Source organism: Levilactobacillus sp. LN180102 (assembly GCF_050106635.1).
In the GTDB taxonomy this organism is placed as follows: Bacteria; Bacillota; Bacilli; order Lactobacillales; family Lactobacillaceae; genus Levilactobacillus; species Levilactobacillus brevis.
Map to the genome: position 1 here is coordinate 1 of NZ_JBNIIX010000008.1, position 112,295 is coordinate 112,295.

Genomic DNA, 112,295 nt, shown 5'->3' on the forward strand with positions numbered 1-112,295 from the left:
AATCAATATCATATTTTTGGCCATATAGGATATCTCCAATCTTGATAAAGATATTCTATCAAAAGTTGTCCATGATTTATACTAACTCCATCTTTTATTGCTAATCCAAGCTTCCAGCAATTTGCTGCAAAAACTGCGAAGAAGGCTCAAATTTCATATACGCGAGCGGTAAGAACTGGCGGGGGAATAGATGGCAGTGAAATCCTTACTTACGAGGGGATTCCAACAATCTGTATCGGAATTCCAGTCAGGTATGAACATACTAATTATGGAATGGTAGCTTACCAAGATTTTGCTTATACAGTCAAACTAGTAGAAGAAATTATTACTGGATTGTCATCCGAAAAAATTGCAGCCTTTTAGAAAGAAAAAATTTATTGTCTAATTGTTAATAGTCGATACCATCAAGCAGCAAAAAATGTGGGCGAATACTTAAAAGTTACTGCAGCCGTTAAAAATGGGGTTATTGAAGCATTAAAATCAATTGATTCTCAGCAAGTGTTGGTTCTTCAAAGGCGCCCAGAATTTTTAGTCGAGACAAGTCCGCAAATACAAATTATTTTTACTGATTTGATCGTAAGATGTTGATTATAAATAACAAGCGCAAAGGTTAACAGGAAGGTATTAATGGTAAATTATGCACATAGTCTGAGTTTAATTATGAGTAATTAAGTCCAGAGGATCCAACTGCTGAATAATATGAACATTACAAAAATAGTACAAGAGACCAGGTCAGATTGACCTGGTCTCTTGTACTATTTTTATTTAGATTAAATCCAATCTTTACTTGATAGCTCCTTCTGTCACACTTGTCATGACTTGCTTTTGCAATAGGAGGAACAGAATAATAATCGGAACCATTGACAAAACAAGTCCGGCTAAGGCTAATTGCCATTGGCTGTTTGTTTCACCGAAGAAAGAATACATCTTAAGTGGAATCGTGTACATGCCATCTTTATTAACGACTAGTGATGGTAACAGGTAGTCATTCCATATTTTCATTGCATTCAAGATAACAACTGTACCTGTCATTGGGCTGACCGCTGGAAAGATAATATAAACAAAGGTTTTAAAAGGATAGGCTCCATCTAAAGCAGCAGCTTCGTCAAGAGTTTTTGAGACTCCTTGAAAAGCCCCATAAAAAAGAATAATTGAGAGGCTTACTGATAACCCGGTGTTCATAATGACCAGACTCGTTCTGTTAAGGAAATTAACTTTGCCAAAAAGTGAAAGAAGCGGGATCATAATTGACTGAAAAGGGATCAGCATAGTGCCGGCACAAAGATAGTAGAGAATTGAACTGAAAGGCCCTTTAACACGAGAAAGAGCATAGGCAGCAGCTGCCGAAACCAATGTGATTACAATGACACTGGCTACTGTGATAACTAAAGAGTTAAAGAAACTGCTTGTAAAATCAAGCGCCTGGTAAGCAGTTTTGAAATTTGAAAACGTAAAGTCCCGTGTAAACCATAACGGGTTTTGAAAAATTCCCCTTTTTCCCTTTAAAGCATTGATAATAACAATGATAAAGGGGTAGAACCAGAATAGGGCAATGATTCCAAAAAGAAAGCCAAGTAAGATTTTAGTTGATTTTTTCATCTTCTATCCCTCCCGCTTTCTTGAAAGTGCTAATTGAATAAAGGAAACAATGGTTACACAAAGGAAAAGGATAATTCCGGCTGCCTGAGCGTATCCCTGCTGGAAGTTTACAAAAGCAGTATTATAAATATACATCGAAATCATCTCTGTGGAGCGGTATGGGCCACCATTTGTAAGTGCTAAGTTTTGCTCATAGAGTTTAAACGAGTTGGCAAGTGTTAGAAATAGACTGATTGTAAAGGCTGGCGCCAATTGTGGCAGCTGGATGAAAAAGAAAATCTGGGTTGCTTTTGCACCGTCTAGAACAGCTGCTTGAATGGTATTCTTAGGAATTGCATTCAAGAAAGAAATATAGATTAACATAATATAACCGCTCATCTGCCAAACAAACAGAATTACTATCCCCCAAAAGCCTGTTGAAGGGTTGCTCAACCAACCTTTGAAAAAGTCAAGATGAAAAGCAGCGGCAATTGCCTGAAAAGCAGAAGTAAAAATGAATTGCCAGATAAAACCAAGTAGTATTCCGCCGATCAGATTTGGCATGAAGAAGATGGTTCTGAGTGATTTTGTGAGTCTGTTGTTGTGACTGGTGACGATTAACGCAAAAGCCAAACCGACTAAGTTAATTAGAATTACTGAAACAAAAGAAAATTTAACTGTTAGCCAAAAACTCTGCAGAAAGGTGGAGTCTTGAAAAAGGACTTCAAAGTTTTTCCAACCAATAAAAGAAGAGCGTAAACCATTGGAATCGGTAAAGGAATAATAAATTCCTATCAGAAATGGTACGACAATAATCAATAGTATAAAGAAAACTGCTGGTAAAACAAAAGCCAGATATTGATGTTTTTTGATAAGCATTTTTATCACTCCCCACTTTGGATTTCCCTGAGCTGTCGATATTTAGCCGATGTTTCCTTTTTCAATTCTTTCCAAGAGATCCCATTTACAAAATAGCGCTGTATATATGGCCCAAGTGCTTGGTTAGTAAAACCATTCGGGTACTGTTTGTGAACAGGAGATTGTGCGTTTTTGGAAGTGCCGATCCGATAAATTTGTTTAGAAAGATCATCAGGCAGCCTCGAAACATCAAAGTTTTTAGTTGCAGGAACGAAACGCATTTCGTTAATGATTACGTTCTCAGCTTCTTTTGAAGTATACATCCAGTTAATAAAATCTTTAGCAGCTTTTTGCCGCTTGGGATGATCTTTAGTGATTCCTAAATACCATGAGGAACCGGTCAAAAGACGGTCAGTACCATCATTTTTAACAAAGAACGGTAACATGCCAAGATTTTTTTGCACGTATCCCTTTTCCAGACCATCAAGCGTCGGAATAATCCAATTTCCTTGAGGTATCATAGCAACTTTACCATTGAAAAAAAGGTCTTGGACAGAAGGATCATACTTAACTGAAAGAATCGGTTGTACATTATATTTTTTTACGAGATCATAATAATTTTTCATTTGCCTCTCGTATTTCCAAGGGAAAGTTTTGCTTTTGAAAGCTTTGACAAGATTATTGTTGTACGGCAGAGAAGTAAATTGTGCTGAAACAGAAGCAATTGAACTGGTATCAGCTCCGTTAAAGCCGAAAACGGCATCGATTCCAATCTTCTTTTTTTCTGAATTGAGTTTTTCAACCGCTTTCAAAAATTCAGAATAGTTATTGATCTTTGAGGCATCAATCCCAGCCTTAGCGAACACAGCTTTGTTATACGACCAGCCATAAGCCTCAAGATCGACTGGAATTCCAACCATATGTTTATTTGAAATTCCACCGCTAACAAGATTTGGTACTATGTTTTTACTTGCCTTAAGATCTTTTAGATTAATCAAATGATCCTTATACCGATCTATTTCAGGTAGCCCGCCAAGCATAATAATATCTGGAGCTTCCCCAGAGGCAAACTTCGCTTGTAAAGCAGCGGCCCCACCGCCTTGACCTGAAGTAGTAATTTGGATATTGACGTTGGGATGTTTAGCATGATACATCCGCGCTAATTTTTGATATTGTGCGGTTATTTCAGGCTTTTGATTAAAAAAGTTAAGTGTAATTTTTGAATTTTTTTCCTTTTGCGAGCTAAAACTACAACATGTTAAGACAATTAATGATAAACTCAACATAAAAGTTAGCTTAGCGATTTTAAAAAATCTTTTTTTCATGTCTTCCGCCCCGATTCATTGTCAATTGTTTGTCAAGAGCACCATTCTTTCTTACCTAAATTTTATGTTTTTATTATGAATCACTGCAGAAACAAAAGCAAAGAATAAACTCGAGGAGGCGTTTCTTATGAGTAAGATTCAAATCGAACACCTTTATAAGCGTTATGATAATGCGGAAAATGATACCCTAAAGGATATCAATCTTGAGATTGATGACAAGGAATTTGTTGCAATTATTGGACCATCAGGTTGTGGTAAGTCTACACTATTGCGTTGCTTTTCAGGTTTGGAAGAAGTTACAAAGGGAAAAATTAATGTAGATGGAAAGCGCTTCGATAATATTCCACCGCAAAAGCGCAGCATTGCAATGGTTTTTCAAGATTATGCATTATATCCACATATGACTGTTTACAATAACATGGCGTTCAACTTAAAACTTAGTAAATTTTCTAAAAGTGAAATTGATTCACGGGTCAAGGAAGCAGCACAAAAGCTTAATCTCACAGACTATTTGGCTCGTAAACCCGCGCAGCTTTCTGGTGGGCAGCGACAAAGAGTTGCTTTAGGGCGTGCAATGGTGCGCGCACCTGAAGTCTTTTTAATGGACGAGCCGCTTTCTAATTTAGATGCGAAGTTACGTGTTTCAACGAGGCAGGATATTATCGAGCTACATAAGCAGCTTGGAACTGTAACGATTTATGTAACGCATGATCAAGCTGAGGCGATGGCAATGGCGGATAAAATCTTGATCATGCGAGACGGAGTGGTACAGCAGTATGGTAAACCTGAAGAACTTTATGATAACCCGCGTAACCTCTTCGTTGCTCGTTTTATCGGTTCTCCCAGCATGAATATTTTAAAGGGTACTCTTTCGAACAAGGGAATTTTTAATTCAGGTGGTGTAAATTATGACCTTAGTGAATTCGTGAAAAAAGAAGTTTTGCCAACGGATAAAAGAGAGATTGTACTTGGCTTTCGGCCTGAGAAAGTAACGCAGGTAAAAAAGTCAGGAGATAATGATACAGCTCCTGAAAATTCTGCACAAAAAGAGGGATTTTTTGTACTTTCTGCAAGTAAAAATCTGGCTGAATACATGGGCGGCCATACGCTTGTCTATCTAAAAACTAAAGATGGTGTTAATATTGTGACTCAAACGCCTAAAAGAATTCCTAATGATGATAGCCACAAAAAATTAGATCTTTATATTCGTAATTCTAATATTTATCTGTTTGATGCTAAAAGCGGTCTGACACTTCAAAATGGTTAGCTTTACCAGATAAGAAAGAAAACGGTTAAGTTGGAGAGAAAGATTTGCTTACCATAAAAAAGCAAAAACGTACTAATTTGCAATTTGCCATCAAAAAAAAACACTCCCCTTATCTGCTAATATCAATTATTAACTATTGCTTGTCTTTTAGTCAATCTTACCATAAAAAGTTACACTTGATTTGATAATTCGTCCGACAAAAAGAGCCCGGGAATTGATCCCTGACTCTTTTTTTTAATCGTTTAAACCGGCGTTGGCCCGGCAATTTCAAAGCTAAAGTCGTGGTCGCTGTCACCAGCAATGTGGTAAGGAGCTTCCGCATCGGAGCCCCAACTATCGATTCCCCCGACTCCGCGAACGGCGCCGTAAATCGTCAGAACTGTCCGGCGCGGCACCGGCAACTCCTCTTGGTGCGTCGCATTTTCTAATTCCGTTGGCGTATAGGGTAAGCAACTAAACGCAAAGTGGTGCTGCGTTTGCCGGACTTTTAGGCTAAAGGCATCGTGGTCAGCATCCGCATTGTTTTGTGTGGTCCCTCGTGTCACCGTCACCCACTGATTGTCGACGTGCATACCGCACTCTTGCGGCACCAGATAAGGGGTTACCGGCAGGCCAGCTACCTGGTGAATCCCTTTACGGCCACCGGCTTTGCGATCCGGATACGTTTCCCCAGAAAGTCCCTGGTAAGCAAATCCTAAGGCTGGCGTCGGCATGACTAATCGCAACCCCAGCGCTGGCAGTTCCGGCAAGTCCGCCTTGCCTGCATAGTGTACCGCAACCGTCATCGCCCCACTAGCAGCTACCGTGTAGGTCACCGCAATGGTTGTCGCTGGCGTCGTTGGTGTGGTATAGGTAAACGTCACAGCCACAGTTGTAGCCGTTTCGTGATCGGAATAGCGGTTATTTTCAGGGGCAATCGGTAACGGAATTGATTGGCCGTCAATTGCCACGCTAATATGATCGCAGCTGCTAAAGAGATCTGCCCCTAGCCATTGGGCCGACTTAGTCGAAAATCCATTGCCACGGTCATTATCGGTCGTGGCTCGCCACAACGCTGGCATCGGCGTCCGGTACAACCATTCCTTGCCGTCTTGCACCAAGGATTCCAAGCCGCCGCGATCATAGGCAAAAATGTAATGAAAACCTGGTCCGCTGACCCCTAACGTCACGTCACCAAAAATCACGTTTAACTTAGTCGTGTTGTCCATAGTAATAGTCCACCTCCTGTAAAGCTGGCTTGGGTGTCCGGTCAGCAAATAACAGCCCGTCACCGGAAAATTCATAATCAGAATGGCGATCGTCAAAGTCACCGCCATACCGCAGTACTGGCTGTCCCGTAACCTCATCTTTAACCCACAAGGCCTGGTCAATGAAGTCCCAAATAAACCCACCCTGATACATTGGGTATTGGTCAATCAACGCATCATAACTGGCCATCCCGCCCAGTGAGTTGCCCATGTCATGCATGTACTCGCAATTGACAAAGGGTTTCTGGGGATCGTTTTTAAGGTAATCTTCGATCGCACGTGGCGGATCATACATCATACTTTCCATATCCGAGATGCGATCTTCATAGACCCGATTACGGCACACCCCTTCATAATGAGTTAAGCGCGTCGGATCGGCGTGGTGGTAGAAGGCATCCATTGCCGCGATGTTATCGCCAGCATAGGATTCGTTCCCCAGTGACCAGAATAAAACGGCTGGATGATTCTTAAACATCTCATAGTTACTCTTGGCCCGATCAAGCACGGCTAACTGCCATTGTGGCAAGCTTCCTGGCACATTGTAAGACGGCTCCACAGCCCCCATTTTTTGCCAAGTTCCGTGCGTCTCCAAGTTATTTTCAGCCATCATGTAAATACCTTGCTGATCACATAAGTAATACCAGGCATCTTGGTCCGGATAGTGGCACGTCCGCACCGCATTGATATGGTTGTCGTGAAAAGTTTGGAGATCTCGCGTCATGTCCGCCATGGTCACAGCCCGGCCACGATGTGCATTCCATTCGTGGCGATTGACACCATTTAAAATTAATCGCTGACCGTTTAAGCACATGACTTTATCTTTGAGCTCAATGCGCCGGAAGCCCACTGGATAAGGGACGACTTCCACCACTTGACCAGCAACATCTTTTAAGGTAATCCGCAATTGGTAAAGGTAAGGATCGTGGTGATCCCACAGGTGGACGTGATCAATCGCGGCCGCCAAGTCTAACGTACTAGCCGCCGGTTGCTCAGTTGCCCAGACTTCTTGACCATCGGCCGTTAGTAGTTGCGCCGTCGCAGTCCCCGAAAGTTGGCTAGCAGCCGTCAGTTGCAAGCGCACTTTTAAATCACCTGTCTGAAACGCGTCATCTAAACCAGCTCGAATGGTCAGATCTTCTACATGCAGCGCTGGCTTGGCAACCAACCGAACACTCCGGAAGATACCCGAAAACCGGAACATATCTTGGTCTTCCAAAAAAGCGGCCGTACTATGTTTAAAGACTTCCACGGCCAATAAATTTTGCCCGGCCTGTAAATAAGGCGTCAGATCAAATTCTGAACGGCTAAAGCTATCTTCGGCGTAGCCCACAAACTGGCCGTTGAGCCAGAGAAACATGGCCTGTTCGACACCGTCAAATTCAATGCTAACCCGTTGATTGGCTAGCGCTGGGTTCAAGGTAAAGTGCTTGACGTAAGCCCCAACTGTATTTTGGGGATCCGTACTAAACATCCCTTTTTCTGGCTGATCAGCGCCCATACTGTAAGCCGGTCGTCGATAATGATGCCCCTCCCACGGATAGGCGGTATTGATATACTGAATCTGACCATAACCAGCTAGCTCAATATGACCTGGCACCGTCAGCCGATCAAAGGCTGAACGGTCATAATCAGGTTGGTAGAAGCCTTCAAATCGATGCACTGGGTCTGGCGCAAAGGCAAATTGCCAGGTCCCGTCGAGACTTTGAACCAGGCTACTGTGCTGCGCGGTGGCTTCCTCAACTGAAGCATACCCACGGTGATCACTGTGCGCTGGTAGTTGATTGATCCGAAATGTCTGCGGATCATCTAACCAAGTAAGATCTGCTTTCAAGCTACTTCCTCCTTTTTATAAAACGCTTACACTGACCATTATACCGAATCCGGGTTATCGAACAACCATCAAAGTAAATTGACTGCCCCCGTCCCGTTTAGATTTATACTTTTTTACACAAAAACCAGTACGACCAACACACTATGTGTATGGGACGCACCGGTTTTGAATAACCGTTTAAATTTTTATAAAACCCGATTAACTGACCCGTGCTTGTCGTAACCCTTGCACCCGATCAACAATGTCTTGAACGGTTAGTTTTGCTAGCTCGGCTTCGGCTGCCTGTTGGACACGGGCATAGGCCTCATCGAGTGCTTGCTGGATATTAGCACCCACCGGACAATCAATATTGGTCTGCGGATCAACATGCAATAAATCGTGATTCATTTCAACCGCGTGAAAGACCGCTTGTAACGTTATTTGACTCGCCGGTCGGGCTAGTCGTGGTTCGGCGGTCCCCGCACGACTCATCAGTAAGCCTGCTTTCTTCATTGCCGCCATTAACCGGCGAACAACACTGGGATTCGCTTCAACACTGTTGGCAATCGTAGCGCTATCCAATTGCCCAGTCGGCGCAATTTGCACGTACACTAAGATATGGATTGCATCACTTAACTTGTGAGAGTATTTCATCAGGTCCTCCTTCAACCACGACCGCCCCGGTAGACGCTACCGGGAAAGAATTTCGCGAATTGCCGTTGCTAATGGCGTCACTGGGCGTCCCAAAACATCAGCCAAGTCTGATGAGGTAACGTCTAATTCCCCGGCACGCATCATGATTTGCATACTAAGTAAAACTTCAACTAATTCTGGTGCCACACCGGCTTCACGCATGGCCTGCCGGTAAGTGTCATCACTAACCGCCTTAAAGGTAACGGCTTGGCTCGTCACCGTTTGTAACGTTGCCGCCAATTCCGCGTAGGTGACTGGCGTCCCAGCAAATTCATAAACCGGTTTAGGGACTGGCATTGTCATGACTTTAGCAGCCGCTTCGGCATACTCACGTTCCAACGCAAAACCAATTCGACCATCACCAGCCGCATAAACACTGTCTTGACCTTGAGCACCAGCCTGTAAATAGCTGAGCTCATTTTCCAAATACCAAGCATTACGCAAAAAACTAACCTGTAGTCCGCTAGCTTTCAGTAAAGCTTCAGTAGCCACATGATCTTTAGATAACGGTGACTGAGCCGTATCCGCCTTCGCAAAACTGGTGTAAGCAACATAGCTAACGCCGGCCGCCTGTGCCGCCTTAACGACATTGGCGTGTTGTTGCTGCCGTGAGATTGGACCACCTGGAACCGAAGAAATAAATAACAACCGATCGATGCCAGCCAAAGCGGTAGTCATCGCTACTTCATCCGTGTAATCCGCCTGGCGCACCGTAATACCAGCAGGTAAGAGCCGTTGCCCCTTTTCGCGATTGCGAACAACGGCAACGATATCACCAGCCGCAACGGTCTTCAACAGTTCTTGAATCGCCAATTGGCCAAAATGGCCGGTAGCAGCAGAAATCGCAATTTTCATTTAAATAATCTCCTTATTTTAACATCTGTCATTTTTAATACAACAATCCCATTGGAACTAATCTGGATCATCACAGTGTTACTTTATTAAGCACACGTAGAACTATAACCTTCTGTTGTTTTAAAGTCAACAGGTGATCGTCTTCTTTTATATCTATGTCACCAGTCAAAAAAAGCCCAGACGTGTTCGCACGTCTGGGTCTTCTTAACTTCTATTCTACTTACTCTCCAGCCAAAACAAATCCCCAAAGTAAACATTATGGTCGCGACCGTCGCCACCAAACTAGACTGCCTAGCCAACCACCAATAACCAATATCCAAGCCCACCAGTTAACTGTCGCCACATTTTCGTTGGTTTGCGGGAGGGTAACCTGCTTATCAGTCAGCGTCGTCACGGGATGCTGACTGCGTGAACGAATAGTGGAAACAATTACCCGTTTCGGTTGTTGACCACGCGTTGGGTGTTTCGTGGACACAGCCATTTGATCAAGTCGGGAGGGCCGACTTGGCACAACGGGCTTCGTCGGCATAGCTGGTGTTGTTGGTACCACCAGTGGTGTCGGCTTGACGGGAGTGCTTGGAATAATTGGTATTTGTGGAAGAACTGGCTCTGCCGGTTCGCTCGGCTTATCTGGTATCATTGTCGATGCTATCACTGACTGATAATACACGGTAAGGTCCAAATCTTTACTGGTTGTCGTTACCATCTGCGCCGCAATCTCACTCAAATTGCTATTCAGCGCATCAGTACTGACAGCCTGATAACCCTGTACATTCGGATTAGTAACCGGGCTAAATGTCGATGCTTCTCCTGGAATCCACCGAACAGTGGACGTTACCAACGGCTGACCGGCAGTATTTAACAGCAGTACCTCATTATTTCCCAGGGAATAATATGTGCTAATGCTGCCATTAGTTGGATATTTCACCTGTAAAAAGGTTATCGGTTGGGCCTGATAGCTGGGGGCAATCACTTGTTGCTGCTCGTTAAGGTAATGAATCATTTCATGAACAACCCGTGTTGTCGCATAATCCACTGGATTTTGATCGTACACATAGATAACCGTACCATTATCGCCAACACGATTCAGGTAACCATTGGCCGGACTACTAATCCCCGTAGTCGGATTGTCACCCATATTTACAAAATGATATCCCGAAATATCTAGCTGCGACGTCGCGTAGGTTCCGTTAACCACGGCCCCATCCGGATAGTTAACGGTGGCTTGCGCTAATTGTTGACCATTCAAATCGACGTACTGCACGTTCATCGTGGCCGCTTGCTGGAAATCAAAGCTTTCCAGCTTAAACTGCTGCAAGTTCTTAGCCCCACCGGTTGAGGCACTCACTACCATCGCGAAGGCTTGTCGATCAACTGGCGCTAACTTGGTCCAAGTTAACACGTGGCCATTAGTTTCCTCATAGGTCACCTGCAACGCTTGAACAGAATTAAAGTCCGTTTGAGCCCACCAACGATCATACGCATGCCCATCAATGGCTTTTATCTGCTGATCGGTGGTCGTCACGAAACCACCAAATTGCGCAGGATCAGGATCATTTGCTCAACCATAACCATTAGCATCCGTCGTTGACACTTGTGCGCCCGACCGTAATGCTTCAGGCATGTGTGCGCCGTTGTGCCATGTATCTAACTTCAACCCAAGCGCGTCAATCAAACCGCCAATTCCTAAGTTATCACCGGCATTACCAATATCCGTACTATTGCCATTATGAAAAGCAAATCCAATACCATCGGCACCACCCGTAGCGGAGGTTCGATTACCCAAGTTAACTTGCCCCAGTAAGGTGAAATTAGTACTAGCGTCAATTTTAGGTTTCAACGCAAAATTACCAACCTGATCATTTTTATCAGGTGTCACTGTGACTATCCCCGTCGGTTTATCGTAAGTAGCGGAGCCATTCAAATCAAAATACTGGGTGAAATTATCTTGATCAACATGAACATACGCAGGCCGCTGCGTGGCCATCACTGGCTTAGCAACTGGCGCTGCGATGTGCGACTACTGAGCCAATGGCGCCGTTGAAGTAGTAGGAGACTTGTTGACTGGAACCGTTGTAGAATCTGAACCCGTTACCGTTGCCGTCGGTCTTGACGTCACATCATTTGCAGCGGCGTTAGTTGGCGCTACCGCTGCTCCCGTAGTTGAAACATGATGTGTGACCGAATCAGCAACCGTAACCGACTGATCAGTTGTCACGTCCGAATTCGTGGCATGACTGATCGGCGTCGACACAGCATCAGCTGTCGTTGCTGGTGGTGCCGTGTCGACACCATCAGCCGCAGCTGGTAATACCGTTAATCCCACCCCAAAAACCAAAACCCCTGAAAATAACCATAGCCGTTGATGACGCTTCCACCCGCGTTCCATCGATAACTCTCCCCCAGATAAACTCATAACGTTCGTTTAGAGGCGAGTATACAGAATTTCTTTTCACCCGAACCGGAATTTGTACTTTAATGCAGGAAGATATATTTAAAAATACCGTGGCAAAATTCAATCCTTTTGCGAATTAATCTGTCGGTACTCTAGCGGTGTTTGGCCAATTTCACGCTTGAATCGCTTAGAAAAATCGGAGGTGTCATAGAACCCCAATTCCTGAGCAATTTGCTTGACGGAAACAGTCGTCGTTAGCAATGCTCGTTGCGCCTCGCGGATCTTCTTCACGTTGATATAGTCGCGAATCGACATCTGCATTTCATCACTGAAAGCCCGCTGAACCCCGACTGGATTACACCGCTGATTGACGTGATCTACAACTTGTTTGACCGTTAACTTATCACGTAGATGGGCACTCACGTAATAAATAATATCCAACGTTGATTCCAGATGGTCGTCGTAAGGTAACCCATCCTTCGCCGCTAGGTTGCCAAAGTCCTGAACAATTTCAATAATCCATGGTACATATCTGGCCGTTGTAACGGGTAATGTCTTAATTTGCCGATGATAGTCATCACGCAGTTGAATAAACTCGTATATAAAGGCATGGTTCTGAACTCCTTCAAACGCTAAAATATCAACGAGTCCATGCAGCTGTGCCCGCTTTTGCTGCGGTGGTAATTCATTTAATAAGAGACGCGAACGGGCCAAATTTTCCTTGGCAAATTGAATGCCCTCCGCAATTCGTCCAGCACGATAAAAGCGGATAAAATCACGTTCGACATATCCCAGCAATATTAGAGCCTTAGCTGTTTGATCTCGAGACCGATAAGTCTGCATATCGTCTAAATAGTGCGTGAATTGCAAATCCCATCCCATTATTCCAAACCTCCTCGTGAAATTTTCAGTGATAATACCCAGATATGCCATATCCTATCAAAAAAGAATCGACAATTCTATCCCCCTTATTCGCAGGTTGCACACTTATCAATATATGGTTAACTTATTATCACAACTTCTCTTAATAACCAATAACTTTGTGCATGACGTTATTTTCACTCGTTAATAGTTTATTTTCCAGTTAAATGCTCACCATCACCGCTACTCTACCGTAGTCAAACTGCTTTTTTGGTTGATCGATTGCGCTATAAATTTTCTGTAGTTTAAATGACTAAATTTCTCTCCACTTGCTCACCAATAACCCGGGTTATACGGCACATTTAACCAAAGCTTCCCTGCATCTTTACTGGATTTAAGGTATACTTTAAGAAAATCAGATTATGAAAGGAGCCGATGACCATCATTACGCGGATCATCAAAGGCTGTCTCTGCTTACTGGCCCTGGGGACTGTTACTGTTGGCAGTTTAAGCGGCCGTGCTCAAACAGAAAAACCCAGCGCCCTCGTCAAGGTCGGCGACTATCGTGCTAGTACGGACTTTTTAAATCTAAGCGCTTATTACCAAACTATCCGACCAGTAACTGTAAAAGTGGCCTACGTCTCCACCTACAAGACCCAGCACACCATCATGCAAAAGCTGACGTTACCGGCTGGACTCACAGTTGCCGGTAATCTCACCACTACCAAGCATGGCAGCTACTTGGTTCCCAGCTTGCAGCTCTATTTGGCTCGTTTGAGCTACCCCGCGCTGCAAAACAGTGCTAAGGCGAACTACACACTTGATCCCGGAACCAGTGCGTACTCACCACAGGCCACCATCTCAGACACCACTAAGTTGCGTGCCTTCAAGAGGGTTGCAGCTCCCGACTACATGCCGGGGTATAGCCATGGTGATCTCTACATCGGCGGTGCTAAAGCGGCATTAAGTCCGGTTGAACCAACCACTAAGAGTATCCGCATCACGCCAGATGGTTATGTCGAAGTGCTTAAATACGATACTAAAGCCAATGCCGGTTTAGGCTTCTACCAAAAACCCGTTAGCCTAGCTAAAATCGTCAAAACACGGTTCCACGATCCCAACCGGACCCTTTACTTGAATCACCCACTCGCAAGTGTCAAAACGAAGGCCATTACGCAAAATGGGCAGACTCGATACCGTTTGACCCTTAAAAACTTACACACGCCGCAGCATATTGCTGGCGATCCTGAAACGGGAACCGCTGGCACCTTTGATAGTCTTTATTCTATTGGCGGCACCACATATTACACCTTTATTGGGTATGACGGTGTCAGCAATTAAGTCTTGGCTAATCAATTATAAAAAGCAGGCTTTCCAAGAGTTCAAATACTCTTGAAAAGCCTGTTTTCGTTATCTCTTAGATTCGTTTCTACTATTCCGACAAACGCCGAACTTGTTGCTCAGGAACGGCCACTAACTCGCCAATTGCTAAGAGGTATAAATACTGGCCCACAATTGGTTGACCCGTCATTTGTTTTAACGCTGCGGCATACAGGTTTACCTGACCCCCATAGCGTTCCACGATCTTTTCAATACTGGCCGCTTGGTTCTGGGCATTCACGTGGTCCGTCTTGTAGTCGAACAAAATCACACCAGCCGGCGTGGTTAAATACCCGTCAATAATCCCGTGGACTAATACCTGTGAGTCGGTCTCTTGAAAATCTTGGAACAAGCTGCGAGCCGGCATCAACAATGAAAATGGCACTTCACGATGCAGCTGATCCGGTGCTGCTAAAACCTGCTGACCAACCGAACTGCTAAAGAAACGTAAAATCAATTCCGGTTGTATTCGTTGGGCCACTTCTGCCGTCAAGACTTGATCGGCAACCAACTGATCAATAACGCCCTGTACCCGGTCGAGTGTGGGGGTTACGGTCACATCTAACTGCTGCAAAACCAGGTGGGTCGCACTCCCAATTTCCGTTGCGAGTGGTTCACGGACCGTTTGTAAAAAGTCTGGTCGGGCAAAGTCGTGAGTGACAAATCGATGCCCCCCCACTTGACCGGTAGCGCTCGCCTGATATTCCCCAATCGTGGCGTTATCCGGGTCCTCAAACAGGCGCTTGGCCTCTGAGACAGATTGATAAGCTGTGGTCGCCGTTGCCGCTTGATGCGGGTATCGGAAATCCATAATTTGATGAAGCTGTTCAGTATCGACCGGTGGGGTCGTCACCTTAGCAGCTGTTTCGCTGGCCGCTTGTAACCAGTCAACCGCCGTCTCATTCACTCCTTGGGTTGGACCCAGGTCATGGGCCGTGACAAAGTGAACGGTGAAAGTCGCAGGATCACCCGCTAAACCAGAAAAGGTCGTGGTTCCCTGACGCAACTCAGCGGCAAACTTTGGATCACGCACCAAACACATCCCAATCCAATCAAGATAATTGGCTAGCGTATTTTTCTCACGCAGGGTGGCGTTTAAAACTAAATTGGGGCTTTGGTAAGCCTGTTCCCATGCTGATATTGCGGCTTCTTGTGTCTTGTGAGAGCCAACAATATAGACGCGCGATTCTGCACGGGTCAAGGCCACGTAAAGTTTACGCATTTCTTCAGCCAAACTGGCTCGTGAAATGGCTTGCGCCGTCACTAATTTTTGCAAACTGGGCGCCTTAACCCGGCTATCAGGATCTAAGTAATCGATCCCGATTCCTGTCTTGCCACTCATCACATAATTACCTTGCTGGTCTTGTTTATTAAATTGCCGCGACGCATCCATAATGAAGACGACTGGGAATTCCAACCCCTTGCTACCATGAATCGTCATCACAGATACGGCATCATCAGCGGCTTGCACCGGCGCACCGGCGAGGTCATCGTCACGTTCTTGAAGCCGTTCGACAAACCGGACAAACTGGAAGAGGCCCTTGAAGCTACTTTGTTCATAACTCTTCGCCCGTTCGTACAGAGCGTGCAGATTTGCTTGCCGCTGTTCACCTGCCGGCATCCCACCAACGTAATCCAAGAACCCCGTCTCCTGATAAATCCGCCAGATTAGCGTCACCAACTCATCTTGTTGGGCAATATCGCGGAATTCCTGCAACTGTTCAAGGAAATGACTGACTTTCTGGTACACTGCCTGCTGAAAGTCACTTGCCTGGTTGGGGACGAACGATCTCTGGAAGTGTAAAACCGCTTGGTAGTAATCCCCGGTCCGTTGATTGATTCGTAACAGCGCCAATTCGTTTTCATTTAAGCCAACGATGGGTGAACGTAGCACCGCCGCTAACGGAATATCTTGATAAGGATTATCAATGATTTGTAGTAAGGCCATCATAATTTGAATTTCGGTCGTCTTAAAGTAGTTCTGCGCATCATTGACGACGACCGGAATTCCTAAGCGACGTAACTCATCCGTAATGATCAGATTGTTAGTCCGTGTTGGAGTCAGCAGCGTGATATCACCGTAAGTCATTGGCCGTACCTGCTTAGCCTCACGGTCGTAAATCGGGGTCTGATCGGCAATTAATTGCTGAATTTTTTGGCCGACCATCAAGACCTCTCCTTGGTGTTTATTATCAACCTGGAAGGTCGCATCCATGGCTTCACTATCCGCGTCACCCGCGCTTTCCGGGGCATCTTCGGTCAGATACACCAGCAACTCAGCCGTACTCGTCACCGTATCGGGATAGTAACTGGCACCAAATTTCAGTTGCGCCGCCCCCGTATAATCAATCTCACCCAGCTCTCGGTCCATCAATTGCTTAAAGATCAGATTGGTAAAATCATCGACGTTTTTCATTGACCGGAAATTTTCTGCCAAAACAATCAGCTCACCCGCAGCTGCATCGGCTGCATACTGGTCCGTTTTCGTCATAAATAGCGTCGGATCAGCCTGCCGGAACCGGTAAATGGACTGCTTCACATCCCCCACCATAAACAAGTTGCCTTGCGGGGCAGGCTCAGCAATCGCCGTTAAAATCGCTTCTTGCAAGCCATTGGTATCCTGATATTCATCAACCATGATCTCCGCAAATTGGTGGCGTAACTGAGCCGCCACCTGTCGCGACTGGTCACTATCTTGCGTCAAAATGGCTAACGCAGCATGTTCCACATCGGCGAAATCTAAGACGTGACGACGCTGTTTTTCTTGCCGGTACGCCGTTCGAAACGCCGTCACCACCCGCGATAGTTCGCCCACTAATTCACCCGAACGGCGAATCGTGGTCATGGCCTGCTGCTCGTCTTGAATCAAGTAGGTCTTTTTCAAACTATCCAGTTGCTTACGGGCTGGATCATAGTAAGTCGTTTTCAATTCATTATAGATGGGATAGTCTTCATTAGTCTTACGGACCGCTGGCATCCGCCCCCACGCAAAGTCTTGGATAGCCGCTCGTAAGGCGTTCCAACTGTCTCCAGTAACCAATTGTTGGACCGCAGCAACGTTTTCTAATACGGCCGTCACATGCGCCGCTTGTTTATCTAAACCGGCTTGGTTCGCCAAAGCCTGGGCACTCGTCAAGTCCGCTTGTAGTTGCTGCAACTGTGACTGAAAGAACGGTCGTAAGCGTTGCTGATAAAAACTAGTGGTCATCAGTTGGTCGCTATCCAACTGGTAGGGTTGGGGCAGTTCAGCTAGCCAGGCCGTCGGATTAGGCGTTGCGTTGGCAAATGTATACGTTTGTTGGACCAAATCCGCCAGGCCTTGGTCATTGCGATCTCCCGAAAAGTTTTCCGTCAACCGCGCAAATAATCCACTGTCATCATTGGCATATAAGTCCTCACGCAAGTCAGCCCAGACTTCATCGCGCAGGAGACCATTCTCTGTTTCATCCGCGAGCAACCGGAAAACCGGGTCCAAATCAATCACATAATAGTAGCGCTGCAAAAGACGCAGACAAAAAGCATCTAGCGTACTGATATCGGCCACTGGTAACTGATTTAATTGCCGCAGATAGAACTGTTGTTGGGCACTATCCCCCTGACTAACTGCCAACTCTTGTCGAAGAGCGGTCTGAATCCGCTCGCGCATTTCAGCCGCCGCCGCTTTGGTAAACGTCACAATCAGAATTTGGTCAATCCCGACCCCCGTTTTCAGACGTTCAATGACCCGTTGCACCAACACCCGGGTCTTCCCTGAACCAGCTGAAGCCGAGACCAATAGATTATTCCCGGTTTGATGAATGGCTTGGTCTTGACTGGGCGTAAAACTAAATTTCGTGCTCATCAGTAGCCTCCTGTTCTTGTTCTGCGGCAATTCTTGCCATGACATCATCTTTATTTAGCGATGGCAAGTCCCGGTAATTATTTTCCTTAAGCAATGGATCAAACTGCATCACGGATTTATACGGCGAATACTGCAAGGCCGTTCGATTCTGCTCACGGAATGGAGCTAAATCAACCCGTCCGTCAAAGATATCGGTTGCGGCACGTTTGATGAGCCGTTCCGTATGCGTTAGCAATAAGTCAAGTTCATTGGAATTAACCAACAACTTGCCATAAGACGTAATTTTCCCTGTCTTGGTCCGACGAAGCCCGCGGAATAACAGCGAACTGCCACTATAATCCGGCGTTCCGAATAAGGTATCTAAATTCGTCAGTAAGTCGGGGTCATCTAACAATAACCCTTGATACTGCTCCGCCTTTAACAGTGAGGTCAAGGGATCTTCGCCTAAAACCTCAGCGGCCTTTAAAATGGGGTTTTGTAAGTGCAGGTATACCGCGCCGGCTAGCTCGGCATCCTTGGCGGTCGGGGCATCTAATAACGTTGGCAGATTTTGTTTCACGGCATCCAAATAGGTTAACATCTGCATGGCGCGGCCATAATAGGCTTCTTGGTAGCTGAACTTATGCTCAGAACTCTTATAATCAACGATCCCCAAATACGTTTTATCCTTAACCTGTACGGCATCCAACCGATCAATTCGACCACGAACGGTCACCTGACGCCGTTTGCCCACATCAAAGGATAACGCGGCCAATCCCCGCTCATCCCCCAACCCGAATTGAACTTCGGTCCGCTTGGGGCGTAGCTTCGTCCGTTTACTCTGTTCCTGAAGGGTCTTGGCCATTTGCCGCATCGTCTTCATCAACTGCTGACGAATATACCCCATCCGATGGGAACTCTCTAAGATCGCAAATTGCGGGTTCTCCGTGGTATCTAACAGTTTAGCCATCACTTCATCCGTCATTTCACGTAACTGCTGGTCATCTAGTGCCGCTAGATTCAGCTTCTGGTCGTTAACGAGCTTCATTAACCCATCCAAGGTGGCATGGAAGAACTCTCCGGTACTAGCGGGAGACAACGCAAAGACATCCCGCTCTTGCAAGTTCAACCCATACTTGAGGAAGTAAGCGTAGGGATTGGCATAATATTCTTCTAGCTTAGAAATGGAGGTATTAATTTTCGTGCCATACAACTGCGTCACGATGTCAGGCGTCAACTGGGTCGGGACATTTCGGTAACTCAAGCTCCCCAGTAACTTTGTGGTTAATTCCCCATAAGTCGGGTCAGTCCGTAACAAATTTAAGACGTACAGCCACGATCGCGACAAGGGAACCTCACGTAATTGACTATCGTGACTGGCCTGAACCAGATGCCGCAGCGTGGTACGCCGCGTCCCCACAAAGGGCAAAATCGCTTCATCTTCTGCCACCGGATTAGCCGCCGCTATGTCGATTGACAGACCAAAGTAATCCTTTATCCGCGCCACATATGGCGATAGTTGCAAACCACTGCGCGCATCATCACTCATCGCTGGGTAGCTGAAAATCAAACGCTCACTGCCGCTCATAAAGGCTAGGTAGTTCAGATAAGGCTCACCAGCAAGTTGTGTAGCGGCATCGTCTCGCAAATAAGTCCCGTCATCGACCTGTTGCAGCCGGGCACTTAGGTCTTGACGATCATTATCGGCTAACAACGTTGTCGGAATCTGGTTATCCGGCATTGTATCAGCCGTAGCTCCCATGATAAAGGTGATTTTGCGGTTATTGGCCTGAACAATCCCACTTTCCGAGATCACCACTTGATCTAGGGTTGACGGAATCTGGCTAAATTTCGCCCCGGCAAATCCCGCTTGCAAGAGGGCCTGAAAGTCTGGTAGCACTGTCGGTAAGTCGCCTAAAATCGTATGAAACTCGTCTAAAATATCGCAAAAAGCCGCCCATGTTTGCTCTGGTTGGCCTGCTTTGGTCAGGTCCCCAGCAGCGATCGCTTGGTCGCGCCACGTCATCAAACGCTCACTGACGCCGGCATTGGCCACAAATTGATACAAGACCGCGGCGGCATCTGTATACGTTGCGGCGACCTTTAAGCGGGCAAAAAAGGGTGGCAATGTTTGCTTCACAAACCGGCGAATGCGGTTAATTTGCGCACTGATTTGGTCATCACGGGTGGTCTGGACACCCCCATCGCCCACGGCAAACCGGTTATATACCCAATCTTTGTCTTGCGTCCACCAATGTTGGCCTTCTAACCCATTCTTCAATACAAAATTCTCGGTCAATGCCAGTGCCTGCCGATAAGCCGGCACCGCCATCAACTCGCCATCAGCATCACGGGGTAATAATAGTTCCGACTTCAACACCCGAAAGACATCTGCATACCGATAATTTCGGCGTTGAACATCGAAAAGCGCATTCAATAGCTCAACAAAGGGGTGATCTGCCATTCGGATATCGGCATCATCAAAGTACGGCACGGCTTGCGCCTGAAAAATGGGATCAATCACCGTCTGATAGGCATCGAGATGCCGCGTCAATACCAAGAAATCACGATAACGATAGTTGCCAGTGGCGACCAATTGCCGAATCTGCGTCGCCACTCGTGACACCTCAACGTAGCGGTTAGCCGCTTGTACGATTTGAATGTGGGTGGGTTTTTCGACCGCACTTGGCTGTGGTGATAAGGTTTGACTCGCTTGCCAATAGGTGTCTAAGGCCTGCAAGTCAGCGGATACCCGCGCCGTTTTAGCTTGTTGATCGATTAAAACCGGAACCCGATTGGCTTGGGCGACCATGTAGAGCTGCTGATAGAGTTTGGCCGATTGAAAAAAAAGCGTGGTCTTATCTGGTAACTTTTGTGGGTAACCGTGATCCAGATTCAACGCAACCGTGACACTGGCCGATCGTTGAATTAAGATGGCGACCAATTGGCGTTCTTGAGCGCTGAGCTGTGAAAAACCTTCTAAGTAGAAATGGGCATGCTGCAAGTCCACTTGCTGCTCTAAATAGGTCGCCAACTGGTTCAGCAGGTCGGTATTTTCCACAAACTTTCCCATCATTTGCGTTTCAAAGGCCTCATAGATTATCATCAAATCATGAAGCTTGGCTTGTAAATCCGTATTCGTTGTGTCGAGTTGCTCAATGGCTGACATCAAATCAGCCGCCGTGACTTGGCCCACCTTGAATTCAGCTAGTTGGGTCGCCAATTGGCTGACGAAACCTGGCCGATCCACTTCTCCTCTGAAGATCGTCAGCTCGTCTGCGTGGGTTTGGATAATCTGGTAAATCAACATGTTCAGTCCTGCTGGCGAGATCCGTGGGAGTTGGTAAATCGGTTCATTTTTCATGAAAAACCAGGCTAACCGAGTAAACGAAAAGACTTGCACCTGCGTCTGGGCAAATAAGGCCTGCTCCGGTGCAATTTGTTCCTTCAACGCTGACAACACATCGACTTCTGTTTCAAACTTGATATGGTTGGGAACCAAATAGTAACTTTGATCCGTGGGGTGCGCGGTTACTTGCTGCGCGAGCGCGGTCACCATTGGCGTGCGATGATCCTGCCCCGCACTTCCTAAAATAAATTGTAAACTCATCGGTCATCCTCCTTACGAAATTGTTCGCTATGTATGTGCTGTTCGCCTTTCGATTGCAGCAATCGGGCTGGAACCGACCTAAGCCATTGCCACTAACCTCCGGGCTGCTGTAGTGTGCGTAATAAGCCAAGGATTCAGCTTACCGTGGCTTCTAGTTGATTATATTCTAGCATAGCTTTAGCCGAAACGAACACACGTTCAACTTATCTTTGATAACTTTTCCAACTATTTCCCCCAATCCGTGCTACACTGGAAAGTAACATTAAAGAATGATGAGAAAGCGGGCAATCCTCTATGGAAGATAGCGAACAGATTCAGATCTTACAACACTTAATTAGTATTAACTCAGTCAATGATCATGAGGCTGACGTGGCCGCCTACATTCAACAACTCTTTGCCGACCATGGCATTACCTCACAGGTTATCCCCTATGCAGATGGTCGCGCCAATATCATCGCTGAAATCGGCGATACCACCAGCGATCAAGTCTTTGCCTTAGCCGGGCACTTAGATACGGTTGCCACGGGCGATGTTGCTGACTGGAAATTTGATCCCTTCTCAGCGCACATTGTCGACAATCAACTCTACGGTCGCGGTGCCGCCGACATGAAGAGCGGACTGGCCGCGATGGTGATTACCTTAATCAATTTGGCTGACCAACAGACGCCCTTAACTGGACGCTTACGGTTTATTGGGACTGTCGGCGAAGAAAATGGCGCCATGGGGTCACGAATGTTAACCGAAAAGGGCGTGGCAGATGATCTCACTGCCATGGTCATTGGCGAACCCACCGGTGGTAATCTGGTCTATGCGCACAATGGTTCTTTGAACTATCACGTCTATTCTCGCGGTGTCGGCGCCCACAGTTCCATGCCTGAAAAGGGAATCAACGCCATTACGAACCTCATCAAATACGTCACCGCAGAGGCAACTGCCTTTGACGACGCGCCCGTCAGTCCAGAACTTGGGCCACTGGTCCACAGCGTAACGGTCTTTAATGGTGGCGAACAAGTCAACAGTATTCCCGCTAAGGCGGAGCTGCAAGGAAATATTCGCCCCATTCCCGAATTCGATAATACTGCCGTCATTCACCGTCTCCATGAAACGGTGGATCGGTTAAATCAAGAGCCTGGTGTCGATTTAGCCTTGCACGTAGATTACAGCTTTAAACCCATTATTAGTGCCAAAGATTCGCCACTGGTGCAAACGACCAAGGCCATTGCCGACCAAGAATTCGGTCACGCAATCGACTTACAAGTCATTCACGGGGCAACCGACGCTTCAGAATTTACCAAATCCAGTCATGACTTCCCGGTCATCGTCTACGGCGCTGGTAAATGGGATGCCGCTCACGCCTTGAATGAATCCGTCGATCTGGATGAATTCCGTCATGTTCAACACGTTTATCAGCAACTCGTTGAAAAATTTCTTAGCTAATCTCCCGATTTCCTAGAAGACGCGCTACCTTCGCACGGATAGTCTAACGACAAAAATCGTCAGCAGCCACTTTGGTGGCTGCTGACGATTTTTTATAATGCCTTATTTACCAACGGTCCGGTAATCATGGGCGCCAAAGTATTGTAACCCTGGCAATGCTTGACTGTTCAGAAGTTGACTAACCGTCACCAGCTTGTACCCTTTAGCCTGTAATCGTTTGATAATTGTTGGCGCTGCGGCTACGGATTGAGCGTGGATATCATGCATTAAAATAATATCGCCGCCATGGGTGTCGTGCATAACTTCATTAATGTCCTTGCTACTATTGAGGTAAGCCCAATCTCGAGAATCGACTGACCAACGGATAATTGGCTGTTCAATCGCTCGGCCCTCTGCCGCCGTGATATTACCGTACGGTGGTCGTACGTATTGCGGTAACGTTCCGGTGGCTTGGTAGATTGCCCGATTGGTTCGGGTTACTTGACTCACTGTTTGTGCGGTCCCAATACTATTAAAGTTGGGATGATTCCACGAATGATTGCCAATTTCATTGCCGCCTGCCAAGACCGCTCGCGAGATCTTTGGATAGCGACTGACACTCTGACCAACTTCAAAGAACGTCGCATGCGCGTGGTATTTCTTCAACGTCTTCAGTAACCGTGATGTCAGGGTTGGATCTGGCCCATCGTCAAACGTTAAGGCCACTAATTTACTGGTCTTAATGGTACTGGTTCGGTTAGCCTTAGGCAGATAGCGATTCAACACCTTACCCTTGAGTTGCGCATACGGAATGGTAATCTGCTTAACCTTAAAACTATTCTTCAATAGGTTCATGCGTAACCCACTCTTGGTTAACGTCGCCGTTTTTGTCATATGCGTTGGCAATTTCACCTGATAGACCGCTGCTACCCGACTACTTTTGGCCTTAGTGGTTGTTAAAATTTCCTGGCGAGCTGCCTGCCGAATTGCGGCTAGTCGGTGCGTATTCTTGTTCGTTAACTGACCGAATGTCACCGTCTTATTGGTACTCTTAGCCTGCCCCGTCACCGGCACACTCCCAACGCCTAGTGCAACGGTCGCCACTAGGACGCCGAGAACTTTTCCAATCTTTACCATGTTGATAACCCCCTCTTAAAATCATGCCCCTGAAACTATCTTAATTTTATCAGGTTTAGGGCCAAACACAGGTGTGAACGCTCACTAAATTTTCGATGGCGAATTGTCAAACTAAGTGCAACGGTTTGTCAAAAAATACTTCATATGGGGTTTCATAGTTTAACACTTTGCGAGGACGTTGATTTAACTGCTTTTGGCAGTGTTCAACGTCCTGTTCTGTATAATTATCAATATCTGTTCGCTTGGGAAAATATTCCCGGATTAACCCATTTGTATTCTCATTTGTTCCACGCTGTTCAGGCGAATATGGATCGGGCCAATAGACAGTAACACCTAACCTTTCGCTGATTTCATCAAGATGAAGAAATTCGGTCCCATGATCTGGTGTAATAGAATGAACAAATTCTTTAGGAATGACCCCTAACAGTTCAACTAAGCCTTTATTTATCTCCTGCGAGTCCTTTTGCACAACCTTTTTGATAAGCGTAAGCCGACTAAGCCGATCGACAACCGTTAAAAGGATGGAGTGACCCGTTCGACCAATCACAGTATCAATTTCCCAGTCACCTATACGTTGACGCTGGTTGATAAAACCAGGGCGCTCATGGATCGAGATATAGTCGGTCTGTACTTCTCGATGTCGTCTAGTATTCTTTGAATGCCGAGTCCGATGTTTATGTCTGAGATGGCGCTGAATACCGGTATCACCACGTGAGGAGTACTTCTCACCTAAATTGTGTTGATAGATATGACGGTAAATTGTGTTGTAGCTAACACACCATTGATGTTCCTTATTAAAGCGAGCGGTAATCTGCTCTGGTGACCAGTGCAGATCTAAGATGTAATGAACAATTTGACGGCGTAATTGTGGATGGCTGTCTAATAGCCGCTTCTTGTGACAATTCTGCCGCTTTTGATGATAGTCATTATCTGCTTTGCTTGGGGAATAATTACCTGCACAACGTTTTAACTCCCGTGAAATAGTGCTTGGATTTCGCCCCAGCCGTAACGCAACAGCCCGGATAGATAACCCCTTAGCTCGTAAAAACATAAGTATTTCACGTTCTTTTATAGTAAGATGTTTATAGCTCATACCGGATACCTCGAATTGTTTGATTTGGTCGTTAAACATATTCTACCCGGTATGGGTTTATTTTTTTACTTTGTGTTTCATTTCAATTGTAAATTCGCCATAATAAAAAAGCACCTAACCGTCGTTAAGTGCTTCCTAGTCATCGGTGCTTTCCGGTGGATTAACTGTTTGATGATTTTCTTTCAAAACCTCATTGGTGTAGCGTTCCAGATCCGCCAACACCTCCGCATTATCACCCTGTTGGGCCGCCATGTTTTCAGCGACCGCCCACCGGGCCAAGGTATCCGTAATCGGCACAATATCTTGGATAATCACCATGTCAGAATCATCTTGATGTTGTTCTTGAATCGCACGAAAACTATCAATATCCGTGATTAACCGCAAGACTTTGCCAGATTCCCGCTCGACAGATTGAAAAATAACGAAGTGGGCGCGTTGATTGGCCTCGTCCATGCGTTCGCGAATTGCCTGTAGTTGTTGTTCGTCTATTTGTAATGCCAATGCCTTCACCCCACTAGGTTTATTCTAACAAACTATCGCGCCAAACACGCCATAATTTGGTAAGTCTCTTAAATTTTTAGCAAATCGCCAACGATTGGTAGTCGGCGCCACCCGCTTGTAACAATGAGACGGCCACCTGTGCGACTGTTTCACGTGAAACAGTTCCCGCTGGAACCGCGGCGCCTTCCTTAATAATTTGTGGGTCGCGCCGTGGTGAGTCGGCCAACGTTACGGGCCGCAAAATCGTATATGGAAATTCTGCCTCATCCACTAGTTTAGCGGCATATCGCTGTTGCTTTAGATATTCGGCCACGTCGGTGATTCCCGGATAAGCTAAATCGCCTGTCACTTCCTGATCGACCCCAGCCGTACTCAGCATCACGAAACGTTGAAAGGTTAATCGCTGGTGATATTGGGCATCGAAGAGTGCTTCAAACGCCAGATCAACGTCCATCCCCGTGAGTGCTGAAAAGATGATGGGTTGGTCCTGCAAGGCCGCCGTATAAGTAGCTTCCTGCGTCAAATCACCGGTCAACTCCGTCACTTGGGTGGCTAAGTCGCTGGGTAACGTTTCCTTACCATCGTGTAAGAGGCGAACCGTTGCTGACTCGGTCGCCAGTTGACGGGCCACCAATTGGCCCACCCGATTGGCCCCAATAATTAAATAAGTTGTCATGTGTCTCGCTCCTTTTTCCTTGCTTTAGTGTACCAGAAACCGTGCGACCATGGTACTCACTCAGGGGATTTTTAATTCTAGTAAAATTCGGTATAATGGAACTGTATTTGAATCCGGTTTCAACATTATAGGAGGGTCCAGCATGACACATGAATTGGTAACACTCGGTAAGACTGATGTTCGCACGACACCACTCGGTCTCGGAACCAACGCGGTTGGCGGCTATAACCTCTTCCCAAATTTAAAGGATGATGATGGCCTTAACTTGGTTAAAGCTGGCTTGAATCATGGCATTCAGCTACTTGATACGGCCTTTGTCTATGGTCTCGGTCATTCCGAGGAACTCGTTGGTCAAGCCATGCACGACTTCGATCGGCACAGCTTTACTTTGGCAACCAAAGGGGCTCAAGACTTCTCAAGTGGCGAACAGGTCATTAACAATGATCCCGCGTTCTTGACGGCCCAAGTTGACGCCAGTTTAAAACGTTTGAATACCGACTACTTAGATATTTACTACATTCATTTCCCTGACAAACAAACACCCAAGGCAGAAGCCGTGGGCGCCTTACAACGACTGCGCGAACAAGGTAAGATTCGGGCGATTGGTCTTTCCAACTTTAGCTTGGTACAAGTCAAAGAGGCCAATGCTGATGGCTACGTAGATGTCGTTGAGGACGAATTCAGTCTCCTCCATCGCGACCACGAGACTGATTTGATGCTGTATCTGGCCGATCATCAGATTAGCTTTGTCCCTTACTTTCCCTTGGCTTCGGGCTTACTGACGGGTAAATACGACCAATCAGTTCAGTTCCCGGCCGACGACATTCGCAGTCAAATCAGTGATTTCCAAGAACCGCGTTACAGTCAAGCCTTAACCGCCATCGACCAGGTCCGGCCGATTGCCCAAGCGCATCAAGCTACCGTCGCCCAAACGATTCTGGCTTGGTACATGCAAAACCCACTCGTCAGCGTGGTGATCCCGGGTGCTAAACGCGCCGCACAGGTCGAAGCTAACGCGCAGGCCTTGGAGGTCACCTTAACGGCTGCGGAATATCAAACGATTGATACCGCCTTTGCGGGTTTCAAAGCGACTGCTAACGGTAAATCACTCGCCGATCCAGACTAGCTTAACTTTTCTATCAGCAGATGAAACGAACGATCAATAGCCGACACAAGCTCATTAGATGCTTGGTCGGCTATTTTTGACTTATCAGTAAGTTGGATGGGTTGACGGGTTGAGTTGGTATTTTCCGAACATTCGTTTTATAAATAAAACTGTAATTCGCAATTGCAAATATTTTTTAAAAATGATAGACTCTAATAGTGGTATTTATTGATGTAAACACGAACAATTATCATTAATGTTCGGATTTAACCAAATTAATTGCTAAGGGAGCACTTATTCAATGCAAAGAATTGCCAACTTTTTCCATTTTGAAGAACTCGGTACCAACTATAAAACTGAAATACTAGCGGGGCTAACCACTTTCGTCTCCATGGCTTACATCCTATTCGTTAACCCCCAAGTCTTAGGGGCTTCCGGCATCAGCCAAGGGGCCGTCTTCACGGCGACTGCCTTTGCCTCCGCCTTCGGGTGCATGTTGATGGGGATTCTGGCCAACTATCCGATTGCCATCTCTGCCAGTCTAGGGATTAACGCCTTCTTCGCTTACTCCGTCGTTATTGGAATGAAGGTTCCTTGGCAAACGGCGCTAGCTGGCGTTTTCGTGGCCTCGATCCTCTTCATGATTCTAACGGCTTTCAAGCTGCGGGAAAAGGTCGTTGACGCGATTCCCCGCGACCTCAAGATGGCCATCAGCGCCGGAATCGGCCTGTTCATCGCCTTCATTGGTTTGAGCCAAGGCGGCTTAGTCGCCGCTGACAAATCAACGATTGTAAGCCTGGGTTCCTTACAGGTTGGCAGTACGTGGCTCACCATTTTCGGACTACTGGTAACGGTTCTGTTGATGAGTGCTCGGGTACCCGGCGCCATCTTCATTGGGATGGTCGCCAACTCGATTTTAGGTCTCGTTACGGGTCTGATTCCCATGCCTAGTCATATCGTTGCTGCAGTTCCTAGCATCAGCTCGACTTTCATGGTGGGGTTGACGCACGTCGGCAGTATTAATTCCTTACAAATGATCGTGGTCGTTTTGACCTTCTTATTAGTCACTTTCTTTGATACTACGGGGACTTTGGTCGGCTTAGCTGAACAAGCTGGCTTGGTTAAAAATAACAAGCTCCCCCGGATTGGCAAAGCCTTGATGGCTGATTCTAGTACGATGGTCGTGGGGTCCTTACTGGGAACTTCCCCAATGGGCGCCTTCGTGGAATCCTCCGCAGGGATTGCCGTGGGTGGTCGAACTGGTTTCACCGCCATCGTCACTGGGATACTCTTCATCTTTGGCGCGTTCTTCTCTCCATTGTTGGCAGTTGTGACGGATCAAGTCACCGCCCCCGCTTTGATTATCGTTGGGGTGCTAATGGCCCAATCCCTAAAGAACATTCATTGGGAAAAATTCGAAGTAGCTGCTCCGGCCTTTCTGATTGTGCTGGGAATGCCTTTAACCTACAGCATCTCCGATGGGATCGCACTAGGTTTCATCACCTATCCTTTGACCATGTTGGCTGCTAAGCGTGGTAAGGAAGTCGGTGCTATGATGTACGGGCTGGCGGTTGTCTTCGTCTTGTTCTTGTGGATTTTAAATGCCGCTTAATTAAAAATAATCTCGACACTACAAACCACCGCACAATTGTTAGGCCAAATGGCTGATGATTGTGCGGTGGCTTTTGAGCCTGATTACCTTGCAAGTTGTGGTGGTTCTTTGCTTGTGACAGCGCTACTTCCGCTAATACTAGTAGTTTATGGAAGTAGCGGAAATGCCCCCACACCTGTGGGGTATACGCTTAAAATCAAGCAGTCGTTGGGCTACGTCAAGGATCACCCCCACACCTGTGGGGAATACCGGAAAGTTTAAATCTATTAAAGACGCACAATAGGATCACCCCCACACCTGTGGGGAATACACTAAAGAAAACCTATTATACCGGCATTCTCATTTTAGCAATACCGCGATTCTCATCACTTTGCTTCTGAGTGCAGGTCGTCATGGTTGTCTAACAAATAAACCAGCCCCCATAAATATCGCCGAAACTGACACCAAGCCTACCGATCTTCGCCTGAATGTAATTGCGATAACATACGATTCATAATGACCTGATGGAACTTGTTGAACCAGGTTGGGTTAGCGGCATTAACTTCTTCATACATATGCTGATTAACCTTATCTAAAATATGCGCGAGTTGATCCAACTCCGTATCATCTAAAATCGTTAAGAATGGCGGGATTTGTTGCACATTTTTCGTTGTTTCCTTGCGCCCAGCATCCGTGATACTCACCACGGTAACTCGCTGGTCCGTAGGAGATTTCATTCGTGTCACGAATCCCTTTTTTTCCAATTTCCGAACGAATTCCGCGGTTGACTGCGCCGTCAAATTTAAGCGCTCCGCCAATTCTTTTTGTGCCAAATGATCCTCTTGCATCAACGCCAATAAAATCTTTCCTTGCCCTTGGAAAATCATTTGTCGTTCAGGGTGGTCGTCATCGCGATCCGCAATGTCATCGGCGACATGCCGCAACATCCCAAATTCAATTAACTTACTCGCTGTCGTCTCTTGCTTAAATAAATCGCTCATCTCGAAAACCTCCTTGTCTCATTATACTCCAAAACAAAAAGATAAGGGGACCTGAATAAAAAGGTTGACAAATTAATCAGGGGACCTTATTATAATTTTGTCAGGTCACCTGATTAATTTTATGACACATGAGAGAAGGCATTTTATGCAACCATCTACAGCTATCACGGTAAGCCATTTATCTAAAACCTTCGGCGTCAAAACCGTCGTTGATGATCTATCGTTTGCGGTCAAACCCGGTGAAGTATTTGGTCTTTTAGGTCCTAACGGCGCAGGGAAAACTACCACCTTGCGCATGATGACCACGCTGCTTAAGGCCACGAGTGGAACTGTCACGATCTTTGGTCATGACGTTCGCAAAGAAAGTCGACTGGCCCGCGCCATGTTTGGTCTAACCGGGCAATATGCTTCCATCGATGAAGATATTTCCGCTCGCGAAAACTTAATGATTTTTTCTCGGCTCAATGGGTTGTCCCGAACGGCCGCTAAACAACGAACGACGGAACTTCTTGAAGAGTTTTCACTGACAGCGTCTGCTAACAAAGCGCTCAGCGATTTCTCCGGTGGCATGCGGCGCCGTTTAGATCTTGCCGTGAGTCTGATTACGCGACCAGGATTGATTTTTCTGGACGAACCCACAACTGGACTTGATCCCCGAACCCGATCGCAGATGTGGACAACCATCCGCCAGTTAGTGGCCCACGGCTCTACCATCGTATTGACCACCCAATACTTAGACGAAGCAGACGCACTGGCCGATCGAATTGCCGTCATCGACCATGGCAAGCTCATCAAACTTGGAACGCCGACCGCGCTCAAGCAGCAAATCGGTGGTGCCACCTTGACCTTATCCCTCGCCAAGGCAACCCAAGGTCCCCTTGCCCAACGCCTATTGGCTCAGGCACTCCATGCGCAGCCGACCTTGCACGGTGCCCAACTCACTGCACATTTGGAAAACCCCAACCAAATCACTGACTTACTTGTGCAACTCCAGGCAGCCGATATCTCACTGGCTAATATTGCCGTACAAGAACCCTCCCTAGATGATGTTTTCTTTGCACTCACAACCGGAAAAAATTAAGAACGAGGTGCCCGATGGAAATTCAAACACAACATGGTAACTTAATTGGCAACACGCTAACGATGGCTTACCGGAACTTACTTAAAACGCTCCATAACCCTGATCGCTTTATGGATGTCATCATTCAACCTGTGATGTTCATGCTCCTCTTCGGCTATCTCTTCGGTGGGGCAATCGCTGGCGGGGTGCAAGCCTATCTACCCACCATTGTCCCCGGAATTCTGATTCAAACTCTCCTGTCGGCTGCGTCAGGATCTGGCGCCCAGATTCGCGAGGACTTGGACTCCGGGGTCTTTGATCGCTTTAAGTCATTACCCATGGCCCATATTGCCCCCTTGGCTGGGCAACTATTCGCAGATATTCTCCGCTTATTGGTTGCCACTGTGGTTTCTCTACTGACCGGCTACGCAATGGGCTGGCGACCAACTGTAGGTTTTGGGTGGATCATTGTCATTGCCGCTTTGGCCATCTTCATTGGCTGGGCCATCTCATGGGTCTTTGCGCTCTTTGGCCTGCTAGCCAAAAGCTCATCAATGGTTCAAAGCGTCTCAATGATGGTTATGATGCTCCTATCCTTTCTTTCTAACGCCTTTATCCCGCTGAAAACCTTACCTCATTTTATGCGCGTGATTGCCGATGCCAATCCCATCACCTATGTGATCACCGCAATCCGCCAGATCCTCGCTCAGGGAGCCTGGAACAATAATGCTTGGATCGTGCTTATTTTTGGCATTGGCATCGTGGTCCTATTCGCGCCGTTGACGGTCTGGGCCTATAACCATAATAACTAATCCGTATCACCCATGACGCCACCATCCTTAATAACTCCTATTTAGGCTTAATTAAGACAAAATAACCCGGGAAATAGCGATGATAATCACTGTCATTTCCCGGGTTATTTTATTAGTGTCTATTTTGCTAGTAGCTGATCGTCTTTAATGACTCACTTTACAGCCACGTTCCCAACGCAAACAATACGGGATAGGCAATGAAGAACAAAGAGGCACTCTTAACCATCGCCATAAATGTCTTACGCTTGTCCTGAATGGCAAAGAACGGGCGCATCCCCCGCCACATCACTGGCAGTAAGATAACCGCCAACGCCGTAACGAGTGGTGCTAACCCCAACCCTACATTTACCAGTGTCCACAAGGTGCCAATCACTAGGAAGAGTTGGATCAACCGCACCGATCGGCGTTTACCTAGATAGACCGCCAACGTGTAGCGGTGATTGGCAATGTCTTCATCGCGATCCGATGTATCATTAGCCAGTTGCACCGTGAAGAAGATCAACGTCAACGGCATACACAGCAGAAACGTGGTACCGACGATTGACCAAGACAACGGTTGTTGCCCATAAATCGACACGTACACACAGGTTAACTGAATCCCAAAGGCGATTGCCAACGCCACCACGGCTGCTGAGACCGGCGTTGCGTTGATGGGATGCGGTCCGGCCGTATAGAAGATTCCAATCAAGTACCCCACCACACCAAAGACGGCAACCGACCAGCCCGTCCGCATGACTAAGACAATCCCCGGTATCGCAGCGACTGCATATAACACCCACGCCAGCCAAAAAACACCCTTAGCTGGCAAATGCAAGCGGCCAATTGGATTGGTCTTTTGCGCGTAGTCTTCACGATCATGCGCGTGTAAATAATCGTAATAATTATCCGCCACGTTGACGGCCAAATCGAAGATAAAGACCACCGCTAGACATAGCCCAACATTGATCCAATCCACGGTATGTACGTGATACTGCACAATCGCAGCACCTAAAATAAACCACATAACATTTAATGGTGCTGTATAAATTTCGGTCAGTTCATAAAAGACTGACCAGTTTAGCCATTTTGGCATTAACTTGTCCTCCCCAAAATCTGGTTACCACTCCTTTCTAGTGTAGCAAAAGTGTCATAAAAAAGCGGGACCCACGACCTGGTCCCGCCAAAAATCATTGATTAAGCATCAGATTTTGATTTAGTTGCGCGTGTTTTCGCCTGAGGATGTCGCCAATGCCACCAGCTCATTTCACCTAACCAGACCACTAACCCAACTATTGTTAGGATCAGACCACCGATTAGCCCCGGCGTCCGGTAAGTCAAGCGAATCCGGTGCGTGCCCGCCGCCAAACGGGCCCCAACAAAGCCCTCATTAACCACCGTCGTTGCCGTGGGCCGACCATCCACCGTCAGTCGCCAGCCACTCGAGTACGGAATGGATGTCGTCATAACACTGGCCTGTGGCGTTGTTAGCTCACCCGTTACCGCGTTATCTCGTATCTGAGCATGCTGCAACCCCCGTCGCTGAACGGCGTGGACCTGTTGGTCATAGCGCGCGCCAAACGGTACCGCGATGAGCTTGGCCGATTTAATATTGAGTTGCTTAGTGGCGTTAAAGGTCACATCAATTGTCTTGCGTAACTGCTGCGAATAACCCAGGTTCAATAATACTTGATGCTTGGGTTCATAATCTGACAGATTGTCTAAGCCAAATTGGGAGAAGGTCTTGGTCGCATTCCGCGTCTTAGCCGTCACCCAGTAATCGCCCAAATCCGGGTTGCTAATCGCCGTTCGCCAAGCGTTCAACTTGGTCAAATTTGACCGCGGGGTATTTCCTAAAACGCTAGTATTGTCCGCTGTTTGGAGTTGATCTTTGGTTGTCAGTTGCTGTGAACTAATGCCGTCTAATTCTAAATACAACTCTGTCCCCTGGGCCTGTTGCGGGTGCTTAAGCGTGACCGTATATTTAATCGGTTGTCCTTGCGCATCGCTAGTTAACTGATGCAGGCCCGTCTGATTGGCTTGAGTGGTCCGTTGAATAATCTGTTGATTATGGGTTAACACCCGTTGCAGTGCTGCTTGATCCCGATTTAACTGTACCATGGGGCCGTACTGCTGAACCTCCTGCTTACTTAACAGGCCATTTTTATCAACCGTTAACTGAGGCGTCTGAATTGTGGTGCCATAGGTCGCTAGTTGCTTGTCATTGAGGCCCGTCTTTTGCCCAGCCGCGGCTTGCTTTAACCGGTACTGAATGACCTTGTTTGTGCTATCAATTACCGGAATCGTATCCGGCGTTACCGTGTAAGCCAGCGTGCGTTTGGGCGATTGGTAGTGCGCCGCTTTCACGCCAGCGACTGGCTGGGACGTCACAGCAGCTTGCGTTAGACTTCGCTCCCGGTCAACCAAGCTTAACCGGTGCCATGCCTTGGTCGTTAGTACTTGGGGTTGCGTATAAACCAGTGGAAACGCCAAGTTCGTGGTTAACACCTGTGTGCCAACACCATTTGATAACCCGTACACGGGCTGTTCCGGATAGATCTTTTTAGCCGCCCGATACCCATACGGCAGCGCCGCGTGATTAGTCACTTGATCGGTCCGCGCAAATAAATACTTGACCCCCAGTAGTTGTGTTAGGGTCGTTCGGTCATCGGCTTGGCCCATCGGCGCATTCATCGCATACTCAGCATTACCCAAGTCGCGGCTAAATTGGCCAACATAGCCATTTTGAACGGAAAAATAGGACATAATCCCATGCAGACCGTGAGACATCGTCATGTTATTCCCCACCGTCCGGAACAAATTATAGTTGCGCGTCGCACTTACCCGCGAAAACGCGTGATCCGATTGGACCGCCGACTGCGCGCCATCAAAATAATCTTGAATGTAGCGCGTGGCATCACTGACGCGTAGCTGTTGCGTCGCTTGATTGCTCAGATTGGGATCGTAATAACCCCAAGCGTTATTGATCAGATTTAGCCCGATTAAAATGCCGATCCCACCGAACGTCCAGCGGCGCGGTAAGGCCACCACAACCAGTAGCGTCGTGGCCAATAATAACCCATACGTCAGTAAATCACGCGCCGGATTGCTGAAGGTAAAGCCGTTACTCAGGTAAATGACGCCTAATAGGCCAAAGCTACTCCCCAATAGCCACCAGCGGTCAGGCAACGATAACGCCGTCAGGTGATCCATGAGTGTCATTAACGCCAGACCAAAGGGAACGGCTGCTAGCAGAATCCAGCGGTTAGATGGCGTCGATAAGACGTTAAAGAACGCGGCCACGGCAGGAAAGAGGAGCCCGACAATCACCGCAAGAAGCGTGATGGCCAGCCACCGATGTTGCCGCCAGTGCACCAGCGTATAGACACACCCTAAGAAACCGAATCCGGTGATCCCCAACACTGCCCAGTAGTTAAGGGTGTTGCCCGTCGTTAAAATGGTATTGCTGAGTGTTAGATAATAATTAAGCGGATATAACCAGAGGCCATTCGCAAAAATGGACACCGTCCGAGTGGATTTCAGCATCATCAAGAGTGATGGCAGTAACAACACCCCCGAAATCAGTAGTCCCGTAACAGCAGCGGCCAAAAAACGGGCCGTGGCGACTAGCCAGCTAACCGCTAGCTGACCGCGCTCACGGCAACTAAAGTAGCGAATGAGGGCATAAATTAGGCTGCCCAGCCCCAGTATGTAAGCAAAGTAGAAGTTACTCAAAATAGTGATCCCGGTCACAGCGGCCAAGAATCCCCACCCTTTTCCCTGTAGGATTCGGTCGATGCCAACAAAAAGTAGGGGTAACCAGACCATAGGCAAAAGGAAGAAGGGATGATGAACCCCCACCATCAAAGAATACCCGGTAAAGGCATACGTGACTGCGCCGACCAATTGACTACCGGGTTTAAAGGCGTAGCGTTTTGCCAGGACTAGAAAAGCTAGACCGGCCGCATAAAGCCGTAGAACAATGGCCCACCCATAGCCGACCTCTAACAGGCGCGTCGGAAGTAGCGCCAAGGCATACGCAAACGGATCACCTAACACATAGTAGGCTAGCGTGGTTAATTTGTCAGCCCCTAAGCCAAAGGTCCAAGACCACCCCGTAACCCCTGCTAGGCCGGACTTCATTAACAGCTGATGAAACTCGCGAATCAATGGGTAATGTTGCGTGATGCCATCCATGTTCCAGATTAAGGTCCGATTAGCCACCCCAAATATTCCGAAGCTAATGGCCGCGATCACCGCAAACGCTAGGGTATATAGGACCCAAAGCGGCCAGCGGTGGTGTGCGATTCTCATGATAAATGCCTCCCCCAATAATGACTATCTAGTATGGTATAACGATTCAACGGTGGCTGTTAGTTAGCGATAAGGCTAGTCACCGCCGACATGCAGAAGTTATTCCTAATTTACACAAGCAATACCCCCGGTGTCAATGCTTCACGGTAGACAATACCCGATTGTAATGTTTCCCGTGGAACATTTTGCTAAAATCCCGGTTTTGCGGTACGCTTACTAAGGTTTAAAAACTGAATAATTAGCAAAGGAAGGAATTTCTCGTGAATTCTAAGAAACGTGTTTCGGGAGTCAGCGACACCCGCAGTATGGTGCTCGCGGCTCTCATAGCTGCACTCTACGTCGTGCTAACGACGGTCTTGTCAGCCCTGAGCTTTGGTCCCTTTCAGATCCGTCTGTCGGAAATGTTTAATCACTTGGTGGTCTTCAACAAGCGCTACATTGCCGCGGTCACACTGGGGGTTTTCATTGCCAATATTATTGCCTCACCATTTGGCTTTTTGGATATTGCCACTGGGACCATTCAAACGCTGCTGGCATTACTGGTCATGTATTGGCTCAGTAAATTCGTCCACAATCGCATCGCCCAAATGGCCATTAATACGGTGGTCGCGGTCTTCTTCATGTGTATGATTGCCTGGGAGATTGCTATTGTTTCCAAGACTGCCTTTTGGCCAACATTCTGGGCCAACTGGTTATCCATCGGTTGGGGAGAACTGGTCAGCATGATCTTTGGGGGCGTTGTGATTTATCTGTTGAGTTTGAAGATTGATTTTACAAAATAATGGGTTAGTGTTTGGAAGCTCTGTAAAGCCGGATTGGTTTTATGGGGCCTTTTTAACTGATAATGTCCATTCCACAGGATTAATGAGATTTAAATGTCGTTAATCTAATTTGTTTTTAATATTATATTGAATTTATTATTTTCGATTGCTATATTTATCAGAGGGGGTGCATGATTATTCTAAAAGATTGGAACTTTTGGCTTTCATTATTGTTCATTATTAACTTTATTTCGTTACCGTCTGATCCATTTCTAGGTGCTTTTTGGTTCTGGCACTTATTTTTAGGCGTAGTCGGTATTGTCTGGCTTGGGTCACTTATTATTCATAAAAAACGAACTTAGCCGTATTCTCTGTCGCATACCAAAAGATGGACTACTTCTTAATTGAGGTAGTCCTTTTGCATATACAAAAATTGGCAGGCCACTTCGCCGCCTTGATCGCGGTCATGAGTCATGTTGGTAAAGCTGAGTGCAAAACCAAAGCTATTCGCTTCGTTACCGCCCGACTTAATCATCAAGGTATCACTTTACCTCAGCCCGTTATTTCTGCCGCTGTAGAAAAAGCCTTTAGCTATACAAACATTTAGTTACCGGCGATCAACGTTTAGGCTTATAAATCCCCAAATAGTTGGTTAAAATAATATATTTCATAAAAAAGTAAGAACGTTTCCTTTCGGACAACGTTCCTACTACATAATCCTTTTAATCCAAACCCCAGTCAGCAAAACCAGAAAAATATGGTTTGGTGTTAATCGTGAAATTAGTCCAAGATGCGGCCGTATCATACGTATCATCAATTGGTGTGTAATTTTGATATTGCCTACCAAGTTGTTTGATGGTCAGTCGATAGTGATGGGGACCAATCTTCTTATCGGAAAAACTCTTTAATGGTCGTGCATAGTCAATTTTATAAGCGGTTCCCGTTTTCACCAGTTTCGTCACCTTAACACTATCTGTGGGCTTCAACTTAGCAAAGTCACTATCCACATCTGCATTCATCCACTTATCGTTAATTTTAGTCATTCGAGCCTGACTGTACGTCTGAATATAATTATCCAGTGTGACGAACAGTGCTGAAGAATAAGTCGGCTGATTTATATGAGTTGATGACATAACGAAACCCGTTCCCTGCCGCAACAATTGCGTTCGAATCGGTGCTCGTAGCGTCTTTACTGGTGTAAAGTTAGCGGTGGTGTAACGGATAAACTTCTTCATATAAACCACTTTATTTATTTTTGCATAGTGAATATCGCCCAATGTGACGGCCACATATGTTTTAAAATGGGGATATTTCCCGCGTATGTTCATCGCACTAATTGACAACAATTTATTTTTCTTAATATAAATCGGCTTGTATCCCGATTTTGTTTTTTCTCGAGCACCAATATCCATTGCATGCTTCGTCCGCACATAGCTTACCGATTCCGGAAGCTCCCTGACCTTGGCCGCCGCTGGGGCAGTTAATCCACTACCTCAGCCAACAAGTGCAACGAAAACTACCAATCCCCATTGATATACTTTCTTCATAATAGATACCCCTTATAAATAATTACTTTACGTTGATTTCCTTTGCTTATTCCACTATTAGCAAGTCTAGCACTTAAAAGTTGCCCATAATAGGTACTGGTCACTATCTAATTGACGACGCATTCATATTATCGGCTCTACACCAAAAGACCCGGCAGCCACATCCCCTGGCCACCCGGTCTTCTTTCCAAACTATTTAAAAGGCTCCGCCACCGGAACCGCCACCAAAGCCACCCGAACTACCGCCGGAGAAGCCGCCGGAACCGCCCGATGGTGAGCTAAAGTTAGCCGACGTATCAATTGCTCCCGCAATACTCGTTTGGACCATGTCGCCCAACGACAAATTGAACGCGCCCGGATAGTAAAGGGGATAAGCGACCAAAGCCCCGGCCACGACATCCTTCCCAAAGTCGATCGCCAGTTTGTCAGCCACCTGTTTGGCGAGGCCAAATGCTGCGGCATACGGTAATATTTGCTCCCATAATATGAGGTCACCAATCTTAGCCGTATTGAAATGACCAATGTCCTTCAACATCCGCCGGAAGCCGCCAATCTCATTTATCAAGACCAATCCTTCCGCAGTATTACGATCAACTTGCCGCCGCTGACGCGAAATATAGGTCCAACTACCAAACAAAACAACGAGTCCTAGTCCGGCGCTTAGTTTAAAGACCAACGGGTCGACCAACGCCGACACACCGATCCAAGCGGCAATTACAAATGTGAGTCCCCACGCAATCCCTAGCAAGCGTTGGCGGATGGCGATATTGTCCCCATCTTGGTAGACCTCTGCTGCTTCATCAACCTGATTTTGCCACTCCTTAAACCAGTGGCTGACTCGACTCCCTTTATCTTTTTTCGCAAATTGTTTTAAATCACGCAACGTAAAGCTATCCAGGGAGCCTAATCGTTCAAACGCCCGTTGGAGAAAAATGTTGGTCACTGTACCCGTTTTGGTCAAACGCACGGTGTCATGTTTCTTCTCTCGAACCGGTTCTAACTTAATCTCATGCCGACTGGCTGCCATCATCAATTCACCACTTAATGCATCCGTGTCTGGCGAACGAAAATTCAGTAATGCCACAGCCACGGCCGGTGCCACGCCTGGGACATCAAAAAAGTGGTCGACTGGAATCGGATGCGGGTACCGATTAGCCGGGTGATGTCGCATCCAATGGTAGCTTCCCGCTAACAAGGCCACTAGGCCCACCGTCAATGCTGCGTACCCCCCTACGACTAGCCAGCGTTGTTGCTGGCGCTTAGCATTGGCGTCTGCCGCTAATTTCGCTTCTTGCTTTTGCGCAGCTGCTCGCCGTTTTTGTGTGCAAGTATTGGGATTAGCCGCTGTTACCTGCGTTGGAAACAGCAGATGACTTTCCACAAACGTATTGGCCGGATTTTCTGGTATTGTCATCACCACACGTCCCGTCTTCGACTGAACTGCCGTGTGTCCAGTCAATGGGCCATGCGTCCACGCCTGCAACTGCTTAACCGGCTGAGTCGGCAGTTGAATGGTCAGGCGGACATTATGTAACGGCTCATCCCAACCTGCACCAATTAATTTCCAATTCAATTCCGCCGTATCCGCATAATTCGTCACGACCCCGGTCAAATGAAAGCGGTAAGTAACCTGTAAGCGATCACCCGCGGACACCGCCCGATAAACTTTAACCTTTAGCCGTTGGTTACTTTGGCTGACCTGATACCGACTGTCGCCGCTATCAACAGCTCTTGCCGGCCGCATTCCTCCATCATTCAAACGCGTGCTAACGCCGGTTAGTCGCCCACCCTGAATGCCGCGTAAGTCTTGCACATTATAAACACCATGATAATCATCATCAAAGTGATAGGTCATGGTCTCCGTCACATTGGCATCCCCACGACGCGTCACGTCTACATTCATTCGAAACGGTTTAATCGTGTAGCTCGCTGCCGCATTGATCGTGGTCATTTGACATCCACCAATCAACGCCAGAATTAAACCCAGTAACCACCAAACTCCCTGTCGGTACCGCATAAGCACCCCTCCTCCAATCCTATTAGGTTTAAGTGTAGCATACCCACGAAAGACGACCAATGATTACCGATAAGAAACCATTGTATCCCCTAACCAAGTCACTACTAACGCGATTACTGACCCCTTCAGTTGCAATTTAACAAGGACTCCATTAACATAATACTCACAGAGGAAGCTCTGTGGTATTTGCGCTCTAACCAATCCCGCAAATGATAATAGCCGCCATCGCGTTTCAACGTCGCGATGGCGGCTTTTTTAGTCATCAGTACGCTTGATACCCCTTGTTAGATGCCATACTCCCCCTATTTATTGCATTTAACCTTCCCGGTTGCCCATTAGTTTTCTATTAGTATTGGGAAGCTAACACGGCAGATTGTTTATTCGCCGTCCAATCTGACCATAAAAAAAAGGCTCACAGCAATGCCTGCAAGTCCTCCAGATATAAGCTTATTCTGTTAATCAGGCCAACCCTATCCAACCGAAAAACGGCCTCAATCCGGATAGGTACCCACTGACCTGATCAGTTCACTCATCATACACCCCAACATTAGTTGCGTCAGCAAAAATGCTCACGGGAAAATTACTTACTGCGTCATGCTCACGCGTAATTGGTTTCCATTGAAAACACAACGCAAAAAAGGCAAGAAGAAAATCCTCAAAAATCGAGAACTTTCTTCCTGCCTTTCGGTGAAACTGAGTTATGTTACCAAAACCGATAGATTAACTTACTCGTTGCGCTTTAATCTGGCAGTTCTTGATAATCAAAGTAATCAAAGGTGGCAACGCGCTTGTAACCAGCATAGTCAGCGGCCATCAAGCCCACGAACGCCCCCGTGAAGAAGCCGCCGTAGTTTTGCAAGACGTAGTCATCTGATAAGGTTGCAGCATCCAGCTCAACCGGTACCGTTTCCCAGTTTTGACCATCAAATGAGTATTCGTACGTATAGGATTGCTTACGAACCTTCGTTCTGAACCAAACGTAGTCCGTCCCATCAGGAATCTTAATCGCATCATCTTTCAAGTAAGACGTGTAATTATTGTTATCATTTTGGGCAACTTCAATGACATGGCCCTTCTTTTCATCCCACGTAATGAAAATCCAAGAATAGTGCTTGTCATTGTAGATGTTGGCTAACCCTGCCATCTGTTGATACGTGAATGGGTCAAATTTGACCTTAGTCTCTGCATCAAAGTTGAAGGCTTGCCAGCGCCGTGCAATCAGGGAAACATCAAAGTTACTGGACATTGTTTGTTGCCCAATCAGCTTCAACTCGCCGTTGCCCACAGAACCCATTTGAGCGGTAAAGGGTTGCCGCAACGTATTCCAGTTCAAATCTAGTGTTGGTTGGTCAAAGTCATCGTGTTGTGAATGGTCCTTCGGCGCCGTCGTTTCGATAGCATCCTTAGGGGCGTCAACTTCGACTTGACCGCCGTGGCCACCAACGACACGAGGCCAGCCAGCGTCATCCCATTCCACCTTTTGGATCGACGTTTCCCGACCCAACGTACTCCAACCACGAGGATCGTGACTGGATTCGTTGGTGTGGTTCCATGGCCGCGAGACCAAAGACGCGTAGTACCATTCGCCACTTGGTGTACTGGTTAATGCCCCGTGACCTTGCTTTTGTAAGTAAAAATCAGGGGTATCCATATTGGTAATGAATGGGCCATCTGGTTCACTTTCAAAGGACAATTCATCCAGTGTCTTAGAACGAGCGACGACTTCTTGGTGGGTAAATACGGTCCCACCTTCAGCAGCGAACAGGTAGTAGTACCCATTGATCTGATACAAATGTGGGCCTTCAACCAATTTCACATCAGTCCCATTGTAGATGTTGCGCGCCGTTTCTGGCTTCAACTGCATGGTAGCTGTATCAAATTCCGTCAAGGTAATCCCATTGAATGGGTGGTGATATTCACGGTGATCCCAGGTTTGTTGAACCAAATACTTACGGCCATTTTCGTCATGGAAGAGTGAGGCATCAAAACCAACGCCGTTCACCGCAATGGGATCAGTCCATGGGCCACGAATATCCGTGGCAGTGGTCAGGTAGTTGGTCATGTCCTTGAACGGTCCTTCGGTAATCTTGACATCGGTGTAGATCAGCCAAAACTTACCATCGGCATAGCTCAAATCAGGGGCCCAAATCCCGCCAGATGCAGGATTACCCTTCATATCAAGTAAAGTCGTCGTGGACAGTGGTGATGGCAATAAATTCCAGTGGACCAAGTCCTTGGATTCATGTAACCGCACACCAGGGAACCATTCAAAGGTTGAATTGGCAATATAGTACGTATCACCCACCCGAATCATACTTGGATCAGCGTTAAAACCGGGTAAAACTGGATTTTGAATCTTCATAAGAGAATCTTCCTTTCATCTAAACTTGATTGGCTTTCCGTTCTGCTGTCAATTCTTCGTTCATCTTATTAACATCACTATCCGTTAAGGTGTAACGACTCATGACCCACATCGCGACAAAGGCCAAAATAATGGGTAGCCAAATCATCGACCATTGAATACCGGCTAAGGCGCCCGCACTTTGAGTCGTCTTGGTACCATCAAACTTGAAGAAGGCATTGATGTACCCTGGAATAATTCCCCCAAGAGCTAAACCAATCTTGAAGAACAGACCCATGATGGCGTTAATAATACCGGCAACCCGCTTCTTAGAGTGGTATTCACCGTAAGACACAACTTCTGGAACCAGTGACCACATGTAACCGGTCGCTGCCGTAATCCCCCATTGCATCAAGAACCGACCAATGTAACCTAAGGCAACGCTGTTCTTAAAGGCTGGGAATGACCAAACCCAAAGAACTAACGTCCCGATGATGAATAATGTCAGGAAGGCGTAGAAGAATTGACGTTTCCCAATCTTCTTCCGCACGATTGGCCACAAGAAGACCAGGAAGATACCCGGAATGGACCCGATCAAGTTGATTGAAGCCACCCATTCGGAGTGCCCGATGTTATATTGCATGTAGAAAGGCCAAACGGTGTTACCAAAGAACATGAAAGTAAAGCCGATCAGGAAGAACAATCCTAAAATTTGTAGGGGTTTGTTTTGTTTAAATTCAACCCACAGGTCTGCATACTTAACTGCAGAGGATTCCTTTTCGGTCGGTAAGACCCGTTCCTTAATCCCAAAGTAAGTGCACATCAACATGATAAAACCAATGATCATGTAGATGGCCATCACCATGAAGTAGGCACCACCCGATTTTGGTGAGGTGTAATCCCCTAAATTCATGTGAATACCGAAGAAACCAATATCCTTGGATTGGGGATTTGGTGAAGCCAATTGCACGAACAGTGGCAGGAATGTATAAACCAACAAGTTCCCAATATTGGCTTCGGTCATCCGAACCGTCGTCAAAGTTGAAATTTCATCGTTGTCCCGGGTCAGTGAAGCATTCAAGGCCCCGTAAGGAATGTTAACGAATGAATAAATCAGCGCCGTTGCGAGATAGGCAATAAAAGCATAGAAGACATTGCCCCGAACCGCATCAATTGGTAAGAATAACAGCGCCGCCATGATCGTCAATGGAATCCCACCGTAGATCAAGTATGGGCGATACTTACCACGCTTAAATCCATGCTTGTCGACGAAAGCGCCGACCCATGGATCCCAGAAAACGTTAACCCACCGGACCACCAAGAAGATGGTGGCACCGACCGCGGCAGAAATACCATAAACCGTGGTTAAGTAGAATAAGAGCATGGAACCAACCGTCCCAAAGATCAAGTTTTGGGCAAGATCTCCGGCACCGTAACTAATTCGCTCGCGCCAAGACAGCTTAGCAAATTCATCATTTGCAGCTGGTTGGGCAGTAGCCTGTGTGTTTGAGGCCATTTGCGAGAACCCCTTTCAGAAGTATAATCTTATTAAGTATCAGTGCAGTTGCACAATGATCCGGCCGAATCATTGTCAATAAAAATCGGTTAGCTAACTATACTTTAGATTGTATCCGCTTTCACAATAGCTGACCATCTTCGTTCATGACTGTTTTTAGTTAAATTCTGACCTTTAAGGCAAATAAAAACCCCGAAAAATCAACGTTTTCCGGGGTGATTGGTTGTTTTCTAACCAAAATTATTCAAAATAACCACTTTCCTTAACCGTCCGCACGCGACGTTTTTGCTTCAACTGGCGTTGATATTTACTAGGCGTGATGCCGGACCACTTCTTAAATTGCTTACTAAAGTTTGAAGTACTGCTGGCACCCATCAAATCTGCAATGTCCTCGATAGAATACTCTGGTGAACCCAGTAATCGCTTCGCCTTGTTGTATTTTTGATTTTCAATATAGTGGAGCGGCGTGACGCCATAAACCTTTTTAAATGTGCGATGACCATAGCCGCTACTGACACCGACCTTTCGACAAATATCGGTAAAGGAGAAGACCGGAACGTGCTTTTTCTCAATCGCCTTCTTGATTAATGTCGCAATCATCCGGCCCGTCTTGGCCTCACTTTCCGTATACTTCTGTCCTTTCTCCTGGACGTGGGCTTTCAAATTTTCAGTCAAGGCAAAGAAAAATTCCAAGACCGCAATTTCAATCTTCAAGTTGGCTTGTTCCTTGGTTAACTGATGATCCGCACTATAGGTCACCACTTTGGTAGCGACTTTTACAGCTGCTTGTGCAATCGACTGATCGGCCGGAATGACGGCGTTCACCATACTACTCAGCATTTCTGATTTTAATTCCAAACTCTCAATATTGAAATGAAAACAGATATATGTCATTTCTTCAGTATCACTAGAATTCTTGTTCGTGTGGAGGGTGCCCGGTGAAATAATCATGGCATCCCCGGGTCCATAGGTGTATGTCGCCAGGTTTTTAATTTCCGTTGTCTGGTGTCCGGCTGTCACACACATGAGTTCAAACGCTTGGTGCTTTTGTTCAAAGAATTGCCAACCACCAGGCACCGTCCGCTGGTGCCCCCCAAATAAATATAAGCTGGAATCAACGACTGGAATCGGAACAAAGGGCTTCATCATGGGCCTCCTTTACACGACGATGTGCCATGAAAACGGTTTAATTTCTCTACTGTCATTATACCCAATTAGTTGTCGAAAGCAACCAACCTCAATGCTCGCTGTACACAAAAAAGCAGACCACCTTACTAGGTCGTCTGCTAGAAATACTATAAAATAGGGGACAACAATCTTGACGCCGTTTGTTTAAACTTCAAGTACGCCGACTGCTGCTTGAATTTCTCTGGTGTTATTAATTCACTGTGCCGCATGTCTTCCTCAAAAATTTCTTCGAGTTGTGTGGCTAACTGAGGATCATAGATGAACGCGTTAATTTCGAAGTTCAGTTTGAAGCTCCGATAATCCATGTTCGCCGAGCCCACAGAAGCAATCCGACCATCAACTACCATTGTCTTGGCGTGGATAAAGCCATTGTGGTAGAAGTAAATCTTCACACCATCATCTGCCAGTTGCCGAGCATAGTATTGCGTTGCCCGATAGACAAAGGCGTGGTCTGGCTTATCCGGAATCATAATACGGACGTCAATGCCAGCCATCGCCGCAATCCGCAGCGAATCTAGCACACTATCATCGGGGATTAGGTACGGTGTTTGAATCCACAGACGTTTTTCCGCCGTTTGGATGAGCCGCATATACCCCATCTTAATCTGCTGCAAATCGGAGTCGGGACCGCTCGACACAATTTGTAAACTGGTTTCCCCCTTCACCTTAGTGAGTGGGAAGTATTTGTGTTCAATCTGATCGTCCTTAAAGGGATGATCACGATCTGTGGCGTTCCAGTCCAACATGAAGCGGGCCTGCAAAGCAAAGACACCGGAACCCACAATCCGCAAATGCGTATCACGCCAATAGCCGAATTTGGCCTTACGCCCCAGGTACTGGTCACCGATATTAAAGCCACCGACATACCCTACTTGACCATCAATCGTGACAATCTTACGGTGATCGCGGAAGTTCAGCCGGAAATCAATCACTGCTGATCGCGTGCCCAGAAAGGCTTCCACGTGACCACCAACCGCAATTAGTGGCTTGAAAAATGACTTCCAAGTTCCCATCGAGCCCCACGGATCATAGATAACGCGGACTTCAACGCCCGCCTTGGCCTTCTTGACCAACAAATCCAAGATGTCATTACCAATATGATCGTTGTAAAAGGTGTAAAATTCAATGTGAATACTGGAATGGGCATTCTCGATATCTTCCATCATCAAATGGAATAAATCGTGTCCATCGGTAATCACTCGCACCCGGTTTTTACGGGCCAAGAAAGCATGGTCGGTCTCCATAAACATATTGACCATATTGACCACCGAGTGACTGACTTGATCCGCTGGCATAATCTGATTGCCAATCTCAGCACGCTGTTGGGACAGCCGTTCATCGAGCTGCACCGCGACCTGCCGTTGCAGTCGAAACATTCGCCCCTTCGGTAGCTTTCGCCCAATAAAGGCGTAGGCAATAAAGCCAACCACAGGTAACAAAACCAGTACGAGCATCCAAGCCCACGTCGCAGCAATATCGCGCTTCTCCCGAAAGACCGTCAAGAAGGCCAACGCCGCGTTGACCACCACGATAATTTCGAAGATTAGCATGTAATTTACGTTCACGTGTAACGTCCTCCTCAAATTCTCTGTGGTTTCATGATACGCTAAATCTTACAAATGTCTTTACTTTTTCCTAATTTTCTTAGGAAAATCCCCAAAAATTTTCAGGAGGTTCCTCATGATACATGTTATTTCACCGCTGATCGGTGGCTTACACGGCACCGGATTTTTGCGAGTCTTCCATTGGATTTTCCGTGATAATCCCGCTATCGGCATCATCTTACTAGCCGGTATTATTCTGTATAGTATTTACCGGTATATGAACCGGCGCTAATCCCACATAACAGTAAACACCCCCGCTACCTGAACGTAACGGAGGTGTTTTCATATCATGGTTTTAAAAACTGCTAGCTGGATCACCATATTGGCTGGCCCCAGTACTATAGTTAATCTTCACGCCAGCCTGAATGTTAAAAATGTAGACATTATAAGACACGCCGCTATTTTTCACCGACTGCGCCTGCATATGAACCCCACGTGCGACCAATTCATTGCCCCGAAAGACTGGTTGTACTTGATAGCGCACATAGTCATTGGGATGGCTCTTCAGGTAACTGGCTACTGGGTTCTCATACGCCGTCATGCCGGGATCATTTAGAGAACGCGTACCCGTCATGAGGTTTTTCAGATTGTTATTCTGCCCAGTCAATTGATAGCCAATCAGGTGACTCCGGTTGTAAAGATAGCCGCTTTTACCATTAACTGTGTATTCTTTATTCTTCCAACCAGTCGGATTAACGTAGAGTGGTTCTCGCTTGGCGGTCGGCATAGTGCTCTTACTCAATAATGCATTGGCCGTCGTGACCCGGTTCAAACTATCCAATTCGCCGTAAGTTGCCCAAGCCCCCTGTTTAGTCGACAATTGGGCCGTGGTAAAAGTTGGTTTATTGTGATTAACCGCCACAATCTGCGTTCCCGTGTACTTCTGGTCGGCTAACCCCTTAGTGGCCACCGACTGTTTGGGGGTGCTGGCTGACTGACTAGTTGACTGGTCATGACGCGAACTGTTGCTGCCAACTAAGCTGGTTGCGATCGTCGTAATCTTTCGCGCCGTGGGATTGCCCTGCTGACTGAGACCACCAATCACCCCAATCACAATGACGACAATCGCCGTATAGATGGATACGCGGCCGCCACTGCGGCGACCGCGATTTCGTTTACTCATGAAAAAGCTCCTCTCCCGTAATTAATCTGCTTATTCATTTTATCAAAGGAACATACGTTTGTCTCTAGTAATTCGTTGGTCATTCCCCTTTTTTCTGAGTTTGTTACCGCAACTTAACACTTTTTTAATTGAGCGGTGACCTCCCTTACCCAGTCGTCATGCTATACTATGGGGGAATAGAAGTAGGCGGTTTGTGTGGTTTCCACATAACTGTTATTATTTTCGATGAGGTGATTGAGATATGAAGAAATCCCGAATTTTTGCCACCGTGCTTAGTTTAGTCGCGGTTATGGCAATCGGCCTAGCTGGCTGCAGTCAAAAAGCTAAGTCGGGGAGCAACCAGCAAGCAAGTTTCGCTAATAAAACCACGAAAAAGTCTGATGTGAAAACGACTTTAACCAGTTCTAAACAGCTTTGGTACGTGGCCGGTTCCGTTAACGCCAAAAGTAACTCTGGTCTGGAAGCCTACAGCTTCGATTCCAATGGTAAAGCAACCGTCTACAATGTAGATAAGTACTACAAGTCCCTCAGTGCGGCCAAAAAGGCTGGTGCCTTGAATAAGAGCGGGGTCTTAAACACGACCTTCACCACAAAGGGCGACAACACCGTGATCAAGTTCAAAGGGAAGTTGTCAGATATTCCAATGACGCAGAAATTCACGGTCAAAAAGACCCTGACCGCAACCAACAAGGCTTCTAAGCTCAAGGTTGCTGGTTACCACATTGCCCGCGATGTTGATAATGACGTTACGCAAGCAACGATGGTTAAGGTAACGGATTAGATCCCAGGTTGGGTTAAACTACAATCTAACGATAATATGATTTCAGATAACCACTCTATACCAACAAATTTTGGTGTGGAGTGGTTTTTCATATGCCAAAGTTTCAGATTACCTTAAAGACCTTAACCAAAGTCAATTGTATCCTCGTTCTTAAACAATTCGGAGTAGTATATTACGTAAGCATAAGATAGTTACCAAAAATCAAAGGAGATAATCCTACATGCATCAAAAAAATATTTTTGTAATCCTTGGGTGTTGTGGAATCCCAATTATGCTTTATGCCTTGGTATGTTTAGCTGTCGCTTCTTATACGTTCCTTACAGACGGTCTCGTATCCCTGGGACTCTTTCTTTACGCACTATTAATGAGTTTACCAGTCTTCCTTTATATTTTTACTTTCTTTTATATGCGCCTAGGAAAACTAATATTTAAAACACTTTGGCTTTTTGGTGTTTTAGTGTTAGCCGTTTATATTGATTATTTTTTATTATCAGGGGAGAGGATTCAACTCCATTCATTATCTATGTTCTAGTCTATATGAGCACCAGTATGGTTATTTCTTATCTGCTTAAAAGATATGTAGATCGTCAGTAATTCAAATCACCAGTCCGAACCATCCCCACTTTAACTCAAATACGCCCTGAATTAGCCTTATGCCAATTCAGGGCGTATTTGAGTTAAGTTATTAATCCTGCCGTCGCCGTTTAACCAACCCCAAAACACTCAAAATCAAAATCACATACCCGTACACTGGTAAAGACATGCGCTGTTCGCCTGTCTGCGGTAGACGGGTAGCCCGTGAATTCGCTGTTGGCACATTTCCAATGGCAGTAAACCCTTCTGTCGTGCGACTGCCATCAGCCTTCGCCACTTGTCCGGCATCAGCCACTAGTTGCTGCCAAAACCGCGTAAACGTTGCCGCCTGCTTAATTCCCAGCCGACTCGCAACTGCGTTAGCCGAAGCTCCACGTAATTGCACTGTTTGAACCGTTGCTTTCCCACTTTGCCGATCGACGCGCACCACCTTAACTACTCGGCCGGCCTTTTCAAAAATAAAATCCGCCGGTCGCGTCTTAAAGTAGCCAAACCGATTTCCTATTGTTCTTACGGTATTTGCCGCCAAAATCATTCCTTGTCTAGCATAAATGGGCTGGAGGGTCTGCACCGCAACCTCTGATTGACCTGCAGAATCTCTAGCTAACGTCATATCAAACGGGCCATCGAAAATTTCAATATATTTTAGGCTCCCGTCAGCATATCGAACGGTGATAACATCTAGCCCCTGCTGCATTCGACTTGTAACGCGGGGAATCTGATACACAAAACGAATCGTGGTGGCACCCTTACCAAAAACTCCGGTGACTGTTTTGGGCCCTTTCAATTGAAAATCCCGGCTATCTTGAAACTCCGCCGCCGTGGCCGTATACCGCTGGCCTACACGACCAGTTAATGTGTCGCGATCCAAAACACCGCCCGTATCCATCATGTAAATGACCTTCACCGTTGCCGTCTTAGCCGTGACCTTTGCTTTCGGCTGTTGCGTAGCCACCGAGCGAGCTGTGCTGGTCTTGGTACTCGTAGTGTCAGCCGCTGGTGCCGTGGTCGAATGGGCCGCATCCGCGCTAGACTCTGATGTATCAACCGTGTTGGTTGTCGAACTGACCGTATCAATACCAGCTGCCGAGTCTCCATTTACCGCTGCACTCGTCGCTGATTGGCTCACTTGGGAGCTCGTCACCGCATTAGAGGTACTGCTGGTTGGTTCAACCGATGGCGCCGTCTCCGCGTGACCAATCAGCACCGATCCGCTAATGAAGCTGACCACCACCACTATCGCTAATAGCAAGCGGTGTCCGATGTGCCAGCGGTTATCAAGCTGTTTTTGCACATTATCTCCTCCTAAAAATAGGTAAAACCATTCATATATTTAAAGATATCCTTAACAATATTGAAAAGCAACAATTATCTACGTCTTATTTGCTAGGAAAAGCCAACACGTTTAACTTAATCTGTTTCACGTGAAACAAATGGGCTGACACCGCTATCACTTTGGGTTATGATAGGGCCAAAGGAGTGTGATGATGATGTTTAAACACAAATTAATGGCTAATGACTCGGCTGGGCAGGCCTTTAAAGCCTCGCGCGAACAATTTACTACCTTGGTTCAAGAACACCCGTGGTTGATTCCCGCTACCGTAGCCTTAGAAGTTCTACCGGCAACGGCTATGATTCATGGTTACTGGAAACTTCGGCAGTTAAAAAAACAGCTTCAAATTGAGAAGGAACATACGAAGCAACGCCAGCTTGAACGCTTTGCGCCCAATCATCGCCACGATGGTCGGCCTCAATTACTAGCCGATCACCCGCATCACCCCCATTTTAATCACTAAATGACGCCCCTCGTTGATTCAAACGAGGGGATTTTCTTAGCGAATTTTTAGCAAAATATAACATTATATATCTCTAATAAAAACTATGCGTATAAAGTAATATCTCTCAAAATTAAGACCTTAATCTTCTTAAAACTAACAAAATAATAAGTAAAACAATTAGAAATAAATAATCCAACCCCCATTTCATCCTTTAAATTCCCCATTACTCCGTATATTTAGAAAAAACTAATTCTACCTATCATTATTAAATAAATATTCTTCACAGTTTCTTCACAATTACCGGTTAGGATACAAATATACCAATAAAACCTATTAACCAACCTTTTTTCATTTTATTCAACCGATAAAATGATCGACCGACCCTAACCAAGTTGGTCATTGCCGCCCCTTAACCACGGGCGGCTTTTTCTTTTACATTCTGCTAACAATAACCGTTGGCGGTCACCGCTAAGTTACCTTAATCGATCAAAAAAGCACCTCATTGACCAATCTACTAGATTAGCTAATGAGGTGCTTTTTAACTCCAATTGCTACATTCATCGTTGTTAATCCGCTAAATTCACTAGTTCCGCCGGGGTTTGTAGCAAATACGTTGGCGATTCAGCTTTTACTGAGGTCGGATCAGCTGCACCCCACATTGCCGCAGCAGTCGCAATATGGGCATTCTTTCCCATCTGCATGTCATATTTGGCATCACCGATCATGACACTTTCGTTGGCCGCCAACTCAAAGCGCTGTAGCAAATTTAAAATACCATCTGGTGCCGGTTTGTAATGCGCCACCATATCCGAACCACTAATGGCCGTGAAGGTTGTTCCCAAACCCAGTTGCGTCAGATTTCGCTGCAACGGCACCGAGTGCTTGCTGGACACGACAAATAGATTTTCTCCTCGTTGCTTTAATGTCTTCAAGATCGTTGCCATCCCATCAAACAACGTAATTCCCAATTGCTCAGCCACTTGGTATTGGGCTCGAAAGACATCATATAAGTCTGCCAAGGTTGCTTCGTCCAAGGGTTCCTGCGCCATCTTGGCAAAGGAAACTTCGATCGGAACCCCCATATAACTCACCACGGCTTCACGACTGGGGATCGCTAAACCTTTCAGCGCATAAGCCTTTTGCGTCGCCGTCACTGCAACATCTCGCGTATCTGCCAAGGTACTATCAAAATCAAATAAAAAGTTACGCATGCCCTCACCTCATTGGATTATCTTACTAGCGTCCTCTTTATTCTACACGGCAACGGCACACCATTTCCAGTCCGATGAGTCTGAAAATGACTTTTGTCTTTGATTGGCCCCAATGTTTCATGTGAAACATTAAAAGCCCAAGACAAAAGTCCCGGGCTCATCTGTATCACTGGACATCTAACGGCGGCTAGTTGTCCGTTCATTTTTTACGTTTATGCCAAGGAATCCCAAGCCGGTAATTCGGTGGGAGTCGTGGCCAGCACCGCCTGTTGATCGGCCGTCAAATACCGCTTGTGCACCACGACTTCGTAAACGAAGTCACTGAACCACTCGTCAGTCATAACAAAGTAGCCTTTGTCCCCGTTCTTTTCACCCCAGCTATTTTCAACCTTCCAGCGAGTTGGCTCGTCATCCACCACGTTGACCCCGGTAAAGGTCATTGCGTGGGAAACTTCGGCTTCACCCAATGCCAAGCGCTGGGCTTTCGTCAAGCTCAAGTCAATCCCAAACAGATCAGCCGTTTTGTAGAGCTGACTATCTAAAAATCCTCGTTCCCGACTCATCTGTTGCAGCACATCGTTGCCAAACCAGACCGTCTCGCCATCTTTCAATTGCGCAATCGCTGCTCGCTTTAGCTCAGCTAATGGCAAATTGAGAAAGGTAATCTGCTGACCACCGACAATGTTTTCTTGACTTTCCAATCGATAACGTTGATTAAACGCCTTATCCGGTGAATTACTGATTACCACGTAGTCATCCAGATCGACATCAAAGTATTTTTCAAAGAAGCCCTGTGGGGTCAATCCAGCATCACGATGATACTGCTGGTTATCATCCTTGTATTCCAAATCAAACGTAGTTGGTGGCTCACCAAAGGAATAGGCCGCCATGCGGTAGACTTCCTTCAAGGCTTGCGCCCGTGTAGCAGCAATTTGTTCCTCACTAGCCTGATCTGCCACTAGGTCTCGTAAGACTAACGCATCCTTACGCAGCTTCAAATTAAAAGTCGCCGCAAACCCAGTTGTATCATTAGTATTGAAGGATTCTGGCATCGCACTCACTGGAACCACCCCGTATTTTTGAACGAGTGACGCGCCCATGGCCCACTGACCACCATCGCCACCAGGATTGTTGAGAATCGCGGCCACTTCACGCGAATCCACCGGTTGGTCAGCCGTGCGTAAAATCCGATCGTAAAAGATATTAGCCCGTTCAACCTTATCCCAGAAAAACAGGTAACTTTGTGAGAGTTCAAAGTCTTTCACATGATACTTTGCCGCAAATTGATGCCGAATCGTATTTAACGTTGAAAATAACCAGCAGCGTCCTGAATGCTTCTGATTAGACACCTTTCCCGTCGGTAATTCCACCGAGAAGGTCCGGTTTAAACGAACGGCTGCCTGGGGATCTTCGGAAGCTGCTAGTACCCCATTCTTAATCGTCGCACGGGCAATAACATCATGGGCGGGTTGTTGCTGTACGTCGGCCCGCAAATCTGCCGTTTCTGCGGCAGTCAGTTCATGCTGCGTTTTCAATTCTGCCATAAAAGTCCTCTTTCCCAAATTCCCATGTGTTTTCTCATAGAAATCTCATAATAAAAGTTAGATTCATTCTAGCGCTTTAGTCGGGGAAAGGCAACGCGTTTTCATTAAAAACTATTTCTACACCCAGTCGCTACTTTGACGTAGCTAAAAAGACTGAATGAATCCGATCACCCAGTCTTTGTTATTAATAACTATTTAATTATTAATCATCACTAGTTTTATCACCCGGTGTTTCATTCGCCACTGCACGCAGCGCCACCTGGCGGATTTGCCCAACCAACGCATCGTGTTGTTCAGCTGGAATATCCGTTAGTAGTCCATCCGCAACCTCTTGCCGTAACTTCACAATTTCCGGATAAAGGGCTTCCCCTTTTTTTGTCAGCGACAGCTCCGAGACCCGCTTGTCCGTCTTAGACTGGCGTTTACGCACATAGCCTAAATTCACCAGCTGGTTCACCGCCCGCGTCACGTTGCTGGGGTTCAAATACGTCAGGCTAATCAGTCGATCCTGCGTCAGTTTGGGTTGCTCATGGATTCGTAAAATATAATAGTACATGCTGGCATTCAACCGATAGGGCTGGAGGCGACGGTCAAGCGCAATCCGCGTATAGCGATTGGCAATCGACAACCATTTTAGAATGTCTGGATCATTGCTACCGGTAACCATAAGCCGCCTCCTTCTCTAAATTTACGTGCGCAAGCATATACTAAATTTCGTGAAAAGTCAAGCAAACTAATAGTGTCACCCGCACGCCTCGCTTGCTTCTAATCAATACAAAAACGCCGCCGCACATTGTGTGCAGCGACGTCATTTTGACTTGAATTAGTACGCCATATCGTTGATATTCGCCCGTCGCGTCTTTGTGGATGTCCAGAAAGGCACCTTGACGACACCGACCACTTTGTCTTTATCAACAAAGCCCCAGTAACGACTATCATTTGAGACACTCCGGTGATCGCCCAAGACAAAGTACTTTCCCTTAGGTACAACTCCGGTCTTACCGGAACCCCAGCCTTGCGTTTTTTCCAGACTCTTCAATGTCCAGTTACCCGTTCCAGAGGTCCGTTCGCTCTTGCTAATAAAACTCTGATCGATCTTCTTATTGTTCACGTAGATGTAACCATTCTTGCTAGAAACCGTATCTCCAGGCAAACCGATGACCCGCTTGACGTAATTGGTATGGGTCTTGGCCGATGGGTCTTCACCATGCGCATCAAACACAATAACGCTCAAGTGTTTAACCTTCGACATCTTCCAAGCAAAAACCTTTTCGTTGTTTTGCAAGTTAGGCTGCATGGATGGTCCATCAACCCGCACCCGAGTGAAGACGAACGACTTGATGGCAAAGGCAATTGCTAGCCCAATCACAATGGGCACAATCCAACTCATAATTTCCTTAAATGCTTTCATGATGAGACTCCTTATGTTCAAAAATATTCAGATATCACTATCGGACACCCCATCACGTAAAATCACGCAATTGCTAGGGGTCGCTTACAATCTTACCATTTACTGGCTAAAAGTCCCACGGTTTCGCCGAATTTAATTTTATTGTCATCCAAATTTGCTTTGAAACACCACTGCCGCTTGCAAATTCATTTAAATCCGGCAATAATGGAAGAATACGTTTATGCTAGGCCGTCATTTCGTTGCGTGAAATGGCGGTCTAACGGTATTTTAGCCATTATTATTTTATCTATATTGAAAGGGCTGACTGCTTTGAATCCTGTTTTAACTCGGCGCCGGCGCATCTGGCTGACGCTACTTCTGGGAACCGTCAGTGCCACTGGTCCGCTGGCCATTGACCTCTACTTACCGGCTCTCCCACAAATGAAGGCCCAATTCGCCACCACCGCTTCTTTGATGCAATTAAGCATCACCGCTTGTCTCATTGGACTTGCGTTGGGGCAACTCATTGCTGGCCCCTTATCCGACCAATATGGTCGGCGCAAACCGCTAATCATTGGCTTTGTGATTTTCGGTTTGGTCTCGTTAGCGATGGCCTTCATTCATTCGGTCACCTTGCTAATTGCCCTGCGATTTATTCAAGGACTCGCCGGTGCTACCGGGCAGGTGTTGGCCCGCGCGGTCGCCCGCGACCTCTTCTCGGGAAAAAAATTAACCCGCTTTTACGCACTATTGAATACGGTTAACGGGGTTTTCCCCATTATCGCGCCCATCATCGGTGGGTTTATGATCCAATACGTTGATTGGGAAGCCATCTTCATCTTGTTGGCACTAATCGGTTTACTGATTGCCCTCGCCGTAACGTTTGGCCTCCATGAGTCTTTACCCCCAGAAAAACGCCAAACTGGCGGCTTTCATACATCTCTGTTGGCGATGGGTAAATTGGTCGTACAACCCAGCTTTTGGCCGTTAATCCTGGCGACTGGTTTGGTATACGGCGGCCTATTCAGCTACATTTCCGCTTCAACCTTCGTCTTTCAAACCGGCTTTGGCATGGCCCCGCAAACCTTTAGCCTGTTGTACGCCTTTAACGGGCTGGGCATCGTCGTTGGGAGTAACTTACCCGGACGCCTTGCCAGTCGCTTCAGCAATCGCCAGCAAGTCACCAGCATGCTCGCAATTGCCGCCGGTGTCAGTGCGCTTTTGATTATCTCGCTATTATTCCCCGCCAACGTGTGGGTGGTCAGCGGCTTAATCTTGTTACTGGTGATTTTGATTGGCGCACTGTTGACACTGACCGTCACCATCATCATGGATCAAGCCACCAGCAATGCCGGCGGCGCCTCCGCGGTCATTGGCTTATCGCAGAATGCTTGTGGCGGCTTAGCCTCCCCGCTGGTCGGCTTATCGGGCAAATCATACGCCGCGATGGCCATCATGCTCTTCGTCTGCAACGTTGGTGCCTATGGATTAGTGAAGGCCCAGGGGCAAAAAGCCCAGTAGAAACCTGACAAATACGCTACGCGAGAATCGGCAAGATTCTCGCGTAGCGTATTTTATTGGTGTCGTGTCGTCATTAATGGTTACGCTTCTCGACTCCACTGCGTCAATTGTGCGACCACATTTTTTAAAATTTTAATCCCCAATTGGTAATCGGGTTCTGATCCCAACATTCGAAAAGCCAGCGTCCATGCATCGTGATAGACGCTAACGGTCATTTGAAAGTGGGGCATCGTCCGGTAAGCGCCCGCAAAGTAGATCTGCGTTACGGCTAAGCTACCGAAGTTCAAGCGCGTATGGTCAATATGACCAAAGTTAGCAAATGAGATGGCGGCATGCGCCCGATGCTTGCCCGCTAACCGGCGAACCAGCTCCGGTGGCAACGCCCGACTCATGCGGCTCAACTGTACCAACGGGGGCAAGTATGCCAACTCTTCTCGCAAATGACTAATCGTCGTCTGCGTTCGGGAGACAATATCGGCTAGCTGCTCGCCCTCCTGCACCGTCAAGGGAATCAACATCTCGCCGGTCAAATTAGCCACTTGAACCACATTAGTCGCCACGACTGGCCCATGTAGACGCAAGTCAACTTGATACGGAATCACGAGCTGGTGTTCTCCGGTCAACGCACACAGTGCCAACGCATAGGCCGATAACAACACCGCGTTCATCGTCACGTGTTGAGCCTGTGCCTTTCGCTGCAAGCGCCGACTGTCAACTCGCGGAATCGTCGCTTCCCCCCGGTGATGATGAGCATCCCCCCGTAAGCGCGGAAAGGCTTCTGCCGAATTACGCAGTACCGGCGCCGCTGCGTGCCCGACCTGTCGTAAATGGGCCAAAATCTGCCGAACACTGCGCTCATTGGTAAAAGTGGTCAGGTCTTCGCCACTATAGGCCGCCGCTAGCAAATACAAGTAGTGTTTAAATCCCTCACCGTCCGTCAGTAATTGACTCATTGCTAATCGCAAGGCATCATAGCCGGCATGATGAATGATCTGAATCTTCAGTTGGGGTCCGGCCAAGACATCCAATTGAACTCGGCCCGGATCATGACTAGCCGTATATTCTTCAATCACCTGATTGAGCGTTCCTGACTCCACTTCAAACCGATTCCAACGTAAATTATATCGCCCCAACACTTGGGGAACGACCGTCTGTGTCGTTTGAACGGCGGCCCGCAACCGGTCTGCATCGATGGGGTGTGTCAGGCTCAACGTACATTCTAATAATGGGTATGTCTGCGCTAAATCTAACGTTGGCATTAAATCTAACGGCTCGCCATGATAAATCATGTGACACCCCTCCTTGCTCAATTTACCCATAGTATAGCAAAGGCCGTCGCGGCTCTCATTTTTTTATCACAACTATTGGCAAAAATTAATAAAGCTGTAATCTAGGGGCCTTTAATCGTCGCTTGTGAAATTCTCTGGTAGAATGAGAGACATCAACTAACTTACGAGGTGATTGTTTTGTCAGATTCAATAACGCCGGTCTCTTGCAATGCCACCCTAATCGTCACTAGCCACCGGGTCTTTCAACCGGATTTAAATGAACATCAATCTGTTTTTGGCGGTAAAATCCTATCCCTAGTCGATGATAGTGCGTCCGTTGCGGCAGTGCGCTTAACTCACAAGACCGTGGTCACGGCTTCCTTTGACCATGTCAGCTTCCTAAAACCCTTTCGCTTAGACGACTCCATGAGTCTAGAAGCTTACGTTAGCGGCACGGGGACGCGGTCCTTGGAAGTATTTGCCAAAATCATTGGTGAAAATCTGACGACAGGTAAGCGATTTGTTGGCTTCACCTGTTTCATTACCTATGTCATTGAAGATGACAGCGTCACGACCAAATTACCAGCGATGAAGCCTGTGACCGCCGAGCAGCGCTATATCTGTTCCGGTTATGCCACGCGAACCGCTCAACGGCGGCAACGGCGACAAGAACAAGCCGAACTCAATGCTAACGTGACGGTTGCTTCTCCTTGGCCCGAATAACGCCAAAAAGCGAGTCTGGGGGTAAAATGCCCAGACTCGTTTTATATTTTCGACTATCCGATATTGCCGCGTCTCTTTGGCGCTCGCATTTTCAAATGTTTCACATGAAACATCTCAACGTATCCTACCACCATTCGGCCGCCAAAATCCCATAGGCATACAAATCTAGCCACTGCCCATCTTGAAATACGGCTTCGCGATTGATTCCTTCACGTTGGAAGCCGGCAGCTTCATACGCTCGGATTGCAGCCGTGTTATTGGCGTTAACCTCAAGGGTCACTTTATGCAGGCCTAACTCGTTAAAAGCAAACGACAAGATCGTATTCAAGGCATCCACGCCATATCCTTGGCCGCGATCACTCGCAACGGGCACTGCGATACTGAGCGTGGCCCGCCGATTCTTTAAGTAAACGTCATCCAACATCACCCAGCCCAATAAGCCATCATCGGTATTGGCCCGAATCATAAAGAAGAACCGTTCATCATTATCGGGATCGGCCGCCAACTCACTGTACTCCGCGGCTGTAAATGGATGTAGCGCATCAGCCGACAGATTTCGCAGTAGGCCCGTCTCCCATTGTGTGTCCTGTAACCATTCTGCATCCCCGTCACGCATTTCAGTTAAGTGAATCAAATTTCCCTGTACCACATCGCGCATGGTTGGGCCCCCTTTGGTTTTTCTCTTACTCTACCACAGCTTGCCAATAGGCCAAAATTCTTGGTGATCTGCGCCATGACCTTTATACTGATCTCAATGATAAAGGAGGAATTGGAACTCATGAAAATAATGATTATCGGGGCCACCGGAATGGCTGGTCAAGCCCTCGTGACAACTGCTCTTAACCGGGGTCACCAAGTGGTCGCCGTGGCCCGTTCTGCCGAAAAGCTAGCCACTTTACCTAGTAATCCTAATCTAACATCTATCGTACGGGACGCCTTTAACCTGACAACAACTGATCTGTCAGCTGTCGATGCCGTCGTGGACGCTTTTGCCACAGCACCAGATCACGCCTATCTTCACGTTGATCTCGCCACTCATCTCATTAGCCAGCTTCGTGAAACAACTACGCCGCGGGTGGCCTTTATCTTAGGTGCTGGTAGTCTGACCACTGGGGATGACGCCCACCTCTTCGTACATGACTTGGAACAAGATCCCCATGCCGCTAGCTTCATTAGTGTTCCCCAGAATCAATTGAAAGAATTAACCTTCCTGCGAGATGTCGATAACGTTAACTGGTTTGGTGTCTCGCCAGCGGCCGATTTTCATCCCGGCGAAGCGCAACCCGCCTTATTGGGCACGGACACGCTACTATTCAATGATCAACAACAATCTGGCACTTCCGCTGGAACGATGGCCGTCGCGATTTTAGATGAATTGGAAAACCCTAAGCATCATCAAACCCGGTTCACCGTTGCGGATAAATAACGTGATTTTCTGACGTCGACCGTATCATCGGCCGGCGTTTTTTGGTATGCTAATCTCGTGAAATTTTAAATAGAAAGTTGCGATGCTCTTGAAAAGAAACTTAACTTGGCGGGAAATGTTATTCATCAGCATGATGTTGTTTGGCTTATTCTTTGGTGCCGGCAATTTGATTTTTCCCGTCTTTCTGGGCCAACAAGCCGGCCACCACGTCGGTCTGGCCATCTTTGGCCTGTTATTAACGGGGATTGGCTTACCACTTCTAGGGGTTACCGCCATCGGATTGACCCGCAGTGAAGGCGTCTTTGATCTCGCCAACAAGGTTAATCGCCCCTTCGCCTACCTGTTCACGATTCTTTTATACTTAACCGTGGGGCCATTCTTTGTTTTACCGCGGTTAGCGACCACGTCCTTTCAAATTGGAATTGCGCCATTCGTGCCCCAACCCCATCAGGGACTGGCATTAGCTGGCTTTTCCATCCTATTCTTCGCGGCAGCGTGGTGGCTGGCGCGTAATCCGGGAAAGCTGATGACCTATATTGGTAAATGGCTGACCCCACTGTTCTTAATTCTACTGGGTATTCTCTTACTCGCCAGCTTTATCAAACCCATGGGAAGCCTCAACACCGCGGCCCAGGGCACCTACGCGCTGCATCCGATTCTAACGGGTTTCAAAGAAGGTTATAACACGTTAGACGCCTTGGCGTCATTGGCTTTTGGGATCGTCGTCATTGATAGTATGCGCGCACTAGGCGTCACTGAACCGGGTCAGATCGTCAAAGATATTATTAAAGCGGGGACGATCAGTGTGAGCCTCATGGGAATCATTTACGCGCTATTAGCATTGATGGGCACCATGAGTTTAGGCCACTTCACCGCGGCCGCCAATGGGGGAATCACCCTAGCCCAAGTCGCCAGCTACTATTTTGGCACACTCGGCAATCTTCTACTGGCATTGCTCGTCATCATTGCTTGCTTAAAGACCGCCATCGGGCTAATCTCAGCCTTTGGTGATTCGCTACATGAGATGTTTCCCCGATTGTCGTATGCGGGACTCATCGCCGGTGCCAGCCTGCTGCCCTGCCTTTTTGCCAACGTTGGGCTAACCAAGCTAATCGCTTACTCAACACCGGTATTAATGTTCATTTATCCGCTAGCAATCGTGCTGATTGTGTTAGCCGTCTTGACGCCGATTCTTGGTGATAGTCACTGGGTGTTTGGCCTAGCCATGTTATTTACTCTGATTCCGGCGATCTTTTCGGCGTTAGCTGCCTTACCCGACAATCTACAACGCGCTACTTGGTGTCAGGCAATCTTAAGTATCAACAACTACTTGCCACTAGCGGCTCAAGGCTTCGGTTGGGTCGTACCGGCGTTAATCGGGACTGCTTGTGGTTGGCTCGTCAGCCGCTTAGCTAGCCGGAACGTTCGGTAACCAGCATTTCTAACCAAGTCACCGTACCCCACAAAGGATTGCCACCCCATTAAAATGAAGGTACTAAATGAAATGAGGTGGTTTCGGTGATACCTGCTCGCTATCCCGTCACACCCATCAAAATCGGCGTGACTTTATTGACTATTGGCCTACTTATGGCAATGTTATTAGCTCGTAATCCTATTCTGACAGCTTTCTTATGCTTTAGTTCGTTAATTACAGCGATGATTCACTTCAACGTCTTTGAAGACACTGCTGATACTCAACCGCTCAACCGAATTGATCTGATCCTTCAGGTTGTCTTTGTGGTTCTCTCAATCGGCAAGGTCATCGTCGTTGGTAGTCATTAGTTCGAAAAAGGACCCGGTCGTTAATGCGGCCGGGTCTTTTTTTGACGCGTTTTATGCTACACTCAGTTAAAACCACTGAAAAGGAGCTCTTATGAAAAAATACGCAATTCTCGACCTCGACGACACCCTCCTCGATTTCAAACGTGGTGAAACCGTTGGAATTCAACGAATATTGCAAGAAAATGGCGTCTCCGATTTAACCGCCGGCTTACAGACCTATCTCCAAATTAATCACGACGTGTGGACACAGATTGAACACGGGGCTGCCCGTGAACCCCTGCTAGCTACCCGGTTCACTCGGACCTTCGCGGCATTGGGCTATCACGTCGACGGTCAGCGTTTGGAACAACAATATAGCCAAATGCTGGATCAGAATTTCTACACCCTAGCTGGCGCCACTGACTTTCTCGCTGATCTCAACCGCCAAGGCTTAACCGTTGTGGCGGGCACCAACGGCACCAAATCCATTCAACTCAACCGACTGGCCGGCGCCCAGTTGACAGCTTACTTTGATCGTATCTTCATCTCTGAAGATATCGGCTTTGACAAACCCGATGCACGTTTCTTTACCCCCATTCGCCAGTATTATCCAGACATGACGGCCACGAACACCTTGATGATTGGCGATCGCCTACAGTCTGACATATTGGGCGCCCAGAATGCGGGACTAGACAGTGTTTGGTTCAATCCCACTCACGCTAACAATTCAACCACTTTACATCCTACTTACGAGGCCGCTTCATACGCCCAAATAACGCAATTATTGCTGGCTTAACCCCATTCCATTTTATCAACGTCAAATGCTGTAATTGCGGGTTTGGGCAGCGACGGTCGCTGTAAAAATGCCAACTCGCGCAGCGCTTCCCACTCACGTTTAGGCATAATAACCGCCGCGTGTTCATCCTCACTGTCCGTTGGTGTAATCATAATGGTCTCTTGGAGCTGATGGACGACCGTTAATACTTGTTGAAAATCCTGTTGTGCTGCAATCGGCGAATAATGTTTCATGTGAAACCTCCTCTAGAATTAAAAAGCCCGCTAACGCTGCTAAACAGCCTTAACGGGTTTTTGATTGGTTAATGAGTGGTATAAGTGAGTAATGCTCCTAATAAAACGGCCCCTAATAAGAGCTGGCTACCCGCCAGATACCATCCTTGCTTGCGCCACAACAGATGGTGGCTCATCGGCTGAGTCTGTCGATGGCGTTGATAACAACTAATCGCCAAGGCTACGCCATCAACGATTAAGAGTAGCCCCACGACACGTGCATTTAGCCAAGTTGGCTGCCACACCCCAATGGCCACATAGACCACCCCTAAGTAAATCAGGCCTTGATAAATGAGCCGATTACGGACTCGTTGGCCGGTAGCTTCCCGACCTTGATGTAACTGATGCCACATTCGTTGATGTTGCCAATGACTCCCCATGGTTAACGCCAATCCTAAAATCAGCAGACTAGTTTGCATCTTAATACGCCCCTTAACTCAACCGACCACCAGGTGGTCGGTTGCCCCCTAAATTAATGATTCCCCGTTTATTAGTTTACCGGATTTGGTTGCTAAGCGCAAAAAGCCTTGGTCATCAAGTTATTCAAGCGGCAGTTATCAGCAGTCATGCCCCGTTCACGACTACCTCATACCCCTCGATTCGTATCTAAACTTACTTTACCGTTCCTTTATTGTATTTTCGCAAAGAACCTGTAAAGATTGTGTGTAATCATCCTTGATTCAATTATTAATCATTAAATTTAATGATTAATAAAAGGGTCCGGAACAAAAGTTCCGGACCCTTTTATGTCTCTAACTATCTGGCTGGAGGTAGCCAGTCACTGACTAACTGCTTCTCTAGCCTGCAAGCTTTTTGCCTTACTGAACCTTGGCAATCTTGCCTTGTTCAATATACACACTCAAGATCGCAATATCAGCTGGGTTAACCCCACTGATCCGACTAGCCTGAGCCAGCGTTTCTGGTTGGATTTTCTTCAACTTCTGGTGGGCCTCAGTCGCTAAGCCATCGATGGCGTCGTAGTCAATTTGGGCGGGGATGGCCTTGGCTTCCATCCGCTTTAACTTAGCAACGTTTTCTTCGGCCTTCTTAATGTAGCCCGCATACTTCAAGGAAATCTCAATTTCCTCGATGATATGGCGGTCTAACGGCTGCTCTGGCGCATCAATAAACTGTAATAACGTCTGGTAGTCCACGTATGGCCGGCGCAGGAAGGCCGCCGCTAAGACACCATCTTGCAGGGGCTTATCGCCGTGACTTTCGACAAATGCATTGATCTCGTCGTTAGGCTTGATGCGAATCTGATTCAATCGATCCAGTTCCGCCTGCAAAGTGGCCTTCTTCGCCAAGAAATCCGCATAGCGTTCATCACTAATTAACCCCAACTCATGCCCTTTGGCCGTTAGCCGGAGATCAGCGTTATCGTGCCGCAAAATCAAGCGATACTCAGCACGACTCGTTAACAACCGATAGGGTTCCTTGGTGCCCTTCGTAACCAAATCATCGACCATGACCCCGATATACGCGTCGGATCGTTTTAAGGTGAATCCAGGCTTACCCAAAGCCCGCAAGCCGGCATTGATACCCGCTAACAGGCCTTGACCAGCGGCTTCTTCGTAACCCGACGTCCCGTTCGTTTGACCAGCCGTGAAGAGGTTCTTCAATGGCTTGGTTTCAAGCGTTGGTCGTAATTGGTAAGGCGAAACGACATCGTATTCAATGGCATATCCCGGCCGCATCATTTGCGCGTCTTCTAGACCCTTAATGGAATGTAAAATCTTCTGCTGAACTTCTTCTGGCATGGATGTCGACAGACCCTGAACGTACCATTCATCAGTCTTACGGCCTTCTGGCTCCAAGAACAGTTGGTGCCGCGGCTTGTCCGCAAATCGCACAATCTTATCTTCAATCGATGGGCAATACCGTGGCCCTACTCCTTCGATGACCCCGGTAAACATCGGTGCCCGATCAAGGTTGGCTTTGATAATCTCATGCGTCTTTTCGTTGGTATACGTTAGCCAGCAAGACAACTGGTTTTTCAAGTCCAAATAGGCGCTGTCCGGTGTCGTAAAGCTAAAGTGGTTCGGTTCTACATCCCCCGGTTGTTCCTCAGTCTCATCGTAGTGAATCGTATTGCCGTCTACTCGTGGTGGAGTCCCAGTCTTGAACCGCTCCAAATCAAAACCGTACTTGGGTAAGTTGGCCGTTAACTTGGTTGCTGGTTGTGAATTATTCGGACCAGAAGAGTACATCAGTTCACCGATAATAATCTTCCCTCGAGCCGCCGTACCGGCCGCAATGACCACGGCTTTGGCACGGTAACGCGCTCCCGTATTGGTAATCACGCCTTGGCATTCCCCGTCTTCGACAATTAGGTCGTCCACGATTCCCTGACGCAACGTTAAGTTGGGTTCGCGTTCAATGGTGTGTTTCATTTCAGCATGGTAAGCGTGCTTATCTGCTTGGGCCCGCAATGCCCGCACCGCTGGACCCTTACCGGTGTTTAACATCCGCATCTGCACGTAGGTCTTATCAATGTTGCGGCCCATTTCGCCACCTAAAGCATCGATTTCGCGCACCACAATCCCCTTAGCTGGTCCCCCAACTGACGGGTTACATGGCATAAATGCGACCATATCAAGGTTAATCGTCATCAGTAATGTCCGATTTCCCATCCGCGCAGCCGCCAAAGCCGCTTCACTACCCGCGTGACCGGCACCCACGACAATGACGTCGTAGTCTTGCCCAGCGTATTCCTTTACTTCCGTCATGGTTCATTTCCCTCCATGCCTAACCGCATCATACGGCTAAACGCTTTTAAATTTTTCGGTTTAACACCTGCTAAGCCTATTTACCCAAACAAAACTGGCTAAATAACTGATCGAGTAACTCGTCTTGGTAACTATCCCCGGTAATCTCACCCAGTAAGTCCCAAGCCCGCGTCATATCAATTTGAACCAAATCGACCGGCATCCCGGCCGCAATCCCATTTTGCACATCGTCTAACGCTGCGCTCGCTTGATGCAAGAGCCCAATATGCCGGGCATTGGTGACCATCACCGTGTTTTGACTGGACTCAATGCCCTCATCAAAGAACAAGTGAGCGATGGTTTCTTCCAATTGGTCCATCCCGGTACTTTGTAAAATGGACGTCTCAATGATGGGACTATCGCCGGCTACTTGCCGCACCGCTGCGAGATCCAACTGTAGCGATAAGTCCGTCTTATTCAGAATTAAGATTCGCTGCGTATCCTTAGTGGCTGTCAATAAGGCTTCATCTTCCGCTGTCAGGGGTTCGCTAGCATTAAGCACTAACATCACCAAATCAGCCGTGTTAATGGCCTTACGCGAGCGCTCAACCCCAATTTTTTCAACCTTATCTGTCGTATCGCGAATACCGGCGGTGTCGATGAGCTTCAAAGGAACGCCCTTGACGTTGACGTATTCTTCAATCACGTCTCGCGTGGTCCCAGCCACATCCGTTACAATCGCCTTATCTTCGTGCAAGAGGTGATTCAATAAACTACTCTTCCCCACGTTGGGCCGTCCAACAATTGCCGTTGCCAGTCCCTCACGCAACACCTTGCCTTGCTTGGCTGTGGCTAACAACGTTTTAATCTGCTGCTTGACCTCGTGAGCCTTCTCCAGCAGCATTTTAGTGGTCATGGTTTCAACGTCATCGTACTCGGGATAGTCGATATTAACTTCCACTTGGGCCAACGCATCGAGGATATCTTGCCGTAAGTTTCGAATCAGTTTAGACAAATCACCATCTAATTGGTCTAAAGCCACCTTCATTGACTTGTCGGTTTTAGCCCGAATTAAATCCATAACCGATTCCGCTTGGGTTAGATCAATTCGGCCATTGAGAAAGGCCCGCTTAGTGTATTCTCCGGGTTCAGCTAACCGCGCGCCGTAACTCAAACACAGTTGTAAGATGCGATTCGTTGCCACGATCCCACCGTGACAGTTAATCTCAATAATATCTTCTTTGGTGTAGGTCTTGGGTGCCCGCATGACGGTCACCATCACCTCATCGACTTCATCACCCGTTTCCGGGTCCAAGATGTGCCCATAATGAATCGTATGGCTGCCAACTTGGGTTAAATCTGCCCCCTTAAAGAGCTTAGCGGCAACTTGAAAGACCTCTTCACCGCTCAAACGAATGATGGAAATACCCCCCTCACCAGGCGGCGTTGAAATTGCTGCAATCGTATCAAATTCTGTTGTGGTGACTGCCATGAGCCATCCTCCTTTTTTCTTCTGTCGGTTCTTATCAGGTCATTGACCCAGTCAAACATACCGGGCGTACCATTTAATGCCATAAAAAAAAGCACCTACTCCACGCCACCTAACAAGGGCGCGGATAAAGTACTTTCACTACTTTATCGGAAACATGATAAGAATGATTGTCTCAACTATAAGGGCATTCGCCCCATTTGTCAAACGAAACCTAAACCGGTTGAATGACCACTGCGCGGTGCGGTTCCTTGCCCGCTGAATAAGTCGTGACGTATTGATTTTTTGCGAGTACAGCATGAATTTGCTTCCGCTCAAATGACGGCATCGGGTCCAAATAAATCGGCTTACCTGAGGCGACGACTTCGCGCGCCGTATTATCTGCTAGCCGGCTTAACGTTGCGGCCCGCCGTTCCCGATACCCCGCCACGTCAAGTTCAATCTCAACGTGGGCGGCGCCGTGATGGTTCAAATATAACTGGGCTAAGCTCTGTAGCGCATTAATGGTGCGCCCGTGCTTGCCAATCAACAAGCCTTCCTTATCGGTGGTGAAGGCCAACCGAATTTGGCGATGAGCGCTACTCTCAAGGTCGAGAGTGGCATCAATCCCTAACTGATCCACGATGGTGGCTAAATAGTCCTGGACACCCTCTATGGCCGCCTGACGTTGTTGTCGGCGCTCGGCTGGACTAACGCTGGGCTCAGCTGCGGCTGGTTCACTAGGCGCAGTTGCTTCCGCAGCCGCTTTGACCGGTGCTGCACTCGACGCCAGGTTCGCCGCTGATACTGGGGTTGAACTAGCCGCTGGCGTCATCGCTTTTAAGACCACGTCAACCTGCGCGTCACGGTGGCCAATTCCCAACCAACCCTTACGTGGCGTTGCAACCACCGTTACCGTCACCTGTTCGCGTGGCGCATTTAGCGTAGCTAGCCCAGCTGCGGTTGCTGCTTCAATTGTCTTCCCCGTAAAGATTGTCATCATCAATTCCTCCAGTATCATTTCACGTATCGTTCCGGTGTCCACTACGGACAATGCGTGTTTAGTATACCATGAATCCCCGATCAAGCCACTGGTTTCCGCCGCGCAGACACCACGGTTCTGCCTAAAATTAGCCAAAGAAAAACGCGCTAGCCTGCGCCAGCGCGTTAAAATGCATTTATGTTTAGGTTACTTGCGTTTACTTTGCTTGGCCCGCCGAATTGCTTTCTTAACGGTACGGTCATGCTGTGCCTTTTCCTTTTCCTTCGCATCCCGTTCCGCTTGAATCTTCCACGGATTTTGAATAAGAAGGGTTTGACCAACTTGGAAAACGTAGGAAACAGTCCAGTAAAGTGACAATGACGACGCCACGTTCATCGCGGTGAAGAACACCACCACGGGCATACCGACAATCATCATCGTGTTCATGGAGTTGGTCTCTGGTGCCGATTTAGTCGTCAACCACGAACTCAAGAACGTGGCCAGCGCGGCTAAGATTGGCAGAATGAAGTACGGGTCCTTGTGGCCTAATTGTAACCACAAGAAGGTCCCTGACCGCAAGACAGCTGTCCGCCAGATGGCTTGATACAGCGCCCAGATGATTGGTAATTGCACCAAGGCTGGTAAACAGCCCATCATCGGGTTAATGCCGGCTTCGGAGTACAGCTTTTGCTGTTCTGCCTGCAGCTTTTGCATCGTTTCACGGTCTTTAGACGAGTACTTCTTTTGTAAAGCCTTTAATTGGGGCTGAACTTCCTGAGTTTTGCGCATACTGCGCGTTTGGAAGATCATCAGTGGCATCAGGATCACCCGGATAATAATGGTGAAGGCAATGATACCGACACCATAACTCCCGCCGAACAAGTGTGCCAACCAGATAATCGCCCGCGAGAAGTTCAAGACGATCAAGCCGTCCCAAATCCCGGTACTTTGATTGGTGATTGGTTTGTTGCTACAAGCGGAGAGGATGAACACTAAACTCACAATGCCCAGCATAAGTAGGGTACGTTTGTACTTTTTCACGTTTATTCCTCGCTATAATCGGAATCCAGCAGTTTTGCCAGCTTCAAGACATGAACCAAGCTACGTTTCGCATCGGTCATGGAAATACCATCAGCGCGGGGCCGAGCAATGACGAGAAAATCCACATCTTGTTTCAGATGCGGCTTTAACTCAAGCAAGCTCTGGCGAATCCGACGCTTCACCCAGTTACGGTGAACGGCGTTACCAATCTTCTTACCGACGGAAATGCCCACTCGGAAATGCGGTTGCTGTGGCTTTTCCATTGAGTACACCACGAATTGCCGGTTAGCGACTGAATTCCTGGTTTCAAAGACCTGCTGAAATTCCGCTTCTTTCTTAATGCGGTAAGATTTTCGCATGGTGCATCTCCAAAATTCTCACGATTTGTGAACAGTCCGCGCGGGATTGGGGTTCCAGTCCCCCCGCAGATAAAATAAAAAGACCACTGAACCATCAGCGGCCTATGCAGACAATACTTTACGTCCTTTTTGACGTCGACGTGCTAATACCTGACGGCCATTGCTAGTGCTCATCCGCTTGCGGAAGCCGTGTACACGTGAACGGTGACGTTTCTTTGGTTGGTAAGTGCGCTTCATTACATTGCCACCTCCTCAATATATTTTGTAAGTTCTATCTGAATCAAGTTCAGACATACTAAATGCATTTCCTGAACATATTAGCATAAAAATCGCTAGATTGAAACAAGAACTTTGGTTTTCCAGAAAAAACTTGTCCCCGGTTAAATTTGTTTCATGCACTTTGCTTGTGGATAACTCTAAAATTGGAAACGGGTTATTCCGAACTTGCTAACCGAGTTATCCACTGTTCCACAAGCTGTTTATTTTAAAAATTACGTTCTTGCTAATTCTGTGTATAACTTGTGAAACACTTGATATAATAGCATTTTTAGTCAACATGCTCTTGTGGATAACTCAATTGGAAAGAAACTATCCACAGATTCTCCATTCCCTGTGGATAACTCAATCCACTTGTTGTGAAACAATTATGCACAGCTCAGAATAACCTGTGGAAAACTTTTTTTCTTCATGCTACACTAGATTTACGTTTTCGTTTAAGGGGCCTCGTGCGCCCAAACGAAATTAGGACGTAAACTAAAATAGGGGGAAACATCAGTGCCAGACATGTTAACTTTGTGGACTGATATTAAGGCGTTGTTTGAGGAAAACAACTCGAAGACAGCCTACGCGACTTGGATTGAAACCGCCAAGCCGATTGCCTTAGATGGCAACAAATTAACGTTGGAACTCCCATCACCCCTGCATCGTGATTACTGGACCCATCAACACCTGGACCAGCAATTGGTAGAATACGCATACCAAGCCGCTCACGAAGATATTCAACCCGTGTTGATTCTCGAAAATGAACGTCAGCAACAGGCCACCTTAAAAGCCAAAACCGCACCCGTTGCGGCTGGCGAACCGGTTGAACCGACACCCACGTTTATGAAAGAAACGGCGTTGAATTCCCGCTACACATTTGACACCTTTGTCATCGGAAAAGGCAACCAAATGGCCCATGCTGCGGCCTTGGTGGTCTCTGAAGAACCCGGCGTGATGTACAATCCGCTCTTCTTCTATGGTGGCGTTGGTCTGGGCAAGACCCACTTGATGCACGCGATCGGCAACAAAATGTTAGAAGATCGCCCCGACACCAAAGTTAAATACGTGACTAGCGAAGCCTTCACGAATGACTTTATTAATGCGATTCAAACTCGGACGCAGGAGCAGTTTAGACAGGAGTATCGTAACGTTGATCTGCTGCTGGTCGATGATATTCAGTTCTTCGCTAATAAGGAAGGAACCCAAGAGGAGTTCTTCCATACGTTTAATGCGCTCTATGATGATGGTAAACAAATCGTGCTCACCTCAGATCGCTTACCCAACGAGATTCCCAAGCTGCAAGACCGGTTAGTTTCTCGGTTTGCTTGGGGATTATCCGTTGATATCACACCGCCAGACCTCGAAACGCGAATTGCTATTTTACGGAACAAAGCCGACGCCGATCAGATCGACATCCCCGATGATACATTAAGCTATATCGCGGGCCAAATCGACTCTAACGTCCGTGAATTAGAGGGGGCTTTAGCCCGCGTTCAGGCTTATTCGCAACTCATGCACCAACCAATTGCCACGGATTTAGCTGCTGAGGCGCTCAAGAGTCTGAACCTCGCCAATGCTAGTGACGCCGTGACCATTCCCGTGATTCAAGACCGCGTCGCTAAGTATTTTGACGTGTCGCTCAAGGATCTTAAAGGAAAGAAACGCAAGAAAGCCATCGTTATGCCGCGCCAAATCGCGATGTACCTCTCCCGTGAATTAACGGAAGCCTCACTGCCACGGATTGGCAACGAATTTGGTGGTAAAGATCATACCACGGTGATTCACGCTTACGATAAAATTACGGAATCCCTTAAAACGGATCCACAACTTCAAAAAGATATCGACAGCCTCAAAGATGACTTACGCCGTTAATCAGCGATCGCCACGGATCATACGGTTAAAGATGACCAGCCCCGTGACGATCTTTTGGTGACTAATTGCGGTATGATACGAGTAGGTCAGTCAACAGGTGTGGATAAATAACGGCAACCATCAAAGTTTTCCACAAGTTATCCACAGGTGGAAAACCGCGGCTGTTTGCTAGTTTCTCAAAGTTATCCACATAATTCACCGCTCTACTACGGCTACTGTTTTTTCTTTTAATTAAGTTAATCAACGCACCTAGAAAAGGAGAGTCTGTTATGAAATTTACCATCAACCGGGCAGCCTTCATTAAGGAACTCAACAACGTCTCCCGGGCAATCTCATCTAAAACTACTATTCCCATTTTGACTGGTTTAAAAATTGTGGCCAGTGACGCGGGGCTCTTATTAACGGGTTCCAATGCGGACATTTCAATTGAAACGTTAATTCGTGCGGACAATCCGGATGTCGGCTTAACCATTGATGAACCGGGCTCGATCGTCCTAACAGCCCGTTTCTTTAGCGAAATCGTTAAGCGACTTCCCGAAAAGGAAATGACAGTTGAAGTCAAAGACGGGTTCCAAACCGAAATTACGTCTGGCGCTGCTGCCTTTAACATCAACGGACAAGACGCCAATAATTATCCCCATTTACCGGAAATTGATGCGGCTGATTCAGTTGTTTTATCTGGCGCCGTTTTCAAGGAACTCATTAGTCAAACCGTCATTGCGGTTTCTAATCAGGAAAGTCGACCAATCTTGACGGGGATTCACTTTGTCTTAAATGACAACCAATTTTTAGCCGTCGCCACAGATAGTCACCGATTAAGCCAACGACAAATTGAATTGCCAACACCTAGTGAGGCGTCATTTGATGTCATTATCCCCGGGAAGAGTCTGACCGAACTATCCCGGATGATTGGGGATGACGATGCGGATGTGAAGATGCAGTTCTCCGAAAATCAAGTGCTCTTCTTGTTGGGTGACACCTCGTTTTACTCACGACTCCTAGAGGGGAACTATCCAGACACCTCGCGGCTGATTCCTAAAGACTCATCTACGACGGTTGAATTCGAAGCCCCTGAGTTATTAGCAGCAGTGGAACGGGCCTCTCTGTTATCCCATGAATCGCGGAACAACGTGGTCAAGCTCACGTTAACGCCAACTGATCACCAAGTCACAATCTTCAGTAACTCACCGGATGTCGGGAATGTTGAAGAAGAGTTAGCGCCCAAAGAAATTGGCGGGGAGCCGTTGGAAATTTCCTTCAACCCTGATTATATGAAGGACGCCCTACATTCCTTTGGTCAAGCCACGATTCGCGTTGCCTTTACCTCAGCTTTGCGGCCATTTACATTGGTGCCAACGGAAGATACCAGTAATTTCATTCAGTTAATTACACCAGTGCGGACGTTCTAGAAAATTTCACAAGCAATTTCACAAGCAGAATTCACAAACTTTGTGAGGCAAAAAACGCCGCGGTAATCAGCGCCTAAATGGTCGCTGGTGCTGCGGCGTTTTTTGTGGTGTAGTCTTGGTTAGCAGCCGCTAGATTCCGACTGAGAAAATCAGGAAATTTCGGCGACCCATCAATTAGTTGCGTGCGCAAAAACCAAGCTATCAGCGATTGGGGTGGTTAGCGCCAGAAAAAAACGCCAAAAATGAGTGATTTCCGCCATAATGGCGCTATTTTTAATTCTCAGCAGATTTACCGACTTTTTACCAAAAATATCAAAAGCCCCTTAGATTGGCTGAGACGCTAAAAATAAGGTAGTCCATCTGTACCTTTTCATGAAAAAGCGGTATAATATAAGAGACGAAAATTAAGGGGTGAAATTGTGAAAAAAGAAGTTCTCATTGAGACGCCCTACATCACTTTAGGCCAGTTACTCAAGGAAGAATCCGTTATCAGTACTGGCGGTCAAGCCAAATGGTATTTGCAAGAAAACACCGTAAATATCAATGACGAGCCGGATAATCGGCGGGGCCGCAAGCTGTATCCTGGTGATACAGTGGCAGTACCAGAGGCAGGATTATTTTTTATACGCTCAAAGCAGGGTGAATAATGTATTTGCAAGAGTTGCAGCTGCAGCAATTTCGGAACTATCCGACGGCTAAGTTAACGTTTGGACAGGGCATTAATGTCTTGTTAGGCGAAAATGCTCAGGGAAAAACCAATCTATTAGAGGCCATCTATGTACTCGCGTTGACCCGTAGCCATCGGACAGCCAATGACCATGATTTGGTTAATTGGCAAGCGAAGACGGCTAAGGTTAGTGGTCGGGTTGTTAAGGCTGCCGGGGCCGTACCCTTGGAGCTGACTTTTTCTCGGCAAGGTAAACGCGCGCGCGTCAATCATTTGGAGCAGGCCCGGTTGTCACAATATGTCGGTCAGCTCAACGTGATTTTATTTGCGCCTGAAGATTTAGCCATTGTGAAAGGCGCGCCGACAGTTCGGCGGCGTTTTATGGATATGGAGTTCGGCCAAATGAATCCGCGTTACCTATACAACCTGAGCCAGTACCGGACGCTACTTAAGCAACGTAACCGCTACTTAAAAGATCTCCAACACAAGCAGAATAAGGATCTCTTGTTTTTGTCGGTGTTGTCAGATCAGTTAGCGGCATTCGGTGCCGAAATTATTGCCCAACGGTTGGCAATGCTGCAAAAGTTGGAACATTGGGCGCAGGCGATTCACGGGGAGATTTCGCAGCAACGAGAAGAATTGACGTTTCATTACGCCACTCAAGTCGCGGATGATCAGCTAACCGATGTGCCCACCATCACGGCGGCCTTGTCGGCACTGTATGCCAAGCAGCAAGACAAGGAACTTTACCAGGGCACGACACTGGTGGGTCCCCACCGTGACGATTTGCATTTTCAGGTCAATGGTAAAAATGTGCAGACGTTCGGGTCGCAAGGTCAACAACGAACGACCGCGTTGAGCGTGAAATTGGCTGAAATTGATTTGATGAAAGAAGAGACCGGCGAATACCCGGTCTTATTACTTGATGATGTGCTTTCAGAATTGGATGATGCGCGCCAGACACATTTATTGACCGCCATTCAAGACAAGGTACAGACGTTTATTACCACCACCAGTTTGAGTGGGATTACCCGCCAACTGATTAAGGACCCAACCATTTTTCATGTGGCCGAAGGAACTGTGGTGGCCGACGCGGTGGACAGCGATGACCCCGCAGCATCAAAGGAGGATTAGGCAGTGGCAGACGAAAAAGAAACCAAAGCGCAACAAGCTCGTGAGTATGACGCCAGTCAAATTCAAGTCTTGGAAGGTTTGGAAGCGGTCCGGAAACGGCCCGGGATGTACATTGGCTCGACGAGTTCCCAAGGGTTACACCATTTAGTTTGGGAAATTGTCGATAACGGGATTGATGAGGCCTTAGCAGGCTTTGCTGATGAAATCCACGTGACAGTCAACCAAGACAACAGCATTACCGTTACCGATAACGGTCGGGGAATTCCGATTGGTATCCAAAAGAAGACGGGAAAACCAGCGTTAGAAACTGTTTTCACGATTCTGCATGCCGGTGGTAAATTCGGCGGTGGCGGATATAAGGTTTCTGGTGGTCTTCATGGGGTGGGTGCTTCCGTAGTTAACGCCTTGTCTACTGATCTTGAGGCGCAAGTGACACGTGATGGCAAGACCTATGCGATTGCCTTTGACCACGGCCACGTTAAGACGCCAATGCACGTGATTAAAGAGGGCCTGCCACAAGACCAACACGGGACGGCAGTTCACTTTTTACCGGACCCAGATATTTTCCGAGAAACGACCGTCTTTGATATTAAGACATTGACGACGCGGATTCGGGAACTGGCCTTCTTAAACAAAGGCTTGCGGATTACTATTCGTGATGAACGTCCGGAAAAGCCAACGGAAGAAGATTTCCTTTACGAAGGCGGTATCCGGCATTACGTAGACTATTTGAACGAAAACAAAGAAACGTTATTTGAACCGCCAATTTACGTGGAAGGGCAAGAAAACGGTATTACGGTGGAAGTCGCGTTGCAATACACGGACGACTACCACAATAACCTCTTAACTTTCACCAACAACATCCACACCTATGAAGGTGGGACCCATGAAGAAGGGTTCAAACGGGCGTTGACGCGGGTTGTGAATGATTATGCCCGGCAAAACAAGTTGATGAAAGATAATGAAGCCAACTTGACCGGGGATGATGTCCGTGAAGGGTTGACAGCTGTGGTTTCCGTGAAGCATCCGGATCCGCAATTTGAAGGTCAAACGAAGACCAAATTAGGGAACTCTGATGCCCGCACGGCTGTCGATCACACCTTTGCTGACCACTTTATGCGGTTCATGATGGAACATCCAGATGTCGCCCGGAAGATTGTGGACAAAGGGACGCTGGCGTCTAAAGCACGTGTTGCTGCTAAACGGGCCCGTGAAGTGACGCGGAAGAAGAGCGGCCTGGAAATCAGCAATTTACCTGGTAAGTTAGCTGATAACACGTCTAAAGATCCCGAAATCTCTGAACTCTTTATCGTCGAAGGGGATTCTGCTGGTGGGTCTGCCAAGCAAGGTCGTTCGCGGCTGACGCAGGCCATTCTGCCAATTCGGGGGAAGATTTTAAACGTGGAAAAGGCGTCGATGGACCGGATCTTAGCAAACGAAGAAATTCGGTCACTCTTTACGGCTATGGGAACGGGTTTTGGTAATGACTTTGATGTGTCTAAGGTAAATTACCACAAGCTTATTTTGATGACCGATGCCGATGTCGATGGTGCGCACATTCGGACGCTGTTGTTGACGCTGGTTTACCGCTACATGCGGCCATTATTGGATGCTGGCTTTGTCTATATTGCCTGCCCACCGCTTTATCGAGTTCGCCAGGGTAAGATGCAACGGTACTTGGATTCTGATGAAGAATTAAAGGATCTGTTGGGGCAATTGCCACCATCACCAAAACCACAAATCCAACGGTATAAAGGGTTAGGGGAAATGGACGCGGAACAATTGTGGGAAACGACCATGAACCCAGAAAACCGGCGGCTCTTGCGGGTTGATGCGCAAGATGCCATCAATGCCGATCAAGTCTTTACGATGTTGATGGGCGATAAGGTGGCCCCACGGCGTGAGTTTATCGAAAATAACGCCACGTTTGCCGAACTGGATGTTTAGTTAAGAACGGAGGGTAACTAGTTGGCTGATCAAGATTATTTAGGCCGAGTCACTGACGTTGACCTGTCACAAACTATGCGGACATCTTTCTTAGATTACGCGATGAGTGTCATTGTGCAACGGGCCTTGCCGGATGTGCGGGATGGGTTAAAGCCAGTCCACCGCCGGATTTTATATGATATGCATGAATTGGGGATCACCCCTGATAAGCCATTCCGGAAATCTGCCCGGATGGTTGGGGACGTCCTCGGGAAGTATCACCCTCATGGTGATTCAGCCGTCTATGAATCCATGGTGCGGATGGCGCAAGACTTCTCGTATCGCTACATGTTAGTCGACGGCCATGGGAACTTTGGGTCCGTCGATGGAGATGGTGCCGCCGCTATGCGGTATACCGAAGCGCGGCTGAGCAAGATCGCGATGGAAATGTTACGCGATATCAACAAGGACACGATTGATTTTCAAGATAACTATGATGGTAGTGAACGTGAACCCGTGGTCTTACCGTCACGGTTCCCCAACCTGTTGGTTAACGGGGCTTCAGGGATTGCGGTCGGGATGGCAACGAACATTCCGCCGCATAACTTAACGGAAGTCATCAGTGCCTTGCACATTTTGATGAAGAATCCAGATGCCAGCTTGGCTGATTTGATGGAAGCCTTGCCAGGGCCAGACTTTCCCACTGGTGGGATTGTTATGGGTAAAGCGGCTATTCGGCGGGCTTACGAGACCGGTAAGGGCACCATTACCTTGCGGGCCAAGGTGGACATTGAAGAAGAAAAGAATGGCAAACAACGGATCGTGGCAACGGAAATTCCGTACATGGTCAACAAAGCCAAATTGATTGAACGAATCGCCGAACTGGCGCGAGATAAGCGAATCGAAGGCATTACTGATGTCAACGATGAAACTGACCGGACTGGGATGCGGATTGTGATTGATGTTCGGCGGGATGCCAGTGCCGAAGTCATCTTGAACAATTTGTATAAGATGACGTTGATGCAGACCTCCTTTGGGATCAATATGTTAGCCATCGTCAACGGTGCTCCCAAGGTTCTGGGGCTCAAAGCCATCTTGCAATACTACTTGGAATTCCAGTTGGAAGTTATCCGCCGGCGGACTGAGTTTGATTTGCGTAAGGCCGAAGCCCGGGCTCACATCCTGGAAGGGTTGCGAATCGCGCTGGACCACATTGACGAAATCATTACGATTATTCGGCAATCGCAAACCGCTGACGTTGCCAAGCAAGAACTGATTACGCGTTTCAGCCTGTCTGACAAACAATCACAAGCCATTTTGGATATGCGATTGGTTCGTCTGACCGGTTTGGAACGGGAAAAGGTTGAAAAAGAATACGCGGACGTGATGGCTAACATCAAGGACTACAAGGAAATCTTGGCGTCTAAAGAACGGCAACAAGCCATCATTTACGAAGAATTATTGGAAATTCAAAACAAGTTTGGGGACGATCGGCGAACTGAATTGATGGTCGGCGAAGTTCTCAGCTTGGAAGATGAAGACTTAATCGCTGAAGAAGACGTTGTGGTGTCATTGACGCACAATGGCTACATCAAGCGGTTACCAACGTCTGAATTCAAGGCCCAAAACCGTGGTGGTAAAGGGGTTCAAGGCATGGGCGTTCACGATGATGATTTCATCGAACACCTGGTGGCGACGTCCACGCATGACATGCTTCTGTTCTTCACGAACACCGGGAAGGTCTACCGGATGAAGGGGTATGAAATCCCTGAATACGGTCGGACGGCCAAGGGAATTCCAGTGATTAACCTACTGGGCATCAACAATAATGAACACGTTCAGGCCGTCATTAACGTCGCTAACCCCGGCGAAAATGATAACCGGGATCTGTTCTTTACGACGGTGCAAGGGACGGTTAAACGGACACCAGTGGATGAATTTGCTAATATCCGGAGTAATGGTCTCAAGGCTATCAACCTGAAAGAAGACGATGAACTGATTGATGTCGACATTATTAATGCCGATGCTAATATGATTATCGGGACGCATTTAGGTTACGCAGTGAGCTTTGCGGCTACCGACGTCCGCTCGATGGGCCGTTCGGCTACCGGGGTTCGCGGGATTCGTTTGCGTGAACACGATTACGTGATTGGCGCGAGTGTCTTGAAGCCTGACAGCAAAGTGTTTGTCATCTCCGAAAAGGGCTATGGGAAACAAACGGCTGCTGCGGAGTACCCAATTAAGGGCCGTGGCGGTAAAGGGATCAAGACGGTGAATGTCTCGACTAAGAACGGGCCATTAGCTGGTTTGACGACTTTAGATGGTGACGAAGATATTATGTTAGTCACCAATAAAGGAGTCATGATTCGCTTTAGCGCATCTGACGTGTCTGAAACGGGTCGGGCAACCTTAGGGGTTCACCTGATTCGTTTAGCCGATGATACCGCTGTGGCCACCATGGCGAAGGTCGCTAAGGAAGACGAAACGGCTGACGAAGCACCAGTAGTTGATGGCGAAACACCTGCCACAACTGATGGGCCAGTCGTCCCTGAATCAGACGACCCAACTGAAGCTTAATTAATAGTGAAACGTGGGACTTTGCCAAAAGCTGGCAGAGTCCTTTTTTGGTTTTCATTCTTTTGGTTTAGTGTGACTAAGTCGGTTACTTTTGGCTGTGATTGCCCACCTGCTGGTCGTGGCAAATGAGCTGGAACGTAGTATGACGTGGCCATATTGGTTAGGGTGCCTGTGTCAATTACTTTTGGCTGTGATTGCCCGCCCTCTGGTCGCGACAAATGGGCTGGAACGTACCGGACACGACTTTAAGTCAAGTAGATCACTTGTCTTAAAGGTCGGTCTTATCCTAAGCGCGCTAAAAACGCGCGCCAAGGATAACGACGGTACTGAGCCCACTTGCCGCTTCTCGTCGGGCTACTGGGGTGTGGTGTGGTCACGTTGGTTGGTCCAACTATGACCATTACTGCAGAAACGTTGGATGGTGCTAGTTTGAAGCCACATTGGCTGTTGCCGAGGTGATAATTATCCGTGGTTGTACGGTCATTAATTTAGTCTGAACCTGGAAGTTACGTGTCTGGAAGGCGGCCAGACAAGGCTAGTTCGCACAGCAGTGAGCGGCTTTTACTTTTTTTAAGTTAAAAATGCTCACGGGGGACGTAATCCGGAACTACCTATGTAACGTCAGCCCCGCCGTCGGTCGGCCCCGATTTGCTTAACTTTTAAATCTATGCTATACTACTAGCTTGTGAGTATCTGGCTTACGCTAGTGTCTCTCCTTGCTCCCACATTGCAGTGGGGGCCTGAAGTCCATAAGGAGGTGTAACATTCATGGAAACTACTAAATACGAAATCACCTACATCATTCGTCCAGATCTTGATGATGCTGCTAAGACCGCTTTGGTTGAACGCTTCGACAAGATTTTGACGGACAACGGTGCAGAATTGATCAACTCGAAAGACTGGTCAAAGCGTCGGTTCGCTTATGAAATTGGTGGCTTTAACGAAGGTATCTACCACGTTATCACGTTAAACGCAACTGATGACAAAGGTTTGAACGAATTCGACCGTTTAGCTAAGATCAATGACAGCATTTTACGTCACATGATCGTTAAGCGCGAAGACTAATTTTAAACTTAAACTGAGAGGAGTTATTCAGCAATGATCAACCGAGTAGTACTTACTGGCCGACTAACACGGGATGTTGACTTACGCTACACCCAAGGCGGTGCTGCTGTAGCCACCTTCACGCTGGCCGTTGATCGGCGGTTCACCAACCAACAAGGTGAACGAGAAGCTGATTTCGTAAGTTGCGTCATTTGGCGCAAGTCCGCGGAAAACTTTGCCAACTTCTTCCACAAGGGTTCCCTTGTCGGTATTGAAGGGCGCATCCAGACCCGGAATTACGAAAATCAACAGGGCCAACGGGTTTACGTCACCGAAGTGGTTGTCGAGAACTTTTCGTTCTTGGAACCCCGTTCTCGTAACGAGAACAACGGTGGTGGAAACTACAATGGCGGCTCCATGAATAATAATGCTCCTCAAAATCAGAATCAAAATGCCAATCCATACACGAGTGGGAATCCAGCTCCGGCTGCGCCTTCTCAAGGTATGGCCCCGAATTCTGGAAGTAACAATCAGAACAGTAATGCGAACAACAATGCAGCTGATCCGTTTGCCAATTCTGGCGATTCCATTGACATTTCCGATGATGATTTACCGTTCTAATATCTAAAATACGAGGAGGGAATTTCTCATGGCAGGACAACGTCGTGGCGGCCGTCGCCGTCGTAAGGTTGACTTTATTGCAGCCAACCACATCGAATACATTGATTACAAAGACACTGACTTATTACGTCGGTTCATCTCTGAACGGGGTAAGATCTTACCTCGCCGGGTAACTGGTACGAGTGCCAAGAACCAACGTAAGTTAACTATTGCTATCAAACGTTCACGGATCATGGGCTTAATGCCATTCGTTAGCGAAGAGTAGTCTAAATGACGACTGACCTTTTGGGTTGGTCGTCTTTTTATGTTCCGTGTTTGCTGAGATTGAAACGGTAATAACTGTTTCACGTGAAACAATTAAAATCCCCGTAGCGTCAGTTGATGACGGTACGGGGATTAGTCGTTGCAATTAGAATTCACGTTTTCCACTCAAGTAGACGTGCTTGTCCACCTGTTGGACGTTGGCTGTGTCTGCTAATGGATCAGCGGCCAAGACCTGAAAGTCCGCGAATTTGCCTACTTCCAGGGTGCCGTAGTCGTCAGCGACACCTAACAACGCGGCAGAATTCAAGCTAGAGCACTGATAGGCTTGTGCGGGAGTCATGCCCAGTTTGGTCAGTAAACCAAACTCAGCTGGAGTTAAGTCAAAACCGTTGAACGGCGTACCCGCATCGGTGCCACAGGTGAATTTAACGCCTAGTTGGTAGGCGCGCCGTAAATTAACGTACGTATCGTCGAGTGCATCGGCGGCTTTTTTGACTTCCCAGTCTGGCAGTTGTCCCTTACCAAATTCTGGAATAGTCCATTCGGCAATCAGGGTGGGTGTGAGGTAAGTGCCTTGGGCCACCATCTGTTTGGCTTCGGTTTCAGTTACATAGAAGCCATGTTCAATGGAATCTACGCCGGCATCAAGTGCATTTTGAATGCCCGGGTTTCCTTCCGCGTGGGCCGCTACCAATCGCCGCTTATGGTGGGCTTCTTCGACGGCTACGCGCATTTCCGCTACGGATAGTTGGGGGTCTTCCATGAAATCATTGGGCGTCATGACGCCCCCAGTTGCCATAACCTTGATCGTTTCAACGCCGTGTTTGAAGGCCGTTCTGACCGCCTTGCGCATTTCATCGGGTGAGTCAACGGCATGCCCCCCGTGCGGTGAATCGCCGTGGCCGCCAGTCATGGAAAAAGCGCGGCCTGAAGCTAACAGATGGGGGGTGTGGGGGAGAAGGCCGCGGTGTTGTAATCGCTTGAGCTTCACATCAACATCGTAGTTGGTGCCGAGTTCGCGAACGTAGGTGACCCCGGATTTTAGTAGTGTTTGGAGATTTTCAAAGGCAAAGACGCCAGCTTCGGCTTCTGACTGTCCGGAATCGCCGCTAAAGGATTGCGGATCAAGTGTGATGTGGGTATGAACGTTGAAGAAGCCTGGCATGACATAGTGTTCGCGCAAATCAACTTGGTGGTCGGTAGTCTCCGGTGTTCCGTGTCCCCGGGCCGTTAACCGGCCAGTATTGTCGTCAACGGTAAACCAAGCAGCGGGCTGGTTGTGGTCAGTGGCACCATCGAATAAGGTAAAATTAAAAAATGTAGTTTGGGTCATAAATAAGTCCTCCTAAGTGAGATGTGACAGTTATTTCCAGTAAGCATATTGATACTTGGCTTCGTGTAGCAGGGTGTAGGTCAAGCCACCAACTTGGTTACTGATTAACTTGGCCTCAGACGGTTGGTACAGGGGTATATATCCCTTAACCGCCATCAGTCGCTTGTCGGCGGCCATTAAACCGTTATAGCGAGCCAGTCCGGTTTGACTATTAGCTTTCGTGAGTAACTGGTTAAAGGTCGTATCAGACCAATTGGTGAAATTAACCGAATTCCCCTTGGCGGCAAGGCTGAGAAAGTCTGCCGCATCCAGCCAACTGGTTGACCAACCGGTGAGATTTAATTCAAAATTACCAGCAAAATCGCGGGCCACGTGTTGGGCATGAGGGATTGCGGTGGTGGTAATGGTCAGGCCGGGTAAGGTTTTCTCCAATTCAGATTGGAGATATGTGCCGACTTTCTTATCGTCATCGGTATCATCGGTCAGCAGATTCAAGGTTGCCTTAGTCTGGCCCGTTTCTTTCAAGTATTTCTGCCAGTAGGTTTTGGCCTGTTGCTTATCTTGGGGTAGTAGATTACCGACTTGAGCCGCCATGTCCTGCCCTGTTTGTGGATTTTTTTGATCGCCAGTTGGTACCGCACTCAGGGCAGCCTTTGAGCCATCCTGTAAGACGGATTTAGTTAACTGTGAGCGGTTGATGGCGTTAGAAATGGCCTGACGTAAATTGGTGGAGTTGGTTGCCGTTTTTTTGCTGTTGACGTAGAGGTATTGGAGCCGGCCAGTTAAATGGGTGTGGAGGTTCTTGCTGTTACGGTTAGCCCGTACATAATTACCCGTAACGGTGGTCTCTTGGACCTTATCGGCGTTAAAGAGGTTAGCAGCAGTACTTTCATCTTTAGTGACAGCTACCTTAACGCGGTTGATCTTAACGCTGTCAGCGTTCCAATAGTGGCGATTTTTAACGTAAGACCAACTGGCATTACTTCCGGTCCAACCAACTAGTTTATAGGCGCCGTTGCTGACAGTTTTAGCGGCACTAGTGCCATATTGAGCGCCATATTTCTTCACCGCAGCTGTGTTTAGCGGGTAATACTCACTGGCGATAAGATCATTAAAGTAGGGTACCGCCTTGGTTAATTGAAACTGGAGCTTCGTTGAACTCAAGGCCTTAATGCCTAACTTGCTCGGAGCGGCCTTACCGGTTTGAACAGCCGTAAAGTTCTTAAAGGCCGATAACACACTGGCATATTGGGCCTTAGTCTTAGGATTCGCCATTCGTTGTAGCGACGTGACGAAGTCTTGGGCGGTCACCCGTTGACCATTCGCCCATTTCGCCTGCTTCTTCAGCGTAAACGTATAGGTTTTGCCATTATTCGTCGGCGTAACCATTTTGGTGGCAACCCCCGCGGTAATTTTACCGTTGCGATTATAGGTGTAGAGGCCCTCCATGGTTTGAAAAATCAGGCTACCACTATTGGTATCAGTAGATTTATTCGGATCAGCCGTGGCTGGTTCGCTGGCCAAGGTGACGTTTAAAGGCCGATTCTTATTGGTCGTATGACCCGCAGCATGACCGCAACCGCTCAATGAAGCGAGTAGTAGCAGGCCAACTGGTAAGGTCCAAACAAAATGTTTCATGTGAAACACCCTCCTAGTGCCAATTGATTAGAGGATTACGCGGAAAATAAAAAGCACCCCCACGGAAATAACTTCTCCGTAAGGGTGCTGTTCGCACGGTACCACCTTATTTTTTGCTACTCAAAAAGTAGCCTTATCTATGAACGGCGGACGACCTAAGAGATCGGAATTTAGCGCTAGGCTCGCTAAAGGACAATCCTGCCCGCGATTCACTGCATTGATAACGGATGCTTCCGGTGTAAACTTACTTAAATTCAGCTAACGGCTCCGAAGGGATGTTCGTCACCAGCACCTGTCCCCGCTCACACTAAACCGGGGTCGCTGAAGAGGTGGTTGGTCACTACTGGACTTCATCATCACTTTTTAATTTTCTAATCAATTGTTAATGATTATGAGTTTATCACCGATTGAAAAATTGTCAATGGCAAATTGAAGATTAGTTGAACGCGCCGGATTGCTAACTGGTTGATCAGAGAGATTACCCATTACTCACTAGATAGATAAGCTGGTAATCGGTGATGCCTAGATATCAGTTTTGCACAATCGAATAATATACGGTAAACTTCAGATCAGGGTAGAGAATTAAGCTTTACAGGAGGAGAAATACTATGAAAAAAGTGGTTACGGGGTCATTAGTGTTAGGGGCGGTTATGGGTGGCCTGGCAGTTGTTCAAATGCCGCAACACGCTCAGGCAGCAACGTATCAAGTGAAAAAGTTAATGGGGTTTAGACACCCAACGTCTTATTATGCTAAAAGCGCCAAGAGCGGTTATTTATGGAATAAGTCTCATACAAAACGCCTGCATAACCTAAAAAATTATCCTAAAACGACTTGGTATGCGACAGCAAAGTATTCGATGAAGTCTGTTAGAAATAGTGGGACATATTTAAAGGTGACTAATGGGACTGGGAAAGCCAAGGGGTATGTATGGACGGGATATTTGAAAAAGGGGGTTAACCCAGCCAATCCGAATGGAACTCTGACAGATCCTTTTGGGGCGGCGATGAGCACGTACAATGTTGATGATAATCTGAACAAGCAGTTGCTGAATTTGTTTCCGGGAACAATTCCAGATGAACCATTACAACTTGCTGCTGACTTTATTTTTGCGAATGCAGGTGCTAATCCTGATGACTATACGAGTGTGATTGAAGAATTGGTAGGAGCTGAAAATGAACCTTCTGTATTCAGACTCTCTTCTGATAAACGGATACAGAAAAATCAGAATTTTTTGTCTTTTCAGCGAAATTCCTTAAAGGAAGAACTTGTCACAAAGCATAAAAAATTCACGAGTTTTAAGGGATATCGAATCGGTGCGTATGCTTTCCCTAAGCACGACAAACGGTACGGAGAGTCGATGATTCTTTTGCTCCCTTCAAATTAAGATCGCTAATTATGGCAATACAGATATGGACCCAAATCTCGTTAAAGTTCTGAGATTTAGGTCCATATTTTTAACGCTATAGCAACGGCTCTTTAAGTCGAAATATCACACTAGCATACTGACCAGACTCACCTAAAACTGGCGCACACCACCGACATAGACGGCCTTATCCGCTTGGATTACTGCGGCCGTGTCAGCTAGTGGATCGGCACGGAGCACTTGGAAATCTGCGAATTTGCCGACCGTTAGCGTGCCGTAATCATCAGCGATACCCATGAGAGTAGCTGCATTAATGCTAGAACACTGATAGGCTTGCGCGGGGGTCATGCCAATTTTCGCAAGAAATCCAAATTCTTCGGGGGTGCGCTCAAAGCCATTAAAGGGCGTACCCGCGTCGGTACCACAGGTGAATTTGACCCCAATTTTAAAGGCCTGGCTGAGGTTAAGATAGGTGTCGGCCATGGCATCAGCCGCCTTTTTAACTTCCCAGTCAGGAAGTTGGCCCTGTCCCTGATTGGCGACTGCCGCTTCGGCCACGAGCGTGGGGGTGAGGTAGGTACCCTGTTCAACCATCTGGTGGGCTTCATCGCTGTTGACGTAAAAGCCGTGTTCAATCGAGTCAACGCCAGCATTAAGGGCGTTTTGGATGCCCGGATTACCTTCAGCGTGGGCCGCCACGATGCGGCGTTTATGGTGGGCTTCTTCAACCGCAATGGCGATCTCAGCCGTGGAGAGCTGGGGGTCTTCCATGAAATCGTTGGGCGTCATGACACCACCGGTCGCCATGACCTTGATGCATTCAGCCCCACCTTTAAAAGCGGTGCGCACGGCCTTACGCATCTCGTCTTGCGAGTCGACCAGATAGGCAGCGTGGGGGCCGTCCCCGTGGCCCCCCGTCATCGAAAAGGCCCGGCCGGATGCCATCATGTGCGGCGTTTGGGGAAGTTTGCCCTGACGCTGTAGGCGTTTGAGTTTGATATCAATATCGTAAGTCGTTCCGCATTCACGAATGTAGGTGACTCCGGACTTGAGAAGGGTCCGGAGATTTTCGTAGGCGAAGACCGCGGACTCCGTTTCCGAGCCACCGAAGTGCCCGCTAAAGGCATCAGGATCACTGGTGATGTGCGTATGGACGTTAATAAATCCGGGCATGACATATTGTCCGTGGAGATCGACAGTATCGGTTGTGTCGGTCGGGGTGCCGTGACCGATTGCGGTGATCCGCCCGGTGTCGTCAACCGTAAACCACGTATCGGTTTGATTCTGGTCGTTGGTACCATCAAAGAAATAACAGTTATAAAAAGTTGTTTGCGTCATAGATAAGTCCTCCTAAATAAATTATTTCCAATAGGCATACTGGTATTGGGCATCGTTGAGTAGCGAGTAAGTTAGGCCGCCAACTTGCTTGCTAATTAATTTCGCTTCAGATGGCTGGTAGAGTGGGACGTAGCCTTTAACACGCATCAGATACTTATCCGCCTTAACCAACCCGTTATAACGAGCTTGGCCGCTTTGATTCTCAGCGCTCGTTAGGATTTGGTTGTACGTCTGGTCGTTCCAGTTGGTGAAGTTCACGGAATTACCTTTGGCGGCCAAGTCAAGATAGTCTGAGGCATCGAGCCAGTTGGTCGACCAGCCAATGAGATTGATGTCAAAGTTACCAGCAAAGTCGCGGGATACGTGTTGGGCGTGGGGGATCTGCGTGAGCGTAATGGTCAGGCCCGGTAGATTCTTTTCCAAGACGGATTGTAAATAAGTCCCGACTTTCTTATCGTCATCACTATCATCGGTCAAGATACTCAAGGTCACCTTGGTTTTGCCGGCTTCCTTTAAGTACCTTTGCCAATAGCGTTTGGCCGTGCTGACGTTGTAAGTTAACAGATTACCCACCTCACTTGCCATATCCTTGCCAGTCTGCGGGTTGGTCTGATCACCGCGGGGAACGGCACTTAAAGCCGCCTTGGAGCCATCTTTGAGGACGGAGTTGGTCAACTGGTTACGGTCAATGGCGTAGGAGACGGCCTGACGGAGGTTTTCCGAGGCCGTCGTTTGGCGTTTACTGTTGAAGTACAGTAGATTCATTCGGCCAAGCAGGTGGGTGTGGAGTTGCTTGCTGTTACCATTTGCCCGGACATATTCGCCACTAACCGTGGTTTCTTGGATTTTACCAGCGTTAAATAAATTGGCTGCGGTCGTGGAATCTTTGGTGACCGCCACCTTGATTTGGTGAATCTTGACGTTCTGGGCATTCCAATAGTGAGGGTTCTTGACGTAACGCCAAGTGGAATTGCTGCCGGTCCAACCAACCAATTTGTAAGGGCCATTGCTCATTGCTCTGGCGGCATTTGTCCCGTATTTTGATCCATACTTTCGGACCGCCGCCGTATTAAGCGGGTAATACTTGCTGGCTACTAAGTCATTAAAGTAGGGCACGGCCTTGGTCAATTGAATTTGAAGCTTAGTCTTACTGAGTGCGGTGATGCCAAGTTTAGACGGCGCGAGTTTACCGTGCTGCACGGCGTTGTAATTCTTAAAGGCGGACAGGACGCTCGCGTATTGCGCTTTAGTGGTCGGGTCAGCCATTCGGCGAAGTGACGTCACGAAGTCTTGCGCCGTGACACGTTGCCCGTTAGCCCACTTGGCAGTTTTCTTTAAGGTAAACGTGTAGGTCTTGCCATGGTTGGTGGGCTTCACCACTTTGGTTGCTACGCCGGGGATGATCTTATTGGATTTACTGTAGGTGTACAGTCCCTCCATGGTTTGGGCGATGACGCTGGCACTGTTGGTGTCAGTGTCCTTGTTGGGGTCAACGGTGGCGGGTTCATCGGCCAAAGTCACGTTGAGCGTTTTATTTTGGTTAGCACTGGATTTACTACCACAGGCACTTAAGCCAGCGAGTAGCAGTAGGGTAATTGGAATCAGAGATACAAAACGTCGCATAAAATAGCCTCCTAGGCAAACGGTTAGAACAGAGCTGTCAGGGGAACGGCAAAAAGCGCCCTTACAGAAAAATTTCTCTGTAAGGGCGCTTGCGCACGGTACCACCTTAATTGGGACTCAATCGTGAACGGCGACACTCCTAGAAGGCCAAATGTCACGGGCTAGGTCCCGTTAGTTGGGCCAGGTCGCGATTCACTTGGGGATAACGGGGCCACCGGTCGGGCTTACTGTGAATTCAGCTGACAGTTCAGAAGGGAGTTTCCACCATTGTTCTTGACCCGCTTGCACTTAACCGGGCTCGCTAACAATGAGCAACAGGGGTACTAGTCTTCGTCATCACTTTTAAGGTTCTAATCGTTTGTTAATGATTGCTAGTTTAGCATGCCTATTGAGAATGTCAACGAGAAATTTAATGAACAACGACCCAAAACGCAGCATACTAGGTATGTAGAGAACTTTTTAAAAACGAATTTGTGGGAGAGCCTCCGTTTGGTAACCCTTAATGACTAATCAATGATTAGCGGAAAATGAGAATTTGACAACTGAAATGGGCGGTTAGTCAGCGGGCGATACCTCTAGGAGGCTTAAGAGTTCGTGTAACAAATCCGGATTGCTTAGTCCGCGCTGCTGGCGTTCGAAAGCGTACATTTCACTCTTGAGCATAGCGACTAGCATATCCGAGCGAAACACAATCGTCTGGGCTGACCAATCGGGATGTAAGGGGGTCAGCAACTTTTGGAAAAGATCTGTGAGTTGTTGGAATAAGGGGCTTTGGTAAAAATCTTGACCGGCTTGTGGCACCTCACTAATGGTGTTGAGCAATGCCTGATTGGCATCACGAAAGGCCAAGTAATCTGTTAAGACAGCTTTAAGTGTGGCTGGCGTAGGGGTCGTTTGTTTTATTTGGGCCTGCGTCGTCGTAATAAAGACCCGTAGTCGATCATAGACTAGCGCAAGGCAAAGCGCACTTTTATTAGGATAGTTACGATAGAGCGTGCCCACACCAATCCCAGCAGCGTGGGCGATATCGGTCATTTTCATGGTCGCAATGTCTTGTGTCGAAAGTAGGTGGGTTGCAGTTGTCAAAATCTTTTGATGATTGTACTGCGCATCTTGCCGCATAAAAATAACTCCTTTCAAGTTATCTCTAAGATAGTCTAAATACACGGTATTGACAAGTGGAATGTATTCCAATTATTATATGGAACATATTCCACTTTTAATTGAAAGGTGTGTTGGCCTTGTTAAGTATCGGGTATGGCTTTATGATCGGGGTTTTTGTTAGTTTAATTGGCGGCGGGGGCGCGTCGTTATATCTGGGAGTCTTGACCAGTCAATTGGGATTGGCAACGGCTGTCGCGGTACCAACGTCATTATTTGTTGCCTTACCGGCGTTATTTTTGGGATTTTTAACCCAAGTTCGAATTCATAACGTCAATTTTAAATTGGGCAATCAATTGCTGTTGACGGCGATTCCTGGAGTCTTAGCTGGCGCGCTCTTAGCAAAATACATCACGGCAATGCTGTATAACCGGATTGTCGGCGTAATTTTACTCGTCATGGGAATCATTGTGGTAGTGAAGGCCCTTCGACCAGGAAAACAACGGGACGTCCGGCAATCAGGCTGGATCGCCAGTCTGTTTGGGCTATTGAGTGGTCTGATGGTCGGAATTGGCGGGTTAAGTGGTGGCGCAACGACTGCAGCAGGACTAGCTATTTTGGGCTTATCAGCTTTACAGGCAGCTGGAACGGCCACCTATGTTTTATGGGTCATGTCCGCCATTGGGTTGGCGATTCACCTGATAACGAGCACCGTAGACTGGTCCGCTGGAATGGGGCTAATGGTGGGCGCGATTATCGGATCAATTGGGACACCGCTAGTCTTGCATCGATTAAATACAGAACGGCTTAATCGCTGGTTAATGCCGTTTTTAGGGGTAATTATTAGCTACTTTGGCTGGCGAATGCTGGTTTAGGTAATTAGGTGTCGTCCGTCGAGTCATCGTAACAGGGTGTTTAGGGTGATGTTTCACGTGAAACAACGCAAGTACGTAAAATATTGAAAATGGCCAAATACGCTACTAATCCCGTCATGTCGCGGGTTATCGTGGGAAACTTGTTTTGTGATTATGGGTTAGTGTGATAAAATGAAACTGTTATTTGTAACTTTTTTACCCCAACACTTGGTTGGGGATAATCTAACTTTTCCAGAAGAATCAGATGAGGAGCAAAATGAATAAATTATTTTCACGAGCGAACGTGCCGGAGTTTTTACAGAACCGGCGCTTACGGGGCATCGCGATGATGACGGCCGGACTCGCCATTTTGGGTATCGTATTGGCGTTTCTGCTTAATTGGATTTTTGGGATCGTTATCCTAATCTTGGTGGGCGTGGCGACACTGATGGTGTTTAATACGATGGCTGAGATTGGTGCGGATACGACGCAATATATTTCCGATCTGTCTTTTCGGATTCAACAGGGTGAGCAAGAAGCCCTGATTCGCATGCCGCCTGGTGTTATGATTCTGGGCGATAGTGATCAGATTGAGTGGGTTAACCCGTATCTCCAGCATTACTTTGGTGATACGGATGTCTTGAACCGCTCACTGACAGCTGTTGATGGTGAGTTAGCGAAGTTAATCGCAGACGCGCCAGCCCAGAAGATGACAACGGTCACTTGGCGCGATTATCGCTTTACGTTGTATGTTCAACCGGATTTTCATGCCGTTTATCTCTATGACATCACGCACTATCAGTTGATTCAGGAGCAATACGACAATGAAAAAATTGCGATTGGCCAGATTTTCTTGGATAACTATGATGAGATCACCCAGTCGATGACGGATCAGGACATTTCCAACCTGCGAAATTACGTGACCAATGAGCTGTCAACGTGGGTCCAGCAGTTTGACATGTACCTCAAGCAATTGGATGATGACCATTACTTCATTTTGGCTTATGCGAAGTCGTTAGCCGCGATTGAAGCGGATAAGTTCAAAATCTTGGATACGATTCGTGAAAGCACCTCGAAGCAAAACTTCCCGTTGACCTTGAGTATGGGGATTGCGTATGGTGATCCTAATCTTAACAAGTTGGCCGACCAGGCTCAGAGTAATCTGGACTTAGCCTTAGGCCGGGGTGGTGACCAGGTGGTGGTCAAAGCAGCCGATCAAGAAGCCCGGTATTACGGTGGTAAGACTAACCCGATGGAGAAACGGACGCGGGTCCGCGCACGGATGATCTCGCAGGCCTTGCAAGAGTTGATGAACGAATCCGATCAGATCTTTGTTCAGGGGCATTCACAGCCAGATATGGATTCACTGGGTGCTTGTCTCGGAATTCGGCGGATTGCCAAGATGAACAACAAGACGTGCTGGATTGTGTTGGATAAGGAAACGGTGCACTCCGATGTGCAACGTTTACTGGACAACCTGAAACAGTATCCGGACATTGATGCGTCGATTATTTCACCAGAAACAGCTTTAGAGAAGGCAACCGATCAAAGCATGCTCTTAATGGTGGATCACTCTAAACCGTCGATTTCAATTTCTGCCGATCTGTATCATCGATTGGAAAACCGCGTGATGATTATTGACCATCACCGGCGGGGTGAAGAATTCCCTGAGAACCCGTTGTTGGTTTATATCGAACCGTATGCGAGCTCAACGTGTGAGTTGATTACGGAAATGTTTGAGTATCAGTCTCAAGAAGGCGAACCGATCAATAAACTGGAAGCAACGGCGATGTTAACGGGGATCTTCGTTGATACCAAGCACTTCTCATTACGGACCGGGACACGGACGTTTGATGCCGCCAGTTACTTACGGTCTGCCGGTGCCGATGCCGTTGAGATGCAACAGTACATGAAAGAAAACGTTGATAGTTATTTGCAACGTAACCACTTGATTGAAATGGTTGAGTTCGTTAACGAAGATATGGCGTTGATTGTGGGTGAAGAAGACCAAAGCTATGATCCCGTTACGGCGGCTCAAGCGGCGGATGATTTGTTGAATATGTCGGGGGTCGATGCTTCTTTCGTGGTGACCCGGCGAGCTGATGGACGCGTTGGTATTTCAGCGCGATCATTGGGTGAAATCAACGTCCAGTTAACCATGGAAGCTATGGGAGGCGGCGGTCATTTGTCTAATGCGGCAACCCAAATTGCTGATAAGACGGTGGCGGAAGTTCGCCAACAATTGCTAGATATTTTAACGCACAGTGATGAGCCAGAAACGGCGACAACGTAGTTAATTGCTTCTGCGTCAGACTTGGCGTAGGATTAAACCTAGAATGGAATAAGTGAGGAGTGACCGACGTGAAAGTGATCTTTATGAAAGATGTTCGAGGCAAGGGTAAGCGGGGCGAAATTAAGAATGTCCCAGATGGCTACGCCCAAAACTTTCTCATCAAGCGGGGCTTGGCTAAGGAAGCTAACCAATCCGCAATGAGTCAATTGAATGCAGAACGGAAAGCTGAACAGCGCCGCGAAGCAGAAGAATTAGCTGAAGCTAAGGACTTACAAAAGCGCCTGGAAGATGATAAGACGGTGGTGGAAATTGTCGCCAAAGCTGGTGAAGACAGCCGCTTGTTCGGGTCAATTCCAAGTAAGCAAATTGTTCAAGCACTGGATAAGCAATACAATCTGAAGCTGGACAAACGCAAGGTTGAGTTACCGGAACCCATCCGGTCTCTGGGATTCACCAATGTGCCGGTTAAATTGCATGCTGACGTGACCGCTAAGATTCGGGTGCACGTGGTTGCTAAACAACAGTAGTCTGTGTTTGAAAGGTCGCCGCTGGGTGGCCTTTTTCTTTTGGGGAGATGGCATTTAGGGCGCACTTAAGCGTTTGATGGGGTAAATGGCATTAATGGATTAAAGGTTATATAGAAAACGTTTTTACAGGTGCGACTAATTGTGATATACTTAACCGCAAAAGGGAGTGTATGCGATGTTATTTAAGACACCAAAGTTTTGGGTTAGCTTAATTTTCTTGATTAATTTTCTAGCACTTTTTTCCGATCCGGCCCTTAGTTTTATCTGGTTTATCAACTTTATCATTGGAATTGCCGGTTTAGTTTTACTCGGTTCAGCAGTCCTTGATGAAATCACCGGTAAGAACTTGCGGACGCAGGAAGCCACCAATATGAATCGGCGACGGAATTGTTAAAATAACCACAGAAAAAGCAGATTGTCACCATCGCATGTTCGGTGACAATCTGCTTTTTGGTGTTATGCAACGTGGTAGTGCCAATTAGGTTGCAGTACGACTTGGTGTGCTTGATAGTATAGAAAACCACTTGGTGCGTAAATCTGGTTCTGGGAATTCTCTTTCGGCTGGTAACAAAATTAATACCCACATGGTGAAACACCTCCTGATGATGCATCACCAGATTACCTGATCATAAATGATCGTGGGGATTTTGTTGCCAAAACGGTTATTTAGATTAGCTATCGAATTGTTTCTCGTGTGATCTAAACTCGGCGGTCTGACAGAAAAATATGATAAAACGCCAGAAACTACTCGATTGCTGACAACGACTTGGATGGAAATACCAGGTTACCGTGCGCTGGCTGACCAGTGCGGACTAGCACTGAATTTGAAGCATATATTTTACGACCCCGGTCCTCTCATGGTAAAATAGTCATTTAGAACAGCGTTTAAAAATGAAGGGGTAAGTATGGATAATAGCGTATTAACAGACCACACACCACCACAGAACCTCGAAGCTGAAAAGGCCGTCTTAGGGGCGATCTTTTTGAGTACCGATGCGTTGGTGGATGCGTTGGAATATCTCACCCCAGAAGACTTCTATCGGCGGGAACATCAGATTATTTTCCAAAGTATGATGGACCTAAATGACCGCGACGAAGCCATTGACGTGGTGACCATTACTGACCGGTTAACGGCTAAGAATGAATTAGATGATGTCGGCGGCGTCACGTATATTGCCGAACTGGCAGGGGCTGTGCCCACGGCGGCGAACGCCACGTACTATGCCAAAATTGTTCAAGAAAAAGCGATTTTGCGGCGGCTGATTCAAACGGCCACAAACATTGCCACTCAGGGGTATCAACAAGATGGGGATGTCTCAGACCTTTTAGATAACGCTGAGCGCGACATCATGGGTGTGGCTGAAACCCGCAATCAATCCGGGTTTAAGCCGATTCGTGAGGTCCTAAATAGTTCCTTTGAAGAGATCAACCAACTGTCGGAACAGGGCGATACCATCACGGGTCTATCGACGGGTTACGCGGAGTTGGATAAGATGACGACCGGCTTGCATGATGATGAACTCATGATCTTAGCCGCCCGGCCGGCCGTGGGGAAGACGGCGTTTGCGTTGAACATTGCGCAAAACGTTGGCACTAAGACGGATAAAACGGTGGCAATTTTTAGTTTGGAAATGAGTGCCGAATCATTGGTTAACCGGATGCTGTGTGCGGAAGGCTCAATTGACGCCAACCATTTGCGAACGGGGCAACTCTCCGAAGATGAGTGGCAAAATTTAATTGTCGCCATGGGCAGTTTGGCGAAGGCCAGCATTTATATCGACGATACGGCCGGAAATAAGATTACCGAAATTCGGGCCAAATGTCGGCGACTGGCTAAGGAACGCGGCGACCTCGGATTAATTGTCATTGATTACCTTCAATTGATTGAAGGAAGTAACCACGAAAGTCGGCAACAAGAAGTGTCCGATATTTCACGGCAATTGAAGAAATTGGCTAAAGAACTTCACGTGCCAGTGATTGCCTTGTCGCAGCTATCACGGGGCGTGGAGCAACGACAAGATAAACGACCAGTCTTGTCCGATATCCGGGAATCCGGATCAATTGAACAAGATGCCGATATTGTGTCCTTCCTTTACCGGGATGATTATTACGAACGGGAAGGCGACGACAGTGATGGCGGCGGTGATCCGCGAGAAGAAGAGGATCAAGACGTGGGAGAAGTCGAAGTCATCATTGAAAAAAACCGGTCGGGTCCTCGAGGAACGGTTAAGTTACTCTTCGTGAAGTCGTTCAATAAATTTTCTTCGGTGGCTTACACGCCGGATCAGGGGTAATGATGAAAGGTAATCCGATCAACCAATGTAAATTTGGTGATCGGATTTATTTTTGGGCAACGTTGGGTTAGATGATAACCAAATAAATCGCCAAAATTTGAAAAATTCATAAGAGTGTGCCAGAAAGTTCACAATTTCATCATATTTTCCGATTAGTATATAAAACATAGAAGTTAACCAGTAAGGTGCTTCTACCAAAGATTAACAATCTTTTTTCATGTACTCCTCCTCCCCTGGAATAATGAAAAAATAGTTAACGTCATTCTTATATAATGACGTTACCCCTACTCCGATGACCATCGCTTTCCCCGAGCGGTGGTTTTTTTTTGGCCTAAAATAGCGGCAACTTCAGTTCTAATCATACCGAAGTCGCCGCTATTTTTATGTAATCTAGTAGGCATCTTGTAGTTTTGCGGCCAGCGCGGCATAACTCGCCGGGAGCGTCGTTAATTGCCGAACATCATCGGGACCGTCAGCCGTAATCACAGTTGCGCCTTGAAAGTGCATATGAAGCCAGTCGCAGGAATACTGTACGGCTTGCGTAATCCCCGTCGCCTTAATTTGGGGCTGGTCAGCGCCAACGACCAAAAGGTAGAGGCGTTTACCGGCAAAGGGGAAATCGTGGGTATAGCTATCAAACCAGCGATCCATAAAGACTTTGAGTTGGCCGGTCATCCCGTACCAATAGACCGGCGTCCCCAGCACAATGTCATCAAACGTCGCAAATTGCGTTATGAGTTGTTCATAATCATCCGTTAAGTCTTGCTGCGGCCGCCCAGTTTCGCGCTGGTCGTGTTCGAAGTGTAAAGCATAATCGGTTAAGTGCCACGTGGTGTGAGGCACCTGATGTAAGAGTCTTTCGCCCAGTGCGGCCGTATTACCCGTTTTACGGGGACTACCGTTGATAAATAAAACAGTCATGTCGCCACCTCCTGCTCACCAGTTTACGGGGAAACGGCGGTAAAAGGCAATTGAAATGACTCGGAGGGGTAGTGTTTTGAAGCGCGCCTATGCTAGAATGGAATCTAATTGAATTTTAACTTTAGGAAAGGTGGGGTTCGATGCAAGAGATTCGGTTGCGATGGTTACTATTGGGGGCTTTGTGTAGCAGTATTGGGATGAGTTTTATTTGGCCGTTGACGACCATTTACCTCCATAACCGCTTGGGCGCATCACTAACAGTGGTCGGGGTGATCTTACTTCTATATTCATCAGCCAACGTGGTTGGTAGTGTTTTGGGTGGCCGGTTGTTTGACCGCTTTAACCCTTATTATCTCACAATCGGTGGGGTCGCCTTATCGCTGATAACCTTGGGGGGACTAATGCTGAACCATGGCTGGCCGGCCTTTCCCATCGCCCTGATTTTCTTAGGGCTAGCTTCGGGTTGGACGCTTACGATGGTCAACTCGCTGGGCACCACGATTCATAGTCGGGACGGTCGATATATTTTTAATATGCTGTACTTTGCGCAAAACCTAGGAGTGGTGTTGGGAACGGCCCTGGTAGGCTTTGTGTATAGTACCAGTGTCACGCTCTTATTTGCCATTGCCTTTAGTCTCTTCGTTTGTTTTATGGCGGTGGTGGTGACGTGCTATCGCGCACCAGCCGTGATGCACCGCCATGTAGTCGCACAGACACAAGAGAAGGTGACCATTGCGCGACCTAATCGCCGTATCATGGCAGCCTTTTTTCTTTCGCTAGTAATCATTTGGATTATGTATGAGCAATGGGTATCCAATCTTTCCGTGTATATGACGGGGATGGGCATTCCTATGCGTGACTACAGTCTGTTGTGGACACTTAATGCGGGGTTGATCGTGGTTTTCCAGGCGATCATTAATTGGTTGAGTAACTTTTTTAGCAATTTATACTTACAAGTTTATGCCGGCATTTTCTTTGTGGCCTTGTCGTTTTTCACGCTGATCTTCGCCAAAGATTACGCCCACTTTGTGGTAGCGATGGTTATCTTAACGCTGGGTGAGGCCACCGCATTCCCCGCGATTCCAGCGATTGTTAACAGTTTGACCCCGCACGCGGTTAAGGGAAAGTACCAGGGGATGGCCAATGCTTGGGCCAGTGTTGGCAAAGCTTTTGGTCCGTTATTTGGTGGTCTCGTGATTGATCACGGGTCTTATACCTTGCTGTTTATTCTGGCGGCAGTGGCTAATTTAATGATTTTGGGGCTAAATGGCCTCGTGATTCAACGGAACCAACACCGTGTGGAAATTTATAAGTAATTTATTTGGGCGTTTGGTGTATAATGGCATCAGAGGAATTGTCACGAACAATAGGGAAATCAGGGGAAAGCATATGAAAAAACGAACGAGGGGCATTACTGGGCTTGCGCTGGGCCTCGTTGCTGGGGGATTGCTCTTCAGCCAGGTGCCGCAAAACCGCTCAACGGTGACGGATTCGGTTGTTAAGCCGGCTTCAGGGCAGACGGCCGTTCAATTGACGGATACCACGGGTAAGGGGCACGTGGCGGTCAAGACGCAAACGACGACCAGTCAGGCCGGGAAAACGGTTAGCCGGGAAACGACCACGATGACGGGGCGCCAGCCGCAAGATGTGAATAAATAAAAAGATTTATCGTAAATCTGAGCTATTTTTTAAGCTATATTCAAGTGGACGACCTTACGGCGACGTGGGGTCGTCTTTTTTATACACTGATTTTGGGATTATATACAATTAAATGAATATTTATAAAACGATTGACAGCTAAAATGAATGATGATAGATTTAATATCAATCAAAACGACGTTGCCCAGAAGAGTAATGGTGGATCAACTGTTTAGCGAGTCCGGGAATGATGGAAGCCGGGTCAGCAATCGCCATGAAGCGCATCTGGAAGTCGTACGGGTGAAATGAGTAGTCCGTACTGGGTCGTGCCCATTAACGCACGCGGTGTTCTCATGAATACCATAAGAGATAAATCAAGGTGGTACCGCGAATCGTTCGCCCTTGTTGACCGGAGACGGCCAACGAGACGAACGATTTTTTTGTGGCGAATTGAGAGGGGTAATGGAGAATGAATAAGGTTATGGGATTGGGTGTCGGGTTGCTAGCCGTGATGGCGTTGGCCGGCTGTGGGGCCCAAGCGAAGAGTACGACGGATAAGGCGTTGAACGTAACAATGACGGGAAATCCCGCAACGGCTAATCCGGCGATTTCTGGTGATACGAATAGTTCCAGCATGATTTCACAAACGTCGGAGGGCCTGTATACCCTGAACAGTCATGGTAAGGTAATTGCTGGTGTGGCAGAGAAAGTGGTTAAACCCACTAAGAACGGGACTGTTTATACGTTTAAGCTCAAAAAGAATGCCAAATGGCAAAATGGTGACGCGGTGACGGCCCAGGACTTTGTGACGTCGATGGATTGGCAGGTTAACCCGCAATCTAAATCACAGGTAGCCAATAAGCTTAAATACGTTAAAAATTATTCAGCGATTCAAGCAGGGAAAAAGGCGGCGTCCACACTAGGGGTGAAGGCGTTGAATCAACGGACCTTACAGATCACGCTAACCCAGCCGCAACCTTGGTTACCCGACATTTTAGCCACGGCAGTTTACCCGATTAAGACTAGCCTGTTTAAGCAGGTTGGTGGCAGTAAATATGGGACGTCAGCGGCGAAGACCATGTCCGAAGGAGCCTATAAGTTAGTTGGGTGGAACGGTGCTGCCGATAGTTGGTCTTACGTGAAGAATCCCCATTATTGGAATGCTAAGAACGTCAAAATTAAGCGGGTTAACGTTCAAGTAGTCAAGGATGCGGGGACTTCTTCTAACTTATTCAAGTCAGGTAAGGTGCAAGAGACCGTGTTGACCGGCCAATATATCAAGCAGAATGCCAATAATCCGGAAATGACTACGACCCTGAATAGCTCGATGCGCTTCTTAGAATTTAATGACAAACGGACCATTACGCACAATACCAAAGTTCGCCAAGCGTTCTCCTACGTGGTTAATCGTCAGGCCCTGACCGAGAATGTCTTGCAAGATGGGTCCAAGGCCGCCACGAGTTTAATTCCGTCGGGGGATGGCACGAATCCTAAGACGGGTAAAGACTTCACCAAAGAAGTGGGGAACTTGGTAAGCTATAATCCCCAAAAGGCCACTAAACTTTGGCAGCAAGCCAAACAGGAATTGGGAATCAAGAAGGCCAGTCTGGAGTTACTGACGGCTGATACGGATGAACAAAAGCACGCAGCCCAATACCTGCAGCAACAGGCCCAAAAGTACTTACCGGGCTTGACAATTACCATCAAGTCGATGCCGTTAGCGCAACAGATTGCCAAGGGTGCCGCCGGGAACTTTGATATTGATCTGGATGGATGGACGACCGATTGGCGTGACCCAGCTGACTTCTTGCAGATGGCGGATGGGACCAGTTCGGTAAACTTCACCAAGTGGCAGAACACCCACTTCACGAATCTGATGAAGAAGGTTGACGACACAGCAACGTACACCACGATGCAACGGTGGAATCTGATGAAGCAAGCCGACACGTATGTTACCAAGCAAGCCGGATTAGTTCCCTTGTATCAACAGGCTAAGGCGCACCTGGTTTCCAAGACAGTTGGTGGCCTAACCTACACGATGACCACGGATGCTCAGTATAAATACGCTTATTGGAAATAACGAAAATGCCTCGCGATGATCTGGTGATCAAAGCGGGGCATTTTTATTAGTCGCATTATAATGGGTGGAAAAAGTGTTGGTCGTCGCTTTTTTTGGCCAGCTTAGTGTAAAATAGCTGGTGGAGAATAATGACTGATCATTTCAGGGGAATCAGTGCGTAACCTTACGCCTGGTTATAAATGCTATAGGGGAGGAGACGGTGATTGTGACTTTTCGCGAGATTTTGTGGCAACAGGTTCAGCAAACGCTTGATTTGTTGAAGCTCTACCTGGGGCTGTTGATTCCGATTTTCGGTTTAAAATGTGTGATGGACCTCATTGCGACGGGCCAGTTATTTTGGTGGGATTACGGTCGATTATTAGGAGAGTGTATCGGTGGTTTTATTGGCCTCTTTTTGTTAATTGACGTAATCGGAGCCGCGTGGCGCTATTATCGGCGAACATAGTATAGTAAGAAAAAGCGTTGACCAATTGGCCAACGCTTTTCAGTGTAGCATCGCCTCGGTGTAAATAGCATGGTCAGAGACGTGGTCAAAAAGTTCGTTGCCATTATTGGTGTACGTATCGACGAACATGCCTTGACCGTCATTGATGACGTAGTAGGTGCCGTGGGTGTTCTTAGCCAGCATGACGATGATCGTCTGGTGTTGCGGCAAGATTTCACTCGCCGTTACCGCCATGTGGGTGGTTCCGCCTTGCGTGAAGGTTAGTGTCGCCCCGACGTTGCCTTTAAAGGCTTTGTCGATGGCCAAGGTTTGGGTGGTGTAATAATTCTTGGGCGCTTTGTGGTGATTAACACTCTTGGTAATGTGCCCTTCAACAATGATGGGGGCAGATTTTTTCAGTTGTTCGACGCCAGTAATACCGTTGTCGTAGTCTTTCAAATGGTCAACGGTTAAGGTTGATTGAGCGGCTGTCGCCAGTGTCTTAGTCGTCGTTGCTGCGGACGCATAGATCTGCTTAGCCCCGCGAATATCACAATTACGAAGGGCGTAGGTTCGATTAGCCGGATTCATTGCGCTAACCGAACCACCATCATTGTGAGCGAGCCCTAACGCATGGCCCATCTCATGAATGGCAACATTAGTGCGTTGCTTTTTGGTGTAGTGATATTTTGTCAAAACAGTTCGATTCAAGTACATGCCAGCACCGGTTTGAACGCCTTGGCGGTTGACGGCGAGGCCGTTGTAGGTCATGCCAGTGGCATTAGTCCATATGCCAGAGTTGCGGTTGACAGAAGTGGTAAATGACCGTGACTTTTTATTCTTAGTGGTTGACCATTTGAACGTCTTAGATCCATTCCAAGCCTTGCGCGCGTTAGTCCAAATCGATCGATAATAGGTGCTAGTTGACTTGTTGTAGTAGCTAGCCTTCTTGGTCATATAACGAAACTTATTCGCCGGAGTGATTCGTCGTGTCGCAGCATTAACAGGTAGGTAACTGAGCAAAACGAAGCAACTCAGGGCTATGGACAAACGTTTTTTCATGTGACGGGGGTCCTCTCCAAATTAAGATCATACATAAATGATGGTACAATAGCGTCACATTTAAGTTTAAATAGGCTGACCAGATCTGTCTAGGAGTCAAAATACGAAGAACGTGCTAAGGGCGCTCGACAAAAAATAGAGGGGATGCCGTCCTTTGGTTGATGCATAAACATAAGCGAAGCGGATATTTATACTTGAGGGTACAAAAAAATCAGCAACCACGAAGTCGACTTCGTGAAAGCTGATTAGTAAGTGATGGGCAGTCAGGGGATCGAACCCTGGACCCACGGATTAAGAGTCCGTTGCTCTGCCAGCTGAGCTAACTGCCCATGTGATTAAGTTGTATGTCTTCCATATCAACGAGAACTATCATATCATGTAGGCCAGAGGTGCGCAACCCCTTTTTTGAAAAAAACTGATTTTTATTCAATTTTTTTTGCATTTTACGATTTAGATGCTGTTGAAAACGTGCCATTAGTCAAGCGTGCCAGCTTTAAATGGTCATCGGGAAATAGTTGAACTAGATAGCGAGTTAATGGCCTGAACAACCAGTAACGTGTCCGATACAGTGTTGGATAGACGGTGGTTTGATAAAAGCGCTTACTAAAATTCACAATCAGTGGCATTCAAATCACTGACTAATGGAAGCATCATTTCCCGGGAAATATCCGGTTAAAGAAACCTTAAAAGCTTGACTCTCTAGGACTGAAAGAAGTTTCATGATGTGTTATAATTCAGGTAGCGTTGATTTTGCCGACACTGGAACGTTATCAGGTCGGGCAACGCCTTGAAACGGGTGCCCTAATTAGTGGGGACCATTATTCCTTGACTTTAAACGATGAAAGATTAAAAACTAACGTAGTGGCCCCATTGTCGGTGGTAATGTGACACCCGATGGCTGGCCTGCCGGTAATCCTGCAATTACCGGATTCATTTGTATTTCCCTTAAGGAGGAAATTTTTGCTATGCCTAAGAAAATTCTCGTTGTTGATGATGAAAAGCCGATTTCTGATATTATGAAATTTAACCTCGAAAAAGAGGGGTATGAAGTAGCGGTTGCCTACGATGGTGAAGCAGCGGTGCAAGCCGTTGAAGAAGACGTCCCCGACTTAGTGATCCTAGATTTGATGTTGCCAAAGATTGATGGACTAGAAGTTGCTCGTGAGATTCGTAAGAAGCATGACATGCCGATTATCATGGTCACGGCTAAGGATTCTGAATTGGATAAGGTCTTGGGACTAGAATTGGGTGCCGACGATTATGTGACCAAGCCATTTTCTAATCGAGAATTAGTGGCGCGGGTTAAGGCTAACTTACGGCGGCAAAACACGGCAGCCCATGCTCAACCCGAAGAACCAGAAAACCAAGATATTGAGATTGGCGATTTGACGATTCATCCAGAGGCTTACTCTGTTTCTAAGCGGGGTGCCAACATCGAGTTGACCCACCGTGAATTTGAATTGCTCCATTATCTAGCCCAACATATTGGGCAAGTTATGACGCGAGAACACTTACTACAAACGGTGTGGGGTTATGACTACTTTGGTGATGTGCGAACGGTGGACGTCACAGTCCGGCGGTTACGGGAAAAGATTGAAGATAGCCCGAGTCACCCAACGTGGTTAGTGACGCGTCGTGGGGTCGGTTACTACTTACGTAACCCAGATTCCGATCAAGCTTAACCTAGCGATAACGCTAAATCTCGCATTGAGGAGTATGTGACTTCGTGAATAGTAAAATTAGATGGTTTCAGTCGATTCATTTTAAGATTGCGTTGGTCTTTGCGCTACTCCTCCTGTTAACGCTGGAGATCGTTGGTGCCGTCTTTGTCCGGCAGTTGGAACGGCAAAATTTAAATACGTTTAAGGCCCAACAGGTCGTCCAAACGCATATTGTCAACCGCTTGTCAGATGAGTTGTCGATGAGTGGAATGACCAAAAGTAATAAGCAAATTAAATCGACGCTGTCGGAAATCAACAACACTAATAATGCGCAGATCCGCGTCATTGATAATAAAGGGATTATCCGCGGAACTAACGAAGTGGATAACCAGGGAATTGTTGGTCAAAAAACCACCGACAATAATATTAAGAATGCCATTTATAATAACCGAGACGTGGTGCGGACAACCTATAGCTCTCAGAGCAATAGCCGTTACTATACCACCATTACGCGCTTAATTCGCACCCAGGGCAATAACAGCGAATTAGTCGGGGTTATTTACATGCGGTCGAGTTTAGACTCCGTTTACCAAAATATTAACCAGATTACTTTGATCTATGTCTCGGCGACCTTCGTGGCCATCATTTTGGGACTGGTCATGGCGATCATTATTTCCCGGGCAATTACCCGACCGATTGATGAAATGAAGAAGCAAACGCTGCGGATCGCTCGCGGCGACTACTCAGGGCACGTGCACGTTTATGGTAATGATGAATTGGGTCAGTTGGCTAGTGCGGTTAATAACCTGTCAGTCCGGGTGGAAGAAGCCCAGGAGTCTACGGAATCTGAGCGGCGACGGTTGGACTCCGTTATGGCCCACATGACGGACGGCGTGATTGCGACCGACCGCCGGGGGAACGTGACGATTATTAATGAAACGGCTAGCAGCTTTTTGGATCATGAGCCGGACGATGCAGTGGGCAAGTCCATCTTGGATTTATTGGATATTCGGGATGACTATACGCTCCGCGAGCTGTTGGAAGATCCAGATGACTTGGTCTTGGACTTTTCAACCAAAGAACACGATCTGATCTTGCAAGCCTACTTCTCGCTTATTCAACGGGAATCCGGATTTATTTCTGGGTTGGTCTGTGTGCTACATGATGTCACGGAACAGCAGAAGATCGACCAAGATCGGCGTGAGTTCGTGTCAAACGTGTCTCATGAGTTGCGAACGCCATTAACCAGTGTGCGGTCTTACATTGAAGCCTTGTCAGAAGGTGCTTGGAAAGACCCTAAGGTGGCACCAGACTTCTTAAAGGTGACACAGGAAGAAACGGACCGGATGATCCGGATGATCAATGACCTTTTGACCTTGTCACGGATGGATTCCGGAACGCAAAAGGTTGATCTGGAAATGGTCAACCTAAACGAGTTGTTTAACTACGTGCTGGATCGCTTTGACATGATGTTAAAACAAGATGACCAGCCGGAAAAAACGTATACCATCAAACGAGACTTCACGAAGCGCGATCTCTGGGTGGAAATTGACACCGACCGCTTCACACAAGTCTTGGATAACCTAATGAATAATGCCATTAAGTATTCGCCAGACGGTGGGGTCGTGACGGCTCGCCTACTAGAGACCCATAACAACGTCATTTTAAGTGTCTCTGACCAAGGGTTGGGGATTCCACGGGCAGATATTCCGCGGATCTTTGATCGATTCTACCGGGTTGATAAGGCCCGTTCACGGGCACAAGGAGGAACTGGCTTGGGTCTTGCCATTTCGCGAGAAGTTGTGCAAATGTTAGGTGGCCGAATCTGGGTCGACAGTCGTGAAGGGCGCGGCTCGACGTTCTATATTTCCTTGCCTTATAAGCCATATGATGAGGAGGATCTCTGGGATGAAGATAACTAAAACCTTTTTGCCTCTGGGATTAACCCTTGCTGTGGCGGTGAGTGTGGCCTTGTCAGCGATGATTTGGACGAACCCGGCGCAGTATGAACGTAACCGACAACGCAGTTCGAATACCACGACGACTGAATTAAGTGCGCGCCCCCAAAAGGATGTGTACTTACCGACGCAGGTGGTTTATACGAACGCCAATGGGAATCAGGAATTGTTGAATAACCGTAAAGTGAGTTTGACCACGGAGATCAGAGAAGCCTTGTCGAAATGGGAACTGGGACGTGTGCGGACAGTTAACGTGTCATCAAAAGCGGCTTACATGAAGTTTTTGCAAACCAAGAGTAGTGTTTTGCTGTCCTATGCGGCGCCAATCAACGTGAAGATGTATAACACGGTCTTTGGCAGTCAGCTTAATCGTACGGCGACTAAGTTCTCACGGATCTTGGTACCGCTGACGGATACGGGAGATATTTACCTATTAAATGATCAGGATCACCGGGTTTACCGGGTGACGGTACGCAAGAGTCACACGCAGGCGCTTAAACAGATTTTGCAGGAGAATTTATTTCGGATTAATGTGAAACTGGATTGGCTGAACCAAACAGTTATGCCATACGTCACAAGTCAAGTGACCGTTCCATCCTATAGTTATTTGGTTAACCAGCAGTCGACCGATTACTTTACCACGCGTTTGTTAAATAGTGGAGAGTCGACCAACGTGTCAGCTAAGAAGAATAAAGATAGCACCACGTATAGTGATGGGGCATCGCGGCAAATGACCGTCTACAATAAGCGGGGGACCGCATTGTTTGAGGATTATAGCGCGATGCAAGCCTCATTGAGCTTTAGCCAGGCGTTGACGGCTGGTTACTCAGCGGTGAAGTCCATTGGGTTGCCGATGGAAAACTTACGTTACTATGGCTATGATACGGGCAAATCAACGGTGACTTACCGGAGCTTTGTCGAAGGGTTCCCCATCTTTAATCAAAGTGATTATGGGGCGGCTAGGATTCAGATGCTATCGCAAGGCGTTCGGCGGTATAATTTCTCACTGTATAGTTTACAAGTTCCAGTACCAACGGATAAAAAGTCCGCGACGTTGCCAGGGACCCAACAGGTCATTGACCAGCTAACAGCGGCAGGGTATAGTCAAAAGAAAATCAGCACGTTGCAGTTAGGGTATCAGTGGAAGACGTCGACGTCTTCTGACAAGGTGGTTAATTTAACGCCAACCTGGTACGTGTACTACGCCGGTAGCTGGAAGACGTATACCCAAATGCTAAAGACACAGGCATAATAGTAAAGGAGGGCGGTCCGGCATGGATTTTCGCCGCATTGAGTGGTTGTTTCTCGTTGCGTTCATTGTCATCGATATATTCTTGTTTGCCGCCTTCCAGCGTGATACGTCTGGTGAAACGGATACGTCATCGAACCGTTTTAGTAGTGATACCACCATTTTAAAGGAAATGCGGGCTGATAATATCTCCTTTAAGGCGCCTTCTAAAAAGAGTGGCGAGGGGTACTACATTTCAACGAGTAACGATAGCAGCATCAAGAGTAGCCTGACTAGTTTGAGTAATCAAACGGTGCGTTACCAAAGTGATGGGACCATTACGTCAACATTTAAGACACCGATTACCGGCGTGGATACACAGCATCCGGATAAGACCTTGGATACCGTGGTCAGCAACAGTACGCTGATTCTTAACGGGACGGACTATACGTATAATACCAAGCTTTCTAGTCATAATACGGTGGTCTATACGCAGGAAGTGGCGGATGGGCCGATCTATTCACGGTACGGTGAGATTCGCTTTAGCCTGACCAATGCGGGCACCGTGACCGGCTATACGCAAGGCTACTTGGCCAACGTCTCAACGTTGCGAGAAAAGACGGAAACCATCTCGGAACGTAAAGCGTTGATCTGGTTGTATCAGTATAATCAGATTCCCAACAATACCAAGGTGGTCTGGACGAAGTTGGCCTACACCCGTTATTTCAATTTAAAGAATAGTAGCGTTTATATTCCGACGTGGGTTATTGCGGTTAGGTCCAATAGTGGTAATAACGCGGGTGTCTTACAACTGAAGCACGTGAATGCCTTTACCGGGGCCATCTTATCCAATGATAGTAACGTAAAGACGGTTAGCGGCTCGACAACGACGAGTGAGTAACGAAAATGATGTGAAGAGGCTGCCGCGGGGTAGCCTTTTTTCATGAACTAAAAGCGCGTTAATTGCGAGATAACGAGATTAATATTAGTTACAAAGCGACTCAGATGCGGTATGATTACGGTATTGAAGTAAAGGAGCGGTCAATTTGGATTTGCGGACGAAAACAACAGTAGCCGATGACTTACGGATCAGTGTGTTATCGAGTGGGAGCACTGGTAATGTTTGCTACGTGGAGAGCCCTAACGAGCGCATTATGATTGATGCGGGCTTGAGTGGTAAAAAGATTGAGAAGTTAATGGGTGATATCGACCGCAAGATGGCAGACGTCAATGCCTTGTTGGTGACCCACGAACATAGCGATCACCGCCAAGCCGTTGGGATCTTAGCCCGGCGTTATGAGCAGTTGAATGTTTATGCTAATGAAGGGACTTGGGACGCCATGAGTTCCAAGATTGGCAAGGTAGATCTGGCACAAAAGCACTTATTTGCGCCGGATACCGTGCAGACCTTTGGCGATATTGATGTGGAAAGCTTTTCAGTTTCCCATGACGCGGCAGAACCGCAGTTCTACGCGATTCACTACCACGGCAAGACGTTTGTCATTTTGACGGACACCGGGTATGTTTCGGAACATGTGGAAGGTATCATTAGCGATGCGGATGCGTACTTGTTGGAGTGTAATCATGACGTGGAAATGTTGCGAATGGGGGAGTATTCCTGGCCCTTGAAGCAACGAATCCTGGGTGATAAGGGTCATCTGTCCAATGAAGAAGGGGCCGATACGCTGATGGATGTGCTGGGTAATCGCACCAAAAAGATTTATCTCGGTCATCGCAGTTTACACAATAATATGCAGTCCCTGTGTCATTTGACGGTGGCGTCAATGATGGAAAATCGAGATTTTGGCGTGGGCCATGACTTCCAATTGATTGATACCAATCCAGAAGAGGCAACGCCACTAGTCGCGTTATAAATTTTATGAAACTTTAGGACTTCAGCACTAAATCATCAAAAAAAATTCACACGCACCCGGTATGATAGGGGTATTAAAATAACGAAGCGGTTGAAGACCGGTTGGTTCGAACCGCTAAATGAGGAGGGTTCGCGCGCGAGCGCAATGTGATGGATAACAATAATAATCAATTTAATAACCAACAACATGATCATAATGAAGAAACCACACCAACTCCGGAACCACGGAAACGGCGGGGTGGCCTGACACTGATGAAAGTGGCAGTGACGGCGGCGGTCGCTGGACTCTTAGGCGGCGGGGTTGCGTACGGCGGTATCAACTACTTTAATAATAGTGGGATGAATGATACGGCGGTGCCAGCCGGGAGTAACTCGACCGGGAACACCAAGACCTCTAACGTCAACGTCAATGTTTCGAGTCAATCAACCAAGGCCTTTAATAAGGTTAAGGGGGCCATGGTCTCGGTGATTAATTTACAGAAGGAAAATAGTAGTAGCGGGACGCTTGGCCAATTATTCGGCTCAAGCTCGAGCTCCAATTCATCGAAATCCAAGTCAGAGCTGGAAGAAGCTTCCGAAGGTTCTGGGGTGATTTATAAGAAGGACGGTAACGTGGCTTACATCGTGACGAACAATCACGTGGTTTCCGGCTCTTCAGCCTTACGAGTTGTGACGAGTTCCGGTAAACAACTGCAAGCGAAGTTGGTAGGTAAGGATTCCGTTACCGACTTGGCCGTCTTAAAGGTTAATGGTTCATCATTGAAGACCGTGGCGTCATTTGGGAACTCAGATAATATCAAGGTGGGTGAAACGGCCTTGGCAATTGGCTCACCACTGGGCAGCCAATACGCAACGTCATTGACGCAAGGGATCATCTCCGCCAAGAAGCGGACGATTGAGACGACTAATTCCTCGGGAACGCAAACCGGGAATGCAACGGTTATTCAGACGGATGCGGCGATTAACCCTGGGAACTCAGGGGGGGCTTTGATTAATGTCGGTGGCCAAGTAGTCGGCATTACCTCATCGAAGATCGCCAGTGATGCGGAAGGCACCAGCGTTGAAGGGATGGGCTTTGCCATTCCATCTAACGAAGTGGTCAATATCATCAATCAGCTGGTCAAGAACGGGAAGGTCGTGCGGCCAGCGTTAGGGATTACCTACGTTGACTTGGCGAACGTTTCTAGTGCGCAACAGAAATCGATCCTGAAGTTGCCATCTAATGTGGAAAACGGGGTCGTGGTGATGAGTGCTTCGGCGGGCTCACCAGCGAAGAAGGCCGGCTTGAGCAAGTACGATGTGATTACGGCGCTGGGCGGTCATCAGATTTCAGACCAATCCACGCTGCGAGATATTTTGTACAAGTATAAGCTGAACGATAAGGTCTCGATCACTTACTATCACAATGGTAAGAAGAAGACCAGCACCATTAAATTAACAGAAACCTCTTCTCAATTAAAGACTAGCTCGACGACGGCAACGTCAGAGAGTTAGGCGCTAAATGAAAGCGACCGTGGGAATTTCCCTGCGGGCGCTTTTTTAGTATGATAAACTGTTTAGTGAAAAGCCGAAACTTACGATGGTGTTGGCCGGAATGAAAGCGCCAGCTTGGCGGATAAGGCCGAACGAATCGGTATAAATTGGGAGCAGTAATTCAGGCGATAAAAAAAGTAGATACAAGGCTGTGGATAACTCGGGGAATAACTTTGACCATAAGATGGACGAAAAGTTATGAACAGGGTGAAACCGGGAATGGAACCGGTGCAAAAGTTATCCACAGGTATTGGGGATAACTGTGGATAATAAAAGTATTGATCGCTATTGTGGATGAAAATACTGTCACCGTAGGGTTTGTAAGCGGACAGAACGAACGCGCGTTTTGTCTGTGTCTTGTGGATAACTAAAAAATCATTGACATTTTAAGAAAAAATAAATGTAGTGGGTCGGGCCAATGAAACCACTATATCTAGGAAAACGGCTTATCCACCTGTGGATAACTTTGTGGATAAGCTGTGCATAGGAGGCTAATTATGAACATTAAATTTGTGGTTGTGGGTAAACTCAAGGAAAAGTATTTCAAACAGGGGATTGCGGAGTATGCCAAACGGCTGTCGCGTTTCTGTAAGTTTTCAATAGTGGAGGTGCCAGATGAAAAGGCGCCGGAGAATTTATCGCAAGCGGAAATGGATCGGGTAATGGCAGAGGAAGGGGAGCGAATACTGGCGAAGATCAAGGACCGCGAGTACGTGTATGCGCTGGCGATTTTGGGCAAGGAACGCTCGTCGGAGGCATTCGCCAAGGAAATTAAGGATTTAACCACGTATGGACACTCGGATATTACGTTCGTGATTGGTGGCTCGCTGGGGTTGACCCCAGCCGTCTTGAAACGTGCCGACACGCAGATTTCCTTTGGTAAGTTCACCCTGCCTCACCAGTTAATGCGGCTGGTGCTGACGGAGCAGGTGTATCGGGCGTTTATGATTAATGAGGGGAGTCCGTATCATAAGTGATGCGGTTTTTCAGGTAAGAATCACTGTGTAAAGTGTTACGGGAATCTGTATTACAAACATAGGTATAGGTATGGTTCTTCAAAAGTTTAGATTTACTGGAGGCGTAATTATCTTTCGACTAAGAAGTATAAATACGATTTTTCAATATAAAGAATTAGAAAAACAAAGTATATATTTTGCACCAGCGAATGCTGAAGATGATATGTATGAAGGTAAATACCCCATGTATTTTGAGGGGGATGACTCCTTGTGGCAATGTCTTTTTGCTATGCTATATAAGCATGTCTCACTCAATTTAGCAATTTGTGGTGAAGAATATGATAAATATATACCAGCGTTTGTTCCTGTAAAAACAGAGTTAACCAGTAGAAACTACGATTACGAAGGTGAAGAGCTTAAAGGATATTTGTCGTTAGGAACGATAGGTTCTCTGATAAAATTATTCGTAGCCTCGGGAAAAGTATATGAGAACCAGTTACGTAAGATTATTATTCAGTATGTACTTTTTCTAACAATTTATTACGAAAAACAATTTAGGGCTCATGTCGATGGTCAGATAGAATCTGAAAACAAAGAAAAACAAATGGTAAAAAAACTTGACGGTGTAAAAAAGATAATAGATGTATTTAAAGAATTGCCGGTCGATAAACCAGGCCTTACAAATATTTTGGCACAAGTCGCTAGAGATCCTTTGCATTA

94 protein-coding genes, 1 tRNA gene, 2 pseudogenes and 1 other annotated feature are annotated in these 112,295 nt (G+C 47.3%); of the genes and pseudogenes, 46 read left to right on the forward strand and 51 right to left on the reverse strand.

The window, feature by feature from the left end:
• Positions 1-96: 96 nt before the first annotated feature.
• Both ACP4IT_RS06145 and ACP4IT_RS06150 read left to right on the forward strand, forming a co-directional pair.
• Positions 97-363 carry a hypothetical protein gene (locus tag ACP4IT_RS06145; RefSeq protein ID WP_225350061.1) on the forward strand — a complete coding sequence of 89 codons (267 nt, stop codon included), beginning with the start codon at positions 97-99 and terminating at the stop codon, positions 361-363.
• A 21-nt stretch (positions 364-384) separates the two neighbouring features.
• Positions 385-588: a gamma-glutamyl-gamma-aminobutyrate hydrolase family protein gene (locus tag ACP4IT_RS06150; RefSeq protein ID WP_225350062.1), complete on the forward strand. Its 204-nt coding sequence runs from the start codon at positions 385-387 to the stop codon at positions 586-588.
• A gap of 195 nt (positions 589-783) precedes the next feature.
• Here the strand turns inward: ACP4IT_RS06150 and ACP4IT_RS06155 are convergent, their stop codons facing one another.
• From ACP4IT_RS06155 to ACP4IT_RS06165, 3 genes are read right to left on the reverse strand one after another with little or no spacing between them, the layout of a single operon-like run.
• Positions 784-1,599 carry a carbohydrate ABC transporter permease gene (locus ACP4IT_RS06155; protein ID WP_011668823.1) on the reverse strand — a complete coding sequence of 272 codons (816 nt, stop codon included), beginning with the start codon at positions 1,597-1,599 and terminating at the stop codon, positions 784-786.
• A gap of 3 nt (positions 1,600-1,602) precedes the next feature.
• Positions 1,603-2,457 (reverse strand): carbohydrate ABC transporter permease, encoded by an 855-nt coding sequence (locus ACP4IT_RS06160; protein WP_011668824.1) that lies wholly within the window; start codon positions 2,455-2,457, stop codon positions 1,603-1,605.
• A 5-nt stretch (positions 2,458-2,462) separates the two neighbouring features.
• A complete protein-coding gene (locus ACP4IT_RS06165; protein ID WP_011668825.1) occupies positions 2,463-3,761 on the reverse strand; it encodes an ABC transporter substrate-binding protein in 1,299 nt (432 codons plus the stop codon).
• Between the two features lie 127 nt (positions 3,762-3,888).
• Here ACP4IT_RS06165 and ACP4IT_RS06170 point away from each other — a divergent pair, with 127 nt between their 5' ends.
• Entirely contained in the window at positions 3,889-5,028 is a 1,140-nt protein-coding gene (locus tag ACP4IT_RS06170; protein WP_011668826.1) for an ABC transporter ATP-binding protein, read from the forward strand.
• A 242-nt stretch (positions 5,029-5,270) separates the two neighbouring features.
• Here the strand turns inward: ACP4IT_RS06170 and ACP4IT_RS06175 are convergent, their stop codons facing one another.
• The 8 genes and pseudogenes from ACP4IT_RS06175 to ACP4IT_RS06210 all read right to left on the reverse strand — a co-directional run bounded on the left by ACP4IT_RS06175 (position 5,271) and on the right by ACP4IT_RS06210 (position 12,910).
• On the reverse strand, positions 5,271-6,236 hold the full coding sequence (locus ACP4IT_RS06175) for a beta-galactosidase small subunit (RefSeq protein ID WP_011668827.1): 966 nt from the start codon (positions 6,234-6,236) through the stop codon (positions 5,271-5,273).
• Positions 6,220-8,106: a glycoside hydrolase family 2 TIM barrel-domain containing protein gene (locus ACP4IT_RS06180; protein WP_114684487.1), complete on the reverse strand. Its 1,887-nt coding sequence runs from the start codon at positions 8,104-8,106 to the stop codon at positions 6,220-6,222. Before ACP4IT_RS06180 ends, ACP4IT_RS06175 begins: the two co-directional genes overlap by 17 nt.
• Positions 8,107-8,304: 198 nt before the next feature.
• On the reverse strand, positions 8,305-8,739 hold the full coding sequence (locus ACP4IT_RS06185; RefSeq protein ID WP_011668829.1) for an Rrf2 family transcriptional regulator: 435 nt from the start codon (positions 8,737-8,739) through the stop codon (positions 8,305-8,307).
• A gap of 36 nt (positions 8,740-8,775) precedes the next feature.
• Complete coding sequence (locus ACP4IT_RS06190; RefSeq protein WP_015474571.1) at positions 8,776-9,633, reverse strand: SDR family oxidoreductase; 858 nt, start codon at positions 9,631-9,633, stop codon at positions 8,776-8,778.
• 256 nt (positions 9,634-9,889) lie between these two features.
• Positions 9,890-10,903, reverse strand: a complete 1,014-nt coding sequence (locus ACP4IT_RS06195) for a MucBP domain-containing protein (RefSeq protein ID WP_225435050.1) — start codon at positions 10,901-10,903, stop codon at positions 9,890-9,892.
• A 33-nt stretch (positions 10,904-10,936) separates the two neighbouring features.
• Positions 10,937-11,620: pseudogene (locus ACP4IT_RS06200) on the reverse strand (lectin-like domain-containing protein); the annotation flags it as partial.
• A gap of 33 nt (positions 11,621-11,653) precedes the next feature.
• Positions 11,654-12,022: a hypothetical protein gene (locus ACP4IT_RS06205; RefSeq protein WP_011668832.1), complete on the reverse strand. Its 369-nt coding sequence runs from the start codon at positions 12,020-12,022 to the stop codon at positions 11,654-11,656.
• 126 nt (positions 12,023-12,148) lie between these two features.
• Complete coding sequence (locus ACP4IT_RS06210; protein ID WP_011668833.1) at positions 12,149-12,910, reverse strand: helix-turn-helix transcriptional regulator; 762 nt, start codon at positions 12,908-12,910, stop codon at positions 12,149-12,151.
• 414 nt (positions 12,911-13,324) lie between these two features.
• Between ACP4IT_RS06210 and ACP4IT_RS06215 the strand changes: the two genes are divergently transcribed.
• Positions 13,325-14,230, forward strand: a complete 906-nt coding sequence (locus ACP4IT_RS06215; protein WP_011668834.1) for a hypothetical protein — start codon at positions 13,325-13,327, stop codon at positions 14,228-14,230.
• 91 nt (positions 14,231-14,321) lie between these two features.
• On the opposite strand, the gene addA is transcribed toward ACP4IT_RS06215, so the two are convergent.
• Both addA and ACP4IT_RS06225 read right to left on the reverse strand, forming a co-directional pair.
• Positions 14,322-18,110 carry a helicase-exonuclease AddAB subunit AddA gene (gene addA / locus ACP4IT_RS06220; protein WP_156646759.1) on the reverse strand — a complete coding sequence of 1,263 codons (3,789 nt, stop codon included), beginning with the start codon at positions 18,108-18,110 and terminating at the stop codon, positions 14,322-14,324.
• Complete coding sequence (locus tag ACP4IT_RS06225; protein ID WP_011668933.1) at positions 18,094-21,699, reverse strand: PD-(D/E)XK nuclease family protein; 3,606 nt, start codon at positions 21,697-21,699, stop codon at positions 18,094-18,096. The genes addA and ACP4IT_RS06225 overlap by 17 nt, the downstream gene beginning before the upstream one ends.
• A 294-nt stretch (positions 21,700-21,993) precedes the next feature.
• Here ACP4IT_RS06225 and ACP4IT_RS06230 point away from each other — a divergent pair, with 294 nt between their 5' ends.
• Positions 21,994-23,136, forward strand: coding sequence for an ArgE/DapE family deacylase (locus ACP4IT_RS06230; RefSeq protein WP_011668934.1), 1,143 nt, complete (start codon positions 21,994-21,996; stop codon positions 23,134-23,136).
• Between the two features lie 102 nt (positions 23,137-23,238).
• Here the strand turns inward: ACP4IT_RS06230 and ACP4IT_RS06235 are convergent, their stop codons facing one another.
• The 4 genes from ACP4IT_RS06235 to ACP4IT_RS06250 form a co-directional block, all read right to left on the reverse strand.
• On the reverse strand, positions 23,239-24,252 hold the full coding sequence (locus ACP4IT_RS06235) for a polysaccharide deacetylase family protein (protein WP_011668935.1): 1,014 nt from the start codon (positions 24,250-24,252) through the stop codon (positions 23,239-23,241).
• 106 nt (positions 24,253-24,358) lie between these two features.
• Positions 24,359-25,345: an IS30 family transposase gene (locus ACP4IT_RS06240; protein ID WP_024854984.1), complete on the reverse strand. Its 987-nt coding sequence runs from the start codon at positions 25,343-25,345 to the stop codon at positions 24,359-24,361.
• Between the two features lie 135 nt (positions 25,346-25,480).
• The gene (locus ACP4IT_RS06245; protein ID WP_015474580.1) at positions 25,481-25,855 is read right to left on the reverse strand and encodes a hypothetical protein; all 375 of its coding nucleotides are present in this window, start codon (positions 25,853-25,855) and stop codon (positions 25,481-25,483) included.
• Between the two features lie 67 nt (positions 25,856-25,922).
• Positions 25,923-26,522 carry an NAD(P)-binding oxidoreductase gene (locus ACP4IT_RS06250; RefSeq protein WP_011668937.1) on the reverse strand — a complete coding sequence of 200 codons (600 nt, stop codon included), beginning with the start codon at positions 26,520-26,522 and terminating at the stop codon, positions 25,923-25,925.
• A gap of 142 nt (positions 26,523-26,664) precedes the next feature.
• Between ACP4IT_RS06250 and ACP4IT_RS06255 the strand changes: the two genes are divergently transcribed.
• A complete protein-coding gene (locus ACP4IT_RS06255) occupies positions 26,665-27,648 on the forward strand; it encodes an aldo/keto reductase (RefSeq protein WP_156646753.1) in 984 nt (327 codons plus the stop codon).
• 280 nt (positions 27,649-27,928) lie between these two features.
• The gene (locus ACP4IT_RS06260) at positions 27,929-29,239 is read left to right on the forward strand and encodes an NCS2 family permease (protein WP_011668939.1); all 1,311 of its coding nucleotides are present in this window, start codon (positions 27,929-27,931) and stop codon (positions 29,237-29,239) included.
• A gap of 449 nt (positions 29,240-29,688) precedes the next feature.
• Here the strand turns inward: ACP4IT_RS06260 and ACP4IT_RS06265 are convergent, their stop codons facing one another.
• Positions 29,689-30,219, reverse strand: a complete 531-nt coding sequence (locus ACP4IT_RS06265) for a MarR family winged helix-turn-helix transcriptional regulator (RefSeq protein WP_011668940.1) — start codon at positions 30,217-30,219, stop codon at positions 29,689-29,691.
• Between the two features lie 145 nt (positions 30,220-30,364).
• Here ACP4IT_RS06265 and ACP4IT_RS06270 point away from each other — a divergent pair, with 145 nt between their 5' ends.
• Positions 30,365-31,300 (forward strand): daunorubicin resistance protein DrrA family ABC transporter ATP-binding protein, encoded by a 936-nt coding sequence (locus ACP4IT_RS06270; protein WP_041815768.1) that lies wholly within the window; start codon positions 30,365-30,367, stop codon positions 31,298-31,300.
• Positions 31,301-31,314: 14 nt separating this feature from the next.
• A complete protein-coding gene (locus ACP4IT_RS06275; protein ID WP_011668942.1) occupies positions 31,315-32,091 on the forward strand; it encodes an ABC transporter permease in 777 nt (258 codons plus the stop codon).
• Positions 32,092-32,248: 157 nt separating this feature from the next.
• On the opposite strand, the gene ACP4IT_RS06280 is transcribed toward ACP4IT_RS06275, so the two are convergent.
• Together ACP4IT_RS06280 and ACP4IT_RS06285 are read right to left on the reverse strand one after the other, a co-directional pair.
• The gene (locus ACP4IT_RS06280) at positions 32,249-33,163 is read right to left on the reverse strand and encodes a prenyltransferase (protein WP_011668943.1); all 915 of its coding nucleotides are present in this window, start codon (positions 33,161-33,163) and stop codon (positions 32,249-32,251) included.
• Between the two features lie 101 nt (positions 33,164-33,264).
• The gene (locus ACP4IT_RS06285) at positions 33,265-36,381 is read right to left on the reverse strand and encodes a YfhO family protein (RefSeq protein ID WP_011668944.1); all 3,117 of its coding nucleotides are present in this window, start codon (positions 36,379-36,381) and stop codon (positions 33,265-33,267) included.
• A 260-nt stretch (positions 36,382-36,641) separates the two neighbouring features.
• On the opposite strand from ACP4IT_RS06285, the gene ACP4IT_RS06290 reads away from it, so the two are divergent.
• Positions 36,642-37,163, forward strand: coding sequence for a QueT transporter family protein (locus tag ACP4IT_RS06290; protein WP_011668945.1), 522 nt, complete (start codon positions 36,642-36,644; stop codon positions 37,161-37,163).
• A gap of 379 nt (positions 37,164-37,542) precedes the next feature.
• On the opposite strand, the gene ACP4IT_RS06295 is transcribed toward ACP4IT_RS06290, so the two are convergent.
• From ACP4IT_RS06295 to cls, 7 genes are all read right to left on the reverse strand, one after another.
• A complete protein-coding gene (locus ACP4IT_RS06295) occupies positions 37,543-37,677 on the reverse strand; it encodes a hypothetical protein (RefSeq protein ID WP_258427179.1) in 135 nt (44 codons plus the stop codon).
• A gap of 187 nt (positions 37,678-37,864) precedes the next feature.
• Positions 37,865-38,572 (reverse strand): hypothetical protein, encoded by a 708-nt coding sequence (locus tag ACP4IT_RS06300; protein ID WP_107696508.1) that lies wholly within the window; start codon positions 38,570-38,572, stop codon positions 37,865-37,867.
• Positions 38,573-38,885: 313 nt separating this feature from the next.
• Positions 38,886-40,706, reverse strand: a complete 1,821-nt coding sequence (locus ACP4IT_RS06305) for a DUF2207 domain-containing protein (protein WP_011668949.1) — start codon at positions 40,704-40,706, stop codon at positions 38,886-38,888.
• Positions 40,707-41,445: 739 nt separating this feature from the next.
• Positions 41,446-43,068, reverse strand: a complete 1,623-nt coding sequence (locus ACP4IT_RS06310; RefSeq protein ID WP_226769739.1) for a glycoside hydrolase family 43 protein — start codon at positions 43,066-43,068, stop codon at positions 41,446-41,448.
• A 19-nt stretch (positions 43,069-43,087) separates the two neighbouring features.
• Positions 43,088-44,563, reverse strand: coding sequence for an MFS transporter (locus tag ACP4IT_RS06315; RefSeq protein WP_015474590.1), 1,476 nt, complete (start codon positions 44,561-44,563; stop codon positions 43,088-43,090).
• 240 nt (positions 44,564-44,803) lie between these two features.
• Positions 44,804-45,709, reverse strand: a complete 906-nt coding sequence (locus ACP4IT_RS06320) for a helix-turn-helix domain-containing protein (protein WP_011668952.1) — start codon at positions 45,707-45,709, stop codon at positions 44,804-44,806.
• A gap of 149 nt (positions 45,710-45,858) precedes the next feature.
• Entirely contained in the window at positions 45,859-47,316 is a 1,458-nt protein-coding gene (gene cls / locus ACP4IT_RS06325) for a cardiolipin synthase (protein WP_426855322.1), read from the reverse strand.
• 115 nt (positions 47,317-47,431) lie between these two features.
• On the opposite strand from cls, the gene ACP4IT_RS06330 reads away from it, so the two are divergent.
• Entirely contained in the window at positions 47,432-47,587 is a 156-nt protein-coding gene (locus ACP4IT_RS06330) for a hypothetical protein (RefSeq protein ID WP_011668954.1), read from the forward strand.
• A gap of 63 nt (positions 47,588-47,650) precedes the next feature.
• On the opposite strand, the gene ACP4IT_RS06335 is transcribed toward ACP4IT_RS06330, so the two are convergent.
• Complete coding sequence (locus ACP4IT_RS06335; protein ID WP_114684483.1) at positions 47,651-48,478, reverse strand: DNA/RNA non-specific endonuclease; 828 nt, start codon at positions 48,476-48,478, stop codon at positions 47,651-47,653.
• Positions 48,479-48,719: 241 nt separating this feature from the next.
• Between ACP4IT_RS06335 and ACP4IT_RS06340 the strand changes: the two genes are divergently transcribed.
• Positions 48,720-49,259, forward strand: coding sequence for a hypothetical protein (locus ACP4IT_RS06340; RefSeq protein WP_011668956.1), 540 nt, complete (start codon positions 48,720-48,722; stop codon positions 49,257-49,259).
• Between the two features lie 685 nt (positions 49,260-49,944).
• On the opposite strand, the gene ACP4IT_RS06345 is transcribed toward ACP4IT_RS06340, so the two are convergent.
• Positions 49,945-51,147, reverse strand: a complete 1,203-nt coding sequence (locus tag ACP4IT_RS06345) for a MucBP domain-containing protein (protein WP_011668958.1) — start codon at positions 51,145-51,147, stop codon at positions 49,945-49,947.
• Positions 51,148-51,343: 196 nt separating this feature from the next.
• Here ACP4IT_RS06345 and ACP4IT_RS06350 point away from each other — a divergent pair, with 196 nt between their 5' ends.
• The gene (locus tag ACP4IT_RS06350; protein ID WP_011668959.1) at positions 51,344-51,649 is read left to right on the forward strand and encodes a hypothetical protein; all 306 of its coding nucleotides are present in this window, start codon (positions 51,344-51,346) and stop codon (positions 51,647-51,649) included.
• 548 nt (positions 51,650-52,197) lie between these two features.
• Here ACP4IT_RS06350 and ACP4IT_RS06355 read toward each other — a convergent pair.
• From ACP4IT_RS06355 to lepB, 4 genes are all read right to left on the reverse strand, one after another.
• Positions 52,198-52,842, reverse strand: coding sequence for an HAD family hydrolase (locus ACP4IT_RS06355; protein WP_011668960.1), 645 nt, complete (start codon positions 52,840-52,842; stop codon positions 52,198-52,200).
• A 212-nt stretch (positions 52,843-53,054) separates the two neighbouring features.
• A complete protein-coding gene (locus ACP4IT_RS06360; RefSeq protein WP_041815775.1) occupies positions 53,055-54,386 on the reverse strand; it encodes a C1 family peptidase in 1,332 nt (443 codons plus the stop codon).
• A 202-nt stretch (positions 54,387-54,588) separates the two neighbouring features.
• The gene (locus tag ACP4IT_RS06365) at positions 54,589-55,053 is read right to left on the reverse strand and encodes a MarR family winged helix-turn-helix transcriptional regulator (RefSeq protein ID WP_011668962.1); all 465 of its coding nucleotides are present in this window, start codon (positions 55,051-55,053) and stop codon (positions 54,589-54,591) included.
• A 156-nt stretch (positions 55,054-55,209) separates the two neighbouring features.
• On the reverse strand, positions 55,210-55,797 hold the full coding sequence (lepB, locus tag ACP4IT_RS06370) for a signal peptidase I (protein WP_011668963.1): 588 nt from the start codon (positions 55,795-55,797) through the stop codon (positions 55,210-55,212).
• A 243-nt stretch (positions 55,798-56,040) separates the two neighbouring features.
• Between lepB and ACP4IT_RS06375 the strand changes: the two genes are divergently transcribed.
• Complete coding sequence (locus tag ACP4IT_RS06375; protein WP_011668964.1) at positions 56,041-57,297, forward strand: multidrug effflux MFS transporter; 1,257 nt, start codon at positions 56,041-56,043, stop codon at positions 57,295-57,297.
• 80 nt (positions 57,298-57,377) lie between these two features.
• Here ACP4IT_RS06375 and ACP4IT_RS06380 read toward each other — a convergent pair whose 3' ends face one another.
• Positions 57,378-58,586 (reverse strand): NRPS condensation (elongation) domain-containing protein, encoded by a 1,209-nt coding sequence (locus ACP4IT_RS06380; RefSeq protein ID WP_024855301.1) that lies wholly within the window; start codon positions 58,584-58,586, stop codon positions 57,378-57,380.
• Positions 58,587-58,763: 177 nt separating this feature from the next.
• On the opposite strand from ACP4IT_RS06380, the gene ACP4IT_RS06385 reads away from it, so the two are divergent.
• Positions 58,764-59,288: an acyl-CoA thioesterase gene (locus ACP4IT_RS06385; protein WP_011668966.1), complete on the forward strand. Its 525-nt coding sequence runs from the start codon at positions 58,764-58,766 to the stop codon at positions 59,286-59,288.
• A 124-nt stretch (positions 59,289-59,412) separates the two neighbouring features.
• On the opposite strand, the gene ACP4IT_RS06390 is transcribed toward ACP4IT_RS06385, so the two are convergent.
• On the reverse strand, positions 59,413-59,946 hold the full coding sequence (locus ACP4IT_RS06390) for a GNAT family N-acetyltransferase (protein ID WP_011668967.1): 534 nt from the start codon (positions 59,944-59,946) through the stop codon (positions 59,413-59,415).
• A 120-nt stretch (positions 59,947-60,066) separates the two neighbouring features.
• Here ACP4IT_RS06390 and ACP4IT_RS06395 point away from each other — a divergent pair, with 120 nt between their 5' ends.
• The 4 genes from ACP4IT_RS06395 to ACP4IT_RS06410 all read left to right on the forward strand — a co-directional run bounded on the left by ACP4IT_RS06395 (position 60,067) and on the right by ACP4IT_RS06410 (position 63,271).
• A complete protein-coding gene (locus ACP4IT_RS06395) occupies positions 60,067-60,714 on the forward strand; it encodes an NAD(P)-dependent oxidoreductase (RefSeq protein WP_011668968.1) in 648 nt (215 codons plus the stop codon).
• Positions 60,715-60,796: 82 nt separating this feature from the next.
• The gene (gene brnQ / locus ACP4IT_RS06400) at positions 60,797-62,146 is read left to right on the forward strand and encodes a branched-chain amino acid transport system II carrier protein (protein WP_011668969.1); all 1,350 of its coding nucleotides are present in this window, start codon (positions 60,797-60,799) and stop codon (positions 62,144-62,146) included.
• Positions 62,147-62,232: 86 nt separating this feature from the next.
• Positions 62,233-62,496 carry a hypothetical protein gene (locus ACP4IT_RS06405; RefSeq protein ID WP_011668970.1) on the forward strand — a complete coding sequence of 88 codons (264 nt, stop codon included), beginning with the start codon at positions 62,233-62,235 and terminating at the stop codon, positions 62,494-62,496.
• A 91-nt stretch (positions 62,497-62,587) separates the two neighbouring features.
• The gene (locus ACP4IT_RS06410) at positions 62,588-63,271 is read left to right on the forward strand and encodes a YjjG family noncanonical pyrimidine nucleotidase (RefSeq protein WP_011668971.1); all 684 of its coding nucleotides are present in this window, start codon (positions 62,588-62,590) and stop codon (positions 63,269-63,271) included.
• Here the strand turns inward: ACP4IT_RS06410 and ACP4IT_RS06415 are convergent.
• The 8 genes from ACP4IT_RS06415 to rpmH all read right to left on the reverse strand — a co-directional run bounded on the left by ACP4IT_RS06415 (position 63,268) and on the right by rpmH (position 70,338).
• On the reverse strand, positions 63,268-63,504 hold the full coding sequence (locus tag ACP4IT_RS06415; RefSeq protein WP_011668972.1) for a type II toxin-antitoxin system Phd/YefM family antitoxin: 237 nt from the start codon (positions 63,502-63,504) through the stop codon (positions 63,268-63,270). The two genes, ACP4IT_RS06410 and ACP4IT_RS06415, sit on opposite strands and share 4 nt — an antisense overlap.
• 68 nt (positions 63,505-63,572) lie before the next feature.
• Positions 63,573-63,962, reverse strand: coding sequence for a hypothetical protein (locus ACP4IT_RS06420; protein WP_011668973.1), 390 nt, complete (start codon positions 63,960-63,962; stop codon positions 63,573-63,575).
• A 399-nt stretch (positions 63,963-64,361) separates the two neighbouring features.
• A complete protein-coding gene (gene mnmG, locus ACP4IT_RS06425; protein WP_011668974.1) occupies positions 64,362-66,272 on the reverse strand; it encodes a tRNA uridine-5-carboxymethylaminomethyl(34) synthesis enzyme MnmG in 1,911 nt (636 codons plus the stop codon).
• A 76-nt stretch (positions 66,273-66,348) separates the two neighbouring features.
• Positions 66,349-67,743 (reverse strand): tRNA uridine-5-carboxymethylaminomethyl(34) synthesis GTPase MnmE, encoded by a 1,395-nt coding sequence (gene mnmE, locus ACP4IT_RS06430; RefSeq protein ID WP_015474605.1) that lies wholly within the window; start codon positions 67,741-67,743, stop codon positions 66,349-66,351.
• A gap of 211 nt (positions 67,744-67,954) precedes the next feature.
• Positions 67,955-68,719: an RNA-binding cell elongation regulator Jag/EloR gene (jag, locus tag ACP4IT_RS06435; protein WP_011668976.1), complete on the reverse strand. Its 765-nt coding sequence runs from the start codon at positions 68,717-68,719 to the stop codon at positions 67,955-67,957.
• A 189-nt stretch (positions 68,720-68,908) separates the two neighbouring features.
• The gene (yidC, locus tag ACP4IT_RS06440) at positions 68,909-69,742 is read right to left on the reverse strand and encodes a membrane protein insertase YidC (protein ID WP_011668977.1); all 834 of its coding nucleotides are present in this window, start codon (positions 69,740-69,742) and stop codon (positions 68,909-68,911) included.
• Positions 69,743-69,744: 2 nt separating this feature from the next.
• Entirely contained in the window at positions 69,745-70,101 is a 357-nt protein-coding gene (gene rnpA, locus ACP4IT_RS06445) for a ribonuclease P protein component (protein WP_011668978.1), read from the reverse strand.
• 102 nt (positions 70,102-70,203) lie between these two features.
• Positions 70,204-70,338: a 50S ribosomal protein L34 gene (gene rpmH, locus ACP4IT_RS06450; RefSeq protein WP_011668979.1), complete on the reverse strand. Its 135-nt coding sequence runs from the start codon at positions 70,336-70,338 to the stop codon at positions 70,204-70,206.
• A gap of 537 nt (positions 70,339-70,875) precedes the next feature.
• Between rpmH and dnaA the strand changes: the two genes are divergently transcribed.
• The 9 genes from dnaA to rpsR all read left to right on the forward strand — a co-directional run bounded on the left by dnaA (position 70,876) and on the right by rpsR (position 81,877).
• Positions 70,876-72,234: a chromosomal replication initiator protein DnaA gene (gene dnaA, locus ACP4IT_RS06455; RefSeq protein WP_011666816.1), complete on the forward strand. Its 1,359-nt coding sequence runs from the start codon at positions 70,876-70,878 to the stop codon at positions 72,232-72,234.
• 269 nt (positions 72,235-72,503) lie between these two features.
• Positions 72,504-73,643, forward strand: coding sequence for a DNA polymerase III subunit beta (gene dnaN / locus ACP4IT_RS06460; protein WP_015472977.1), 1,140 nt, complete (start codon positions 72,504-72,506; stop codon positions 73,641-73,643).
• A 419-nt stretch (positions 73,644-74,062) separates the two neighbouring features.
• Entirely contained in the window at positions 74,063-74,290 is a 228-nt protein-coding gene (gene yaaA, locus ACP4IT_RS06465) for a S4 domain-containing protein YaaA (protein ID WP_011666818.1), read from the forward strand.
• Entirely contained in the window at positions 74,290-75,444 is a 1,155-nt protein-coding gene (recF, locus tag ACP4IT_RS06470; protein WP_011666819.1) for a DNA replication/repair protein RecF, read from the forward strand. The genes yaaA and recF overlap by 1 nt, the downstream gene beginning before the upstream one ends.
• A gap of 3 nt (positions 75,445-75,447) precedes the next feature.
• Positions 75,448-77,391, forward strand: coding sequence for a DNA topoisomerase (ATP-hydrolyzing) subunit B (gene gyrB / locus ACP4IT_RS06475; protein WP_011666820.1), 1,944 nt, complete (start codon positions 75,448-75,450; stop codon positions 77,389-77,391).
• Positions 77,392-77,412: 21 nt separating this feature from the next.
• The gene (gene gyrA, locus ACP4IT_RS06480) at positions 77,413-79,947 is read left to right on the forward strand and encodes a DNA gyrase subunit A (RefSeq protein WP_011666821.1); all 2,535 of its coding nucleotides are present in this window, start codon (positions 77,413-77,415) and stop codon (positions 79,945-79,947) included.
• Between the two features lie 768 nt (positions 79,948-80,715).
• Positions 80,716-81,012, forward strand: coding sequence for a 30S ribosomal protein S6 (rpsF, locus tag ACP4IT_RS06485; protein ID WP_011666822.1), 297 nt, complete (start codon positions 80,716-80,718; stop codon positions 81,010-81,012).
• 33 nt (positions 81,013-81,045) lie between these two features.
• Entirely contained in the window at positions 81,046-81,612 is a 567-nt protein-coding gene (gene ssb / locus ACP4IT_RS06490; protein ID WP_011666823.1) for a single-stranded DNA-binding protein, read from the forward strand.
• A 28-nt stretch (positions 81,613-81,640) separates the two neighbouring features.
• On the forward strand, positions 81,641-81,877 hold the full coding sequence (gene rpsR / locus ACP4IT_RS06495; protein WP_011666824.1) for a 30S ribosomal protein S18: 237 nt from the start codon (positions 81,641-81,643) through the stop codon (positions 81,875-81,877).
• A gap of 144 nt (positions 81,878-82,021) precedes the next feature.
• Here rpsR and ACP4IT_RS06500 read toward each other — a convergent pair whose 3' ends face one another.
• Both ACP4IT_RS06500 and ACP4IT_RS06505 read right to left on the reverse strand, forming a co-directional pair.
• A complete protein-coding gene (locus ACP4IT_RS06500) occupies positions 82,022-83,209 on the reverse strand; it encodes a metal-dependent hydrolase family protein (RefSeq protein ID WP_011666825.1) in 1,188 nt (395 codons plus the stop codon).
• Positions 83,210-83,239: 30 nt separating this feature from the next.
• A complete protein-coding gene (locus tag ACP4IT_RS06505) occupies positions 83,240-84,847 on the reverse strand; it encodes a peptide ABC transporter substrate-binding protein (protein WP_011666826.1) in 1,608 nt (535 codons plus the stop codon).
• A 608-nt stretch (positions 84,848-85,455) separates the two neighbouring features.
• Between ACP4IT_RS06505 and ACP4IT_RS06510 the strand changes: the two genes are divergently transcribed.
• Positions 85,456-86,232 carry a hypothetical protein gene (locus ACP4IT_RS06510; protein ID WP_011666827.1) on the forward strand — a complete coding sequence of 259 codons (777 nt, stop codon included), beginning with the start codon at positions 85,456-85,458 and terminating at the stop codon, positions 86,230-86,232.
• Between the two features lie 132 nt (positions 86,233-86,364).
• Here ACP4IT_RS06510 and ACP4IT_RS06515 read toward each other — a convergent pair whose 3' ends face one another.
• From ACP4IT_RS06515 to ACP4IT_RS06525, 3 genes are all read right to left on the reverse strand, one after another.
• On the reverse strand, positions 86,365-87,549 hold the full coding sequence (locus ACP4IT_RS06515; protein ID WP_011666828.1) for a metal-dependent hydrolase family protein: 1,185 nt from the start codon (positions 87,547-87,549) through the stop codon (positions 86,365-86,367).
• Positions 87,550-87,570: 21 nt separating this feature from the next.
• A complete protein-coding gene (locus tag ACP4IT_RS06520; RefSeq protein ID WP_011666829.1) occupies positions 87,571-89,172 on the reverse strand; it encodes a peptide ABC transporter substrate-binding protein in 1,602 nt (533 codons plus the stop codon).
• A 555-nt stretch (positions 89,173-89,727) separates the two neighbouring features.
• Positions 89,728-90,294, reverse strand: coding sequence for a TetR/AcrR family transcriptional regulator (locus ACP4IT_RS06525; RefSeq protein WP_011666830.1), 567 nt, complete (start codon positions 90,292-90,294; stop codon positions 89,728-89,730).
• 110 nt (positions 90,295-90,404) lie between these two features.
• Between ACP4IT_RS06525 and ACP4IT_RS06530 the strand changes: the two genes are divergently transcribed.
• The 5 genes from ACP4IT_RS06530 to dnaB all read left to right on the forward strand — a co-directional run bounded on the left by ACP4IT_RS06530 (position 90,405) and on the right by dnaB (position 96,241).
• A complete protein-coding gene (locus tag ACP4IT_RS06530) occupies positions 90,405-91,148 on the forward strand; it encodes a sulfite exporter TauE/SafE family protein (RefSeq protein ID WP_259680324.1) in 744 nt (247 codons plus the stop codon).
• Positions 91,149-91,404: 256 nt separating this feature from the next.
• Positions 91,405-93,420: a DHH family phosphoesterase gene (locus tag ACP4IT_RS06535; protein WP_024855298.1), complete on the forward strand. Its 2,016-nt coding sequence runs from the start codon at positions 91,405-91,407 to the stop codon at positions 93,418-93,420.
• Between the two features lie 68 nt (positions 93,421-93,488).
• A complete protein-coding gene (gene rplI, locus ACP4IT_RS06540; protein ID WP_011666833.1) occupies positions 93,489-93,947 on the forward strand; it encodes a 50S ribosomal protein L9 in 459 nt (152 codons plus the stop codon).
• A gap of 175 nt (positions 93,948-94,122) precedes the next feature.
• Positions 94,123-94,341 (forward strand): hypothetical protein, encoded by a 219-nt coding sequence (locus ACP4IT_RS06545; protein WP_011666834.1) that lies wholly within the window; start codon positions 94,123-94,125, stop codon positions 94,339-94,341.
• Between the two features lie 511 nt (positions 94,342-94,852).
• Positions 94,853-96,241, forward strand: a complete 1,389-nt coding sequence (gene dnaB, locus ACP4IT_RS06550) for a replicative DNA helicase (protein WP_011666835.1) — start codon at positions 94,853-94,855, stop codon at positions 96,239-96,241.
• Positions 96,242-96,631: 390 nt separating this feature from the next.
• On the opposite strand, the gene ACP4IT_RS06555 is transcribed toward dnaB, so the two are convergent.
• Entirely contained in the window at positions 96,632-97,162 is a 531-nt protein-coding gene (locus ACP4IT_RS06555) for a flavodoxin family protein (protein ID WP_156646750.1), read from the reverse strand.
• Positions 97,163-97,302: 140 nt separating this feature from the next.
• Between ACP4IT_RS06555 and ACP4IT_RS06560 the strand changes: the two genes are divergently transcribed.
• The 4 genes from ACP4IT_RS06560 to ACP4IT_RS06575 all read left to right on the forward strand — a co-directional run bounded on the left by ACP4IT_RS06560 (position 97,303) and on the right by ACP4IT_RS06575 (position 101,325).
• Positions 97,303-98,478, forward strand: a complete 1,176-nt coding sequence (locus ACP4IT_RS06560) for an MDR family MFS transporter (RefSeq protein ID WP_042253372.1) — start codon at positions 97,303-97,305, stop codon at positions 98,476-98,478.
• A gap of 73 nt (positions 98,479-98,551) precedes the next feature.
• Positions 98,552-98,821, forward strand: a complete 270-nt coding sequence (locus tag ACP4IT_RS06565) for a hypothetical protein (RefSeq protein WP_011666838.1) — start codon at positions 98,552-98,554, stop codon at positions 98,819-98,821.
• Positions 98,822-98,992: 171 nt separating this feature from the next.
• Positions 98,993-99,207, forward strand: a binding site (T-box leader).
• A 62-nt stretch (positions 99,208-99,269) separates the two neighbouring features.
• The gene (locus ACP4IT_RS06570) at positions 99,270-100,880 is read left to right on the forward strand and encodes a peptide ABC transporter substrate-binding protein (protein WP_011666839.1); all 1,611 of its coding nucleotides are present in this window, start codon (positions 99,270-99,272) and stop codon (positions 100,878-100,880) included.
• A 199-nt stretch (positions 100,881-101,079) separates the two neighbouring features.
• Positions 101,080-101,325: a hypothetical protein gene (locus ACP4IT_RS06575; protein WP_015473000.1), complete on the forward strand. Its 246-nt coding sequence runs from the start codon at positions 101,080-101,082 to the stop codon at positions 101,323-101,325.
• 39 nt (positions 101,326-101,364) lie between these two features.
• Here the strand turns inward: ACP4IT_RS06575 and ACP4IT_RS06580 are convergent, their stop codons facing one another.
• Together ACP4IT_RS06580 and ACP4IT_RS06585 are read right to left on the reverse strand one after the other, a co-directional pair.
• A complete protein-coding gene (locus ACP4IT_RS06580; protein WP_015473001.1) occupies positions 101,365-102,366 on the reverse strand; it encodes a matrixin family metalloprotease in 1,002 nt (333 codons plus the stop codon).
• A gap of 256 nt (positions 102,367-102,622) precedes the next feature.
• A tRNA-Lys gene (locus ACP4IT_RS06585) sits at positions 102,623-102,695 on the reverse strand.
• Positions 102,696-103,331: 636 nt separating this feature from the next.
• Here ACP4IT_RS06585 and yycF point away from each other — a divergent pair.
• The 8 genes and pseudogenes from yycF to ACP4IT_RS06625 all read left to right on the forward strand — a co-directional run.
• Positions 103,332-104,048, forward strand: a complete 717-nt coding sequence (gene yycF / locus ACP4IT_RS06590; RefSeq protein WP_011666843.1) for a response regulator YycF — start codon at positions 103,332-103,334, stop codon at positions 104,046-104,048.
• Between the two features lie 44 nt (positions 104,049-104,092).
• On the forward strand, positions 104,093-105,949 hold the full coding sequence (gene walK / locus ACP4IT_RS06595) for a cell wall metabolism sensor histidine kinase WalK (protein ID WP_015473005.1): 1,857 nt from the start codon (positions 104,093-104,095) through the stop codon (positions 105,947-105,949).
• A complete protein-coding gene (locus ACP4IT_RS06600) occupies positions 105,936-107,237 on the forward strand; it encodes a YycH family regulatory protein (RefSeq protein ID WP_021741328.1) in 1,302 nt (433 codons plus the stop codon). The genes walK and ACP4IT_RS06600 overlap by 14 nt, the downstream gene beginning before the upstream one ends.
• A 22-nt stretch (positions 107,238-107,259) precedes the next feature.
• Complete coding sequence (locus ACP4IT_RS06605; RefSeq protein ID WP_011666846.1) at positions 107,260-108,114, forward strand: two-component system regulatory protein YycI; 855 nt, start codon at positions 107,260-107,262, stop codon at positions 108,112-108,114.
• A 145-nt stretch (positions 108,115-108,259) separates the two neighbouring features.
• Positions 108,260-109,087: an MBL fold metallo-hydrolase gene (locus ACP4IT_RS06610; protein ID WP_011666847.1), complete on the forward strand. Its 828-nt coding sequence runs from the start codon at positions 108,260-108,262 to the stop codon at positions 109,085-109,087.
• A gap of 149 nt (positions 109,088-109,236) precedes the next feature.
• A complete protein-coding gene (locus ACP4IT_RS06615) occupies positions 109,237-110,580 on the forward strand; it encodes a S1C family serine protease (RefSeq protein WP_156646746.1) in 1,344 nt (447 codons plus the stop codon).
• A 536-nt stretch (positions 110,581-111,116) separates the two neighbouring features.
• The gene (gene rlmH / locus ACP4IT_RS06620) at positions 111,117-111,596 is read left to right on the forward strand and encodes a 23S rRNA (pseudouridine(1915)-N(3))-methyltransferase RlmH (protein ID WP_011666849.1); all 480 of its coding nucleotides are present in this window, start codon (positions 111,117-111,119) and stop codon (positions 111,594-111,596) included.
• A gap of 70 nt (positions 111,597-111,666) precedes the next feature.
• Positions 111,667-112,295 (forward strand): annotated as a pseudogene (locus ACP4IT_RS06625) (DUF2971 domain-containing protein); the annotation flags it as partial.

Coding starts and splice junctions, on each gene's coding strand:
- jag (WP_011668976.1), bottom strand. CDS start 68,719: ATGACAATCTTTACGGGGAAGACAATTGAAGCAGCAACCGCAGCTGGG.
- ACP4IT_RS06410 (WP_011668971.1), top strand. CDS start 62,588: ATGAAAAAATACGCAATTCTCGACCTCGACGACACCCTCCTCGATTTC.
- ACP4IT_RS06535 (WP_024855298.1), top strand. CDS start 91,405: ATGAATAAATTATTTTCACGAGCGAACGTGCCGGAGTTTTTACAGAAC.
- ACP4IT_RS06160 (WP_011668824.1), bottom strand. CDS start 2,457: ATGCTTATCAAAAAACATCAATATCTGGCTTTTGTTTTACCAGCAGTT.
- ACP4IT_RS06580 (WP_015473001.1), bottom strand. CDS start 102,366: ATGAAAAAACGTTTGTCCATAGCCCTGAGTTGCTTCGTTTTGCTCAGT.
- ACP4IT_RS06275 (WP_011668942.1), top strand. CDS start 31,315: ATGGAAATTCAAACACAACATGGTAACTTAATTGGCAACACGCTAACG.
- ACP4IT_RS06285 (WP_011668944.1), bottom strand. CDS start 36,381: ATGAGAATCGCACACCACCGCTGGCCGCTTTGGGTCCTATATACCCTA.
- dnaN (WP_015472977.1), top strand. CDS start 72,504: ATGAAATTTACCATCAACCGGGCAGCCTTCATTAAGGAACTCAACAAC.
- ACP4IT_RS06505 (WP_011666826.1), bottom strand. CDS start 84,847: ATGAAACATTTTGTTTGGACCTTACCAGTTGGCCTGCTACTACTCGCT.
- ACP4IT_RS06175 (WP_011668827.1), bottom strand. CDS start 6,236: ATGGACAACACGACTAAGTTAAACGTGATTTTTGGTGACGTGACGTTA.
- ACP4IT_RS06155 (WP_011668823.1), bottom strand. CDS start 1,599: ATGAAAAAATCAACTAAAATCTTACTTGGCTTTCTTTTTGGAATCATT.
- ACP4IT_RS06560 (WP_042253372.1), top strand. CDS start 97,303: ATGCAAGAGATTCGGTTGCGATGGTTACTATTGGGGGCTTTGTGTAGC.
- ACP4IT_RS06525 (WP_011666830.1), bottom strand. CDS start 90,294: ATGCGGCAAGATGCGCAGTACAATCATCAAAAGATTTTGACAACTGCA.
- recF (WP_011666819.1), top strand. CDS start 74,290: ATGTATTTGCAAGAGTTGCAGCTGCAGCAATTTCGGAACTATCCGACG.
- ACP4IT_RS06335 (WP_114684483.1), bottom strand. CDS start 48,478: ATGAGTAAACGAAATCGCGGTCGCCGCAGTGGCGGCCGCGTATCCATC.
- ACP4IT_RS06270 (WP_041815768.1), top strand. CDS start 30,365: ATGCAACCATCTACAGCTATCACGGTAAGCCATTTATCTAAAACCTTC.
- ACP4IT_RS06310 (WP_226769739.1), bottom strand. CDS start 43,068: ATGAAGATTCAAAATCCAGTTTTACCCGGTTTTAACGCTGATCCAAGT.
- rpsR (WP_011666824.1), top strand. CDS start 81,641: ATGGCAGGACAACGTCGTGGCGGCCGTCGCCGTCGTAAGGTTGACTTT.
- ACP4IT_RS06165 (WP_011668825.1), bottom strand. CDS start 3,761: ATGAAAAAAAGATTTTTTAAAATCGCTAAGCTAACTTTTATGTTGAGT.
- ACP4IT_RS06520 (WP_011666829.1), bottom strand. CDS start 89,172: ATGCGACGTTTTGTATCTCTGATTCCAATTACCCTACTGCTACTCGCT.
- ssb (WP_011666823.1), top strand. CDS start 81,046: ATGATCAACCGAGTAGTACTTACTGGCCGACTAACACGGGATGTTGAC.
- ACP4IT_RS06330 (WP_011668954.1), top strand. CDS start 47,432: ATGATACATGTTATTTCACCGCTGATCGGTGGCTTACACGGCACCGGA.
- ACP4IT_RS06235 (WP_011668935.1), bottom strand. CDS start 24,252: ATGGTAAAGATTGGAAAAGTTCTCGGCGTCCTAGTGGCGACCGTTGCA.
- ACP4IT_RS06605 (WP_011666846.1), top strand. CDS start 107,260: ATGGATTTTCGCCGCATTGAGTGGTTGTTTCTCGTTGCGTTCATTGTC.
- ACP4IT_RS06340 (WP_011668956.1), top strand. CDS start 48,720: ATGAAGAAATCCCGAATTTTTGCCACCGTGCTTAGTTTAGTCGCGGTT.
- mnmG (WP_011668974.1), bottom strand. CDS start 66,272: ATGACGGAAGTAAAGGAATACGCTGGGCAAGACTACGACGTCATTGTC.
- dnaB (WP_011666835.1), top strand. CDS start 94,853: ATGGATAATAGCGTATTAACAGACCACACACCACCACAGAACCTCGAA.
- ACP4IT_RS06355 (WP_011668960.1), bottom strand. CDS start 52,842: ATGCGTAACTTTTTATTTGATTTTGATAGTACCTTGGCAGATACGCGA.
- ACP4IT_RS06240 (WP_024854984.1), bottom strand. CDS start 25,345: ATGAGCTATAAACATCTTACTATAAAAGAACGTGAAATACTTATGTTT.
- ACP4IT_RS06350 (WP_011668959.1), top strand. CDS start 51,344: ATGTTTAAACACAAATTAATGGCTAATGACTCGGCTGGGCAGGCCTTT.
- ACP4IT_RS06185 (WP_011668829.1), bottom strand. CDS start 8,739: ATGAAATACTCTCACAAGTTAAGTGATGCAATCCATATCTTAGTGTAC.
- ACP4IT_RS06545 (WP_011666834.1), top strand. CDS start 94,123: ATGTTATTTAAGACACCAAAGTTTTGGGTTAGCTTAATTTTCTTGATT.
- ACP4IT_RS06420 (WP_011668973.1), bottom strand. CDS start 63,962: ATGCAAACTAGTCTGCTGATTTTAGGATTGGCGTTAACCATGGGGAGT.
- ACP4IT_RS06210 (WP_011668833.1), bottom strand. CDS start 12,910: ATGGGATGGGATTTGCAATTCACGCACTATTTAGACGATATGCAGACT.
- ACP4IT_RS06615 (WP_156646746.1), top strand. CDS start 109,237: ATGGATAACAATAATAATCAATTTAATAACCAACAACATGATCATAAT.
- ACP4IT_RS06225 (WP_011668933.1), bottom strand. CDS start 21,699: ATGAGTTTACAATTTATTTTAGGAAGTGCGGGGCAGGATCATCGCACG.
- ACP4IT_RS06305 (WP_011668949.1), bottom strand. CDS start 40,706: ATGCGGTACCGACAGGGAGTTTGGTGGTTACTGGGTTTAATTCTGGCG.
- ACP4IT_RS06600 (WP_021741328.1), top strand. CDS start 105,936: ATGAAGATAACTAAAACCTTTTTGCCTCTGGGATTAACCCTTGCTGTG.
- ACP4IT_RS06515 (WP_011666828.1), bottom strand. CDS start 87,549: ATGACGCAAACAACTTTTTATAACTGTTATTTCTTTGATGGTACCAAC.
- addA (WP_156646759.1), bottom strand. CDS start 18,110: ATGAGCACGAAATTTAGTTTTACGCCCAGTCAAGACCAAGCCATTCAT.
- ACP4IT_RS06295 (WP_258427179.1), bottom strand. CDS start 37,677: ATGATTAAGTCGGGCGGTAACGAAGCGAATAGCTTTGGTTTTGCACTC.
- rlmH (WP_011666849.1), top strand. CDS start 111,117: ATGAACATTAAATTTGTGGTTGTGGGTAAACTCAAGGAAAAGTATTTC.
- rpmH (WP_011668979.1), bottom strand. CDS start 70,338: ATGAAGCGCACTTACCAACCAAAGAAACGTCACCGTTCACGTGTACAC.
- ACP4IT_RS06360 (WP_041815775.1), bottom strand. CDS start 54,386: ATGGCAGAATTGAAAACGCAGCATGAACTGACTGCCGCAGAAACGGCA.
- ACP4IT_RS06390 (WP_011668967.1), bottom strand. CDS start 59,946: ATGCGCGATGTGGTACAGGGAAATTTGATTCACTTAACTGAAATGCGT.
- ACP4IT_RS06395 (WP_011668968.1), top strand. CDS start 60,067: ATGAAAATAATGATTATCGGGGCCACCGGAATGGCTGGTCAAGCCCTC.
- ACP4IT_RS06265 (WP_011668940.1), bottom strand. CDS start 30,219: ATGAGCGATTTATTTAAGCAAGAGACGACAGCGAGTAAGTTAATTGAA.
- ACP4IT_RS06365 (WP_011668962.1), bottom strand. CDS start 55,053: ATGGTTACCGGTAGCAATGATCCAGACATTCTAAAATGGTTGTCGATT.
- ACP4IT_RS06415 (WP_011668972.1), bottom strand. CDS start 63,504: ATGAAACATTATTCGCCGATTGCAGCACAACAGGATTTTCAACAAGTA.
- lepB (WP_011668963.1), bottom strand. CDS start 55,797: ATGAAAGCATTTAAGGAAATTATGAGTTGGATTGTGCCCATTGTGATT.
- mnmE (WP_015474605.1), bottom strand. CDS start 67,743: ATGGCAGTCACCACAACAGAATTTGATACGATTGCAGCAATTTCAACG.
- ACP4IT_RS06570 (WP_011666839.1), top strand. CDS start 99,270: ATGAATAAGGTTATGGGATTGGGTGTCGGGTTGCTAGCCGTGATGGCG.
- ACP4IT_RS06380 (WP_024855301.1), bottom strand. CDS start 58,586: ATGATTTATCATGGCGAGCCGTTAGATTTAATGCCAACGTTAGATTTA.
- ACP4IT_RS06195 (WP_225435050.1), bottom strand. CDS start 10,903: ATGAACGTGCAGTACGTCGATTTGAATGGTCAACAATTAGCGCAAGCC.
- ACP4IT_RS06320 (WP_011668952.1), bottom strand. CDS start 45,709: ATGAAGCCCTTTGTTCCGATTCCAGTCGTTGATTCCAGCTTATATTTA.
- ACP4IT_RS06510 (WP_011666827.1), top strand. CDS start 85,456: ATGAAAAAAGTGGTTACGGGGTCATTAGTGTTAGGGGCGGTTATGGGT.
- ACP4IT_RS06500 (WP_011666825.1), bottom strand. CDS start 83,209: ATGACCCAAACTACATTTTTTAATTTTACCTTATTCGATGGTGCCACT.
- ACP4IT_RS06215 (WP_011668834.1), top strand. CDS start 13,325: ATGACCATCATTACGCGGATCATCAAAGGCTGTCTCTGCTTACTGGCC.
- ACP4IT_RS06230 (WP_011668934.1), top strand. CDS start 21,994: ATGGAAGATAGCGAACAGATTCAGATCTTACAACACTTAATTAGTATT.
- ACP4IT_RS06565 (WP_011666838.1), top strand. CDS start 98,552: ATGAAAAAACGAACGAGGGGCATTACTGGGCTTGCGCTGGGCCTCGTT.
- yycF (WP_011666843.1), top strand. CDS start 103,332: ATGCCTAAGAAAATTCTCGTTGTTGATGATGAAAAGCCGATTTCTGAT.
- ACP4IT_RS06260 (WP_011668939.1), top strand. CDS start 27,929: ATGCAAAGAATTGCCAACTTTTTCCATTTTGAAGAACTCGGTACCAAC.
- ACP4IT_RS06555 (WP_156646750.1), bottom strand. CDS start 97,162: ATGACTGTTTTATTTATCAACGGTAGTCCCCGTAAAACGGGTAATACG.
- ACP4IT_RS06315 (WP_015474590.1), bottom strand. CDS start 44,563: ATGGCCTCAAACACACAGGCTACTGCCCAACCAGCTGCAAATGATGAA.
- ACP4IT_RS06190 (WP_015474571.1), bottom strand. CDS start 9,633: ATGAAAATTGCGATTTCTGCTGCTACCGGCCATTTTGGCCAATTGGCG.
- ACP4IT_RS06280 (WP_011668943.1), bottom strand. CDS start 33,163: ATGCCAAAATGGCTAAACTGGTCAGTCTTTTATGAACTGACCGAAATT.
- ACP4IT_RS06205 (WP_011668832.1), bottom strand. CDS start 12,022: ATGGAACGCGGGTGGAAGCGTCATCAACGGCTATGGTTATTTTCAGGG.
- ACP4IT_RS06170 (WP_011668826.1), top strand. CDS start 3,889: ATGAGTAAGATTCAAATCGAACACCTTTATAAGCGTTATGATAATGCG.
- rnpA (WP_011668978.1), bottom strand. CDS start 70,101: ATGCGAAAATCTTACCGCATTAAGAAAGAAGCGGAATTTCAGCAGGTC.
- ACP4IT_RS06255 (WP_156646753.1), top strand. CDS start 26,665: ATGACACATGAATTGGTAACACTCGGTAAGACTGATGTTCGCACGACA.
- brnQ (WP_011668969.1), top strand. CDS start 60,797: ATGCTCTTGAAAAGAAACTTAACTTGGCGGGAAATGTTATTCATCAGC.
- ACP4IT_RS06250 (WP_011668937.1), bottom strand. CDS start 26,522: ATGACAACTTATTTAATTATTGGGGCCAATCGGGTGGGCCAATTGGTG.
- rpsF (WP_011666822.1), top strand. CDS start 80,716: ATGGAAACTACTAAATACGAAATCACCTACATCATTCGTCCAGATCTT.